At 69.8% G+C, this 112,359-nt stretch carries 109 protein-coding genes, 3 tRNA genes and 2 pseudogenes (2 of these 114 only partly in view); 71 read left to right on the top strand and 43 right to left on the bottom strand.

The genetic code is table 11. From position 1 onward, the window contains the following. A protein-coding gene (locus tag F9C12_RS21600) for a glutamate ABC transporter substrate-binding protein (RefSeq protein WP_409186816.1) crosses the window boundary here: on the top strand, positions 1-189 show its 3' end. It extends 744 nt beyond the left edge of the window; only the last 189 of its 933 coding nucleotides appear in the window; its start codon lies off the left edge, out of view; it ends in the stop codon at positions 187-189. Positions 190-888: 699 nt separating this feature from the next. After that, positions 889-3,351, top strand: coding sequence for a tetratricopeptide repeat protein (locus tag F9C12_RS21595; RefSeq protein ID WP_409467050.1), 2,463 nt, complete (start codon positions 889-891; stop codon positions 3,349-3,351). 243 nt (positions 3,352-3,594) lie between these two features. On the opposite strand, the gene F9C12_RS21590 is transcribed toward F9C12_RS21595, so the two are convergent. After that, the gene (locus F9C12_RS21590; protein ID WP_409183697.1) at positions 3,595-4,173 is read right to left on the bottom strand and encodes a PaaI family thioesterase; all 579 of its coding nucleotides are present in this window, start codon (positions 4,171-4,173) and stop codon (positions 3,595-3,597) included. 204 nt (positions 4,174-4,377) lie between these two features. On the opposite strand from F9C12_RS21590, the gene F9C12_RS21585 reads away from it, so the two are divergent. Next, entirely contained in the window at positions 4,378-5,736 is a 1,359-nt protein-coding gene (locus F9C12_RS21585; RefSeq protein ID WP_409183696.1) for an MFS transporter, read from the top strand. 352 nt (positions 5,737-6,088) lie between these two features. On the opposite strand, the gene F9C12_RS21580 is transcribed toward F9C12_RS21585, so the two are convergent. The 4 genes from F9C12_RS21580 to F9C12_RS21565 form a co-directional block, all read right to left on the bottom strand. Further along, positions 6,089-6,595, bottom strand: coding sequence for a hypothetical protein (locus F9C12_RS21580; RefSeq protein WP_409461637.1), 507 nt, complete (start codon positions 6,593-6,595; stop codon positions 6,089-6,091). 5 nt (positions 6,596-6,600) lie between these two features. Beyond that, positions 6,601-7,146: a SigE family RNA polymerase sigma factor gene (locus F9C12_RS21575; RefSeq protein ID WP_037807444.1), complete on the bottom strand. Its 546-nt coding sequence runs from the start codon at positions 7,144-7,146 to the stop codon at positions 6,601-6,603. Between the two features lie 7 nt (positions 7,147-7,153). Then, the gene (locus F9C12_RS21570; RefSeq protein ID WP_409183694.1) at positions 7,154-7,453 is read right to left on the bottom strand and encodes a hypothetical protein; all 300 of its coding nucleotides are present in this window, start codon (positions 7,451-7,453) and stop codon (positions 7,154-7,156) included. Positions 7,454-7,617: 164 nt separating this feature from the next. Continuing rightward, positions 7,618-8,826 (bottom strand): Ig-like domain-containing protein, encoded by a 1,209-nt coding sequence (locus F9C12_RS21565; RefSeq protein ID WP_409183693.1) that lies wholly within the window; start codon positions 8,824-8,826, stop codon positions 7,618-7,620. Between the two features lie 457 nt (positions 8,827-9,283). Between F9C12_RS21565 and F9C12_RS21560 the strand changes: the two genes are divergently transcribed. Next, on the top strand, positions 9,284-9,487 hold the full coding sequence (locus F9C12_RS21560) for a cold-shock protein (protein WP_003097368.1): 204 nt from the start codon (positions 9,284-9,286) through the stop codon (positions 9,485-9,487). Positions 9,488-10,271: 784 nt separating this feature from the next. Here the strand turns inward: F9C12_RS21560 and F9C12_RS21555 are convergent. Continuing rightward, positions 10,272-10,691, bottom strand: coding sequence for a hypothetical protein (locus F9C12_RS21555; protein ID WP_409183692.1), 420 nt, complete (start codon positions 10,689-10,691; stop codon positions 10,272-10,274). A gap of 449 nt (positions 10,692-11,140) precedes the next feature. On the opposite strand from F9C12_RS21555, the gene F9C12_RS21550 reads away from it, so the two are divergent. From F9C12_RS21550 to F9C12_RS21530, 5 genes are all read left to right on the top strand, one after another. Then, positions 11,141-11,392, top strand: coding sequence for a hypothetical protein (locus F9C12_RS21550; protein ID WP_037807458.1), 252 nt, complete (start codon positions 11,141-11,143; stop codon positions 11,390-11,392). Positions 11,393-11,763: 371 nt separating this feature from the next. Beyond that, positions 11,764-11,836: transfer RNA gene (locus F9C12_RS21545), tRNA-Glu, on the top strand. 14 nt (positions 11,837-11,850) lie between these two features. Continuing rightward, a tRNA-Asp gene (locus F9C12_RS21540) sits at positions 11,851-11,924 on the top strand. Between the two features lie 31 nt (positions 11,925-11,955). Further along, positions 11,956-12,029: transfer RNA gene (locus tag F9C12_RS21535), tRNA-Phe, on the top strand. A gap of 203 nt (positions 12,030-12,232) precedes the next feature. After that, entirely contained in the window at positions 12,233-14,029 is a 1,797-nt protein-coding gene (locus F9C12_RS21530; RefSeq protein WP_409461636.1) for a glycoside hydrolase family 9 protein, read from the top strand. A gap of 1,278 nt (positions 14,030-15,307) precedes the next feature. Here the strand turns inward: F9C12_RS21530 and F9C12_RS21525 are convergent. Next, the gene (locus tag F9C12_RS21525) at positions 15,308-16,141 is read right to left on the bottom strand and encodes a serine protease (RefSeq protein ID WP_409461635.1); all 834 of its coding nucleotides are present in this window, start codon (positions 16,139-16,141) and stop codon (positions 15,308-15,310) included. A 157-nt stretch (positions 16,142-16,298) separates the two neighbouring features. On the opposite strand from F9C12_RS21525, the gene F9C12_RS21520 reads away from it, so the two are divergent. Next, positions 16,299-17,099 carry an arylamine N-acetyltransferase family protein gene (locus tag F9C12_RS21520; RefSeq protein WP_409461634.1) on the top strand — a complete coding sequence of 267 codons (801 nt, stop codon included), beginning with the start codon at positions 16,299-16,301 and terminating at the stop codon, positions 17,097-17,099. On the opposite strand, the gene F9C12_RS21515 is transcribed toward F9C12_RS21520, so the two are convergent. Both F9C12_RS21515 and F9C12_RS21510 read right to left on the bottom strand, forming a co-directional pair. After that, a complete protein-coding gene (locus F9C12_RS21515) occupies positions 17,093-19,795 on the bottom strand; it encodes an EAL domain-containing protein (protein ID WP_409461633.1) in 2,703 nt (900 codons plus the stop codon). The genes F9C12_RS21520 and F9C12_RS21515 overlap by 7 nt on opposite strands. Positions 19,796-19,912: 117 nt before the next feature. After that, entirely contained in the window at positions 19,913-20,878 is a 966-nt protein-coding gene (locus F9C12_RS21510; protein WP_409461632.1) for a rhomboid-like protein, read from the bottom strand. 148 nt (positions 20,879-21,026) lie between these two features. Between F9C12_RS21510 and F9C12_RS21505 the strand changes: the two genes are divergently transcribed. Together F9C12_RS21505 and F9C12_RS21500 are read left to right on the top strand one after the other, a co-directional pair. Next, on the top strand, positions 21,027-21,557 hold the full coding sequence (locus F9C12_RS21505; RefSeq protein WP_409461631.1) for a hypothetical protein: 531 nt from the start codon (positions 21,027-21,029) through the stop codon (positions 21,555-21,557). 48 nt (positions 21,558-21,605) lie between these two features. Continuing rightward, a complete protein-coding gene (locus F9C12_RS21500) occupies positions 21,606-23,540 on the top strand; it encodes an APC family permease (protein WP_409461630.1) in 1,935 nt (644 codons plus the stop codon). Positions 23,541-23,754: 214 nt separating this feature from the next. Here the strand turns inward: F9C12_RS21500 and F9C12_RS21495 are convergent, their stop codons facing one another. Then, entirely contained in the window at positions 23,755-25,095 is a 1,341-nt protein-coding gene (locus tag F9C12_RS21495) for a nucleobase:cation symporter-2 family protein (RefSeq protein ID WP_409461629.1), read from the bottom strand. Between the two features lie 73 nt (positions 25,096-25,168). Between F9C12_RS21495 and F9C12_RS21490 the strand changes: the two genes are divergently transcribed. Next, positions 25,169-26,290 carry a 5-methyltetrahydropteroyltriglutamate--homocysteine S-methyltransferase gene (locus F9C12_RS21490; protein ID WP_409461628.1) on the top strand — a complete coding sequence of 374 codons (1,122 nt, stop codon included), beginning with the start codon at positions 25,169-25,171 and terminating at the stop codon, positions 26,288-26,290. Between the two features lie 9 nt (positions 26,291-26,299). Here F9C12_RS21490 and F9C12_RS21485 read toward each other — a convergent pair whose 3' ends face one another. Further along, a complete protein-coding gene (locus tag F9C12_RS21485) occupies positions 26,300-26,980 on the bottom strand; it encodes a MerR family transcriptional regulator (protein WP_409461627.1) in 681 nt (226 codons plus the stop codon). 88 nt (positions 26,981-27,068) lie between these two features. On the opposite strand from F9C12_RS21485, the gene F9C12_RS21480 reads away from it, so the two are divergent. The 4 genes from F9C12_RS21480 (at position 27,069) to F9C12_RS21465 (ending at position 31,407) form a co-directional block, all read left to right on the top strand. Beyond that, complete coding sequence (locus F9C12_RS21480) at positions 27,069-28,148, top strand: erythromycin esterase family protein (RefSeq protein ID WP_409183681.1); 1,080 nt, start codon at positions 27,069-27,071, stop codon at positions 28,146-28,148. Between the two features lie 66 nt (positions 28,149-28,214). Continuing rightward, a complete protein-coding gene (locus tag F9C12_RS21475) occupies positions 28,215-29,438 on the top strand; it encodes an NAD(P)/FAD-dependent oxidoreductase (protein ID WP_409183680.1) in 1,224 nt (407 codons plus the stop codon). A 12-nt stretch (positions 29,439-29,450) separates the two neighbouring features. Further along, positions 29,451-30,623 carry a 4-hydroxybenzoate 3-monooxygenase gene (locus tag F9C12_RS21470; RefSeq protein WP_409461626.1) on the top strand — a complete coding sequence of 391 codons (1,173 nt, stop codon included), beginning with the start codon at positions 29,451-29,453 and terminating at the stop codon, positions 30,621-30,623. Positions 30,624-30,684: 61 nt separating this feature from the next. Further along, positions 30,685-31,407, top strand: a complete 723-nt coding sequence (locus F9C12_RS21465; RefSeq protein ID WP_409461625.1) for a Clp protease N-terminal domain-containing protein — start codon at positions 30,685-30,687, stop codon at positions 31,405-31,407. 94 nt (positions 31,408-31,501) lie between these two features. Here the strand turns inward: F9C12_RS21465 and gndA are convergent, their stop codons facing one another. Further along, positions 31,502-32,938: an NADP-dependent phosphogluconate dehydrogenase gene (gene gndA, locus F9C12_RS21460; RefSeq protein WP_409461624.1), complete on the bottom strand. Its 1,437-nt coding sequence runs from the start codon at positions 32,936-32,938 to the stop codon at positions 31,502-31,504. Positions 32,939-33,024: 86 nt separating this feature from the next. Then, entirely contained in the window at positions 33,025-33,942 is a 918-nt protein-coding gene (locus tag F9C12_RS21455; protein WP_409183676.1) for an MBL fold metallo-hydrolase, read from the bottom strand. 283 nt (positions 33,943-34,225) lie between these two features. Between F9C12_RS21455 and F9C12_RS21450 the strand changes: the two genes are divergently transcribed. After that, complete coding sequence (locus F9C12_RS21450; protein ID WP_409183675.1) at positions 34,226-35,080, top strand: helix-turn-helix domain-containing protein; 855 nt, start codon at positions 34,226-34,228, stop codon at positions 35,078-35,080. Here the strand turns inward: F9C12_RS21450 and F9C12_RS21445 are convergent. Further along, a complete protein-coding gene (locus F9C12_RS21445; protein WP_409461623.1) occupies positions 35,040-36,194 on the bottom strand; it encodes a glycosyltransferase in 1,155 nt (384 codons plus the stop codon). The two genes, F9C12_RS21450 and F9C12_RS21445, sit on opposite strands and share 41 nt — an antisense overlap. A 120-nt stretch (positions 36,195-36,314) precedes the next feature. Between F9C12_RS21445 and F9C12_RS21440 the strand changes: the two genes are divergently transcribed. Next, a complete protein-coding gene (locus F9C12_RS21440) occupies positions 36,315-37,163 on the top strand; it encodes an SAM-dependent methyltransferase (RefSeq protein ID WP_409461622.1) in 849 nt (282 codons plus the stop codon). A 144-nt stretch (positions 37,164-37,307) separates the two neighbouring features. Here F9C12_RS21440 and F9C12_RS21435 read toward each other — a convergent pair whose 3' ends face one another. Beyond that, positions 37,308-37,544 carry a hypothetical protein gene (locus F9C12_RS21435; protein WP_409461621.1) on the bottom strand — a complete coding sequence of 79 codons (237 nt, stop codon included), beginning with the start codon at positions 37,542-37,544 and terminating at the stop codon, positions 37,308-37,310. 482 nt (positions 37,545-38,026) lie between these two features. Between F9C12_RS21435 and F9C12_RS21430 the strand changes: the two genes are divergently transcribed. Then, the gene (locus F9C12_RS21430; RefSeq protein WP_409183671.1) at positions 38,027-38,287 is read left to right on the top strand and encodes a DUF397 domain-containing protein; all 261 of its coding nucleotides are present in this window, start codon (positions 38,027-38,029) and stop codon (positions 38,285-38,287) included. A 169-nt stretch (positions 38,288-38,456) separates the two neighbouring features. Beyond that, positions 38,457-39,896: an amidase gene (locus tag F9C12_RS21425; RefSeq protein WP_409461620.1), complete on the top strand. Its 1,440-nt coding sequence runs from the start codon at positions 38,457-38,459 to the stop codon at positions 39,894-39,896. On the opposite strand, the gene F9C12_RS21420 is transcribed toward F9C12_RS21425, so the two are convergent. Further along, a complete protein-coding gene (locus tag F9C12_RS21420; RefSeq protein ID WP_409461619.1) occupies positions 39,855-40,712 on the bottom strand; it encodes an alpha/beta fold hydrolase in 858 nt (285 codons plus the stop codon). The genes F9C12_RS21425 and F9C12_RS21420 overlap by 42 nt on opposite strands. Positions 40,713-40,757: 45 nt before the next feature. Between F9C12_RS21420 and F9C12_RS21415 the strand changes: the two genes are divergently transcribed. Beyond that, entirely contained in the window at positions 40,758-41,303 is a 546-nt protein-coding gene (locus F9C12_RS21415) for a CGNR zinc finger domain-containing protein (RefSeq protein WP_409461618.1), read from the top strand. Between the two features lie 336 nt (positions 41,304-41,639). Here F9C12_RS21415 and F9C12_RS21410 read toward each other — a convergent pair. The 3 genes and pseudogenes from F9C12_RS21410 to F9C12_RS21400 all read right to left on the bottom strand — a co-directional run. Further along, positions 41,640-41,759, bottom strand: a pseudogene (locus tag F9C12_RS21410) (oxygenase MpaB family protein); the annotation flags it as partial. 391 nt (positions 41,760-42,150) lie between these two features. Next, positions 42,151-42,729 (bottom strand): TetR/AcrR family transcriptional regulator, encoded by a 579-nt coding sequence (locus F9C12_RS21405; protein ID WP_409183667.1) that lies wholly within the window; start codon positions 42,727-42,729, stop codon positions 42,151-42,153. Further along, the gene (locus tag F9C12_RS21400) at positions 42,696-44,072 is read right to left on the bottom strand and encodes an amidase (protein WP_409461617.1); all 1,377 of its coding nucleotides are present in this window, start codon (positions 44,070-44,072) and stop codon (positions 42,696-42,698) included. Before F9C12_RS21400 ends, F9C12_RS21405 begins: the two co-directional genes overlap by 34 nt. Before the next feature lie 221 nt (positions 44,073-44,293). Here F9C12_RS21400 and F9C12_RS21395 point away from each other — a divergent pair, with 221 nt between their 5' ends. Beyond that, the gene (locus F9C12_RS21395; protein ID WP_409461616.1) at positions 44,294-45,322 is read left to right on the top strand and encodes a D-cysteine desulfhydrase family protein; all 1,029 of its coding nucleotides are present in this window, start codon (positions 44,294-44,296) and stop codon (positions 45,320-45,322) included. Here F9C12_RS21395 and F9C12_RS21390 read toward each other — a convergent pair. Both F9C12_RS21390 and F9C12_RS21385 read right to left on the bottom strand, forming a co-directional pair. Continuing rightward, entirely contained in the window at positions 45,300-45,983 is a 684-nt protein-coding gene (locus F9C12_RS21390) for a DUF998 domain-containing protein (RefSeq protein ID WP_409183664.1), read from the bottom strand. The two genes, F9C12_RS21395 and F9C12_RS21390, sit on opposite strands and share 23 nt — an antisense overlap. A 59-nt stretch (positions 45,984-46,042) precedes the next feature. Further along, a complete protein-coding gene (locus F9C12_RS21385; RefSeq protein ID WP_409461615.1) occupies positions 46,043-46,807 on the bottom strand; it encodes a protein phosphatase 2C domain-containing protein in 765 nt (254 codons plus the stop codon). Positions 46,808-47,179: 372 nt separating this feature from the next. Here F9C12_RS21385 and F9C12_RS21380 point away from each other — a divergent pair, with 372 nt between their 5' ends. Both F9C12_RS21380 and F9C12_RS21375 read left to right on the top strand, forming a co-directional pair. Beyond that, a complete protein-coding gene (locus F9C12_RS21380) occupies positions 47,180-47,389 on the top strand; it encodes a hypothetical protein (protein WP_009071860.1) in 210 nt (69 codons plus the stop codon). After that, positions 47,389-47,922: a Clp protease N-terminal domain-containing protein gene (locus F9C12_RS21375; RefSeq protein ID WP_409183662.1), complete on the top strand. Its 534-nt coding sequence runs from the start codon at positions 47,389-47,391 to the stop codon at positions 47,920-47,922. Before F9C12_RS21380 ends, F9C12_RS21375 begins: the two co-directional genes overlap by 1 nt. Here F9C12_RS21375 and F9C12_RS21370 read toward each other — a convergent pair. Further along, on the bottom strand, positions 47,919-48,560 hold the full coding sequence (locus F9C12_RS21370; RefSeq protein ID WP_409461614.1) for a YczE/YyaS/YitT family protein: 642 nt from the start codon (positions 48,558-48,560) through the stop codon (positions 47,919-47,921). The two genes, F9C12_RS21375 and F9C12_RS21370, sit on opposite strands and share 4 nt — an antisense overlap. Positions 48,561-48,621: 61 nt before the next feature. On the opposite strand from F9C12_RS21370, the gene F9C12_RS21365 reads away from it, so the two are divergent. Beyond that, on the top strand, positions 48,622-50,061 hold the full coding sequence (locus F9C12_RS21365) for a PLP-dependent aminotransferase family protein (RefSeq protein ID WP_409183660.1): 1,440 nt from the start codon (positions 48,622-48,624) through the stop codon (positions 50,059-50,061). Positions 50,062-50,497: 436 nt separating this feature from the next. On the opposite strand, the gene F9C12_RS21360 is transcribed toward F9C12_RS21365, so the two are convergent. After that, complete coding sequence (locus F9C12_RS21360; RefSeq protein WP_409461613.1) at positions 50,498-51,868, bottom strand: hypothetical protein; 1,371 nt, start codon at positions 51,866-51,868, stop codon at positions 50,498-50,500. 316 nt (positions 51,869-52,184) lie between these two features. After that, the gene (locus tag F9C12_RS21355) at positions 52,185-53,351 is read right to left on the bottom strand and encodes a pyridoxal phosphate-dependent aminotransferase (RefSeq protein WP_409461612.1); all 1,167 of its coding nucleotides are present in this window, start codon (positions 53,349-53,351) and stop codon (positions 52,185-52,187) included. Positions 53,352-53,380: 29 nt separating this feature from the next. Here F9C12_RS21355 and F9C12_RS21350 point away from each other — a divergent pair, with 29 nt between their 5' ends. Next, a complete protein-coding gene (locus F9C12_RS21350; protein WP_409183657.1) occupies positions 53,381-54,679 on the top strand; it encodes a DUF445 domain-containing protein in 1,299 nt (432 codons plus the stop codon). Positions 54,680-55,751: 1,072 nt separating this feature from the next. On the opposite strand, the gene F9C12_RS21345 is transcribed toward F9C12_RS21350, so the two are convergent. Further along, positions 55,752-56,219, bottom strand: a complete 468-nt coding sequence (locus tag F9C12_RS21345; RefSeq protein WP_409183656.1) for a CGNR zinc finger domain-containing protein — start codon at positions 56,217-56,219, stop codon at positions 55,752-55,754. A 95-nt stretch (positions 56,220-56,314) separates the two neighbouring features. Here F9C12_RS21345 and F9C12_RS21340 point away from each other — a divergent pair, with 95 nt between their 5' ends. From F9C12_RS21340 to F9C12_RS21330, 3 genes are read left to right on the top strand one after another with little or no spacing between them, the layout of a single operon-like run. Beyond that, the gene (locus tag F9C12_RS21340) at positions 56,315-56,683 is read left to right on the top strand and encodes a VOC family protein (RefSeq protein ID WP_409467049.1); all 369 of its coding nucleotides are present in this window, start codon (positions 56,315-56,317) and stop codon (positions 56,681-56,683) included. A 60-nt stretch (positions 56,684-56,743) separates the two neighbouring features. Further along, positions 56,744-57,082, top strand: a complete 339-nt coding sequence (locus F9C12_RS21335) for a zf-TFIIB domain-containing protein (RefSeq protein ID WP_409467048.1) — start codon at positions 56,744-56,746, stop codon at positions 57,080-57,082. Position 57,083: 1 nt separating this feature from the next. Further along, on the top strand, positions 57,084-57,725 hold the full coding sequence (locus F9C12_RS21330; RefSeq protein WP_409461611.1) for an AAA family ATPase: 642 nt from the start codon (positions 57,084-57,086) through the stop codon (positions 57,723-57,725). 252 nt (positions 57,726-57,977) lie between these two features. Here F9C12_RS21330 and tgmC read toward each other — a convergent pair whose 3' ends face one another. After that, positions 57,978-59,117: an ATP-grasp peptide maturase system methyltransferase gene (gene tgmC / locus F9C12_RS21325; RefSeq protein ID WP_409461610.1), complete on the bottom strand. Its 1,140-nt coding sequence runs from the start codon at positions 59,115-59,117 to the stop codon at positions 57,978-57,980. Between the two features lie 140 nt (positions 59,118-59,257). Between tgmC and F9C12_RS21320 the strand changes: the two genes are divergently transcribed. From F9C12_RS21320 to F9C12_RS21300, 5 genes are all read left to right on the top strand, one after another. Beyond that, positions 59,258-59,653 (top strand): helix-turn-helix domain-containing protein, encoded by a 396-nt coding sequence (locus F9C12_RS21320; RefSeq protein WP_037807545.1) that lies wholly within the window; start codon positions 59,258-59,260, stop codon positions 59,651-59,653. After that, complete coding sequence (locus F9C12_RS21315) at positions 59,650-60,339, top strand: hypothetical protein (RefSeq protein ID WP_409461609.1); 690 nt, start codon at positions 59,650-59,652, stop codon at positions 60,337-60,339. Before F9C12_RS21320 ends, F9C12_RS21315 begins: the two co-directional genes overlap by 4 nt. A 995-nt stretch (positions 60,340-61,334) precedes the next feature. Next, a complete protein-coding gene (locus tag F9C12_RS21310) occupies positions 61,335-61,628 on the top strand; it encodes a DUF2516 family protein (RefSeq protein WP_409186813.1) in 294 nt (97 codons plus the stop codon). 31 nt (positions 61,629-61,659) lie between these two features. After that, the gene (locus F9C12_RS21305) at positions 61,660-62,205 is read left to right on the top strand and encodes a YbaK/EbsC family protein (protein ID WP_409183650.1); all 546 of its coding nucleotides are present in this window, start codon (positions 61,660-61,662) and stop codon (positions 62,203-62,205) included. Positions 62,206-62,449: 244 nt separating this feature from the next. Then, positions 62,450-63,910 (top strand): aromatic amino acid lyase, encoded by a 1,461-nt coding sequence (locus tag F9C12_RS21300; protein ID WP_409467047.1) that lies wholly within the window; start codon positions 62,450-62,452, stop codon positions 63,908-63,910. Here the strand turns inward: F9C12_RS21300 and F9C12_RS21295 are convergent. Together F9C12_RS21295 and F9C12_RS21290 are read right to left on the bottom strand one after the other, a co-directional pair. Further along, positions 63,864-64,577 carry an ABC transporter permease gene (locus tag F9C12_RS21295; protein ID WP_409183649.1) on the bottom strand — a complete coding sequence of 238 codons (714 nt, stop codon included), beginning with the start codon at positions 64,575-64,577 and terminating at the stop codon, positions 63,864-63,866. The two genes, F9C12_RS21300 and F9C12_RS21295, sit on opposite strands and share 47 nt — an antisense overlap. Then, a complete protein-coding gene (locus tag F9C12_RS21290) occupies positions 64,574-65,266 on the bottom strand; it encodes an ABC transporter permease (protein WP_409461608.1) in 693 nt (230 codons plus the stop codon). Before F9C12_RS21290 ends, F9C12_RS21295 begins: the two co-directional genes overlap by 4 nt. A gap of 140 nt (positions 65,267-65,406) precedes the next feature. Between F9C12_RS21290 and F9C12_RS21285 the strand changes: the two genes are divergently transcribed. From F9C12_RS21285 to F9C12_RS21275, 3 genes are all read left to right on the top strand, one after another. Beyond that, a complete protein-coding gene (locus tag F9C12_RS21285) occupies positions 65,407-66,324 on the top strand; it encodes an ABC transporter substrate-binding protein (RefSeq protein WP_409461607.1) in 918 nt (305 codons plus the stop codon). 96 nt (positions 66,325-66,420) lie between these two features. After that, positions 66,421-66,855, top strand: coding sequence for an SRPBCC family protein (locus F9C12_RS21280; protein WP_409461606.1), 435 nt, complete (start codon positions 66,421-66,423; stop codon positions 66,853-66,855). Positions 66,856-67,040: 185 nt separating this feature from the next. After that, the gene (locus F9C12_RS21275; protein ID WP_409467046.1) at positions 67,041-67,994 is read left to right on the top strand and encodes an NADP-dependent oxidoreductase; all 954 of its coding nucleotides are present in this window, start codon (positions 67,041-67,043) and stop codon (positions 67,992-67,994) included. On the opposite strand, the gene F9C12_RS21270 is transcribed toward F9C12_RS21275, so the two are convergent. Genes F9C12_RS21270 through F9C12_RS21260 form a run of 3 tightly spaced genes read right to left on the bottom strand, consistent with a single transcriptional unit; the run spans position 67,984 to position 69,491 of the window. After that, complete coding sequence (locus F9C12_RS21270; RefSeq protein WP_409461605.1) at positions 67,984-68,643, bottom strand: haloacid dehalogenase type II; 660 nt, start codon at positions 68,641-68,643, stop codon at positions 67,984-67,986. The genes F9C12_RS21275 and F9C12_RS21270 overlap by 11 nt on opposite strands. A gap of 54 nt (positions 68,644-68,697) precedes the next feature. Next, positions 68,698-69,102 carry an SRPBCC domain-containing protein gene (locus F9C12_RS21265; RefSeq protein WP_409461604.1) on the bottom strand — a complete coding sequence of 135 codons (405 nt, stop codon included), beginning with the start codon at positions 69,100-69,102 and terminating at the stop codon, positions 68,698-68,700. Then, positions 69,099-69,491: a RidA family protein gene (locus F9C12_RS21260; protein ID WP_409461603.1), complete on the bottom strand. Its 393-nt coding sequence runs from the start codon at positions 69,489-69,491 to the stop codon at positions 69,099-69,101. The genes F9C12_RS21265 and F9C12_RS21260 overlap by 4 nt, the downstream gene beginning before the upstream one ends. Before the next feature lie 62 nt (positions 69,492-69,553). Between F9C12_RS21260 and F9C12_RS21255 the strand changes: the two genes are divergently transcribed. Further along, a complete protein-coding gene (locus tag F9C12_RS21255) occupies positions 69,554-70,498 on the top strand; it encodes a helix-turn-helix transcriptional regulator (protein ID WP_409461602.1) in 945 nt (314 codons plus the stop codon). Here the strand turns inward: F9C12_RS21255 and F9C12_RS21250 are convergent. Further along, on the bottom strand, positions 70,479-71,096 hold the full coding sequence (locus F9C12_RS21250; RefSeq protein WP_409467045.1) for a TetR/AcrR family transcriptional regulator: 618 nt from the start codon (positions 71,094-71,096) through the stop codon (positions 70,479-70,481). The two genes, F9C12_RS21255 and F9C12_RS21250, sit on opposite strands and share 20 nt — an antisense overlap. Positions 71,097-71,218: 122 nt before the next feature. Here F9C12_RS21250 and F9C12_RS21245 point away from each other — a divergent pair, with 122 nt between their 5' ends. Then, positions 71,219-72,268 (top strand): NAD(P)-dependent alcohol dehydrogenase, encoded by a 1,050-nt coding sequence (locus F9C12_RS21245; protein ID WP_409183640.1) that lies wholly within the window; start codon positions 71,219-71,221, stop codon positions 72,266-72,268. A 42-nt stretch (positions 72,269-72,310) separates the two neighbouring features. On the opposite strand, the gene F9C12_RS21240 is transcribed toward F9C12_RS21245, so the two are convergent. The 6 genes and pseudogenes from F9C12_RS21240 to F9C12_RS21215 form a co-directional block, all read right to left on the bottom strand. Beyond that, positions 72,311-72,592 carry a hypothetical protein gene (locus tag F9C12_RS21240; protein ID WP_409461601.1) on the bottom strand — a complete coding sequence of 94 codons (282 nt, stop codon included), beginning with the start codon at positions 72,590-72,592 and terminating at the stop codon, positions 72,311-72,313. Then, a complete protein-coding gene (gene purU, locus F9C12_RS21235; protein WP_409467044.1) occupies positions 72,592-73,443 on the bottom strand; it encodes a formyltetrahydrofolate deformylase in 852 nt (283 codons plus the stop codon). Before purU ends, F9C12_RS21240 begins: the two co-directional genes overlap by 1 nt. A 45-nt stretch (positions 73,444-73,488) precedes the next feature. Further along, positions 73,489-74,100, bottom strand: a pseudogene (locus tag F9C12_RS21230) (maleylpyruvate isomerase family mycothiol-dependent enzyme); the annotation flags it as partial. Beyond that, positions 73,997-74,794, bottom strand: coding sequence for a DedA family protein (locus tag F9C12_RS21225; RefSeq protein ID WP_409461600.1), 798 nt, complete (start codon positions 74,792-74,794; stop codon positions 73,997-73,999). The gene F9C12_RS21225 and the pseudogene F9C12_RS21230, both read right to left, overlap by 104 nt. A gap of 69 nt (positions 74,795-74,863) precedes the next feature. After that, the gene (locus F9C12_RS21220; protein WP_409461599.1) at positions 74,864-75,664 is read right to left on the bottom strand and encodes a class I SAM-dependent methyltransferase; all 801 of its coding nucleotides are present in this window, start codon (positions 75,662-75,664) and stop codon (positions 74,864-74,866) included. Beyond that, positions 75,643-76,143, bottom strand: a complete 501-nt coding sequence (locus tag F9C12_RS21215; RefSeq protein WP_409461598.1) for a DUF2505 domain-containing protein — start codon at positions 76,141-76,143, stop codon at positions 75,643-75,645. Before F9C12_RS21215 ends, F9C12_RS21220 begins: the two co-directional genes overlap by 22 nt. Before the next feature lie 110 nt (positions 76,144-76,253). Between F9C12_RS21215 and F9C12_RS21210 the strand changes: the two genes are divergently transcribed. From F9C12_RS21210 to F9C12_RS21180, 7 genes are all read left to right on the top strand, one after another. Continuing rightward, complete coding sequence (locus F9C12_RS21210) at positions 76,254-77,309, top strand: UDP-N-acetylmuramate dehydrogenase (protein WP_409461597.1); 1,056 nt, start codon at positions 76,254-76,256, stop codon at positions 77,307-77,309. 177 nt (positions 77,310-77,486) lie between these two features. Beyond that, positions 77,487-78,674 (top strand): Ig-like domain-containing protein, encoded by a 1,188-nt coding sequence (locus F9C12_RS21205; protein WP_409183634.1) that lies wholly within the window; start codon positions 77,487-77,489, stop codon positions 78,672-78,674. 28 nt (positions 78,675-78,702) lie between these two features. Further along, complete coding sequence (locus F9C12_RS21200) at positions 78,703-79,524, top strand: alpha/beta fold hydrolase (protein WP_409461596.1); 822 nt, start codon at positions 78,703-78,705, stop codon at positions 79,522-79,524. Between the two features lie 13 nt (positions 79,525-79,537). Continuing rightward, positions 79,538-80,836, top strand: coding sequence for a D-inositol-3-phosphate glycosyltransferase (mshA, locus tag F9C12_RS21195; RefSeq protein ID WP_409461595.1), 1,299 nt, complete (start codon positions 79,538-79,540; stop codon positions 80,834-80,836). Then, a complete protein-coding gene (locus F9C12_RS21190) occupies positions 80,833-81,345 on the top strand; it encodes a YbjN domain-containing protein (protein ID WP_409461594.1) in 513 nt (170 codons plus the stop codon). Before mshA ends, F9C12_RS21190 begins: the two co-directional genes overlap by 4 nt. A 66-nt stretch (positions 81,346-81,411) precedes the next feature. Further along, entirely contained in the window at positions 81,412-82,242 is an 831-nt protein-coding gene (locus F9C12_RS21185; RefSeq protein WP_409183631.1) for a DUF4349 domain-containing protein, read from the top strand. Positions 82,243-82,662: 420 nt separating this feature from the next. After that, on the top strand, positions 82,663-83,412 hold the full coding sequence (locus F9C12_RS21180) for a phosphoglyceromutase (protein WP_409461593.1): 750 nt from the start codon (positions 82,663-82,665) through the stop codon (positions 83,410-83,412). A gap of 52 nt (positions 83,413-83,464) precedes the next feature. Here F9C12_RS21180 and F9C12_RS21175 read toward each other — a convergent pair whose 3' ends face one another. Together F9C12_RS21175 and F9C12_RS21170 are read right to left on the bottom strand one after the other, a co-directional pair. Continuing rightward, positions 83,465-84,376 (bottom strand): hypothetical protein, encoded by a 912-nt coding sequence (locus F9C12_RS21175; RefSeq protein ID WP_409461592.1) that lies wholly within the window; start codon positions 84,374-84,376, stop codon positions 83,465-83,467. Next, complete coding sequence (locus tag F9C12_RS21170) at positions 84,373-84,999, bottom strand: DNA-binding response regulator (protein WP_409461591.1); 627 nt, start codon at positions 84,997-84,999, stop codon at positions 84,373-84,375. Before F9C12_RS21170 ends, F9C12_RS21175 begins: the two co-directional genes overlap by 4 nt. Before the next feature lie 75 nt (positions 85,000-85,074). On the opposite strand from F9C12_RS21170, the gene F9C12_RS21165 reads away from it, so the two are divergent. The 12 genes from F9C12_RS21165 to F9C12_RS21110 all read left to right on the top strand — a co-directional run bounded on the left by F9C12_RS21165 (position 85,075) and on the right by F9C12_RS21110 (position 96,822). After that, entirely contained in the window at positions 85,075-85,947 is an 873-nt protein-coding gene (locus F9C12_RS21165) for an aldo/keto reductase (protein WP_409461590.1), read from the top strand. 150 nt (positions 85,948-86,097) lie between these two features. Then, positions 86,098-87,336, top strand: a complete 1,239-nt coding sequence (locus F9C12_RS21160; protein ID WP_409461589.1) for a sensor histidine kinase — start codon at positions 86,098-86,100, stop codon at positions 87,334-87,336. Next, positions 87,333-88,022: a response regulator transcription factor gene (locus tag F9C12_RS21155; protein ID WP_009071942.1), complete on the top strand. Its 690-nt coding sequence runs from the start codon at positions 87,333-87,335 to the stop codon at positions 88,020-88,022. The genes F9C12_RS21160 and F9C12_RS21155 overlap by 4 nt, the downstream gene beginning before the upstream one ends. A gap of 182 nt (positions 88,023-88,204) precedes the next feature. After that, on the top strand, positions 88,205-89,188 hold the full coding sequence (locus F9C12_RS21150; RefSeq protein WP_409183625.1) for a hypothetical protein: 984 nt from the start codon (positions 88,205-88,207) through the stop codon (positions 89,186-89,188). 148 nt (positions 89,189-89,336) lie between these two features. Next, positions 89,337-91,106 carry a hypothetical protein gene (locus tag F9C12_RS21145; RefSeq protein WP_409461588.1) on the top strand — a complete coding sequence of 590 codons (1,770 nt, stop codon included), beginning with the start codon at positions 89,337-89,339 and terminating at the stop codon, positions 91,104-91,106. A gap of 64 nt (positions 91,107-91,170) precedes the next feature. Next, complete coding sequence (locus F9C12_RS21140; protein WP_409467043.1) at positions 91,171-91,944, top strand: sugar phosphate isomerase/epimerase family protein; 774 nt, start codon at positions 91,171-91,173, stop codon at positions 91,942-91,944. Between the two features lie 161 nt (positions 91,945-92,105). Next, positions 92,106-92,936: a thioesterase family protein gene (locus tag F9C12_RS21135; protein WP_409183622.1), complete on the top strand. Its 831-nt coding sequence runs from the start codon at positions 92,106-92,108 to the stop codon at positions 92,934-92,936. A gap of 24 nt (positions 92,937-92,960) precedes the next feature. Beyond that, positions 92,961-93,773: a pyrroline-5-carboxylate reductase gene (gene proC, locus F9C12_RS21130; protein WP_409183621.1), complete on the top strand. Its 813-nt coding sequence runs from the start codon at positions 92,961-92,963 to the stop codon at positions 93,771-93,773. Positions 93,774-93,971: 198 nt separating this feature from the next. After that, positions 93,972-94,187: a helix-turn-helix domain-containing protein gene (locus F9C12_RS21125; protein WP_033291067.1), complete on the top strand. Its 216-nt coding sequence runs from the start codon at positions 93,972-93,974 to the stop codon at positions 94,185-94,187. Positions 94,188-94,385: 198 nt separating this feature from the next. After that, the gene (locus tag F9C12_RS21120; protein WP_007030867.1) at positions 94,386-94,487 is read left to right on the top strand and encodes a 30S ribosomal protein bS22; all 102 of its coding nucleotides are present in this window, start codon (positions 94,386-94,388) and stop codon (positions 94,485-94,487) included. A gap of 260 nt (positions 94,488-94,747) precedes the next feature. Next, complete coding sequence (locus F9C12_RS21115; RefSeq protein WP_409183620.1) at positions 94,748-95,794, top strand: NAD-dependent epimerase/dehydratase family protein; 1,047 nt, start codon at positions 94,748-94,750, stop codon at positions 95,792-95,794. After that, positions 95,791-96,822: a lysophospholipid acyltransferase family protein gene (locus F9C12_RS21110; protein ID WP_409461587.1), complete on the top strand. Its 1,032-nt coding sequence runs from the start codon at positions 95,791-95,793 to the stop codon at positions 96,820-96,822. Before F9C12_RS21115 ends, F9C12_RS21110 begins: the two co-directional genes overlap by 4 nt. A 34-nt stretch (positions 96,823-96,856) precedes the next feature. Here the strand turns inward: F9C12_RS21110 and F9C12_RS21105 are convergent, their stop codons facing one another. The 3 genes from F9C12_RS21105 to F9C12_RS21095 form a co-directional block, all read right to left on the bottom strand. Then, a complete protein-coding gene (locus F9C12_RS21105; protein WP_051729659.1) occupies positions 96,857-97,765 on the bottom strand; it encodes an HAD family hydrolase in 909 nt (302 codons plus the stop codon). A gap of 150 nt (positions 97,766-97,915) precedes the next feature. After that, entirely contained in the window at positions 97,916-99,007 is a 1,092-nt protein-coding gene (locus tag F9C12_RS21100; RefSeq protein ID WP_409461586.1) for a DUF5667 domain-containing protein, read from the bottom strand. 97 nt (positions 99,008-99,104) lie between these two features. Then, positions 99,105-99,812: a sigma-70 family RNA polymerase sigma factor gene (locus F9C12_RS21095; protein WP_409183617.1), complete on the bottom strand. Its 708-nt coding sequence runs from the start codon at positions 99,810-99,812 to the stop codon at positions 99,105-99,107. Between the two features lie 281 nt (positions 99,813-100,093). Between F9C12_RS21095 and F9C12_RS21090 the strand changes: the two genes are divergently transcribed. The 12 genes from F9C12_RS21090 to F9C12_RS21035 all read left to right on the top strand — a co-directional run. Then, entirely contained in the window at positions 100,094-101,599 is a 1,506-nt protein-coding gene (locus tag F9C12_RS21090) for an AMP-binding protein (protein ID WP_409461585.1), read from the top strand. A gap of 22 nt (positions 101,600-101,621) precedes the next feature. After that, positions 101,622-101,837, top strand: coding sequence for a glutaredoxin family protein (locus tag F9C12_RS21085; RefSeq protein ID WP_409186809.1), 216 nt, complete (start codon positions 101,622-101,624; stop codon positions 101,835-101,837). 58 nt (positions 101,838-101,895) lie between these two features. Then, a complete protein-coding gene (locus F9C12_RS21080) occupies positions 101,896-103,452 on the top strand; it encodes a molybdopterin-dependent oxidoreductase (RefSeq protein WP_409461584.1) in 1,557 nt (518 codons plus the stop codon). 617 nt (positions 103,453-104,069) lie between these two features. Then, positions 104,070-104,861, top strand: a complete 792-nt coding sequence (locus tag F9C12_RS21075) for a redox-sensing transcriptional repressor Rex (RefSeq protein WP_409186808.1) — start codon at positions 104,070-104,072, stop codon at positions 104,859-104,861. Beyond that, positions 104,861-106,174: a glutamyl-tRNA reductase gene (locus F9C12_RS21070; protein WP_409461583.1), complete on the top strand. Its 1,314-nt coding sequence runs from the start codon at positions 104,861-104,863 to the stop codon at positions 106,172-106,174. The genes F9C12_RS21075 and F9C12_RS21070 overlap by 1 nt, the downstream gene beginning before the upstream one ends. After that, entirely contained in the window at positions 106,175-107,122 is a 948-nt protein-coding gene (gene hemC / locus F9C12_RS21065) for a hydroxymethylbilane synthase (protein WP_037818841.1), read from the top strand. Positions 107,123-107,204: 82 nt separating this feature from the next. Then, the gene (locus tag F9C12_RS21060; protein WP_409183613.1) at positions 107,205-108,737 is read left to right on the top strand and encodes a uroporphyrinogen-III synthase; all 1,533 of its coding nucleotides are present in this window, start codon (positions 107,205-107,207) and stop codon (positions 108,735-108,737) included. Between the two features lie 252 nt (positions 108,738-108,989). Continuing rightward, complete coding sequence (gene hemB / locus F9C12_RS21055; protein WP_409183612.1) at positions 108,990-109,961, top strand: porphobilinogen synthase; 972 nt, start codon at positions 108,990-108,992, stop codon at positions 109,959-109,961. A gap of 20 nt (positions 109,962-109,981) precedes the next feature. Beyond that, complete coding sequence (locus tag F9C12_RS21050) at positions 109,982-110,554, top strand: hypothetical protein (protein WP_409461582.1); 573 nt, start codon at positions 109,982-109,984, stop codon at positions 110,552-110,554. Further along, positions 110,554-111,024 (top strand): hypothetical protein, encoded by a 471-nt coding sequence (locus F9C12_RS21045; protein WP_409461581.1) that lies wholly within the window; start codon positions 110,554-110,556, stop codon positions 111,022-111,024. The genes F9C12_RS21050 and F9C12_RS21045 overlap by 1 nt, the downstream gene beginning before the upstream one ends. A gap of 49 nt (positions 111,025-111,073) precedes the next feature. Then, positions 111,074-111,412, top strand: a complete 339-nt coding sequence (locus tag F9C12_RS21040) for a hypothetical protein (RefSeq protein WP_409183609.1) — start codon at positions 111,074-111,076, stop codon at positions 111,410-111,412. A gap of 64 nt (positions 111,413-111,476) precedes the next feature. Then, positions 111,477-112,359, top strand: partial view of an efflux RND transporter periplasmic adaptor subunit gene (locus F9C12_RS21035; protein ID WP_409461580.1) — the 5' portion only. It continues 293 nt past the right edge of the window; the window shows 883 of its 1,176 coding nt (coding positions 1-883); it begins with the start codon at positions 111,477-111,479; its stop codon lies off the right edge, out of view.

Genomic DNA, 112,359 nt, shown 5'->3' with positions numbered 1-112,359 from the left:
GTCGCGGGCGAGAAGATGACGCAGGAGAATTACGGCGTCGGGATCCCGAAGGACGAGGAGGACCTGGTCCGCTTCGTGAACGCGGTGCTCGAGAAGATCCGCGGCGACGGCACCTGGGCGAACAGTTACCAGAACTGGGTCGGCGCGCGGCTGGGACCGGCGAGCCCGCCGTCCCCGCAATACGGGTGACCAGGCCGGTCTCGCGGCGCGAGTTGTACGTTTTGAGCGGCAGGTTTGCCGCGGGGAGCTCGGGAGGTAGTTGTGTCGGAGGAGGCGCGCCGTCCTCGGCACGCAGCACCGGAGGGGGACGGCGACGAGGCGAAGGCCGCGGACCAGCCGTCCGGGCGGGGCGAGGCCGAGTGGACCCCGCCGCCGCCGGTGCGCTGGGACACCCCGGAACCGTCGGTGTCCGGACGGCTGAACCCGCAGGCGGATCCCGACGCGGAGACGTTGATCAGCGCTCCGGTGCAGCGTCCGCAGGGCGCTCCGGGTGCTCCGGCCGGGCAACCCGGGCAGCAGGCTCAGCGGGGCGCTCAGCCAGGCGCTCAGCCGGGCCAGGCCCAGCAGCCGAGCCAGCCCGGACAGCCAGGCGCGGCCGGACAGCCCGGTCAGCCTGGACCGGCCGGGCAGCAGCCGCGGACGCAGGGCCGTCCGGCTCCGCGCGCTGGCCAGCCGATGCCGCAAGGCCGTCCGCAGGGCCAGCCGCCGTCGCAAGGCCAGCCGTATCCCGGTCAGCCCGCGCCGCCGTCGCAGGGCCAGCCGTACCCGCCGCAGTCGCGCACCGGGCAACGGCCAGTGCCGCCGAACCGCCCGCAGCAGACGCAGGGCAACCGGCCGTCCCGGCCGCCGGAGAACCGCGCCACCGGCCCGAACTCCGGTCCGATCCCGATGGGTGCCGCGGCTCAGGGCAAGCCGCCGGCTGACGGCGGGGACGCCCCCACGCGTCCGCCGGGCGACCTCGCGCCGGTGATCCTGCCGCAGTCGAACCAGCCGGTCGCTCCGGTCGACCCGGCCGCGCCGATGCCGACCAGCGTGCTGGCCAGCCCGACGCCGCACACCCAGAGCATCATGCCGCCGACCCCGCGGGTGGCCCCCGCCGACGGCGGCCCGCTGCCCGACCACGGCACGGACAGCGTCCTGCCCTCCGGAGGCAGCGAGGGCCACGGCACCGGCACGCACGGTTCGCAGGGCTCGCAAGGCACCGGCACGGGCACCGGGACCGGTTCGTTCCCCGGCACCTCGCGGCGCACCGGCTCTCGCGGCACCCGCCGCTCCCGGCGCGGAAGGCTCGGCGCGGGGCTCATCGACGTGCCTCCGGTGCCGTACCGCGATCCGTCGACCGCGGTGCTGGCGAACCCGGTCGTAGCCGAGGACAAGCGGTTCTGCGGCAACTGCAGCGCGAAGGTCGGCCGCGGCAAGGACGGGCAGCCGGGCGAACCCGAGGGCACCTGCGAAAAGTGCGGCACGCCGTTCTCGTTCGTCGCGAAGCTGAAGCCGCACGAGCTGGTCGGCGGCCAGTACGAGGTGCTCGGCGCGCTCGCCTACGGCGGTCTCGGCTGGATTTACCTGGCCAAGGACCACAACGTGTCCGACCGCTGGGTCGTGCTGAAGGGCTTGATCGACACCGGCGACTCCACCGCGATGGCCGCCGCGGCGAACGAGCAGCGGTTCCTCGCCGAGGTCGAGCACCCGAACATCGTCAAGATCCACAACTTCGTGCAGCATCCGGACCCGCAGACCGGCAACACCGTCGGCTACATCGTGATGGAGTACGTCGGCGGCCAGTCGCTGCGCCAGCTCGCGCTGCAGCACCACCGGGAGAGCAACCGGCCGGAGCCGCTGCCGATCGGCCAGGTCATCGCGTACGGCCTGGAGATCCTGCCCGCGCTCGGCTACCTGCACAGCCAGGGTCTGCTGTACTGCGACCTCAAGCCGGACAACGTCATCCAGACCCGCGAGCAGCTCAAGCTGATCGACCTCGGCGCGGTGCGGCGGATCGACGACTACGAGAGCCCGCTGTTCTTCACCACCGGCTACAGCGCGCCCGAGCTGGCCTCGCAGGGCGCGTCGGTGTCCTCGGACCTGTACACGGTCGGCCGGACGCTGGCCGTGCTGAGCTTCGAGTTCGCCGGGTACACCCGCGAGTACAAGAACACGCTGCCCGGGCCGGACCAGGTGCCGTTGTTCGCGCTTTTCGGGTCGTATTACCGGTTCCTGAAGCGGGCCACGCACGCTGATCCGGATCGGCGGTTCATCGCCGCGGACGACATGGCGGACCAGCTGACCGGGGTCTTGCGCGAGATCATGGCGCTCGGGACCGGGCAGCCGCGGCCTGCCGCGTCGACGGTGTTCGGGCCGGAGAGCCGGACGTTCGGCGTTCATCTGGTGGTGCCCGAGCAGGGGGAGCGGGTGCCGTTGCCGGATGCGGCCGAGGTGGTGGCCGGACTGCCGATTCCGCAGGTCGACACGGACGACCCGGCCGCTGGTGTGCTCGCGACGACGACCGCGCTGGATCCGCATGAGGCGATCGAGGCGTTGGCCACCGCGCCGCGGGAGTCGATTGAGGTGCGGTTGCGGATCGTGCGGGCTCGGATCGAGCTGGGCGAGTTCGTGGAGGCTCAGCGGCAGCTGCAGGCTGCGCAGTATTTGGCGATCTGGCATGGGTTTCCGCATGACTGGCGGATCGACTGGTATCGCGGGCTGATCGAGCTTGCCGGTGGGCGGCCGCGGGTGGCGCACGTGGCGTTCGACGCGGTTTACGACGATCTGCCCGGGGAGATCGCGCCCAAGCTGGCGTTGGCGGTCAGTGCTGAAGGGGTGGGGGATTACTTTGGCGCGGCTCGGTTTTACGAGCTGGTGTGGCGGACTGACCGGACTTATGTGAGTGCGGCGTTCGGGCTTGCGCGGGTGTATCTGGCGCAGGGGGCGCGGGAGAGCGCGGTGGAGGTGCTGGAGGGGGTTCCGGCTACTTCTACGCATTACGTGGACGCGCAGGTCGCTGCGATCAAGATCAAGACTCGGGCTCAGGGAGTCGGTACCGGCGAGCATCCGACTGTCACGGAGGGCGACCTGGTCGACGCTTCGGGGCGGTTGCAGCGGCTCAACCTCGACGCCGAGCGGCACACGCGGCTCAGCGCGGAGGTGCTTGAGGCGGCATACGACTGGTTGAAGGTGCCTGGGCAGGTTAAGTCCGGGGCTTCGAAGGTGCTGGGGTGTGAGTTGGAGGAGCGGGACGTTCGGTTCGGGCTGGAGCGGTGTTACCGGTCGTTGGCTCGGTTGACGGACAACGCTAGTGATCGGATTGCGTTGGTGGATCGGGCTAATGCGATTCGGCCTCGGACGTTGACCTGAGTTGGCTCGTCGCCCTGGCGGGCGACATTGCTGTTGATGGGTTGCGTGGGGCCCCCGAAGCTTGATTGTGCTGACGGTTCGGGGGTGCTTGTCAAGGCGGGAAAGATGCCTTGACAAGCACCCCCGAACCGCAGGGAGGCTTCGTATCGGGGGCGGGGGGAGGTGTGGGTGCCTCGCTCTTTGGGTGCACCGGCTGCGGTTTTAGTGCTGGGTGCCTCGCTCGTTGGGTGCACCGGCTGCGGGTTACGGGTTGATGTCCCACTCGCGTTTGTTGCGGCGGTGCTGTTCCGCCAGCTTTTCCAGTGCTTGCGGGTCGCCGTGGGTGCTGAAGTGTTCGAAGCCCACCGCGATGAACACCGCCCTGGCGTTGACCGCCACTGGGCCGTCGGGTGCGTCTAGGTGGCCGTCTGCGCTTACGTAGATCTTTCGGCCTGCGATGCCGTCCAGGCGGGCTTCGATGTACAGCGTCGACCCGACCGGCACCGGGCGGCGGAAGTCTGTCTCCAGCTTTCCCGTCACCGCGGGGCGGTGCAGCAGGTTGCCTACCGTGGAGCCGAGTGCCTCGTCGAAGGCGCAGGCCAGCAGGCCGCCGTGGGCTAGGCCGGGGGCGCCCTGGTGGGCGGAGGTCACGGTGAACTTCGAGTGCACCGTGTAGCCCTCGCCGATGGCTGAGCGCAGATGCAGGCCGTCGTCCACCTCGTCGCCGCAGCCGAAGCATTCGGCGAAGTGGGCGCCTAGTTCGGTGCCGGGCGCGGGGGCTTTCGGGTGGATCTCCGGCGGCTCCACCGGCACCGGCGGCCACGGGCCGGAAACAGGACTCATGCGACGACGTTAACCCGGCGGAAGGACCCGCCGGCACCCGCCCTGACCGGCTCGTCTGTCTTTCTTCAGCGCAGGGTAGTCGGAAAATTCCGCACGGTAGAAATTTCGCGACTCATCCTGCCAGCTTGGTTCAACGGGTCAAGACTGGGGAAATGTGCTCCTACGGATGGACCGGGACGTGTGCAGGAGGAGGTCACCGCCGGGATGAGTGAGCCAAAGACGGGGAAACCCGAGGTCGATCAGAGAACAGTCAAACGCGCGGTGATCGCGTCCGCGATGGGTAACGCGACCGAGTGGTACGACTACGGCGTCTTCACCTCAGGGGCGATCGCGACCAGTATCGGAACACTGTTCTTCCCCGGCGAGGGCAACGCGGTGCTGAAATCGCTCGCCCTGCTGGCCGTCGGCTTCATCGTGCGACCGTTCGGCGGAGCGTTCTTCGGCCCGTTGGGGGACAAGCTCGGCAGGCAGAAGGTCCTCGCGCTCACCATCCTGCTGATGTCCGGCTGCACCTTCCTGGTCGGCGTGCTGCCGACGTATTCGGGCGGATACAGCATGGGCATCGCGGCCCCGATCGCGATCTTGCTGCTGCGGCTCGTCCAGGGTTTCTCGACCGGCGGCGAGTACGGCGGCGCGGCGACGTTCATCGCCGAATACGCGCCCACCAAACGGCGCGGTTTCTTCGGTTCGTTCCTGGAGATGGGCACGCTGGCCGGCTACGTGCTCGGCAACTCGGTCGTGCTGATCACCTACCTGTCGCTGTCGACCGAGCAGTTCGACTCGTGGGGCTGGCGGATCCCGTTCTTCATCGCGCTTCCGATCGGCGCCATCGGGCTCTACCTGCGGTCGAAGCTCGAGGACACGCCGGAGTTCCGCCGGCTCGAGGCGGCGGGCGAGAAGGCGAAGAAGGCCCCGCTCAAGGAGACCATCCAGCGCAACTGGCGGATGATCCTGAACCTGATCGGGATCGTGTTGCTGCTGAACATCGCCGACTACATGCTGCTGACGACCATGCCGACGTACTTCACGTCGACCCTGCACATCGGCGACACCGAATCCAGCCTGATCATCATCGGCGTGGAAATCGTGCAGTTCGCGCTGCTGATCCCGCTCGGCGCGCTGTCCGACCGGATCGGCCGGAAACCCTTGCTGCTCACCGCGGCCATCGGGTTCATCGTGCTGAGCTGGCCGAGCATCAAGCTGATGCAGAGCGGCAGCCTGCTGTGGCTGATCGTCGGCTTCCTGGTCGTGGCGATCCTGCTGGCGCTGATGCTCGCGGTCATCGGCTCGACGTTCCCGGCGATGTTCCCGACGCGCGTGCGCTACGGCTCGTTCGCCATCGGCTACAACATCTCGACGTCGCTGTTCGGCGGCACCTGCGGCGTGATCGTCACGGCGTTGATCGACGGCACCGGCAACGCGGACTGGCCGGCGTACTACCTGATCATCGCCGCCCTCATCGCGCTCGTCCCGATCATCAAGATCCCGGAGACGGCCCGGGTGCCGATCGAGCAGATCGACACCGCGGACACCGGCGGCAAGCTCGCCGGAGCCAGCAAGTGAGCAGCTGAGCCAACGCGAAACCGCCCTCCGTCCATTGAGGACAGAGGGCGGTTTTCGTTTTCGAAGTCAGCTGTTCTGCGTCGCCTCGACCGCCTGCGGAGCGAAGCGCTTGCGGGCCCAAGCTGCCAGGCCACCGGCGACCACGACGGCAACAACGGTTTCGATCATCAGTGCGACGAGCACCATGGTGCTTCCTCCTCAGGTTCTCGGGCCGGCCAATGGCGTGCCGGCTGAGCGACTGGTTCGACGACCGCTCCGGCCGCCACTGAGAACATCGCCCCGAAAGCCCGGGATATTTCGTCGAAAACCCACTGAATCCGGTGACGTCCGCCACTCTTGCCGCGAATGCGTTTCAGCCGGAGGTCGAGCTGGGTAACGAGACGCTTCCCGCAGGTGAACGCAGGGACCCGGGGGCCTGTGCGGTCGTGGTCGGATGCGCCCGCGGCGGTTCCGGCACCCGGGACGCACCCGCCGGCGAACCGGTCGGCTCCGTCGGCGGTTCCTTGCCCGGCGAGCCAGGGCTCACCTTCGGACCGGGCGTCGGGAGCTGTACCGGACCCGGCGGAACCTTCATCGGCGCGACCGGACTGGACGGGGCGGGCGAGACGGTGGCGAGTCCCGGTCCGGCCGGCATGACCGGAGGCTGCTCGGCCCCGCGGTTGCCGACCGCGAGACCGGCCACCACGAGTACCGCGACCGTCGCGGCGGAGCTGCCCGCGACCGCCCAGCGCTTGCGTTTGCGGCGGACGGCGGCGCCGCGCACGATCACGTCCGCCGCGTCGAGTCGCATCGGCGGGCCGTCCGGCGTCCGCGCGAACAAGGCGCGCACGTCGTCGGCGTCTCTGTCGTCGGGGACCATCTCGTTCACCTCCCTCCCGGGACGGGCAATGCCTCGAAATGCGGGCCCAACCGGGTCCGCAGGGTGGCCAGACCGCGCGCGGCCTGGCTCTTCACCGTTCCGGTCCGGCAGCCGAGAGCCGCGGCGGTCTCTTCGACCGACAGGTCCTCGAAGTACCGCAGCACCAGCACCGCGCGCTGGCGCGGGGCCAGCGCGGCGAGTGCCTGCTGGATCAGCTGGTCGTGTTCGGTCTCGGCGGCCGGAGCCGGAACGTCGGGTGGTGCGTCGGTGAGCCGCTCCCGTTTCCAGCGGCTGCGGCGGTTTTCCGCGAGGAAAGTGCGCAGCACGATTTTGCGCGCGTAAGCGTCGAGCGCGTCGTGCCGGGCCAGCCGCGGCCAGGCGAGGTACAGCTTGAGCAGCGCCGCCTGCGCGAGATCTTCGGCCCGGTGCCAGTCCCCGCAAAGCAGGTAGGCGGTAGACCGCAGGCTGTGCGCGCGCTCGCCGAAGTACCGGGCGAACTCACCGTCCCACGGTGAGCTCTGCCCGGACGCCGGACGGGAGCGGGAGGGCACCGGGCGATCAGCCCCAGACCGAGGGCAGGTGCAGGTCGCCGGTCGGGCCCGCGGGCACCGCGGTCGGGACGCGCTTGGACTTCGCCGGCTGACCCGGCGCGGCGACCTTCGGCGCGGCCGTCGAGCGCTGTGCCGGAGCCGGTGCTGCGGTGGGAGCGCCGGGCGAGACTGCCGGGGCTCCGGTCTTCTGCGGGGCCGGCTGCGAGACCGACGGCGGAGCGTCCGCGGCGAAAGCGACCGCGCCGCCGGTCAGCGCGCCTCCGGCGAGCAGCAGCGAACCGATGGCGAGAGCGAAGCGAACACGCACGAGTTTCCTCCTGGTTCAGGCGAGCGCCGGGTGGCGCTCCTCTGCTCTAGTCATGCGGTCGGCCCTCGCCGGGGTTGCATCGGATTTTTTCCGGCCGGGACAGCCGAACGGCCGGGAGCGTTGGAGAGCTCCCGGCCGTCCGGTTGGTGCTGGTTCGCCTGCGCTCAGGCGGCCAGCGCCGACAGCTTGGTCCACGCCGCCCAGTCGTAGGTCCAGTCGCTGTAGTCGCCGTCCTTCGCGCCCAGCTGCTGGGTGCTGCCGGAGATCTCCACCGGATCGCCGGGAAGCACGCTGTCGTAGTAGGTTTTCGCGTTCGCCGGCGACAGGTTGAGGCAGCCGTGCGAGATGTTCTTCTTGCCCTGCGCCCAGATCGACGCCGCGAGGCCGTGGATGAACTCGCCGTTGTTGGAGATCCGGACCGCCCACGGCACGTTGACGTCGGTGTAGTTGTAGCGCGGGTTGCTCATCGAGTACGTCGCGTGCTTCGACATCACCACGTGCGTGCCGCTGTGCGTGACCCGGCCCGGGTCGGAGTCGAGGCCGTAGCTCACCGGGAAGTCCATGACCTGCTGGCCGTCGCGGATGACCTGCATGGTGTGTTCCTGGGTGTTGCCCTTGACGATCTGCGAGCGGCCGATGGTGAAGCTCGCGGAGACGTCCTGCTTGCCGTAGACGCCGTCGCCCATCGAAACGCCGTAGATGTTGGCCGAGACGACGACCTTCGTGTTCGGCTTGAAGTACTCCTTCGGCCGCCAGTGCACCGAAGTGTCGCCGTTGAGCCACGCCCACGCGCCCTCGGTCTTCGGCGTGGTCTCCACCGACAGCGCGCGCTCGACGGAGGCCTTGTCCTTGACCGCGCTCGGGAACGTGAGCGCGATCGGCATCGCGATGCCGTAGGTCTGGCCGTCGCCGACGTTCAGGCTGCCCTGCATCTGCCGACGCGGCTTGACCGTGGTGAACGAGCCGTTGATCTGGACCTGCTTGCCGTCCTCGCCGGTGGCCTGGCCGGACCAGGTGTAGGTCTTGCCGTAGCCGAGGTCTTCGGTGCTGCTCCAGCTCTTCTTGTCCGGGGACTGCTGCCCCTGCACCTGCTTGCCCTCGGCGTTGGTGAGCGTGACCGCCCCGAGGGTGCCGCCCGTGACGGTCACCTTCGCCGGTGCGCCCGGCGCCACGTCGCCCGCCCCGGAAGCCGGCGTGAGCGCCACGGCCGCCGGTTTCGCGGGCGAGGCAGGTGCCTCGGTAGGTCCGCCGCCAGCGGTCCCGCCCGCGTTCACGCTCGACCCGCCGCTGCTGCACGCCCCGAGCGTGAGCGCGGCGATCAAGCCCAGCACCGCGACGCCGGCCCGGCGGCGTGCGAAGTGTCGGATTGTCACACCGATCCCCAATCTCCCCTTGGTACCCCGAACACCAAGACGTCCCGGCCTGCCATCGCGTTCACCGGATAAGGGGTGACCAGCATCACACTGCGCCGAGTAATCATCACGGAGGCGGTTCGATCGACCGCGCACTGTGCATCCTCGAAGTGTGCTGGGGGTACTGGATCAGACTAGCCAGGCGGCCGACCGCGCTGCGTAAACGGCGATACGACGTTCCGGTGATGCGCGCACGACGGAACCGATCCTTGCGATCAACGGGGTTCAGATTTGGTGAGATCCCGGTAGGCTGCTGACCAGGCCGTCGTTTTGCGTGTTCGTGGCTTCACACTCGCGGAACTTCTGACGCGAGCCGTGGGGCCGAAAAGCTCTTCGCTCGTCTCGTTGGAACCGCCCGGGACGGCCTGGGTGCCGCTTCGGTGGCATTCGAAGCGGATCTGTTACGAGGAGTACAGCGGTGGCGCAAGGCACTGTGAAGTGGTTCAACGCGGAGAAGGGCTTCGGCTTCATCGCGCAGGACGGCGGCGAAGGCGACGTTTTCGTGCACTACTCGGAGATCGAGGGACGCGGCTTCCGCACCCTCGAGGAGAACCAGCGAGTGGAGTTCGAGGTCGGCCAGGGGCAGAAGGGCCCGCAGGCCCAGAAGGTCCGCGCGATCTGAGTCAGGCCCGCGCGTTTTCTCAGGCCTGAATGAAGGGCCCCGACGGGATTTCCCGTCGGGGCCTTTTTTCATTGCGGGTTCCGTTGTGGGGAATGGTTGGAACGACGGTTGCCGCGGTTAGGGCCGGGCGGGGTGGGGTCGCGGGTGGGGTGCGGTGCGGCTTGCTCGGGCCGGGTTGGTTGGCCGGGTGTGTGGGTCCTGGGGTTGGTGGCTGGATGGCGCGCGGGGCCGAGCACGTACGGGCGACGCCGGATCGGTTGGTTGCTCGACTGTGAGTGGGTACGCGAAGCCGACCCGATCGGGTGGTGCGGGCCGCTGTGGTGGGTGGGTTGGCACATCGCTGGCCGGGCTGGTGGGCGCAACTGAGTTGCCCGCCTGGGCTTGCGGCTGCGGTTGAGCTGGCTGCCGGAGCTGGCGGCTGCGGCTGAGTTGGCTGGCCGGGCGGGCGGCTGCGGCGGAGTTGGTTTGGCGGAGTTGGCGGCTGCGGTGGGAGTTGGCCGCCTGAGTTGGTGGTTGCGGCGGAGTCGGTTGGCGGGGTTGGCGGCTGCGGCGGAGTTGTTTGCCTGAGCTGACGGCCGCGGCTGAGGCAACCGCCGGAGCGCTCGATGTCCTCCTGCCGCGGCCCGTCCCGCCGCGCCGCCCGGTTCCCGCCCGAGGCCGGCCAGCCCGTCGGCGGAATCGCGGATCGTCCCACTCATCGGGAAGCCAGCCGTCGTCCGACCCCGGAAAGGGAAAACCCCCGGCCGTCGGGGGAAGCCGGGGGTTTTCGTTCAGGGGGGCGGGGTCAGCGTCCGACGAGGGGCTGGTCGAACGTGCCCGCCGGGATGTGGAACTCGTCGGTCATCGCGTCGGAGTGGCGGCGTTCCTGGGCGGAGGCGGCCTGGCCCTCCCACGAAAGGCGCTCCAGGATCCATTCCTGCGCCAACGCCTGCGGGGTCAGGTTCCGGGCGACGGCGAGGTCCTTGAGCTGCTGGCTGGCGATGAGGTTCATGCGCAGCTGGTAGACCTGCGCGTCGCCGAAGCGGCTGCCGGTGCCGGTGCTCTCCGGGTCGGAGTCCGGGGCGAGCGCGGCGAGGTAGCTGGTGAGCTCCTTGTCCTCGACGACTTCGTCGCCGGCGGCCTTGGCGGCATTGCGATGCCGCCCGCTCGAGACGGCTTTGAGATTCGTGCGGCTGCTGAGGCGGCCGAGGGAGGGAAGAGGCACGCGGACACGATAACGGTTGGGTCTCGGCAAAGAAACCACTGTGAGCCACGACACACGCATTTCCGTGCCCGGCAAGCCTAATTCGATCACCTGTTCAGCCCAGTCGGTAAACACATTTCGCGACTGTCTGTCGATCTCGGTACCGAGAGTAGATCCGCAGGTCAGCGCCGGGTGCGGAAATGGAGAGACCCCCGCGCCAGGGGGAGGAACGCGGGGGTCGGAGGGGATCTCCACAGGCGCTGACCGGGGGTGTGTCAGCAACACCGATTGTTGCACGAGTTCCGGGGATCGGCGAGGGGAAGCCGGGAGAAATCGTTCTGCGCGATCTTGGAATGCGTTACCAGGGAAGCTTCGGAGAGTGTTCGCAGGTTCACTCTCCGGGGGGCTGCCGGTGCTGCTCGCCGCTGGTTAGCCTCGCGGCCAGTTGTTGCGAACCGCATGGAGGGGCCATGAGCGGATCGGTCGAAGTTCGTCAGTTCCTCCTTCGGTACGAAGGTGCCGACGGGGGGAGCACGTCACTGTCCGGCGGCGTGCCGGCGCAGCGCGGGTCGTCGGAAGGGCAACGAGTCTCCGACGACCAGGTCCGCCGGGCCCGGCTCGCCGTCGCGGCCGGTGCGCTCGACGTGGAGGACTGCGCGCAGTTGCTGGAGATGCTCGGGCTAAGTCCGGGCGACGACGGCCAGGCGCCGGTGCAGCGCTGATCCGGGCTGTCGTCGCGTGAGCTGAGGCTGGCTCGACCCGGGGAGAGCGGTCGGCTGGTGAATATTTGCCTCGAAGTCGTGTCTCGATGGCCGGGAAGCACGGGCTGGGCCGGCCTGGATTCCCGGCGGGCCGGGCCGTCTCCGGCGTAGAGTGGCGTGGCGCACACCGATCGGCTGGCTCGGCTTCGTGGCGGGCGATCGGCGGGAAGCGGCGCGGTCAGGTCGCCAGCCTGGACGTTATCGCAGGTCGGAGGCTTGTCGATCGCTTAAGGAACCCCCCGTGCACGGCCCCCGGAACGTGCCCTATGCTTGTAATCGCTCCCAGGGGAACACCTGAGAGCGCGGTCGGTCGGTCCTCCGAAACCGGTCGGGCTCCCATCGTTCAGCGGCCTAGGACTCCGCCCTTTCAAGGCGGCAACGCGGGTTCGAATCCCGTTGGGAGTACGCAGTACCAGTAAGGCCCTGTGGCGCAGTTGGTTAGCGCGTCGCCCTGTCACGGCGAAGGTCGCGGGTTCGAGTCCCGTCAGGGTCGCAAGATCGTTCGGCTCCTAGCCGGCGTTCCCGGCCAGGTAGCTCAGTTGGTACGAGCGTCCGCCTGAAAAGCGGAAGGTCGCCGGTTCGACCCCGGCCCTGGCCACAGCGAATTTCAGTGAAGCAGCCCCCATCCCGCCGGATGGGGGCTTTTTCGTCGCCGGGCCGCGGTGCGGGCGGCGGGCGTGGAGCTGGCGGAGAGTCACCGCCGGGCAGCGGTTTCGCCATTCGGAAGCAGTCTTGCCAACCTTCCGGCTCGCTCCCTAGCCTCGATGACATCTCAAAGGTCTGGACCACTGGAGGTCGAGAATGCCGGGAGAGATGGGGCGGCGCGGTTTCCTGGCCGGGTCCGCGGCGGTGGGGGTCGGAGTGGTGAGTCCGTTCGGGGCCGAGGCTGTCGAAGCGCAGCCGGGGGTGGCGGTTTACGCGAACAACGTCGGGTACGCGCCCGGCGCGCCCAAGCGGGCAGTGCTGGCGGCCGAGTCGCCGCGGGCGATTCCGAGGTTCACCGTCGTGGACGTCGCCACCGGGAAGGCCGTCTTCACCGGGAGCCCGCGACCGGCGGCTCAGGTGCCGGGATGGGACGGCCGGCATTACTGGACCGCGGACTTCTCCGCGCTGAAGACCGAAGGCGAGTATGTCGTGCTCGCGGCGGACGGGCGGTCTCAGCCGTTTCGCGTCGGCCCGCTCGTGCTGGAGCGCTACACGCTCTCCCATGTCGTGCACTACTTCAAGGGCACCCGCAGCTCGGACCGGTTCGATCGCCAGGACCGGCAAGCGCCGATCGGCCCCAAGGGCACGCAGGTCATGGACGCCCACGGCGGCTGGTACGACGCGACCGGCGACTTCGGCAAGCACTTCACTCAACTGTCGGACCGCAGCTACTTCAACACCCTGCAGATCCCGCTCACCGCCTGGGTGCTGGCCAAGGCGTACCAGCGGCTCACCGCGCGCGGCGACACCAACTTCACCCAACTGCGGACCTGGCTGGCCGACGAGGCGCTGTTCGGTGCCGACTACCTGCGCCGGGTCAAGCTCGCGGACGGCACGTTCGTCATGTCGGTTATCCAGCCTGGTCCGCCGAAGGACCCGAAGCTGCGATACGTCCTGGCGAACAGCGACGGCGAACCCGTCCAGGTGAATTACCGCGAGGGCGGCGGGGTCGCGATCGCGGCACTGGCTGCGGCGACCACGCTGGACGCGTCGGGCGACTACTCGCACGAGGAGTATCTGGCGGCGGCGGAGGCTGCTTTCGACTTCCTGGAGCAGCACAACGTCGAGATGACCAATGACGGCAAGGAAAACATCCAGGACGACTACGGTGCGCTGCTGGCTGCGGTCGAGTTGTACCAGGTGACCAAGAAGCCAGTATACCGCGAAGCGGCGGATCGCCGGGCGCGGAATTTGGTGCGGCGCTTGGTTTCCTGGAAGTCCTACCGGGACTACTGGCGTGCGGACGACGGCGACCGGCCGTACTTCCATCCCTCGGACGCCGGCCTCCCGGTGCTCAGCCTGCTCGCATACGCCGAGATCGCCGACGCGGCAACGGTTTCCGAGGTGCTGAACGTGGTGCGGCGGTCGCTGGAGTTCGAACTCGCGGTGACTGCCGAGGTGCCTAACCCGTTTGGGTATGCGCGGAATCTTGTGCAAGATGGGGAGGGTAAGAGGTATAGCTCGTTTTTCTTCCCGCACAACGTCACTCCGCGCGCGAAAGACCAGTGGTGGCAGGGCGAGAACGCACGGATCGCGTCGCTGGCGACCGCCGCTCGCCTTGCCGCGCAACGGTTTTCCGGCGAATTCGCGGCACGCCTGCGCTCGTACGCGGCTGACCAGCTGAACTGGATCTGCGGCAGCAACCCGTACGGCGTGTGCATGCTCGACGGCAACGGCCACGGCAACCCGCAGTACAGCTGGCTCGGGTCGTGGCAGTTCCTGCCGACGGCGGGCGGGATTGTCAACGGCATCACCGGCTTGAACGAGGACGGCAGCGGAATAGCGTGGGACCGCGGTTACGTGGTCACCGGAAAGGACGACGATTGGCGATGGGATGAACAATGGCTGCCACACTCGACGTGGTACCTGTACGCGGTCGCGGTGGGTGACTGAGCTGGGTCGGCTATGCCTGTTTTTGGTGACCCGGAGATGTGCGGAGGTTTCGCTGGTTCTCGTCACGAAGGGTGAGATTCGCGGAGCGGGGTCTTGCTCGGGGTGAGCTGCATCGTGCCGGATGGTGCCTGGATTCGGTCGCGGTGGAAGGCGATCTAGGCCGTCGGAGGTGGGTTGCATCTGCCTGCGAGCCAGTGGCCGGTGCGGGTTAGTTGGCTGCGCTGGCACGGTGACGCCGGGCTTCTCACGGGAGTGTGCCGCATTCGCGGACCACGAGCCGTGCCTTGGCGTGGGTTTCGTCGTGCAGGGACAAGACCGATCGTGTGGCCCGGCGGGGTCTCGGTGGCGAGCGCGAACGGGTAAGCCGTGGGCGTTGGTTCAGCGGCCATGGCATTGACCGTGCCCGGGGCGAATCGTGCAGGTCGCCGTGGGCTCGCCGTCGTTGGTTCGGCGGGCTGCGGAGTTTGGTCGTGCCCGGTCGGAAGCGGGCTCATCTGCCGAGGGCTCAGCGAGTTGCCGGTTGATCACGCCCGGTACGGGTTCGGACCCGGCGCGGTTCGTCGTGGGTGCGGCTTCGGCGAGCCTGTACGAGCTGGCAACGGTGGCTGGCGTGCTGCGGGTGTTTGCGGGAGTGGTGCCAGCGTTCCGCCGGGGTGGTCGTGTCCGGTAGGGGTTCGGACCCGGCGCGGTCCGCCGTGGGTGCGGCTTCGGCGAGGCTGCACGAACTGGTAACGGTGGTTGGCTTGCCGGGTGCCGGGTGCCGGGTGCCGGGTGCCGGTGGGCGTGGGGTCAGCGGTTCGCCGGGATGGTCGTGTCCGGTACGGGTTCCCGCCCCGGCGCGGTTCGTCGTGGGTGCGGCTTCGGCGAGGCTGCACGAGCTGGCGACTGTGGCTGGCTTGCTGCGGGTGGGCGTGGTGTCAGTGGTTCGCCGGGGTGGGCGTGCCCAGTTTGGATTGCGCCATGGCCCGCTCGTCACTGGTGCCCGCGGCGGCTCCGGTGCGTTGCCGAGTTTGGTCGGGCCGGGGTGGGTTGGTTGCCGCGTGCGCTCGTGGTTGTGGCTTGAGCGGGTGGGCGCGCCCTGGGCGGAGTTGCCGCCGTGGTGCGCGTGGCAGGTTCTCGCGGGCGTGGCTTCACCGGCTCGCCGAGCTAGTCATCTCCGGCGCAAGCACGCCCTCGGCCCGCCGCGTGAGCCCGCCGACGGCAGAAGCGGGAGGCACAGAGACCGTGCCCGGCACGGAACTGAATCGTGCCGGGCACGGGCAACACCGTGATTCGCCGTCAGATCAACGGGCCGCGGAACTTGGTCGTCCCCGGCACAAGCTGCACAGTCCCCAACCCGCCGTGAGCGTTCGCGTACTCCAGCTCCCGCGACAGGTCGCCGACGCCGTTCGTGCCGGGCTGTGGCAGCAGGTTCAGTGTGCTCAGCACCCCGAGGGCGTTGCCGTCGCGGTCGAGGAAACCGCTTCCGGAGTCGCCGGGGATGCCGGGGGTTACCGTGAAGACCGTGTGGCTCCAGCCGTTGCCGGCGTCGCCCAGGCTGGTGCCCTGTTTGGGGGACAGCTGGGTGATTCCGCCGCGGAGTTCGGAGTTGCCATAGCTGAGCACGGTGGCCAGTTGCTTCGTTCCGGTGGTGTTGACGCCGGTCGGGCCGCCCCAGAACGGGAGGCTCGGGTTCACCTTTGCCACGTCCGAGGGATCGATCTTCACGAGCGCGAGATCGTTGTACTGGCAGGTGTTCGCGTCCGCCTCGTGGCGGGATTGCATGGTCAGCCACGAGTTGTAGACGAGCGTTCCGGGCTTGCTCGCTCCGGCGATCTCGACCGGGGTGCCGAGCGGGAGCGAACCGGCCGAGCAACCGTTTGTTTCGGTCGAACCGCCGGTGCCGGAGCAGTGCGCGGCCTGTCCGAGAAAAACGTCGGTTCCGTTGCTGTACACGAAGTTCGAGGTGCATTGCGCCCCGTTGGTGTGCGTCTGCACCCCGGGGTGCACGGCGGCGGTGTCCGCGGGGGCCCAGGTCGGGGTCGCGGCCCACGCCGTCGCGGGCAGCAGTGCGGCGGCGGTCGCCAGTGCCGTCGCCGCACTGGCCCGGGCCAGTGGTCGAGGGGTCTTCATCGGGCTCCCTTCGAAAAGGCCAGCACTCACTCGGACGTGTGCTACTGACTGGTAGGCATCGCCGGTACATCACACCAGAGAGTGGTGCCAGTCACAACCGTTGTGACCCTGGGTGACTGTTGACCTAGAGCTAGCTGGAGGTTGCAGACTGTCCGGCATGGCTGCGGAATGGAACATCGAGGCAGTGGACGTCGACGCCTATCTCGCGCGCGTGGGACAGCGCCGGGAGAAACCGTCCATAGCGGCGTTGGAGCGGCTGGCGCGGGCGCACGTCGAGGCGATTCCGTTCGAGAACGTCGACGTGGTGATCGGCCGGCATCGCGGGATCGATCTGGACGTCGTGAGCGAGAAGATCGTCGGACGGCGTCGGGGCGGGTACTGCTACGAGCAGGCCGGGTTGTTCGCGGCTGTCGCCGAGCAATTGGGGTACGAAGTACAGCGCACCGTCGCCCGCGTGCAGCCGCATAAAGACGGGCCGTACACGCACATGACGCTGCTGATTACCGTTGAGGGGCAACAGTTTGTCGTCGACGTCGGGTTCGGCGACGGAATTCTCGTGCCGCTGCCGTTGATCGACGGGGCGGTAGTCGACCAAGCCGGGTGGCCGCACCGGATGTCCCTGCGAGACGGCTGGTGGGTGCTGCAGCGGCAGGACGGTGACGGCTGGGAGGACCTGCACGAGGTGCTTCCCCTGGTGCGCAGCCGGCCGCTCGACTACCGGGTGTTCCACCACTACACGTCCACCCACCCGAAGTCGCCGTTCACCGGGCGGATCGTGGTGATGCGGCTCGCGCCCGGACGGCTTCGCCGGCTGCTCGGCCGCGAATACCAGGAGAAGCACCCGGACGGCACGGTCGAGAAGCGCACGATCGAACCGGTCGATCTCGGCAAGACACTGGAGGACCTCGACGTCTTCCTCGCCGAGGACGAACTGGCGGCGCTGCTCGAGACCTACTGAAACAGCTCCGCCGCAGCCAGCGGCCGTCCCAGGTGATAGCCCTGTGCTTGGTCGCAGCCCAGCTCCCGCAGCAGCGCCAGTTCCTCCGCCGTCTCAACACCTTCCGCGACCACCGTCAGATCCACCGCGTGCGCCATCGCGATGATGCTCGTGACGATCGCGGCGTCGCGGGAATCGGCGATTCCGGTGATGAACGAGCGGTCGATCTTGAGGGTGTCCAGCGTCAGCCGGCGCAGCTGGGCCAGCGACGAATAACCCGTGCCGAAATCGTCGATCGCCAGCAGGACACCGAGAGAACGCAAGGCGGACAACACTTCCGCGGCCGCCGACGTGTCCCGCATCAGCGCGCTTTCGGTGACTTCCAGCGTCAGCGAGCCGGGCGGCAGGCCGGTGGTGGCCAGTGCGTCGCGGACCGCGGGCACCAGGTTGGGGTCGTCCAGCTGGCGCACCGAGAGGTTGACCTTCAAACTCAGATCGAGGCCGCGGCCGGTGCGCAGGGCGGCCAGCTCGCGGGTCGTGTCGCGCAGGACGTACTTGCCCAGCACGTTGATCAGTTCGCTTTCCTCGGCCAGCGGGATGAACTCCGCGGGCGAGATCGCGCCGTGTTTCGGGTGGGTCCAGCGCAGCAGCGCCTCGACGCCGACCATTTCGCCGGTGCGCAGGTCGACCACCGGCTGGTAGGCGGGCCATAGCTGTCCACTGTGGACAGCGTCGCGAAGGTCCTGTTCCATGCGCAGCCGGCGCTGCATGCGCTCGCGCAGGGCGACGTCGAAGAATTCGAACCGGCCGCGGCCGCGGGCTTTCGCTTGGTACATCGCGACATCCGCGTCGCGCAGCAGATCCTCGGCGCTGCGGCGGTCGTCCGGTTCGACGAGGACGATGCCCATGCTCGCGTCGAGATGCAGCTGCCGGCCGTGCACGGAAACCGGCTCCGCGAGAACGGATCGCAGGTGCGCGGCGAACACCCCGACCTGCGCCTTGCCGGTCGTCGCGGACGTGACCACCACGAACTCGTCGCCGCCCAGCCTGCCGACGACGTCGTCGGGGCCGGTGGCTCGGCGAAGGCGTTCGCCGGCGATGCGCAGGACCTGGTCGCCGACCGGATGGCCGAGGGAATCGTTGATCAGCTTGAATTTGTCCAGGTCGAGGAACAGCACGGCGGCCGGCGCCGCGCCGTCGCGGCGGTCGAGCCGGTCCAGGACCAGGGTGCGGTTGGCGAGCCGGGTCAGCGGGTCGTGGGTGGCCTCGTGGGCCAGCCGGGCGCTGATCGCGCGCCGTTCGGTGATGTCGGTGAAGGACGTGACCACCGTGACGCCCTTCGGGTCGTCCGGGTCGAGCAGCCGCGAGGTCAGCGACACCCACACGTCGCGGCCGTCGGGACGGCGCAGGCGCACGACCAGGCCGTTGTGCGTGATCCCAGTGCGGCGCGTGTGCATCGACGGCAGTTCGTCGTCCGGGATCCGGTTGCCGTCCTCGTCGAACAGCACGAGCGTCGTGCACGGCACGCCGAGCAGCTCCGCCTCCGGGACGCCGAGAATGCGGCAGGCCGACGGGTTCGCCGACTGGATCAACCCGGTCGGGCCGATCACCAGCACGCCCTCGTCCAGCGCGGCGACGACCGTCGCGTAGTGGTGTTCGACGCGCCGACGTGCGGTTTCGTCGGTGCAGACCAGCAGGAATCCGTCGACGGTTTCGGTCGCGGACACCCGGACCTGGCGCGGCGAGCCGTCCCGGCCGCGGTGGGTTTGCTCGACGACGCCGTCGCGGATGGCGGCCGGGTCCGGGTCGATGCCGAGCACCTCGTGCACCCGCCTGCCGAGCGCCTCGGCGGAGGGCCAGCCGTAGACGGTCTCCGCGGCCGGGTTCCAGCCGGTGACGATGCCGTCGGCGGTGATCGTGACGATGGCGTCGCTGACGTGCGTGACCAGCGCTTCCTGTGCGCGGACGGCGGCCGCGGCGGCGTGTTTGACGGTGCTGTCGCGGATCACCACTTGGAACGACGGCGGGTTCGAGTCGCTGGTGCGCACCGAAACGGTTTCCGCCACGAATTTGCTCCCGTCCAACCGTCTCAGCACTGCTTCGCGCGGTTCCGCGCTGGGATCTTCCAGCAGCTGCGCGGATTCGGCGGCCACGAAGTCCGCGAACTCGCGGCTCACGACTTCGTGCGCCGCCCGCGCCGCGAACAGGTCGAGCGCGGCCTGGTTGGCGTAGGTGACGACGCCGCCCGAATGCACGCAGATCGCGTCCGGGCTCTGCTCCATCAGCAGCTGGTAGCGGTCGGACAGCTCCGCGAGTTCGGACTTCTCCGGCGCGGTTTCCGCGACCGCCGAGGCGACGCCGAGCAGACCGGTCGTGTGGTCCCGTTCGCCGACGGTCCGCGCGTGCAACCGGATGCGGCGCGGGGTCCCGTCGGGGCCGTCTTGCGGTTGTTCGAGTTCGAAATCGCGGCCGGGCGGGGTGCGGCGGAGGTTCGCGGTGAGCGGGCGGAGCAGCTCGGTGAGCCGGTCGCACAGCTCCTTGCCGGTCGCGCCGGGGAGGCCGAGCACCGCGTCGAGGCCGGGCAGCCACGTGAGGGTCGCCGGTTCGGAGGCGTGCAGGGAGAACAGGACCCCCGCGCCGGCGTCCGGCCGCAGGCCCGCGAGCTGGGCGCGCCGGGTGATTCCACCCGGTTCACCGGCCAGGGCGTCAGCCTCCATGGTGCTTCCGATCCCCCTTGTCGGCGTATGGCCCGTCGATTACACCACCGAGTGAAGCCTGTGTATATCCGCACGGGGAGCCGCTTGCATCACTCGTCTGGACGCCGACGGGGGGTGCTATCGGGCGACGCGGGGCACGCTGCGCAGTCGTGGACCCCATACGAGCAGGCCGAAGTGGGCCGCGCAGGCATGGCCGAGGACGGTCACGACGGAGGCCAGAGTGGCCGGATCGTCGGTCACGTAGACGCCGATAACGAATAGCTCAAGGGCGGCGATCCCGGCGATCCGGGCCCGTCCGCGCAGCAGCGCGACGAGCACGCCGGCGGTGGTGAGGAAGCCGTAGCTGACCCCGATGTCGAGCCAGCGGCCCGCGGAACGCGGCAGGACGTCGGTGTGGATCAAGGCCATGACCGGCAGTTCGGTGGCGATCGTGGCGAGCACGTGCCCGCTGAAGAAGACCAGAGCCGTCCGGAACCCGCCGAACCGCCGCTCGAACGGCGCGACGGCGATCGCGAAGATCACCGCGTACGGCAGCCAGCCGCCGTCGGCGATCCAGAACGCGCTGGTCAGGAGTGCGGTGAGCGGATGGCGCGCCATGTTGTGCGCGTCCGTGCTGGACACCGCGAGGAGTTTGCCGGTGAGCTTGGGGCTGCCGAACCGGATGAGCAGCGAGGTGCCGAGGAGGAGGACGAGGTAGCCGAAGGTGAACGGCGTGGACCGCGGGCTGGGGACGAAGCTGAGCCAGGCGCGCTTCGGTCGCCAGCTGGCGGGGACGGCGGCCAGGAACGCGGGCTGGGGAGCGGGCTGGACGAGGTCGAGCGGGGCGTTCTTCGTCAGCAGGGCGGTGGTCGCCGGGGAGCCGAGGACGTCGGCCGAATGGGTTTCGCCCGCACGGGTCGCGGCTGGTTCGAGGACCTCGGCGGACGCTGCCGCCGGGCCGGGGCCCGGTTCGGCCGGAGCCTGCCTGCGCGGCCACGGCAAAGAGCGCCACTTCCGGGGAGTTCCCGTGGTGGCAGCACTGCGTGCCGGGCGGGGTGCCGGGTCCGGCTCGCGCAGCGACATGCGTCCAGGGTGGCTGGGCATGCTGGGATTTTGGCCAAGAGCAGCTGTGAATGCGCTGTGATTCACACCCGCTAGAGTGAGCACTCTGGGTAGAAGGTTTCCCTCTTTGTCACCCGTTCAGTGGCCTCATCCGGTAGGAATAGGCCACTCCTGGTGAAAGGTCTCGCTGGTGAACGACGAGGTTTCGGTCGCCGAGCTGCTGGTGCGCGAAGGACACGAGCGACGGATTCCGCCGCCGTCCCGGTCCCGGTGGCGCATGGTGTCGGTGATGCTCGCGGTGATCGTCGGCTGTGGTGCGGCGGCGATGCTCGTCTCGTACGGGACCACGGCGAACGACGGGGCCGCCCGGATCACCGAGATGCGCGTGATCGAAATGCCGGACCGCACTGGCGGCGCCGGCGGCGTCGATGAGACCAACCCGCCCACGCCCACCGGCGAGGAGACCGAAGAGGGCACTGCCGGCGTCGGGGACGTGCCTTCGACCAAGGCGAACGTCAATCCGTTCGGCGAGCACAGCACCCCGGACCATCCGGCCGATTCCGCGCCGGCACATCCGTCGTCCAGCGAACGGCCGGAGACCACCAGCCCGACCGGGCCGACGCAGCCGTCGTCCAGCTCGTCGAGTCCGCCGAGTTCGAGCCACCCGTCGACGCCGAGCAGCCATGAGCCGCCGTGCGTGCTGAACCTCATTTGCCTGTGACCCTGAGCGCGCGCTGAGCTTGGTCCGCGCGATACCGCGGAACCCGGCATGATCGGCCGCGTGCCGAATACAAAGCTGCGCTCCTGGCTCCTCGAAGGCGAGCACAAGCGCGCCCAGCAGATGACCGGTGGCAAGCGGGAGACCAAAAAGGCCGAACAGCCGTGGTGGAAGGTCATGTGCCTCACCGGCGTTGACTACTTCTCCACGCTCGGCTACCAGCCGGGGATTGCCGCGCTCGCGGCCGGAGTGCTGTCGCCGCTGGCCACTGTGGTGCTGGTGGTGCTCACGCTCGCGGGTGCGCTGCCGATCTATCGCCGGGTCGCGCGGGAGAGTCCGCATGGCCAGGGGTCGATCGCGATGCTGGAGAAGCTGCTGTCCCGGTGGGGCGGCAAGCTGTTGGTGCTTGCGTTGCTTGGCTTTGCCGCTACGGACTTCGTCATCACGGTCACGCTGTCCGCGGCGGATGCGACTGCGCACGTGATCGAGAATCCGTTTGTTCCGGCTGCGCTGCATGGTGGGCAGGTCTGGATCACGTTGGTGCTCATCGCGTTGCTGGGGGCGGTGTTTCTCAAGGGGTTCGCTGAGGCGATCGGGGTCGCGGTAGTTCTCGTCGGGGTTTATCTCGCGTTGAACGTCGTGGTGGTGGTTACCGCGTTGGCGCACGTGTTCGGGGCGCCGCAGTTGATTGTGGACTGGCAGAATTTGCTGATCAGCGAGCATCCCAATCCGTGGTTGATGGTCGGGGTGGCGCTGGTGGTGTTTCCCAAGCTCGCGCTGGGGTTATCCGGGTTCGAGACCGGGGTTTCGGTGATGCCGCTGGTTCGCGGGGACAGCGGGGACACTGAGGCGGATCCGGTCGGGCGGGTTCGGAATACGCGGCGGTTGCTGCTTACCGCGGCGTTGATCATGAGCGCGTTTTTGATTACGTCCAGCTTCGCTACTGCGGTGTTGATTCCGCAGCAGGAGTTTCAGGCTGGAGGGAAGGCTAACGGGCGGGCGCTCGCGTACCTGGCGCATAGTTATCTCGGTGATGGGTTTGGCACGGTTTACGATGTCAGCACTATCGCGATTCTGTGGTTTGCCGGGGCGTCGGCGATGGCGGGGTTGCTGAATATCGTTCCTCGGTATCTGCCGCGGTATGGGATGGCTCCGGATTGGGCTCGGGCTACTCGGCCTTTGGTGATCGTGGTTTCGGTGATCGCGTTCGTGATCACGTTGATTTTTGACGCTGATGTCGAGGCGCAGGGCGGGGCGTACGCGACTGGGGTGTTGGTGTTGATCTCGTCCGCGTCCGTTGCGGTCGCGTTGTCTGCTCGGCGGTTCAAGCAGCGGGCGTTTTGGGGTTATCTCGTTATTACGCTGGTGTTTTTGTATACGACGATCGCCAATATCGTGGAGCGGCCGGAGGGGGTGAAGATCGCTGCGTTCTTTATTGGGACGATTGTGGTTACCTCGTTGGTCTCTCGGGCTACTCGGTCGTTGGAGTTGCGGGTTGAGAAGGTTGAGTTCGACGCGGCTGCGCAGCGGATCTTGGACAAGGCGGTGCGGTCCGGGGCGGTTCGGATCATTGCCAATGAGCCGGATGCCCGGGACGAGGCGGAGTATCGGGAGAAGGAGCGGGAGGCTCGGGAGGACAACCATATTCCTCGGGACAGTGCGTTGTTCTTTCTCGAGGTGACTATCTCGGATGCTTCGGATTTTGAGACTACCTTGCGGGTGCATGGGGAGAAGCGGGCTGGGTATCGGATTTTGCGGATGAAGAGTCCGTCTATTGCCAACGCTATTGCTGCGGTGTTGTTGCATGTTCGGGACGAGACTGGGGTGCAGCCGCATATTTACTTTGCTTGGACGGAGGGGAATCCGTTCAAGTTTTTGGTTCGGTATTTGTTTTTTGGGGATGGGGATGTGCCTCCGGTTACCCGGGAGGTGTTGCGGAGGGCGGAGCCGGATCCGCAGCGGAGGCCGTTGGTGCATGTGGGGTGAGGGGTCGGCTCGTCGCCTGGCGGCGACATTGCTGTTGATGGGTTGCGTGGGGCACCCCGAAGCCCAATTGTGCTGACGGGCGGTGGGTGCTTGTCAAGGCGGGAAAGATGCCTTGACAAGCACCCACCGCCCGCAGGGAGGCTTCGTATCGGGGTGTGGGGGAGGGGCTGGGTGCCTCGCTGTTTGGGTGCAGCGGTTGCGGTTTTGTGTGCTGTTACGGCAGTAGGTCTTTCTTGTGTTTTTGGCCTAGGTGGTTGAAGAGCAGGTTTAGTGCGAAGGCCAGTATTGCTGCGACGGTGATTGGGCTGCCGCAGATTGTTCGCAGCCAGGCTGGGAAGTGTTGGAAGAACACCGAGTTGCCGAAGCGGTCTAGGCCGAAGGCGGGCAGCAAACCGACGCCGATCGCCACGGAGGCCACGAAACCGTTGTGGTTGCCGGAAAACTCGACCTTCTTGAGTGTCTGCACGCCGACCACCGCGACCATCGCGAACATCACTACCGCGACGCCGCCTACGACTGGTTCTGGGATCGCGGCGATGAACGCGCCGATCTTCGGCACCAGGCCCATCACGATCAGCATGCCGCCGGTCGTCGCGACCACCCAGCGGCTGCGTACGCCGGTCATTTGCACCAGGCCGACATTCTGTGCGAACGCGGTGTCCGGGAAGGAGTTCATGAAGCCGCCGAAGATGGCTGACAAACCGTCGGTCGCCAGGCCGCGGGAGAGGTCCGCGGGGGTGACCGGGCGGCCGGTGATCTCGCCGACCGCGATCAGGTCCGCGGTGGTTTCGGTGAACGACACCAGCATTACCACGCACATCGACACGACCGCGGCGACCGGGAACGTCGGTGCTCCGAAGTGGAATGGCGAGGCCAGGCCGAACCAGCTCGCGTCGGTGACGCCGGAGAAGTGCGTGCGGCCCAGGGGAATCGCGATCAACACCCCGGCGATGAGGGCGACCAGCGGGCCGATCTGGCCCAGGAAGCCGCGCAGGACACGGGTGAACAGGACGACCAGTGCGATCACGCCGAAGGCCAGTCCGAGGTTCGCCGGATCGCCGTAGGACGGGTCGCCGGTGTCGTGGCCGCCGATCATCGCCGTGCCGGGGCCGAGCAGGGAGATGCCGATGACCAGCAGCAAGCTCCCGGAGACCAGCGGCGGGAAGAACCGGATCAGCGCGGCGAACGGCCGGGCGATCAGCAAGCCGAAGACGCCCGAGGCGATCATCGCGCCGTACACCGCGGTGAGGCCGTACTGCGCGGCGATCAGGATCATCGGGTTGACCACGGTGAACGTCGCGCCCGCGACCACCGGCAAGCGGACGCCGAACAAGCGTCCGATGCCGACCGACTGGACCACAGTGGCCAGTCCGGCGACGAAGAGGTCGGCGTTCACCAGCAGCGCGATCGACGCGTTGTCCAGGTGCAGCGCGCTGCCGATGACCAGCGGCACGGCGATGCAGCCGGTGTACATGATCGCCATGTGCTGCAGTCCGAGCAGGAGCAGCCGTCCGGCGGGAAGCCCCCGGTCGACCGGGTGCGCGGCGTGGGTCATGAGCGGCTCCTTCTGTGTGGTCCCGCCGGATTATCGCTGCACATACCGCCGGTTTGTGTGTGACCATGCCAGCATGACTGCACGACCTCCGTTCCGTGCCGATCATGTCGGGAGCCTGCTGCGGCCGCCGGTGCTGCGCGAAGCGCGGCGCGACCACGCGGCGGGGGAGATCTCCGCCGAACAACTGCGAGCCGTCGAGGACGACGCGATCCGCGACGTCGTGAAGATGCAGAAGGCGGCCGGTCTGCGCTCCGCGACCGACGGAGAGTTCCGCCGGGCCTCCTGGCACATGGACTTCATCTACCAGCTCGGCGGCGTCTCGCGCAGCGACGAGCGGCTGCACGTGAAATTCCACAATCTGGCAGGCGACCTCGAGTTCAGCCCGCCGGGCCTGCAGGTCGACGGCAAGGTGCGGCTGGACAAGCCGATCTTCGCCGACCACTTCGAGTTCCTGAAGGCGCACACCGACCCGGGCATCACCCCGAAGCTGACCATCCCGTCGCCGAGCATGGTCTATTACCGCGGCGGCCGGGCGGCGGTGAGCGAGACCGTGTACCCGGAGCTGGACGAGTTCTTCACCGACCTCAGCGCGGCGTACGCGGAGCAACTGCGGGCGATGAGTGGCCTGGGCTGCACGTATCTGCAGCTGGACGACACGAGCCTGGCGTATCTCAACGACCCGAAGCAGCGCGAACTCGTCGCCCGCATGGGCAGCGACCCGGACACCATGCACCTGCGCAACATTTCGACGATCAACGCCGCGCTCGCCGGAAAGCCGGCCGACCTGACCGTGACGACGCACCTGTGTCGCGGCAATTTCCGCTCGTCGTGGGTGGCTTCCGGGAGCTACGAGTTCGTCGCCGAGGCGTTGTTCGGCGACCTGGCGGTGGACGGTTTCTTCCTGGAGTACGACGACGAACGCTCCGGCGGCTTCGAGCCGCTGCGGTTCGTGCCGAAGGGAAAGCGGGTCGTGCTCGGGCTCGTCACCACCAAACGGCCGGAGCTGGAAGACCCGGACGCGCTGGTGCGGCGGATCGAAGAAGCGTCGCGGTACGTGGACGTGGACCAGCTGTGCTTGTCGCCGCAATGCGGGTTTTCGTCCACTGAGGAGGGAAACGACCTGACCGCCAGTGAGCAGCTGCGGAAGCTGGAGCTGATCGTTTCGACGGCGGAGCGGGTCTGGGGCCGCTCGTGAAGGACTCCTTCACGGACGTTCGGTGAGGTAGCGCGACAGCTGGGCAGCCCCGTCCAGCATCGCGTGCGCCCGCGCAGTGAGCCGGGAACGCCAGGTACGCAAGGCTTCTTCCAACGGCCCGACCCCGCCCGCGTGCCGGACCTGCTCCAGCACCGCGGCGATCCGGGCGAGCGGGTAGCCGCCGCGGCGCAGTTGATGTGCGAGGCGGGCGTCGCGCACCGCGGCCGGTGGGTAGCGGCGGTTTCCGGCTCGGTCTCGTTCCGGGTGGACGATCCCGGCGGCCTCCCATTTGCGCAGCGTGGCGGGATGCACGGACAGCTGGTGCGCGAGCGCGCCGATCGACGGCACGGTCTGGCGTACGTCCGGTTCCTGGCTCAGGTTTCGCAGCGCGTGCTCGACTTCGGTGAGCGTGTGGCGGTCGCGCAGCAGTTCGGCGTGGCCCTCGTCGATCAGCTGGAACGCGGTGTCTTCCGAACGCTCGTTGACCGCGCGGAGGATCGCTGCCGCGCGGGCGTGACCGAAGCCGGGGCGCAGGGCGAGGAAGGCGCGCAACGCTTGCGCGTGGTGTTCGGTGTACGTCCGGTAGCCCTGCGGTCCGCGTTCGGCGGGCGGGAGGATGCCGTCCTCCTCGTAGTTGCGGACGGCCTGGGTCGACAAGCCGTGCTCGCGGGCGAGGTGTTTCGGCCGCATGTCACCTCCGGTTTGAGGGTTTCCCGCCATTCAACCAGGTGATTCGCAGCAAAGTGCCAACGGAGAGTTCAACGATACGGTCAAAGCAATGCAAACCTTTGACGATTTCCTCGCCCGCCGTTCGCCGACCCTGCTCGGGCTGGGAGAGCCCACGCACTGGGCCGAGGCCTTCCCGTTGTTCCGCAACGAAATCTTCCAGCACCTCGTCCTCGAACACGGCTACCGCTCGATCGCGCTGGAGAGCGACTGCCTGGCCGGACGCCTGGTCGACCGCTACGTGACCACCGGCGAAGGCGACCTCAACCAGGTGCTCGCCACCGGGTTCAGCCACGGCTTCGGAGCGTTCCCGGCGAACCGGGCGCTGGTCGAGTGGCTGCGCGACCACAACGCCGGCCGCGAGCCCGAGGACCAGGTCCGCTTCCACGGTTTCGACGCTCCGCTGGAGATGGCCAGCGCGCCCAGCCCGCGCGCGGTGCTCACCGAACTGCACGGCTTCCTGTCCCAGCACCTTGACGCCGTGCCGCACGACGTCGCGACCATCGAGCGGCTGGCTGGCGACGACGCGGCCTGGGCGGACGAAGCGGCGATGTGGGACGGAGCCAAGTCCATCGGGGACAGTCCAGAAGCGCGGGAGCTGCGGTTGATCGCCGACGATCTCGCTGGCTTCTTCGAACGCTCTCGCCCGGCGTTGCCCGACGGCGGAGACCTGCTCGCCCGGACCGCGGTCGGGCTCTGCCGCTACCACTCGCTGATGGCCGACACCTCGTCGGAACGATTCAGTCGGCTAGGGGCGCAGCGCGACGCGATGATGGCGGACAACCTGCTCGCGCTGCCGGGCACCTTCGTCTCCGCGCACAACCAGCACCTGCAGCGGCGCGCGGCCTCGATGATGGGTGCGCAGTGGTGGAGCGCGGGCGCGCAGGTCGCGCACCGGCTCGGGGACCGGTATGTGTTCATTGCCACCGATTTCGGCTCCTCCGATGCGGTAGGGGACCCCGCGCCGGGAACGCTGCAGGCGTATCTCGCCGCGACGGTGCGGGACCGTGAGCTGGTCGAAACCGCCGGAATCGACCCCGGGCTGCCCGCGCGGCCGGGCGACGGACGCGGGTATCTGCCGTTCGACGCGGTCGAGGCGGCGGACGCGATCGCGTTCCTGCACCGGGTGTGACGGCCGCTCCTCGACGGCCTCGGCCGAGGTGTGCTCAGATGGAGCCGAGATGTCGGGAGGAGCGAGATGAGCACCGAGACCGTTCTCGTCGTCGGCGGTGGGCAAAGCGGATTCCAGGCCGCGGCGTCCTTGCGGGACAAGGGGTTCGCCGGCCGCGTGGTCCTGATCGGCGACGAGCCGGGGGTGCCGTATCAGCGGCCGCCGCTGTCGAAGGCGTACCTGGCCGGCAGCGCCGGCGTCGAGCAGCTGGTGCTGCGGCCGGAGGACTACTTCGCCGAGAAGGACATCGAGCTGGTCCGCGGCCGGGTCGCCGCGATCGAACGGGACGCGGCGAAAGTCCGGCTCGAGGACGGCACGGAGCTGGGTTACGACCATTTGGTGCTGGCCACCGGCGCGCGCAACCGCGCGTTGCCGGTGCCCGGCGCCGACCTCGAAGGCGTCCTGACGCTGCGCACCCGCGCGGACGCCGACCGGCTGCGGGCTTCGCTTGACGCGGCGGGCGACGTCGTGGTGATCGGCGGCGGGTTCATCGGACTGGAGTTCGCCTCGCACGCCGGTCGCCCGGTCACCGTGGTGGAGGCGCAGGACCGGCTGCTGGCGCGGGTCGCGTCGCCGGAGATCTCGGAGTTTTTCGCCGAACACCACCGGGCGGCCGGGCACACGGTGGTGCTGGGCGTCGGGGTGACCGCGCTGCACGGGTCCGGCCACGTGGAGTCGGTCGAGCTTTCGGACGGGCGGCGGCTGCCCGCGGACCTCGTGGTCGTCGCGGTCGGCGTGCTGCCGGAGACCGCGCTGGCCGAGGCAGCCGGGCTCGAGGTGCGCAACGGCGTGGTCGTGGACGAGCACCTCCGCACCGCGGACCCGAAGATATTCGCGATCGGCGACTGCGCGTGCTTCCCGTGCGTGCAGGCCGGTGCCGCGACCCGGTTGGAATCCGTGCAGAACGCCGTGGACCAGGCCCGTTCGGTGGCCGCGGCGATCACCGGGGAACCGGCGCGGTACGACAGCCTGCCGTGGTTCTGGACCGACCAGACCGGCGCGAAACTGCAGATCGCGGGCATCCTCGCGGCCGCGGACCGGACCGTGGTGACCGGTGATCGGTCCGCCGGGAAGTTCTCCGTGCTGTCCTTCCGCGACGACGTGCTGATCGCCGTCGAATCGGTCAACCGAGCCCCGGACCACATCGCCGCGCGCCGGTTGTTCGCCGCGGAACCGCGTCCGGCGTACGCGGATCTGGAAGCCAGCTCGTTCGATCTGAAAGCACACCTGAAGTCGCGCACCGCGGCTTGATCGGAGGTTCCGTTGCGCACGCAGGTCGCCGTGATCGGCGCTGGCCCGGCTGGGTTGCTGCTGTCGTATTTGCTGCACCAGGCAGGTGTCGAAGCGGTCGTGCTCGAAGCCCGCGACCGCGAGTACGTGCGGCAACGCGTGCGCGCCGGGGTGTGCGAACAACCGACGGTCGACCTGCTGACCGAGATCGGCCTCGGCGGCCGATTGGCCGCGGAAGGCTTGCCGCACGAGGGTTTCTCGCTCCGGTTCGACGGTGCTGACCACCGCATCGCGCTCACCGAGCTGACCGGCAAGTCGATCACGGTGTACGGGCAGCAGGAGATCGTGAAAGACCTCGTCGACGCGCACGAGGCCGCGGATCTTCCGCTGCACTTCGAAGTTTCGGAAGTTTTTCTGTCCTCATTGGACACTTCGCGTCCGGTGGTGCGTTACCGGGATTCTTCCGGGGCGGAGCAAACCCTGGAATGCGACGCGGTAGCAGGCTGCGATGGCTTCCACGGCGTCTCGCGTCCGTCCATTCCGGACGGTGTGCTGACGACGTTTGAACGGGAGTACCCCTTCGCCTGGCTGGGGGTGCTGGCGCAGACCCCGCCGTCGCACGAGGAGCTGATCTACACGCATCATCCGCGGGGATTCGCCTTGCACAGCATGCGTTCCCCGGACGTCACGCGGCTGTACCTGCAGGTTGCTCCCGGAGAGGACCTGGCGGCGTGGTCGGACGACCGGATCTGGACGGAACTGTCGACCCGCCTGGCGGTCGAGGGCGAGTTCACTCTGCAGGAAGGGCCGATCCTGGACAAGGGCATCACGCCGATGCGAAGCTTCGTAACCGAACCCATGCGCCACGGCCGGTTGTTCCTGGCCGGGGATGCCGCGCATATCGTCCCGCCGACCGGGGCCAAGGGAATGAACTTGGCGGTGGCGGACGTCGTGGTGCTTTCGCGGGCCCTGGTTGCTTTGCTGCAGGGGGATTCGACCCTGGCGGAGTCCTATTCGGACACTTGCCTGCGGAGGGTGTGGCGGGCGGAGCACTTCTCGTGGTTCATGACGACGATGCTGCACGTGGACCCGGAGGCGGACGCGTTCGCCCGGCGGCTGCAGCTGTCGCAGCTGAGGTACACGGCCTCGTCTAGGGCGGCGGCGACGAGTTTGGCGGAGAACTACGTGGGGTTGCCGTTCGCCTGAGCGCGCCAACCTGGTCAACCCAAGGTTGACGCCCGCCAATCGTCAACCTACAGTTGACGGCATGACCGACTCCGTGAAACTCGACGACCTCATCAGCGCCATCAAAGCCAACAACGAAAAAGACGCCCTCGCCCAGCTCACCGACGCCGTGTACGTCGGTCAGCATCTCGGCGAGGTCGCGGACCACCTGATCGGCCACTTTGTCGACCAGGCCCGCCGCAGCGGGGCTTCCTGGACCGACATCGGGGCCAGCATGGGCGTGTCCAAACAAGCCGCCCAGAAGAGATTCGTGCCGAAGAGCGACGATTCCTCCGGCGGGATCCAACGGACGTTCGGGCGCTACACCGACCGGGCGCGGCACGTCATCGTGGCTGCTCAGCAGGCGGCGATCGAGGGCAAGAACGCCGAAATCGACACCGTGCACCTGCTGCTCGGCCTGCTTTCCGAACCCGACGCACTGGCCGCGGGCGCGATCGTCGCCCAAGGCGTGACGTTGGAGGCGGTGAAGGAAGCCGCGGAGGCGAAGCTGCCGGAACCGGTCGACGACGCGCCGGATCCGGTGCCGTTCGCTCCGGCCGGCAAGAAGGCGCTGGAACTGACCCTGCGCGAGAGCTTGCGGCTCGGGCACAACTACATCGGCACCGAGCACATTCTTCTCGCCTTGCTGGAACAGGGAGAGGGCGCGGGGTACGAAATCCTTGCCGCACTGGGGGTCGACAAGGGCAAGGCCGAAACGAAGATCAAGGAATTTCTCGCGGAAATCCTCGGCACCTTGGGGAAATGATCGCCATCGCGCTCGCGGTGCTGTTCGTGGTGACCCTCCTCTAGCAAAGAAGGGCTCTCCCCAGCCCGGGGAGAGCCCTTCCGCAGCACCAAAATCAGGCCTCGACCTCGGACTGGTCTCCGGCCCACAGCGTGTGGAACGAGCCAGGGCGGTCCACCCGCCGGTAGGTGTGCGCGCCGAAGAAATCGCGCTGTCCCTGCACCAGCGCAGCCGGCAGCCGGTCCGCGCGCAGCCCGTCGTAGTAGGCCAGGGCGGTCGAGAAGCCGGGCGTCGGGATGCCAAGGCGGACCGCCGTCGAGATGACCGAACGCCACGAGTCCTGCGCGTTTTCGACCGCGGTCCGGAAACCGCCGGACGTCAGCAGCGTCTCCAGGCCCGGCTCCGCGGCATAAGCGGACGTGATGTCGTTCAGGAACTTCGCCCGGATGATGCAGCCGCCGCGCCAGATCGCGGCGACGCGACCCAGGTCGATGTCCCAGCCGTACTCCGCGGCACCCGCCTGGATCTGGTTGAAGCCCTGCGCGTACGCGACCACCTTCGACGCGTACAGCGCCTGCTCGACGTCGTCCGCGAAGGTCTCCAACGCGGACCCGGTGAGCGGCGTGCGCGTCGGGCCGCCCAGCCCGCGGGCCGCCGAACGCAACCCCGTGGACCCGGACAGCGACCGGGCGAACACGGCCTCCGCGATGCCGCTGATCGGCACGCCGAGGTCGAGCCCGATCTGCACGGTCCAGCGGCCGGTGCCCTTCTGCTCCGCCGCGTCCTCGACCACGTCGACGAACGGCTTGCCGGACGCGCCGTCGACGTGCTTGAGCACCTGGGCGGTGATCTCGATCAGGTACGAGTCGAGCCGTCCGGTGTTCCAGGCGCCGAACACGTCGGCGATCTCCGCCGGGGAGTAGCCGGCCGCGCCGCGCAGCAGGTCGAACGACTCGGCGATCAGCTGCATGTCGGCGTACTCGATGCCGTTGTGCACCATTTTGACGAAATGCCCGGCCCCGTCCGCGCCGACGTGCGTGCAGCACGGTTCGCCGTCGACCTTCGCCGAGATGTCCTCGAACAGCGGGCCGAGCGACTCGTAGGACTCCTTCGACCCGCCGGGCATGATGCTCGGCCCGTGCAGCGCGCCTTCCTCGCCGCCGGACACGCCGGTGCCGACGAAGTGCAGGCCGCGTTCGCGCAGCGCCTGCTCCCGGCGCCGGGTGTCCGCGAAGTGCGCGTTGCCCGCGTCCACGATCACGTCGCCCGGCTCCAGCAGCGGCGCGAACTCCTCGATGACGGCGTCGGTCGGGCCGCCCGCCTTCACCATGATCACGATCTGCCGCGGCCGCTCCAGCGCGTCGACGAACTCCTGCGCGGAGTACGCCGGGATGAAGTCGCCTTCGTCGCCGAACTGCTCGACGAGCGAGCGGGTCCGCTCCTCGGAGCGGTTGTGCAGGGCGACCGTGTGCCCGTGCCGGGCCAGGTTCCGCGCCAGGTTGCGGCCCATGACCGCGAGGCCGGTGACCCCGATGCTCGCCTTCTTGCTCATCCGAAACCTTTCCGAAAACCTCTGCCGGATTCCGAGCCTAGTCAACCCTCGTGAGTGGCAGTCCCGGTTAGAACCGTGATTGACACTCACGAGAAGCAGCGGATCGGGCCCCCGTTCCAGGCCAGCATGTCCTTCAGCGGAGCCACGAGATCGAGTGGCGCACCCCACCCTGCGCCGTCGAGTTCGGCGTACGCCCGGTGCAGGTTCCCGGCGAGGCGCTCCTGCTCGGTCAGCTCGGCGAACCGGCCGAGGTCGGTCGCCTTCGCCTGTTCCAGCGGCGAGCGCCCGGCCGCCTTGCCGGTTTCCGCCGCGCGCTGGACCAGCTCCAGGTAGTCGTCCACCGCGTCCACCGTCTCGAGCCCGCACACCGGGCCGTGTCCGGGCAGGATGACCGCCGGGTCGAGTTCGCGGATCACGTTCAGCGCGGCCCGCCAGCCCGCCACCGACCCCATCAGCGCGAACGGGCTGCCGCCGTTGAACACCAGGTCGCCCGCGTACAGCAGGCGCTGCTCGGGCAGCCAGGCCAGCACGTCGTTGGTGGTGTGCGCGGCGTGCCCGGGGTGGATGAGGTCGATCCGGGTCTGCCCGGCGTAGAGAGTGACCGTGTCGTCGAAGACCAGGTCGGGCACGCGCAGTTCGAGCGTGCCCCAGTCGCTTTCGGTGAAGACGCCCTCGTACCGCTGGATCCCGTCGGCCAGCAGCGTCTCGCGGGTCTTGCGGTGGCCGACGACGGTCGCGCCGCCGACCAGATAGTTGCCGTTGGTGTGGTCGCCGTGGTGATGCGTGTTGACGAGCGTCGTGACCGGGCCGACGGTGTCGCCGACGGCCGAAAGCAGCGCGCGCGTCCGCCGTTCGGTCGCGCATGTGTCGATAAGCACAGCGTGCCCGTCGGCGTCGACGAAGCCGCAGTTGTTGATGAACCAGGAACCGTCGGGCTGGACGTAGCCGAACGCGCCGTCTGCCAGCTGTTTGACGCTCGCCGCGTCAGGGGATCGATCGATCACGCGCACACTATGCCGCCCGCGCCGCCGCTGCGGGGCGTCGGCGGCTCAGCTGTGCCCGGAAGTCTCCTCTTAGTCCGAATGGAGTAGCCGAGATGTCCGCGGCGCCCGGAATTCGCTGCTCCGGCAGGGTGACCTGCCGGGTGACTGGCGTTCTCGCGCATTTCCTGAAACGCTGCCGGATGTCATCATCGAACTCCGTTGGGTCGCAGTGGCCTGGGTGGTTCGTAGTTCGCGGTCCGGCGGAGAGCCCGTCGGCAGGAGTGGTCCAGGAGAGCAAGGGGAGATGGCGAGCACCGTCACCTCGCGCCGCAAGCAGCTCGGCAATGAGCTCAGGCATGCTCGAAACGCCGCGAAGATGACGCAGCAGCAAGTCGCCGAGGTACTCGGCTGCACCCAGGGCAAGGTCAACAAGATCGAATCCGGTGCGGTGGGGGTCAAGCTCGGAGATGTGCGGACCATGCTGAACGCGTTCGGGATCAACGGCGAAGAAGCCGACACTCTGATGAACCTGGCCCGGGCCGCGGCCGGGCAGCGCGGCCATTGGTCGGGCTACCGGTCGGTGGTGCCGCACTGGTTCCGCACCTTCACCGACCTCGAGCCGGCCGCCGCGGAGATCCTCACCTGGCACGGCGAGCGCGTGCCGGGGCCGCTGCAGTCCGAGCACTACATGCTCAAGCAGTTCACCGAGGCGGGAGCCACCGACGTCACGTCGCTCGTGCGCAACCGGCTCGACCGCAAGGCGGTGTTCGACCAGCAGCAGCCGCCGTACTACCGGTTCATCATCAGCGAGGGCGCGCTGCGCCGCGCGCCCGGCGGGTTCGCGCCCGCGGTGATGCTGGACCAGGTCGAGCACCTGCTCGCACTCGACCGGCACCCGCGCGTGTACGTGCACGTGCTGCCGTTCAGCGCGAAGCTCGCCGCGGTGCCCAACGACTTCACGATCATGCGGTTCCCGGACCGCACCCGCGACTTCGTCTACATCGAACACTCCGCGGGTGGGCTGTACCTCGACGACGTGAAGGACTTCAACATCTTCGTGGACTCGTGGGACCGGCTGCGCGGCGCTGCTCTGGAGCGGGGCGAGACGCGGCAGTTCCTCAAGGAGCTGGCGGAAAGTTACCGCGCGCAGATGACGTGACCAGTGCTTCGAGCACGGGCACGGTGTCTTCGGCGGCGGGGAGTGCGTTGATCTCGGCTTGTACGCGGCGTGCGGCTTCGCGGTAGCTGGGGTCGGCGAGGATCTCCGCGGCGGCTTGGCGGATTTCGTCCGGAGTGGACGTTTCCGGGTCGAGCGCGCGGCCGACGTGCAGCTCGGCGCAGCGCCGGGCGTTGCCGGGCTGGTCGGCGCCCATCGGGAAGAGCAGCGACGGCAGACCGTGCGAGAGCGCTCCGATCACGCTGCCGGACCCGGCGTGCGAGATCATCAAATCGAGGCGGGGCAACAGTTCGGCCTGCGGCACGAACCGTTCCACGCGGACGTGCGGCGGTTGCGGTCCGAACTCGGCGGGGTCGATCTGGGTGCCGACGGTGGCGGTCACGTCGGCGTCCAGCTGGCCCAACCCGGCGAGAGTGCGCTCGATGAGGTCGCCGGACTCCAGGTTGAAGTTGGTGCCGAGCGTGAAGTAGACGCGCGGCCTCTCGGCGGGCGGGCGGGGCGCGACCGGATCTCCTTGGCGGAACGAGAAAGTGCCGGGCGGCAGCGGCGAGCCGGGGTCGCGAAAGGACGGCGGGAGCGGCGAAAGCACCTGGCCGCGGGTCAGCAGGTTCAGCTCCGGATCGTCCGGCAGGCCGTGCGCGGCGCGGGCCTCGGCGAGCGGTTCGGCGAGAAGTTCCTTGCGCAGCAACGTTCCCGCGGCGAGCACCAGCACGGTGGCGCACGGCAGGCCAAGCACCTCGGCGGCGATCGCGGCGGAGAAGTCCACCTCGTCCCGGACGATCAGGTCCGGCCGCCATTCCCGGGCCAGCTCCAGCAGCACCGGCACGTGTTCGCGCGTCGCGCGGCGGGCGAACAGCTCGCGGATTTCCCAGTCGTCGCGCGCCGGATCGACCGGCGGCATCGGCTGTCGCGTCGCCTCGATCTCGCGGGGTTCGTTGACCGCGAAGGTCGTGAACCCGGCCTTGGCGAGCGCGGGTACGTGCGAACCGCCGCCGGCGACGGCTACCGTGTGGCCGCGCGCGAGGAGCGCTCGCGCGACCGGAGCCATCGGATCGAAGTGGCCGCGACCGCCGACGAACGAGAAGAGGATGCGCATCCACCGCAACCTAGTAGCCCGGACGTACCAAGGTCGTGGCATTTTCGGGCGGTTGCCGGGGGCGGCGGCGCGCGGCCGCGGCGAGTCGGCACACTGGTATCCGCACGGAAGGGGAAGCTGATGACTCAGGCACCGGATCCGGAAGCCCCGGAGGGCGTCGACCTCGATCGGCCGAACGCGGCGCGGATTTACGACTGGTTCCTCGGCGGCACCGCGAACTGGGCGATCGACCGCGAGTTCGGCGAACGCGCGGTCCAGACCTTTCCGATGATCAAGACCATCGCCAGGGCCGGCCGCGAGTTCCTCGGCCGCGGCGTGCGGTACATGGCGCAGCAGGGCATCGACCAGTTCCTCGACATCGGCTCCGGCGTGCCCACGGTCGGCAACGTGCACGAGATCGCCACGTCGGTGAACCCGAACGCGCGCTGTGTCTATGTCGACAACGAACCGGTGGCCGTCGCGCATTCGCAGATCCTGCTGGAACGCGAGGGCGTCGCCGACCGGCACGCGGTGCTCCAGGGCGACCTGCGCGACCCGGCCGACATCTGGCCGCGCGCGCTCGACACCGGCGTCCTCGACCCGAAGCGCCCGATCGGGCTGATCATGGTCGGAGTGCTGTACTTCATCAGCCGCGACGAGCCGGCGCTGGAGATCGTGCGGAAGTACCTGTCGCTGCTGCCTTCCGGCTCGTACTTCCTGTCCTCGCACCTGACCGACGACGGCGTGCCGACGAGCGACGGCGAAAGCCGCGAGGCGATCCACAAGCAGTACCAGCAGTCGAGCACGCCGTTCCACTTCCGCTCGCGGGCGGAGTTCGCGGAGTTCTTCTCCGGACTGGAACTGGTGGAGCCGGGGATCGCGTGGGTGTCGGACTGGCATCCGGAGGCGGGCGAATCGAGCGCCGGCGACCGGATGGCGGACGATCCCTCGTTCAGCGGCGGGATTTGCGCTCTGGGCCGCAAGCCTTGACTCTCGCTCGCCGGCTCCCGGGCCGCGCGACCCGTGGTCTGGACCGGTGGAGGTGGTCTGGACCTGCCAGCGGTTCAGGGTGCGGATACGAAAACGCTCCCCGGCAACGGACTTCCGGGGAGCGTGGACGATGCGGACTGCGGCTCAGCCGAGCCCGTGAAGCAGCGGTACTCGTGTCTCGCGACGGTGGCGGGTGCTGTGGACGGTGTCCGCTTGGCGCGGAGCCGGTACTTCGATCTCGGTGTCCACAACCATCGGGCTGCGCAGCGGGGCCTGGATCAGGCTGAACCCGAACCGGTTGCGCAATTCGTGATTGATCCCACGCCGGCCGCGAGTGTGTTCGTCCTCACGGCGGAAAAGCGTGGTGAGCCGTACGGCCATGGGATCACACCCCCAGTTCGGATAACGGGAACCGGCGCGGGTCGGCACCGGCCGGATCGGGGTGGTTCGCGCTCGGCGGGTCAACGCCGGGCACCAGGGAAACCGCTCCGTTGCGGCGTCTCCGCAGGGTCGTCACAGCACCTGGACCAGCGCCGATTCCGGCGAGGCTGGCGGATGGGCTCGCCGGTCCGAACGGGTCGGCTCGCATCCGCACTCCTCCCCGTTGTCTCGCGGCTGTTCCGCCGCCCGGGCCGGGTGCCCGGGCCGGTGCTGCCGGTGTTGGGCTGAATGTCGCAAGCCATTCACCCACCACTGACGCCCCGATCGCTGCGATTAATCCTACTCCTGGAATAATCTTCATGTCGAGATCGGGTCGAGTTGATCACCCGCTTGGCCCTGCGGTTTGCTCCGTAGTGACGCAAAGAAGCCGGGGACGTGCACCAGAACGCACGCCCTGCACAAGGCTCGGAGGTGGACGACCCATGGCGGATTATCCGTCGCCCCAGGATTACGACCCGGACACGGCGGAGTCGCTGTTCGCGGCCGCGGCCTGGGCGAAGTCGTTCGCCAGCGAACCCAACGGCGGCAACTGCGTCGAGGTCAACCTCTCCCGTCCCGGCCTGATCGGCGTGCGCGACACGAAGCTCGCGGCGAGCCCCGTGCTGGTCTTCGACCGCGGCGAGTGGGACGCCTTCCTCGTCGCGGTCAAGGCCGGCCAGTTCGACCTGCCGCCGAGCGACTAGTCCACCACGACGAGGTCTCGGCGGAGAGCGATTCGCAAACAGTCACTCGATCGGGTGGACTGCGGATTCGCTCTGGTCACCGTGGGTGCCGGGGGTTGTGGGCGCAATGTCGGTTTGGCGAGGGTTGCCAGCTGAGTAGGTTGGGCGGCCCGACCCCACGGAGCGAGCCATGAACCCACTCCACTACCTCTCCGCAGGCGAAGCACTGCACCTTTTCCGGACCCGGCAGCTGTCGCCAGTAGAGGTGATGCGCGCGGTGGTGGAACGGGCGGAGCGGGTCGAGCCGGACGTCAACGCGTTCGCCGAGCAGATGTTCGAGCAGGCGCTGCGGGCGGCGGCCGGCGCGGAGAAGCAGTACGGCCCGGGCGGCCAGCCGAGGCCGCTCGAAGGACTGCCGATCGCGGCGAAGGAAGAACAGCCCCTGGCCGGGCATCCAGTCACCGAAGGCACCCTGCTGCGTCCGCCTCGGACGGCGCGGGAGACCGCGATCGGCCTCGGCCGGATCCAGGCCGCCGGCGGCATTCTGCACGCTCGCACGACGACGTCCGAGTTCTGCTGCATGCCGTTGTCGCACACGCGACGCTGGGGAATCACGCGCAATCCGTGGAACCTCGAGACCGCGGCGGGCGGCTCGTCCGGTGGTTCGGGCGCGGCGCTGGCGGCCGGAACCGCCTTCCTGGCCACCGGATCGGACATCGGTGGCTCGCTCCGCGCGCCCGCGTCCTTCACCGGCGTGGTCGGGTTCAAACCGCCGCACGGCCGCAACCCGGTGCTCCCGCCCGCCGGACTGGACACCTACTACCACCACGGCCCGATGGCCCGGACCGTCGCCGATTGCGCGCTCCTGCAGAACGTCATGGCGGGCGAGGACCCGCGCGATCCGCACTCGCGGCTTCCCGCGGCGCGGATCGAATTCGGCGACGTGCGCGGGCTTCGCGTCGCGTGCTGCCCGGTGCCCGGCGATTTTCCGGTGGACTCGGAGGTCGCCGCCAATACCCGTGCCGTCGCGCAGGCGCTGGAGTCGGCCGGTGCGGTGGTGACCGAGATCGAGCTCGACTGGACGCTCGACCTGGTCAAACAGGCTCTGTGGGCGCACTTCGGGACCGGTTTGGCCGCCGAGGTGCTCGAACTGGACCGGCTGAACCCGGGCGTCATCACGCCGTACTGCCAGGCTTTCGCGCGCAAGGGGGTCGAGAACATTGTGGACGCTGAGACTGGCCATGCGGTCGAAGCGGCGATCCGCGAACGCCTTGACGCGGTGTTCGCGCGCTTCGACGCACTCGTCGTGCCGACCCTCGGTGCCACTGCTTTCGAGGCTGGCGAGGATTACCTTTCCGCGCAGGTTGTGGTGAATGGTGTTGCGCTGGAACACTTTTCGGACGCTTCGCTCACTCCGGCGTTCAACGTGTGCAGCGAACATCCGGTGCTCGCCGTGCCTTCCGGTTGGGCGAGCAACGGCGTGCCGACCGGGGTCCAGGTCGTCGCGGGCAAGTACGAGGACGGCACGGCTTTCCGCGTCGGCGCGGCGATCGAGCAGACTGTCGGTGCGGGTTTCGCGCGGATTCCGTTAACCGGCCAGGAATTCCCGCAGATGCGCTACGACCTGTGAGGGTTGTTCCTCGGGCAGGAAGTGTCCGCATTCTTCGAGACCGATTCCGGTGACGTCGTCCGCGTAGTCGCGCCAGATTTCGTGCGTGGGCAGGCTGCCGAGCAGACCGGCCTTGCCCCACATCGCCAGCACTGGCTGGGTGAGGCGTTTTCCGGCGGCGTAATCGGCGTCGTCCAGTTCGGCGTCGTCGGGGAACGAAGCGCGGTAGTCGTCGAAACCGGCTCGGAGCGCGCCGGGGGCTTCGAAGGCGCGTACGTACTCGGCGACGTCTTCGGCGGGCAGCCCGTGCCGTTGGAAGGTCCAGCGCTCGAAGAAGTATCCGAGGTAGGCGGCGATGTTCTGGCCCGCCAGCAGTTCCGGCAGGTCTGGCTGGAGGTGGAAAAGCCAGTGCCAGTAAGCCTTCCCGAGGTCCTTGTCGAGGCGACGCCACATCTCCCGGGTCGGCGCGATGTCCAGCACGGCCAGCCGTTCGACCTGGTCCGGACGGTCGAGCGCCCACCGGTGCGCGACCCGTCCGCCGCGATCGTGCCCCGCGACCGCGACCCGGTCGAACCCGAGCTGCTCGGCCAGCTTCGCGACGTCGGCGGCCATCGTGCGCTTGTCGTAGCCGGTGCGGGGTTTGTCGGTGCGCCCGTATCCGCGCAGGTCGGGAGCGATCACGGTATGCGTCTCGGTCAACGGCCCGGCGACACGGCGCCAGCAGTGCGACGTCTGCGGCCAGCCGTGCAGGAGGAAGAGCGGCGGACCGTCGCCGCCGCGGAGGTAGTGCATGCGCAGGTCGCCTACCTGCGCCATCGCTGATTCTAACCGGCTCATGGGGTTAGACGGTAGCGTGGGTTCTCACCGGTTTCAATGGTTAGAATGAGCGACATGGAGTGGGTGTTCCACGCCGGACGGCCGTGTCTGCACCTGGTGAACACGGTGCGCTCCCGGCATCTCCCGGAGGGCATCGAGCTGCTCACCGGCCCGGACGCGCTCGCGGAATGGCTCGACCTCGCCGGGTTCGGCCGCCTGCCGGTGACCGCCGCCCAGGTGGCTTCGGCGAAGGAGTTGCGCGAGGCGGTGAACCGGCTGCTGACCGCCAAACCGCTGGCCGCCGACGTTCGCCTGGTCAACGACGCGCTCGAGGCCGTCCCGAAACCCGACCGGCTGCTGCTGAAAGACGGCGTACTGCGGCGAGAAGCACAGGTGCCGACAGATCCGGTGGCGACGGCATTCGCCGTGCTAGCCGCGGACGCGGTCGACGTCGCGACCGGAGCGGAGGATGTCCGGATCTGCGCGGCGGATGACTGTGGCTTGCGATTTGTCGACACCTCGCCCCGCCGGACGCGCCAGTGGTGCTCGATGTCCCGCTGCGGGAACCGGGCGAAGGCGCGGGCGCATTACGAACGGACGAAGAACCGGTAAGCCCGCGGGTGTTCGCGCAGCCGCCCGTTCAGCTTGCTGCCCACTCGCATGGGGCGGTGGGCACGAGACTTTCCCCAAGCCGCGGTCGCTGTGGACAACCCGGCCGTAGTGGGCGGGGTTGTCGGTGGGGGCGGATATACTGGACAAGGGCCGTCCCCCGGAGAGGGTGGGGGCTGCGTTGGCGGGGCGAAGGGGAACGTCCCGCGTGCGGATCAGGAACAGCTGCCCGGTCGAATGTCCTTTTTGGAGCTTCGACCAGCGGAGGTTCGACATACTGGAGAACGGTTTCCGGACGGTGTCAATGGTCTCGAACAACGTGCTGATCGTCTCGTTCGGACCGAACCCGGCGATCATCGCGCGGTAATAGCGTTCGAATTCCGGCCAGGTCGGCGGCAGATCCCGTTCTCGCGCGCCGAGGATCCGGCCGATGCCGCATATTTGCGCGGTGCCTGCCATCCTCGCGGTCGGGAGATCGCCGTCCGGAAGATGCGCGCCGAGCGCGGGTTCGTAGCGCAGAGCACCGCGCTGCTGGCTGAACAGGTGCACTGCGAGGATCCAGCCGCCGGAGGCCCTGAGCGCGTAGCACTCGTCAAGCTCCGAAGTGGACATTGGTCGGCCGAAGAACCGTTGTGCGCCAACGGGGACCATGACCAGCGTAGCGTGCACCGTACGCGCCAGGATTGAACGAGCGGTGCGATTTCCGCAACCGCTCGGCCCCCGCTTGCGCACCTTTTGTCATCCCGCACCCCAGCCACCACCACTGGATGCGCGACCTGCAGCACGAGTCGAGTAGCAGGTCGCCGAAGTAACGCCCGCCGCCCTGCCGCGGACGACCGGCGGGGCCGCCTTAGCCGCGCGCGCCATGCAGCAGCATCATCAACGGCTCAGCAGCCGGAACGTCCGTGCCGGTCGCGAGCCGCCGCAATTGCAGTCCGGCGATCAGTGCGACCACCGGTCCGGCCACTCGCTGCGGGTCCGGCAGGCCTAGCGCGGTGAGAATCGTGATGGCCAATTCGTCATACGCCGCAAAGCATTTCGCGGAAGCCTCGTGCAATCCGGGGTCTCGCGCGGCTTGCAGGTACAGCTCGTGCGGCGCGAGTTCGTCCGTGCCGAACGGCAGCTGCTTGATCACGTGCTCGACGACGGTCGCGGCTTGTTCGAGGCTCAGCCCCTGCTCTCGGTACGTCTCGACAATCCCCGCCAGTTTCGCCGTTTCCTCCTCGGCGAACAGCAGCATCGCCTCGCGCAGCAGCTCGGTCTGGCTCGGGAAGTGATATGTGAGCGTGCCGAGCGAAACCCCGGCCGCGGCGACGATGCGCCGGTTGGTGAGTCCGCCGACGCCCTGCTCGCCGACCACTTTCAGGGTGGCGCGGAGGATCGCGTCGCGAGTGGTCACCACCCCGGCGCGGGGCGTCGGTCCGGCCATCGCAGCACCTCTTCCAGTTGCGCGGCAACCGAAATGAGCCGCTCCTCGGAATGCGACGGGCCGAGCAGCTGGGCGCCGAGCGGCAACCCGTCCGCGGTCAGTCCGGCGGGCACGTTCACCCCGGGCCAGCCCAGCACGTTCCACGGCCAAGCGTACGGGCACGCGGCGATCATCGTCTGATCGGTCTGCCAGCCGGAAAGCCCGTCGAACGACCCGATCGCGGGCGGCGGGGTGGCGGTGGTCGGCGTGAGCAGGACGTCGATGTCGCCGAACACTCCGCCGATCCGGCGACGCAGCACCGGTTCGAGCGAGCGGGCGAGTTTCAGCGCGGGTCCGGCGAGCAGGCCGCCTTGCTGGGCGTTGCTGCGCGTGCGCGGGTCGAGCGCGGACGGTTCCGGCACGCGCCGGGCCCAATCCCGCACGCCGGTGAGCGACCGCGGCAGGAAGGTGAGGCCGATCAGGCCGTATCCGGGTTCGACTGGGACGATCTCGTGCCCCAGCCCGGCGAGCGTTTCGGCGGTCTGCCGCACCGCCGCCTCGACTACTGGGTCGAGCCTGGTTTTGGTGGCGGTGAAGGGAATCCGGGTGGAGAGACCGATGCGCAGCCGCCCGGGTTCGCGCCGCGCCGCGCGCTGGAACGACGTGCCGGTGCCCGCGGTGACGTCGAGCAGCGCGGCCGCGTCGGCGACCGTCCGGGCGAGCGGGCCGAGCACGGTGAGGCCGTGGAACAGTTCGCCGTCGGTCGGGATCCGGCCGCGCTGGGTCTTGATCCCGACGAGCCCGGTCCACGCCGCCGGGATGCGCACCGAACCGGCCCCGTCCGACCCGAGCGCGGCGGCCACGATCCCGGCCGCCACCGCCGCGGCCGACCCGCCCGACGACCCGCCCGGCGTGTGCGCGGGCTGCCACGGATTGCGCGTCGCGCCGAAGGCCTGCCCCTCAGTGAACGGCCATTGCCCCAGCTCAGGCGTGTTGGTCTTGCCGATGATGACCGCGCCGGCCTGCTTGAGCCGCGCGACCGCGGGCGCGTCCGCCGTCGCCGCCGGAAACTCGCCCGGACAGCCGAACGCGGTCGGCAGCCCGATGAGGTCGACGTCGTCCTTGATCGCGACCGGCATCCCGAGCAACGGCGCGCGATCGCCCTCGGCCCGACGCTGATCAGCCGCGGCGGCCTCGGCGAGCGCGGCTTCGTCGCGCAGCACCCGGAACGCGTTGAGCACCGGCTGGCTGGCGTGCGCCCGGGCGAGCGCGAGTTCGGTGAGCTGCACGGCCGTGACGTCGCCGGACTCGAGCGCGGCGGCCTGGTCGGCAAAGGTCGTGAACTCTGTCGTCGCGGAAGGCATCGGCGGCTCCCCGTTCTCTCGTTCGCTCGAACGAACGTAGCACGACGACGGCTGGGAAGCACCCCTGACGACGGCCGCTCGCGGTGGTGCTCGATGAGTGCCGGGGAAGCTATTCGCCGCCCGCTGGGGTCGACCGGGAAGCCAAAGCCGCGAACCCGGCCACCGCTGGGGAAAGCCACCTAAACTGCACGTCACCAGCCCGGCCAGCGTACGGAGGATCGATGACGTTCGACTTCGCCCGGTTCCCCTCCCTCGACGGCTTTCCCCGCGCCGGTCTGCACCACGGGCCGACGCCGCTGGTCCCGGTGCCGCGGCTGGGCGAAGCGCTCGGCATTCCTCGGCTGCTGCTCAAGCGCGACGACGTCCATCCGCTCGGCGTCGGCGGCAACAAGCTGCGCAAACTCGACTTCCACCTCGGCGCGGCGCTCGCCGACGGGGCCGACACCGTGCTCACCTTCGGCGCGGTGCAGACCAACCACGGCCGCCAGACCGCCGCAGCGTGCGCGAAGCTCGGGTTGCGTTGCGAGCTGGTGCTGACCGCCGAAGTGCCGCGTTCCGGCGATGCGTACGAGCGGTCCGGCAACGTCCCGCTCGACCATCTCTTCGGCGCGCGGGTGCACATCTGTGCGTCCGACGCTGAAGCGGCCGCGACCTACGAACGATTGCTCGCCGAAGCTGCGGACGAGGGCCGGAAAACCAGGACGGTCCCAGTCGGTGGGTCCGACCCACTCGGCGTTCTCGGCTATGTGGATGCCGCTCGCGAGCTGGCGGTCCAGCTGGCCGACCTCGGCCTGGACCGTGCCCGAATCGTCGGTCCACATGCCAGCGGGGCCACGGCGGCCGGACTCGCGCTCGGTACGGAGCTGCTCGGTTCGCTGGACCTGGACATCGCCTGCGTCAGCCACCCGCTCAACGAGGCTGTGGACAACTTGACCCACCTCACCGCCGGCGCCGCGCAGTTGCTTGGGTTCGACCCACCGAAGCTGGAGCACGTCTGGCTCAACGACACGACGATCGGCGAGGGGTACGGCATTCCGGCGTCCGGGACCTGGGAAGCGATCCGGTTGTTCGGCCGCACGGAAGGCGTGGTGCTCGACCCGGTCTACACCGGAAAAGCCGCCGCCGCCCTGGTGGAATGGGCGGCGGCGGGACGGTACTCGCCCGAGGAGACCGTGGTGTTCGTCCACACGGGAGGGCTTCCCGGATTGTTCGGTTACGCGCCCGAATTCATGACCGAGGCGCAGAAGTAACGAGCACCGCGGCGCGGGCGGTTTCGGTCCGCACCGCGATGCGGAGCAGGACCAGCAGCAGCGCGACGTTCGCGATCAGCGTGAGCCGCTGCGTCGCGCCGACCGGCAGCACCTCGGTGAGCACGTGGAACGGCTGCACCCCGGCTTCGTCGAGGCGGACGAACAGGAAGCTCAGCGCGAACAGCCCGACCGCGGCGAGGCCGAACTTCAGCCAGCGCACCACGAACACGCGCTCCGCCGTGCCGCGCAACGGTTCCAGCATCGTGATCGCCGCGCTGGGCAGGCTCGCGAACGCGATCAGGCACGAGTACAGGTGGATGTCGCCGCTGAGCGGATTCGGGCTTTGCGGGTAGCTGGCCGGAAAAATCGCGGCGACCGCCAGTCCGAGCGCCCACAGCATGAGCAAAGCCTTGGTGCTGAACGTCATCGGCACGCCGCCGGCGATCAGCGCGCCGAGCACCGCGAGAGACCCGACGGCCACCGACAGCACGCTCGCCCCCAGCATGCCCTCCCCGCGGTCGGTGATCGTGTAGCTCGAAAGCGTGTCGTAGATCGGATCGTGCGAGCTGATGATGTGCAGCACAATGATCGTGAACAGCCCCCAGGCGATCGCAGCGAGTGCGGTCAGGCGCCATCCCCGGACGCCTCGTGAGTTCACCATGTAGCCAGATTGGCGGTTCCGCGGCGTTTCGTGATCAGGGAAAACCCCTGATTCAGCCCCTACCCGGTGAAATCGGCGAGGACGAGCACCTGGTCGTCGTGCCGTTTGGCGCGCGGCCAGCGGACCGCGTGCGGGTCGCCGTTTTCCGCGGCGCGTACTGCGTCGAGCACTGCTTCGGGGCCCTTGTTTTTGGCTAGCTGCAGGACTTCTTGCCAGGTGAAGAGGCCGTATTCGTCAACTCCGATCGCGACGCCGTCGGTGGCGATGAGGACTGCGTCGACGTCCTCGCGGGGCCAGCTGCGGCGGACTGCTTGGTGGGCGGCGGAGGGGTCGGCTTCGGCTACCCAGAAGCCGTCTTCGGCGTTGCGCCGGCGGCGGACGTCTTTGCCGGTTTGCAGGAGGCCGTTGGTGCGCAGGGAGAGGAGGCGGTCGTCGGAGACCACGTCGGTGCCGAAGTGTCCAAACGCGACTATCGGGCTGTCGGCGAGGACCAGGGCTTCGATCGTGGTGTCGTTCCAGCGGAGGATGGAGACGGTGCTGGAGGGGGAGTTGCCTGGGGTCAGGGCGTGGGTTTTGGCTACGGCGGTGATCGCGGTTGCCAGGGCTTGGCTTAGGTCTTGGGTCGGGTGGGTGGTGAGTTCTTCGGCCAGTTGGTCGCGGAGGAGGTGGGCGTACCAGCCGCCTGGGGGGAGGGCTGGGGTGGGGGAGGTGGCTCCGTCCAGGACCAGGATGGAGTGGTCCAGGAGGGCGATGTGATCTTCGGTGGGGCGGGGGTGGCCGTCGGAACCGACACCGGCTCGCTCGGCGGTCGAAATCTCGGGCACTGGTCGACTGTAGCTCGGGGGGTGTTTTCGGGCGGCTCGTCGCCCTGGGGGGCGACCTTGCCGATGAGTGGTTGCGTGAGGCACCCCGAAGCCCGATTGTGCTGACGGTTCGGGGGTGCTTGTCAAGGCGGGAAAGATGCCTTGACAAGCACCCCCGAACCGCAGGGAGGCTTCGTATCGGGGTGCGGGGGAGGGGCTGGGTGCCTCGCTGTTTGGGTGCACTGGCTGCGGTTGACGGGTGGGGCTTGCGCCCAATGCGGCCTTGAGGTGCATGCGGGGCGGTGTGGTGGGTCGTGAGGGGAACCGTGGGGCTCGCGGGCGGTGGCGTCAACTTGGGTTGACAATGGCGGGGTGTCAACCTATGTTGACACTATGACGGAAGCGACGGATTTGGCCGCTCGCGCTGGTGACCGGGATCCCCGGGTGGGGCTTCGGGCGGTGGCTGCGCTTAGGCGGTTGCTTGAGCAACTGGAGGCGGTGCAGGTGCGCAGCGCTCGGATGCACGGCTGGTCTTGGCAGGACATCGCGGCCGAGCTGGGGGTCAGTCGGCAGGCCGTGCACAAGAAATACGGGAGGCATTGATGTTCGAGAAGTTCACTCATGACGCCCGGAGAGCGGTTGTCGAAGCGCAGGCCGCTGCGCAGGAGGCGGGGGCGCGCGAGATTTCCGCGGAGGCTGTTTTCGCTGGGCTCGCGCGGATCGAGAACGGCGAGGCCGTGCGGTTGCTGCAAGCCCTCGGGGTCTCGCGCGAGGACGTCTTCGCTGAGCTTGCCCGGGTGCGCCGCCGGGGTGGGATCAGTGACGCCGATGCCGAGGCGCTCATCGAGTTGGGCATCGACGTTGATCAGATTGTCGAGCGGGTCGAGCAGACGCACGGGCCGGGCGCGCTCGCGCAGGCCAGTCGGCCTGCGAAGCGCACTCATTTGCCGTTCACCGAGGACGCGAAGAACGCGTTGCAGATGAGCGTGCGCGAGGCGCATGATCTCGGCGACAAGCATCTCGGGCAGGAGCATTTGCTGCTCGCGCTGGTGAAACAGCGCGGTCCAGTCGCCGATTTCCTCGCCGCGCGCGGGATCGATTATCCGGCGGTCCGGCAGGCCGTCGGCAAGCGTTAATGCTGTTCTCGCTCGTGTGCCCCGGTGCGCCACGTGACCAGGGGGAGCAGGGCCTGGGTCAGCGGGCCGATGCTGAGGGCGTACAGGACGGTTCCCACGCCGACCGTGCCGCCGAGCAGCCAGCCCGCTGCCAGGACCAGCACCTCGATGCCGGTCCGGACCAGGCGGACGGACCAGCCGGTCCGGGCGTGCAGGCCGGTCATCAGGCCGTCTCGCGGGCCGGGGCCAAGGCGGGTGCCGACGTACACCGCGGTCGCCAGAGCGTTCAGTACTACGCCGCCCACCAGCATCAGGATCTGCCAGACCAGTACGTGCTGGTCCGGCAGCACGGCACGCACCGCGTCGACGGTCACCGCGATCACCACCACGTTCGCGACCGTGCCGATGCCGGGGCGCTGCCGTAGCGGGATCCACAGCAGCAGCACGAACACCGACGCGATCGCGGTGACCGTGCCGAAGCTCAGGCCGGTGATCTTGGTGAGGCCCTCGTGCAGCACGTCCCACGGGTCGAGGCCCAGGTGGGCGCGGGTGAGCATGGCCATGCTCGCGCCGTAGAGCGCGAGGCCGGCGATCAGCTGGACACCCCGGCGCGCGGGGGCTCGGCGAAGACTGAGGGGACTGAGGTCGGTAACTGCCACTTCTCCACTATTGGCCACAGCTGGCCTGATCAACCATGGCCAATACGCGATAATTGGCCTTATGGAACCTCTCGGTGGACGCATTTCGGGACGGCGATTGGCCACCTTGCTGGGGGAATGGCGGCAGCGTGGCTCCCGCCAAGGTGCGTCCGACCTCGCCGCGGCGGTCGAGTTGCACGTGCTCGACGGGCAGCTGCCGATCGGGACCCGGCTGCCCGCCGAGCGCGAACTCGCCGACGCGCTCGGCGTCAGCCGCACGCTCATCGGCGCGGCGCTCGACCGGCTGCGCGCGGACGGTCTCGTCGCCAGCCGGCGCGGAGCTGGGTCGTGGGTGGCTGGCGTCGGGCACCGCGACGAGGCCGACGCGGTTCGCGACGACCTTCTCGACCTCGCGCGAGCCGCTCCGCCCGCGGTGCCCGGGCTGATGGCCGCGTTCGACACCGCGCGCCGGGATCTGGCCGAGTACGTCAGCGGCAACGGATATCTCACCGGTGGCCTGCCTCGGCTGCGTGAGCGGATCGCCGAGCGCTACACCGCGCGCGGCCTGCCGACCTCGCCGGACCAGGTGCTGGTGACGTCCGGCGCGTACTCCGCTTTCGTGCTCTGCCTGCGGATGCTGGCCGGGCCCGGCGACCGCGTGCTGCTCGAACAGCCGACGTATCCGAACGCCATCGACGCCGTCCGCGCGACGCACGCGCTGCCGGTGCCGGTCGCGCTCGATCCGGTGCACGGCTGGGATTTGCCCGGGATCGAGGCCGCGCTGCGCCAGGCCGCGCCCCGGTTCGGCTACCTCGTGGTGGACTTCCAGAACCCGACCGGTCTCCGCCTCGACGCGGCGGGCCGGGAACGGCTCGGCGGCCTGCTCGCCCGGACCCGGACGCCGGTCGTGGTCGACGAATCGTTGGTGGAACTGGATTACGAGGGCGATCCGGTCGACGGCCCGCCGCCGCTGGCCGCGTTCGGCGGGGATCTGGTGCTGAGCGTCGGATCGGCGGCGAAATCGCAGTGGGGCGGGTTGCGGCTGGGCTGGATCCGGGCCTCGACGGACCTGCTGGACCGGTTGCAGTCGTCGCGGTTCGCGGTCGATCTCGGCGCGCCGGTGTTCGACCAGCTCGTGCTGGCGGCGCTGCTGGAACCGGAGGGCTACGAGGTGCTCGCCCGGCGTCGTGCGGAATTCCGGGAGCAGCGGGACATCACGGTCGCGGCACTGCGCAAGTACTGTCCAGAGTGGACATTCGAGGTGCCGTCCGGCGGCTTGTCGGTGTGGTGCCGGTTGCCGGAGCCGATGAGCACGCGGCTGGCGGTGTCGGCGGCGAACCACGGGGTGCAGCTGGCGCCCGGGTCGAGGTTCGGAGTGCACGGCGGAATGGAGCGCTGGCTGCGGCTGCCGTTCGGGCTGCCGCGCGAGCAGTTGCCGGAGGCGGTGCGGCGGGTGAGCGCGGCGGCGGCTTCGGTGCGCGGCTGCGCGGATGTGCCCGCGGAGCGGATTCCGGTGACGTAGCGCGGTTTTCTTCCCCAAAAGTGAACAGCCGGTGCACCGGATGGGATCCAGCCACTCCAGGGAGGGTGGCGGTCACCTGTCCGGCGCACCGGCCGATCGTCCGAGGCGCTTCCCGGCACAGCCCCTCGAAGTGCCGGGAAGCGCCCTCGGTTCAGGCGGGCTTCGGTTGGCGCAGGCCCTCGCTCGGCGCGGTGAGCGAAAGCCTCCGGAGCACGCCCGTGGTGGGTCCCGGCGCCGCGGGGGCAGCGCGGCGCCGGGACCAGGACCCGATCCGGCCGGGCGCGGTCGGCCGGTCGGGAAGTGCGGTCATGGTTCAGCCCCTGGATTCGGTGTGGACTACTGCGAAGGGGTGAGCCCGGCGCGGCGAACGGGCGCGCGCGATCAAGAAGTTGATCTTGAGGTGGACGGAGCTCTCCCCGGGTAACCGGTCGGGCGGTCAGTCCGGAGAGGTGGTCGGCAGGGCGGCTTCCCTGCCTGCGCCGTCGACCTCGTGGTCGCGGCTGACGCCGATGAGCTTGAGCTGAGTGACGGTGTCGCCGTCGCCGGACAGCGCGGACAGCTGGCGCAGGCCACCGTGCCCGTCGTGTCCTGGTGAGACAGTCGACGCGGGCGCGGCAGGCGCGGCCGGTGCCGCGGGCAGGCCTTCGCCGCCGCCGCTGCTGCCGCCTCCGGCCTGACTGCGTTGCTTGACCGGCGGCGCGGGCTGAGTCTCCTGCTTGGCGGCAGGTTCCTGCGCGAAGAGGACGCGGGTGGCCACGGCGTGCGCGACCGGGGCGGGCTTGCTGACCTTCACCGCGACCGGCGCTTCCGGCTCTTTCGCCAGCTTGGCCGCCGGGACGGAGGCAATGACCGACCCGCTTGCCGGCGGAGCCGGGGCGACCGGGGCGACCGGCGGCTCGACGACTCGTACCGGCGCGGTGTCGAGCACGGTGTCGACCGAGGTGGCGGTGGTGTGCAGCGTCGTGTCGACGGTTCCGAGGATGCCGTCCAGCAGTCCGGGCTGGACGGGTTCCGGGCTGCCGAGGAGTCCGTTCAGGAGGCCCGGGCCGGATCCGCCGAGCAGGCCGTCGAGGAGGCCTTGCTGCGGTTCGCGGCTGTACTGTTCGCTGCTTGAACCGCTTGGACTGATTGCACTGCTGATGCTGCTGAGCAGGCCGGGCTGCGTGGTGGCTTCGGGCGCGGGGGCGCTGGCTGGCGCGTGGTGCTTCGGTGTGGCCGGGCTCGCCGGTTTGGCGGGCTTGGCGGCTGGCCGGGGCGCCGCGGCGCTCGGGCTCTCCGGTTCGCTTGCGGCCACGGCGGTCGGCCGGAAGCTCACGTCCGGCCGGGAGGCGTGGGCGGAGGCCTCGAACCGGTGGAGGCGGTTGTGCTTCGCGCCGGTCGCCGTGCCGGGCATGGCCCAGGTGAGCGTGCCGGACGTGGCTGTTCCGGCGTAGTGGTGCTCCGGTTCGGCTTCGTGGGTTTCGGGGGCTTCGTGCGCCGAAACGACCGGACGGTCCGCGGGATCGTCCGTCGTCGCGTTCGCCTGCGACAACGCCGCCCCGAGCAGCCAGCCGGCCAGGGTGAGCCCGCCGGCGACGGCGATCCGGGCGGCAGGGCGGGCGAGCGGAGCCGCCCAGGCGCGGGGCCGCCGTCGCGCGCCCGCGCGCGTGAAGGACGAGCCGGGCCTGGCGCGGTCGGCCATTCCGAGCAGCGCGGAACCCGCGGTCCCGAGTGGACTGGACGCGGACGTCGCGGAAGGTGCGAGGCCGCACGGAGTCGCCATGCCGGTCACGCCACCACCACCGTCCGCGCCTGAAGCTCGTGCCACCGCACGAGACTGATCTTGCTGGGGCTCTCTTCCGGCCAGGTCGCAGGTCCCCCGGGGCTGCCCTCTTTCTAGCACCGGACGCGAGTCTTTCATCTCTCCCGCGCTCGATCCACCCCGTAAGGCGGAACGTCCGCACCGGCTCTGGTGTCCGATCTGCCCTAGTCGATCACCCTGCGTCGCGTCAACCGGGCCGGATGCGGCCATCCGGGCGGCCGGTTCGCGGAGCGAAATCGGGCGTCGACCCGACGTTTCCGCCGCCAGGACACTCTGGGTACCCCCGTTCCCGCAGTGACCACGAGCGGCCGCGCGGCAGTCGTCAGACGAGTTTCCGCAGGCGTTCGACGGCTTCGTCGATCACCTCATTGCGCTTGCAGAACGCGAACCTCAGCAAATGTTTCCACTCGTCCGGGTGATCCGTGAACACCTTGACGGGTACCGCGGCGACTCCGGCGCGTTCCGGCAGCGTCCAAGCGAGTTCGGCGGCGTCGGCGAAGCCGAGCGGGCGCACGTCCGCCGTCACGAAGTAGGTCCCCGCACTCGGCCGGACGGCGAATCCCGCATCGGCCAGACCAGCGGACAGCCGATCACGCTTCTCCTGCAGGCTCGCGCGCAGGTTTTCGACCCACTCAAGCTCGTTGTCGAGCGCGTACGCGACAGCTGGCTGCAGCGGTCCGCCGGAGACGAAGGTGATGAACTGCTTCGCCGCCTTCACCGCGGCCACCAGCTCCGGCGTCGAGCAGATCCAGCCGATCTTCCAGCCGGTGCAGTTGAACGTCTTGCCCGCGCTCGAAATCGCGACGGTCCGCTCGCGCATTCCGGGGAAGGACGCGAGTGGAAGGTGCTCGGCGCCGTCGAAGACGAGGTGTTCGTAGACCTCGTCGGTGACCGCGATGAGGTCGTGCTCGACGCACAACCGCGCGACTTCCTCCAGCTGCGCGCGGGAAAACACGGTGCCGGTGGGGTTGTGCGGCGAATTCAGCAGCACCGCGCGGGTTTTCGGCGTGATCGCGTCGCGGAGGGCGTCGAGGTCGAGTTCGAGCTGGCCGTTCTCGGTCTCGACCAGGCCGATCACGCGCCGCTGCGCACCGGACATCGCGACCGCCGCGGCGTAGGAGTCGTAGTACGGCTCGACCACGATCACCTCGTCGCCGGCCTCGGTCAGCGCGATCAGCGACGCCGCGATGGCCTCGGTCGCACCCGCGGTGACCAGGATCTCGGTGTCCGGGTCGTAAGTGGATCCGTAGCGCTGGCGGTGCCGGCTGATCGCGGCGCGCAGCTCCGGGCGGCCCGGTCCCGGCGGGTACTGGTTGTCGCCGCCGAACAGCGAGTTCTTCGCCGTTTCGAGCATTCCGGCGGGCCCGTCGGTGTCCGGAAAGCCCTGGCCGAGGTTGACCGCGTCGTGCCGGACGGCGAGCGCGGTCATCTCCGCGAAAACCGTCGAGGCGAACGGGCGGAGGCGGGGGACGAGAGCTGGTTCACGCACGAGAACGCATCCTCACGGACAATGGCGGGGTGGAGCAACTCACCCCTGCCAAGGTCACGCCCGCGGATCCGCCCGGCGGCGCCGCCGGCGAAGAGGCGAAACGGCGCGGCCTGCGCAAGATGAAGCTGGTCGCGCTGTCCTTCCTGCTCGGCGCGACGATCGTGTTCCTGCTGACGAGCTGGGCGGAGTCGGCGGGCTGGCCGGGCTGGGTCGGCTACGTGCGCGCCGCGGCCGAGGCGGGCATGGTCGGCGCGCTCGCGGACTGGTTCGCGGTGACCGCGCTGTTCCGGCATCCGCTCGGCCTGCGCATTCCGCACACCGCGATCATCCCGAACAAGAAGGACCAGCTCGGCAACAGCCTCGGCGAGTTCGTCGGCTCGAACTTCCTGTCTCCCGATGTCATCCGCGACAAGCTCCGCCGTGTCGAGGTCGCCAGCAGGCTCGGCAGCTGGCTGTCGCAACGCGACAACGCGGAACGCGTGACGTCGGAACTGGCGACAGTCGTGCGCGGAGCGGTGACCGTGCTCCGCGACGAGGACGTGCAGGCGATCATGGAACAGGCCGTGGTCAAGCGCGTGATCGACAAGCCGTGGGGCCCGCCGCTCGGCAAAATCCTGGCGGGCGTCTTCGAGGACGGCGCGCACCACAAGCTGGTGGATTTGATGTGCGACCGCGCCTATGAATGGGTCCGGGACAACCACCAGACGATGCTGCGAGTGGTCTCGGACCGCGCGCCGAGCTGGTCGCCGAAGTTCGTCGACGAAATGCTGGCGGACAAGGTGTACGGCGAGGTCCTGACCTTCGCCTGGGCCGTGAAAACGGACGTCAACCACCCGATGCGCCTCGCGCTGGACAAGTTCCTCGGCGAATTCGCGCAGGACCTGCAGACCGACCCGAAGACCATGGAACGGGCCGAGCAGGTCAAGGGCCAGATCGTGAACCACGGCGAAGTGCAGAAACTGATCGGCAACGCCTGGGCGACGGCCAAGGAAATGCTGCTGAACGCCGCGGAGGACCCGTCGAGCGAACTGCGCCAGCGCGTCCGCGGCGGTCTGGAATCGCTGGGCAAACGCCTGGTGGACGACCCGACGATGACCTCGAAGGTGGACGGCTGGGTCGAGGGCGCGGCGGTCTACCTGGTGACCCACTACTCCCGCGAGATCACGACGATCATCACGGACACGGTGGAACGGTGGGACGCCGAGGAGACCTCGCGGAAGATCGAACTGCAGGTCGGGAGGGACCTGCAGTTCATCCGGATCAACGGGACCGTGGTGGGTGCGCTGGCCGGGCTGGTGATTTACGCGGTGGCGCAGTTGCTGTTCTGACGGCGCTGGTCGTCGCGGGGTAGCCGGGGGACGGGTGGTTGGGCCGGTTCGGGGTAGGCGTCCCGGTGCTCTGCGGAAGTCGGTCGCGGGCTCGCCATTTCGGTCCGGATGGAGGACGTGTGGGGGAGATGTTTGGCGGCTGCTTGCATGCCCGCCGGTTCGTTCTGCGCCAGGCGGGTGAAGGGGTTTTCGGCGACTGCTTGCATGCTCGGCGCTTCGTTGTGGTCTGAGGCGTGTGAGGGAGATATTCGGCGACTGCTTGCATGCTTGCCGTTTCGTTGTGGTCTGAGGCGCGTGGGGGAGATGCTCGGCGGCTGCTCGCATGCCCGCCGCTTCGTTCTGCGCCAGGCGGGTGAAGGGGTCTTCGGCGACTGCTCGCATGCTTGCCGTTTCGTTCTGGTCTGAGGCGCGTGGGGGAGATCTTTGGCGACTGCTCGCACGCTTGCCGCTTCGTTCTGCGCCAGGCGGGTCAAAGGGTCTTCGGCGACCGCCCGCACGTTCGCCGCTTCGCTTCGGATGGAGGAGCGCGGGGAGATGTTCGGCGATCGCCCCTGCGTCCGTCACATGCCTCATGCGGAGGCCGCAGGGTAGTGCAGCACATGCCAAAACCGCATGGCGAGGGGATCGGCTGCTCGCGGTCAGCACTCGTCGGTCGGTGGCCGGCTGTGCTGGCCCAGCCGGTGCGATTCGGGACGGCTGCCGCATCCCCGCTGGCGATCGAGGTGGATTTCGTTGTGGTTGAGCGGGATTCCCCACCGCGTCCGCGCTCGCTTGCTTGTCCGTGACGCCAGCGGAGCGCTGCCCGAAAGCACGCGTGCCCCGGCGCTTCAGCGGTGGTGCCGAGCGTGGGTCCCCAGCTGCGAGCGGGTGCGGCGGGTGCCCGGACGAATGCGCGCAGTCCTATACCACAGCGGCGGCCCGCTCAAACCAGTTGTCCACAGGAAGCTGAGTTATCCCCGGGGTTATCCACAGGAATTCACGGTGATGGCCTAATCCCTGTCCACAACTTGTGGGGATCCGGGGCATCTGCACGTGCACATGTGGTGTGTGTGGACAAGTTGTCCACAGGGGCCTAGTTGTGCACAGCCGCCGTGCGGGCACGCCACGAGCGGGCTTTTTCGCGGTTTCCGCAGACCCGCATCGAGCACCAGGTGCGGGAGCGGTTGCGGGATTCGTCGAAGAAGGCCCACAGGCAGTCGTCGGCGGGGCAGATCTTCAGGCGGACCCAGTCGCCGCGGATGGCCAGGCGGGTGGTCGCGGCCAGGGTCGCGGTGACGGCGTCCGGGGTGAACAAGGCCGGGCCGGTTTCGGTGAGGGTGAAGCGGAGCGGGACGTCCAGCGTGGTCGCGGGCAGCCGCGGATCGCCGACCGCGGCGCGCAGGCTGTCCCGTACGGCGCGGGCTTCGGCGGGATCGTTCGGTGTCACGTCGCGGTCCGCGGCCCACTGCCGCCAGAGCTCCGGATCGTCCAGCAGGTCGTCGCCCCGTTCGATGTCGACGGTGTTGAGAAAGGCGACCACCAGGGAAGCGTCGGTGTGCACCTGCCCAGTGTACGGGCGAAAGCTATTGCGACCTGGCTCCCTAACCGACATACTCGCTTTACTGGTTACGAGACGACGAGAGGATGGGGCACATGATGGGTGCGATTCCGACTTTTGGCGGCGTTGCGATCGACTGTCCGGACCCGGGGGCGCTCGCCGGCTTCTATCGTTCCCTGCTTGAGTGGGACGAACCCAAGATCGCTCCGGACAACCACTGGGCCACGCTCGTCGACCCGCGCGGCGGCGTCCGGCTGGAATTCCAGCGGGTGGCCGATTACCGCGCGCCCGAATGGCCGGGGCAGGACCAGCCGCAGCAGGCGCATCTCGACCTCGACGTCCCCGACCTCGAGGCCGCTCACCAGCGCGTTCTCGGCCTGGGCGCGAAGCTGCTCGACGATTCCCCGGAGACCTTCCGCGTGTACGCGGACCCGGTCGGCCACCCGTTCTGCCTCTGCGCCTGCTGACACGGCGCGGCGAATCCGCGTAGGGTCGGCTGCGTGATTTGTCCGAAGTGTCAGAACGTGATGCGCACGGTCGACAAGAACGGCGTCCACATCGAGCAGTGCGACGGCTGCCGCGGGATCTTCCTCGACCGCGGCGAGCTGGAGCAGATCGCCGGTGCGGAGAGCGCTTTCTACCGGCAGCAGCAGCCGCCGTACGGCCGTCCCGATTCGCCGCGTCCTTATCAAGGCGGGTACTCGGATTCGCCCCGGCCGTATCGGGGCGGGCATTCCGATTCGCCGCGCCCCTACCGAGGCGGGCACGCGGACTCGCCGCGCCCGTACCGCGGCGGCTACGGCGATTCGCCGCGGCCGTACGGCGGACGCCGCAAGCGCAGCTTCCTCGAGAACCTCTTCGACTGAGTTGTCCACCGTTCCGGTAGCGCTCGACCTGCGGATCTGTCCGGCCTGTGGCGATCGAGCGAGTTGTCCACAGGCCGACGGGAACCTCCTGCGGTGCGCGGAATGCGGGCATCGGTGGCCGTGCCGGCGGCTGCCGTTGTTCGCGTTGACCGGGCCGAGCGCGGGCGGCAAATCGACGGTCGGGCCGAAGCTGGCGCAGCGGTTGGCGGGCGAGGCTCTCGTGCTGGAGCAGGACGTCCTGTGGACCGGCGCGCTGCGTGACGACGTCCCGGGAAATCCGGCGTTTCGCGGTGCCTGGCTGCGGATGGCGGCGATGCTGCATCAGAACGGCCGGCCGGTCGTGCTGTGCGGGACGGTCGCGCCGCAGGAGCTGGAACCGTTGCCAGAGCGCGTTTTCTTCTCGGACGTGCACTATCTCGCGCTGGTCGCGGACAACGAGACTCTCCGGCGCCGATTGCGCGCCCGGCCGGCGTGGCGGGAGTGGGACGAGCCGCGGATCGAGGAAATGCTCGAGTTCAACCTGTGGATACGCGGGCAGGTCGAGTCCATCGACACCACCGAAGCCCGGCTCGACGACGTCGTGACCGCGGTGGAGAAGTGGGTGCGGGCCAGAATTGGGTCGGACCTAGGAATTAGGGCGTAAGCGGGAAGTGCCTAGGTTCGACCTAGGCACCCTTCACGCCTCTTCCGCGCGGACCCGCTCGTCGTAACGCCGTTGGCAGTCGCGGATCTCCGCCTGTGCTCGACGGTCCAGTCACAGAGTCGGCCAAACGGCTCACGCAGTGCGGCGGAAGCGCTGATTCGCGGAGGACTGGCGCGGGGCGCGCAGACGCGGGCCGGCGAGCGTGACCTGGAGGGGCTGCTGCGCGGGCTGGCGGGTTGAATCGGCGGCGGATCAGCCGCAGGGCCAACGGTTTTCGGATTGCGGATCGTCCAGCCAGAAAGTCTGTTCCTCGCTGCTCACCGTGAGACCGAAGCGCGATCGGCCAGGGCGGCCCAGCGATTCCCAGCGGCGATGAGCGTCCTCGGCCAGATCCCATAACGCGCGCGGACCTCCTTGCGCTACCTCGAAACCGGAGTCCGTGCGGCGGGTGCGGGCCCACGAACCGTCCGGATGGGACAGTGCGAAAGCGCCGTCCACGCCGACGTGTACCGGGCGTACCTCCGGCAGTTCCAGCGACGCGAAGAACTCGAAATGTCGTTGTGGTTTAAGCACCTCTGACATCGACAGCTTGGTCGGCCGCCATTGCGTGTCGTCCGCGGGCGGCAATTCCGCGAGCGGCGGCAGGCGATGGGCGCGCAGGGGCATGAAGCGGCCGTCGCGGGCCAGGACCTGGCCTTCGGCGGTCGTGCCTTCGCCGGCGGTGAGGCGGACGAGTCCGCCGCCGAGCGGGCGGTTCAGCGTGGTGACGATATGTCCGCCGGGGATGGTTTGCTCCAGCCAGGCAAGGGGAATCCGGGTTACCGACGCGGTGCACAGGACCCGGTCGAAAAGCACTCCGGCCGGGAAACCGAGCGCCCCGTCGCCGACGGCGCATGCGGGGGCGTAGCCGCAGGAGGCAAGGCGTTCCCGCGCGGTGGCCGCGAGGACCGGATCGATGTCTACTGTGGACACTTGGCCGGAACCGCAGCGGTGGCACAGCAAACCCGCGTTGTATCCGGTTCCGGTGCCGATCTCCAGTACCCGATCGCCGTCGCGGACCAGGAGTTCTTCCAGCATGATCGCCATGATCGCGGGCATGCTGGACGAACTGGTCGGCGTGCCGGGGACCGGCCCGTGCGCGCGGGCGCGGTCCCAGAGCGCCGGGTCGTCGTCGAGCTGGGTGACGAGGACGTCGCGCGAATAGACGCGGTCCAGCCAGTCCGGATCGCCGCGGTCGACCGCCGCCCAGCGGTTGCCCGCGGGCACGAAAAACCGCGGCAGGAAGGCGTGCCGGGGGACCGTGGCGAAGGCTTCCGTCCAGGCCGGATCGTGCAGCACGTCCTCTTCGACGAGGTGCCGGACCAGCCGTCGGCGCAACCGTTGAGCCCGCATAAGCCCAGGGTAACGGGGTGAGCGGAAGCACACCCGATGGTTGCAAGCAGGGTGCTTGCAATAGCTAGCACGCGAGCGTACTGTCGAGTAGGTCGCGAGGAGGTGACCGGATGACAGAACCCGGCGGAGCACAGCGCCCGATGGACAAGGTCGCGGACATCGCCTCCGACATCGGCGAGTACATCCGCCAGCAGCGCAGCTCCGCGAAGATTTCGCTGCGCCAGCTGTCGAAACTCGCCGGAGTGTCCAATCCGTACCTGAGCCAGATCGAGCGCGGGGTCCGCAAACCCAGCGCGGAGATCCTGCAGCAGATCGCGAAAGGGCTGCGGATCTCGGCCGAAGCGTTGTACGTGCAGGCCGGGATTCTCGACCTGCCGACCGGCGGCCCGGTCGGCGACGCGATCCGCGCCGACGCCGAGCTGACCGAACGGCAGAAGCAGGTCCTGCTCGACGTCTACGAGTCCTTCCGGCGCGAAAACGCCGCCGCGAACACCGCACCTAAGACCACCCAAGAGACCACTGAGGAGTCGGCATGACCACGCCCAAGACCGAGGATGTCCGCAAGGCCGTCAGCACCGCGCTCGACCAGGTCCGCACCCCGCTGCTCGCCGCGCTCGGCGCGGGCAACCTGGCCAGCCAGGCCGTGACCGACGCGGTCGCCAAGGCCCGCGCCAACGTCACCAAGAACACCGAGGCCGCCCGCAAGGGCCTCGAGGAGCTGCCGACCGACGTCGAGAGCCTCCGCGAGAAGCTCGACCCGGCCGAGCTGCGCAAGGCCATCGACGAGTACACCGAGGCCGCGCTGAAGCTGTACAACAAGCTGGCCGAGTCCGGCGAGCAGGCGTGGGACAAGATCGCCGCGCAGCCGCAGGTCAAGAAGGCCCTTGAGCAGCTGGAAGACGCGCTGACTGCCGCGCAGGAGCGCGTCGAGGACCTGACCGAGGAGACCCGCGAGCGCGTCGACGGCGTGCTGGCGAAGGTCACCAAGCGCACCCGCTCGGCCGGCGAGAAGGCCGCCCGCAAGGTGACCGAGGTGGCTGGTGAGACCGCGGACGCCGTCGAGGAAATCGGCGAGAACGTCGCGCACGAGACCCGGTCGGTGGCCCGCAAGGCGGCGAACCGCACCGCGCCGAAGACCGCCTCCCCGGCTCGTCGCACGACCACGAGCACGAGCACGCCGGCGAACGCGAAGAAGCCGGCCGCGCCGAAGACGGAGAAGTGACGGAGAAGCACTGACTGCGGTTTGGGCGCTTCGGTGCTCTGATCGTGGGGGCGGCTCGGTTCGCGCCGGGGTCGCCGAGGGCGAGAATTGAAAATCGAGGGGTCGTACGGCGGCCGGGTCGAGGTTTGACCCGGCCGCCGTGTGCTGTTTTGGGGAGGGTTCGGCGCGGCGGTTTCGGGGCGGGGCCGGGCTGCTCGGGCGGCCAGGGATGGGCGGCGGGGAGGATGGGTCGGGCCTAGCTCGGGGCGGGGGTTGGTGGGTTCGGCCTAGCCCGGGGGGGTGCGTTGTTGGGTTCGGCCTAGCTTGGGTCGGGCGTTGGTGGGTCCGGCCCAGCTTGGGTCGGGCGTTGGTGGGTCCGGCCCAGCTTGGGTCGGGCGTTGGTGGGTCCGACCTAGCTTGGGCCGGGTGTCGTTGGGTTCGGCCCAGCTTGGGCCGGGCGTTGTTGGGTTCGGCCTAGCTAGGGCCGGGCGTTGTTGGGTCCGACCTAGCTCGAGCGAGCGGCGTTGGGCCGGGTCTAGCTTTGGTGGCGTGTTGGTGGGTTCGGTCCAACTTGGTGGCGCGTTATTGGGCCGGGCCTAATTTGGCGGTCCTCTAACTTGGTGGGGCATTGTTGGGCTGGACCTAGCTTGGGGCGAGTCTCGTTGGGTTCGGCCTAGATCGGGGTGAGTGTCGTTGGGCTCGACCTAGCTGGGGTGAGGCATTGGTGAGCTCGGCCTAGCTTGCGGGAGCCGTCATTAGGTCGGACCTAAGCTCGCGGTGAAACGGTGGGTTCGACCTAAGCCGAGCAAGGTTCAGGCTCGACCTGGTCGCCAAAACCCCGGCAGGCACCCGGCGGCTGTCGAAGTGGTCCTCCGGAGTGACCGTTGTCACCCTGATTCCCGTGGCGGGGTCAACCGCGGCCGACCCGCTCAACCTGACCCTGACCAGCAGTCACGTCGCGATGCCGGGTTTTGGGGGAGCGGGCGGCGTGGGCGGTTTGCCGTAAGCTGGGCGTCGTGCTGGTTGCCGAATGGATCCTCGAGGTCATCCACTGGGGCAGCGCCTTGGTCGGGCTCTTCGCCTTCGTTCACGCGCTGCTGCAGCGGGCTGACGCGTACTCGGCGGCCGACCGCAAGACCAAGCCGATCTGGATGCTGATCACCGGCGGGGCCACGCTCGCCCTGGTGCTGTTCCAGATCCAGGGGCCCGGGTTCATCTTCTGGGTGCCCGCGATGGCGGCGGCGCTCGTCTACATCGTCGACGTGCGGCCGAAGCTCATCGAGGTGCAGCGGGGCCACCGCAACTGGTGATCGTCGGGCCGGGCGGATTACATTCGGGCCGGTGACCACCTGGACTATCGCTGGAAGCCTCACTGTCGTCCCCGCCCCGACTCGTCCTGACCTGCTCGCCGAGCCCGTCGCCAAGGCGCTCGCCGCGATGCCCGCGCCGGACGAACTCGGCGTTACCGAGATCGATCCGGAACTCGCTGACACCGCCGCGTTCTGCGAGGCGTACGGGTCGCCGTTGGCCGCGTCCGCGAACTGTGTCGTCGTCGCCGGCAAGCGGGCCGGGGAGGTTCGGTTCGCCGCGGCGCTCGTGCTCGCGACGACTCGCGCCGACGTCAACGGCGTCATCAAGCGTCGGCTCGACGTGCGCAAGGCGTCTTTCGCGCCGATGGACGAGGCCGTTTCCCTCACCGGCATGGAGTACGGCGGCATCACGCCCGTCGGGCTGCCCGCGGACTGGCCGATCCTCATCGACCAGGCCGTCGCGGACGCGCCGGAGCTGGTGATCGGCAGCGGGATCCGCGGCAGCAAGCTCCTGATCTCCGGCGCGGCGCTCGCGGGGCTGCCGAACGCGGAGGTCATCGACGGGCTCGCGCGCTGAACTGTCCATAGTGGACGAATCAAGTCCGGCCGAGAGCGAGATGGCCGCGCAGAATGCTGAAGCGCCAATCGGGGGCAGCCCGGCTGTTCTCGAGGTGCGCAGGCAGGAGTGCGAGACGGCCGTGCAGAACGCTGAAGCGCCGGTCGAGGTCGGTCCGGCTGTTCTCGAGTGGCGTAGGCAGGAGCGCGAGACGGCCGCGCAGAACGCTGAAGCGCCGGTCGAGATCAGCCCGGCTGTTCTCGAGGTGCTCAAGCAGGAGTGCGAGACGGCCGCACTGGATGCCGAAGCGCCGATCAAGGTCAGCCCGGCCGTTCTCGAAGTGCTCAAGCAGCAGCGCGAGGCGATGCTGTCCGCGCTGAACGAAGACCGTCCGGTCTACGGCGTCAACACCGGTATGGGGCGTCTCTCGGGAACCCGGCTCACCGCTGAGCAACAGAGCCGTCATCAGCGGAATCTGCTGGTCGGCCGGGCGGTTGGCGGCAAGCCGTGGTTGTCGGCGGAGTTGACTCGGGCGTTGCTGCGGATGCGGTTGCGCGGGTTTCTCCGCGGGGACGCGGCGGTCAGTCCCGAGCTGGTCCTCTTCCTCGCGGACCGGATCAACGACGGGTTCCTTCCGGCCGTTCCGCGCGACAGCCTTGGCAGTGCGGGCGAGATCATCCCGCTCGCGCACGCGTTCCAGACCTTCGTCGGGCTCGGCACGGTCCTCGAAGAAGGTGCCGAGATGCCGGCGGCGGAAGCGTTACGTCGGCGCGGAGTCAGGCCGTTTGTGCTTGGTCCCAAGGAAGGGGCGAGTCTGATCCAAGGCTCGCCGCTGGCCGAGGCGTACGCGTGGGTCTGCGGCAAGAGGCTGCGTCGGCTGATCGATTGGCAGACGCTCTGCGCGGCGATCACCGTGGACGTTCTTGGTGTGCCGCAAGCGATTTACCGCGGCACCCGTATCGAGAGGCTCATCGAAGGAGGTGCCACGAGACCAGGAGTCGTGCAGGCGCCGATCTCGGTGCGCGTCGGGCCGAAGGTGCTCGAATACGTCAGCCAGACCGTCGCGGAACTGCGGGAAACTCTCCACGAATCTTGGGAGACACCGGCGGACTCACCGGGTTTCGTGAACGGCGAGTTCGTCCCGACGACCGGCTACCACGCGGCGGCGCTCGGGCTTCGGATGGACGCGGTCAAGGCAGCGCTCGTGCACGCGGCGGAGGTCTCGGTACAGCGCCTTCATCGCCTGCTTGACCCGCAGTTCAGCGGTCTGCCGCCGCAGCTCGCGGTGGATCCGGGGCCGCAGGCCGGGCTTACGCCGTTGCACAAACGCGCGGCTGGCGAGTTGCACGCGATGCGTCGGCTGGCTGCTCCGGCGACGCTTGGGTCGCTCGACACTTCCGCTGGTCAGGAGGATGTGCAAGCGTTTGCCAGCCAGGCCGGAGCCGAACTCGAGGCCGTCATCGGACACTTCTTCGCCATCACCGCGTGCGAGCTGATCGCCGGACGGCAGGCGCGGTGTCTCCTCGAAACCCCAGGCGCGCCGAAGCTCCGCGACACGTACGCCTGGCTCGCGGCGAGGATCGAGCCGGTGGTGGTCGACCGTTCGCTGGGGCCGGAAATCGACAAGCTCGCCGAGGTGTGTCGTGAGTGGCGATCACGGTTAGAACCGGGATCGCCGCTCACGAGTCCCGACGGGCCTGCTGGAGCGCCAAACCACGAGGCGTAGCCAGCTTGGTCAGCAGCGCGAACAACCCCTCGCACACCAACGCCAGGAGCACCACCGCCAGGCCGCCGCCGAAGATTTCGCCGTGACCCTGCTCGCCGAGGGCGAAACCGTCCACGATGTACCGGCCCAGCCCGCCGCCGTCGTTGACGATCGCGCCGATCGCGACCGTCGCGACCAGTTGCAGGAACGCGACTCGCGCGGCGGCCACGATCACCGGCGACGCCAGCGGCAGTTCCACCCGCAGCATGATCTGCCATTCGCGATATCCGGTGCCGCGCGCCGCGTCGACCACGTCCTGCTCGACCTGCACCACGCCGGCGTAGGTGTTGGTGAACAGCGGCGGCAGCGCCAGCGCGACCAGCGCGAGCAGCAGCGGCCAGAAGTCCGTGTTCGCGCCCCAGCGGCTGGCCAGGAACCAGAACAGGATGATCAGCCCGAAGCTCGGGATCGCGCGCCCGATGTTCACCGCGCTGCTGGCCAGGAACTGGCCGCGCCGGTAGTGCCCGAGGACCAGCGCGAGCGGGACGGTCAGGATGATCGAAAGCACGAGCGCCAGCGCGGAAAACCACAGATGCTGCACCGTCCGGAACGGAATCCCGGCCGGATCGGTCCAGCTCCAGCGGTTCGGGTCGGCGAGCCAGTGGCTCAGCTGCTCGAAAAAGCTCATCGCACGGACCTCCGCGCCCACGGGGCCAGCGCGCGTTCGCTCAGCCACAGCAGCAAATCGACCAGCACGGCGAGCGCGATCGACAACACGACGCCGACGATGATCGGGCTCGGATTCGGGACCGTCGTCTGGATGCCGGCCCGGATGAAGTAGCCGAGCCCGCCCTTGCCGAGCAGCGACGTGACGGTGACCAGGCCGATCGTCGTCACCGCGGCCACCCGCAGCCCGGCGATCACGACCGGCAGCGCCAGCGGCAGCTCCACCTGCCACAACAGCCGCCGCGGCGTGAAGCCCATGCCGACCGCGGCTTCGCGCACTTCGGTCGGCACCTGCTGCACGCCGGTCACGATGTTGCGGATCAGGATCAGCAGCGTGTACGTCGCGAGCGGGATGACCGACGTGGCGAAGGAGAACCCAAGCAACGGAACCAGCAGCGCGAACGCGCCCAGGCTCGGGATCACGTAGAGCGCGCCCGCCGCGCCGACCACGAACGGATAGAACCAGCGGTAGCGCAGGCACAGCGTGGCCAGCGCGAGCGAGAGCACGAGGCCGACGCCGAGCGCAGTCGCGGTGAGGGCGATGTGCTCGCCGAGCCGCTGAAGAATCGCGTCAGCGTTGCGTTCCACCCAACGCCATTCGAAGAGGGGACGGCTGCTGTCGGCCAGCAGCGGGGTCACGGACGCGTGCACGGCGCGACCTTACCCCGATCGAGCGACATTATTCCGCCTCGTGAGATTCCGTGGCGAGGATTCCTCACCAGTGGTTTCTGTCGGGGGTCGAGGTTAGGGTCCATTCCCACTAACGAGTGAACTGAGGAGTGTGGGGACACGTGCGCTGGACCCGGACCATCCGAGTGGCCGCGCTGCTGGCGACGGCAGCGCTCGGTTTGACCGCGTGCGGTGGGGGAAGCGACCAGCCGGCCGCGCCGAGCAAGGGCGGCGCTCCGATCGTCGTCGCCTCGTTCAACTTCACCGACAGCCAGATCCTGGCCGAGATCTACGCGGGCGCGCTGGAGGCCAAGGGCTATCCGGTCACCCGGAAGCTGAACCTCGGCTCGCGGGAGCTGGTCTACCCGTCGCTGAAATCCGGCGAACTGCAGTTCCTGCCGGAGTACCAGGGCGCGGCGATCACGACCGGCTTCGGCAAGGAAGCGACCAAGGACGCCAAGTCCGAGCACGAACAGCTGGAGAAGCTTTTCGCGCCGGAGGGCGTCGGGCTGCTGAACTACGCGGCGGCCGAGGACAAGAACACCTACCTCGTGAAGGCCGACCTGGCGAAGTCGAAGGGCATCGCGTCGATCAGCGACCTGAAGAAGCTCGACAAGGTCGTGATGGCCGGTGCGCCGGAGTGCGAGAAGCGGCTGCCCTGCTTCAAGGGCTTCAAGGACGTCTACCAGCTGACGAACATCACCTTCCAGACCGTGCAGGAGGCCGGGCCGCGCGTGCAGCAGCTCAACTCCGGCGCGGTCACGGTGATCCCGGTCGACTCGGTCAGCCCGCTGGTCGGCGACCCGCAGTACGTCGCGCTCAAGGACGACCTCGCCATCGTGCCCACCGAGAACGTGGTGCCCGCGGTGAACAAGAAGGTGCTCGACGAGCGCGGTGCGGACTTCGCGAACGTCGTCAACGCGGTCAGCGCGAAGCTCACCACCGACGGCATGCGCGAGCTGAACAAGCGCGTCGACGCGGACGGCGAGCCGGCCGCGGACGTGGCGAAGGACTGGCTGAAGCAGCAGGGGCTGGGCTGAGCCGTCGTGAGCGGCGATCACGGTAAGAACCGGGATCGCCGCTCACCACCCCCATGTGCGAAGGTGGCCTCGGCGGAACCCCGAGGAGGAAACGACATGGGCAAGGTCACGGCCACCGCGGAGCGCACGATCGACGCGCCGGTGGAACGCGTGCGTGAGCTGGTCGCGGACTACGCCGAGACCCGGCCGAAGCTGCTCACCGAGCACTACCGCGACTACGAGGTCACCGAAGGCGGCGTCGGCGCCGGCACGAAGGCCCGCTGGAAGCTGCAGGCCACGTCCAAGCGCGTGCGCGACGTCGCGGCCACGGTGACCGAGCCGTCGCCGGGCACCTTCGTCGAGACCGACGCGAACTCCAGCATGGTCACCACCTGGACGGTCACCGGGTCCGGCGCGGGTTCGCTGGTCCGCATCCAGACCAGCTGGGACGGCGCGGGCGGCATCGGCGGGTTCTTCGAGAAGACGTTCGCGCCGGGCGGGCTGAAGAAGATCTACGAGGGCGTGCTCGGCAAGCTCGCGGAGATCGTGTAGCGCTTGCCACAACTCCGGGGACAATCGGAATGCGCGCCCCGGTTTCTCCGTTGGCCGGATAGCCGGGGCGCGCGCCCCGCTTCAGTCCAGCTTGAACGAAACGGAGTTCGACGGTGAACGCACCCGCAACGCCCGCCAAGGCGACCGAGATCCGGCTCGCGGCCCGTCCGCACGGCGTCCCGACCATGGACAATTTCGACATCGTCGAGACCGAGGTGCCTAAGCCGGGTCCCGGGCAGATCCTGGTGCGCAACCTGGTGATGAGCGTCGACCCGGCGATGCGCGGCCGGATGAACGACGTGAAGTCCTACTCGCCGCCGTTCGTGGTGGGCGAGGCCATGCAGGGCGGCGCGGTCGGCGAGGTCATCGAGTCCACAGTGGACGACTTCGCGGTCGGCGACCACGTGCTGCACCAGGCGGGCTGGCGCACGCACGCGGTGCTCGACGCCAAGCGAGCGGTCAAAGTGGACGATTCCGTCGCGCCGCTTTCGACCTACCTCGGCGTGCTCGGCATGCCGGGCCTGACCGCGTACGCCGGCCTGTTGGTGAGCGCGGAATTCAAGCCCGGCGACACGGTTTTCGTCTCCGGCGCGGCCGGTGCGGTCGGCTCGCTCGTCGGCCAGCTGGCGCGGCTCAAGGGCGCCAAGCGCGTGATCGGCAGCGCGGGTTCGGCGGAGAAGGTCCGCCACCTCACCGAAGACCTCGGCTTCGACGCCGCTTTCAACTACAAGGACGGCCCGGTCGCCGAGCAGCTAGCCGCGGCCGCTCCGGAAGGCATCGACGTCTACTTCGACAACGTCGGCGGCGAGCACCTGGAAGCCGCGATCGCGTCGATGAACCTGCACGGCCGGATCGCCATCTGCGGCATGATCTCGCAGTACAACGCCACCGAGCCGACCCCGGCCCCGCGCAACCTGGTGCAGCTCATCGCGAAGCGGATCACCATGCGCGGCCTGCTCGTGCTGGACCACTGGCACCTGATGCAGGAGTTCGTGGCCGAGGTCGCGCCGCTCGTCGCGTCCGGGGAGATCAAGTACTCGGAGACCTTTGTGGACGGTATCCGCAACGCGCCGGAGGCCTTCCTCGGTCTGCTCAGCGGGGCGAACACCGGAAAGATGCTGGTGCGCCTCAGCTCCTGACGATCGCGTCGGCCAGCTCGGGCAGCGTCGCCGCGGTGTAGGTCGCGGCGGGCAGCCCGGGCAGCGGATGGACTCCGGGACGCGCGAGCAGCGCGGTCCGGAGTCCCGCTGCTTGTGCCCCGGCGATGTCCCAGCCGTGCGCGGCGATCAGCACCGCCTGGCCGGGTTCCGCGCCGAAGGCACGCAGCACCTGAAGGTACGGCTCGGGCGCGGGCTTGAGCCTGCTGACTTGCTGCGCGGAGAAGATCCGGTCGAATTTCGTTGCCAGGCCTGCGTTGTGCAGCTGCGCTTCCGCGGTCGCGAGCGGCGAATTCGTGAGGGCGACGACCTGGTGCCCGGCCTGGCGCAAACGGTCAAGGCCGGGCACGACGTCGGCGTGCGCGGGCAGCGCGCGCAGGCCGTCGCCGACCTTCACCAGTTCGAGGTCGGTCAGCTCGTGCCCGTGCCGGGCGCACACGGCGGCCGCGGCCTCTCCGGCGATCTGCGCGAAATCGCGGTACTGGCCGGTCGCGGTCACCGTGAGCACGGTGTGAATCGCGAGGGTGAACCATTCCTGGCGGGCTTCCGGGTTCCCGGTGAGCTTGGTGAACAGCGGGTCGAGCGCCTTCAGGTCGAGCAGGGTCTCGTTGACGTCGAACACGCACAGCATCGCGCCTCCTGCCGGTGAACCGCTCGCGTACCAGGGTCCTCCGCCGGGCGCGGGCTAGGCAAGCGCGGTGATCAGTTCGGTCAGAACTCCCTGCCAATGGCGGCGCTGCTGCTCCCGTTCGGCGGCGTTGGCGAGCCGTTCCTGGTGAATGCGCAGCATCGCCTTGTCCGGGCCGCTAGCGCGGACGGCCAGCTGCAGCGTCGTCTCGTGCGACCAGCCGGCCGGCTGCCAGGTGAGCCGGATCCGGTCCAGCTCGCGGAAACTGCGCGTCTCGCCGCGGATTCCGTCGGCGGTCTCGTAGCCGACACCCGGTTCGGCTTGGACGGTCACCCCCTCACCGAGCCAGATCGCCACGCCCGCGGGCGAGGTGATGAAGTCCCAGACGTCCTCGGCGGAGCGGCCGATCGTCTTCGACACCCCGATCTGCCAGCCCGCGTCCTTGGTCAGCCCGACGCTCATCGGGGCACCGTCGCGATCGCGCTGACCTCGACGAGCGCGCCCGGTACGGCGAGCCCCGCGACCCGCTGGGCGGTCACCGGCGGCGTCGCGCCCGCCAGCGCCGCGGCGGCGACGGGATAAGCCTTGGCGAGATCGACGTCCGCGACCAGCAGGATGTTCAGCAGCACCACATCCTGAACGGTCGCGCCCCCGGCAGCCAAGGCGGTTTTCAGGTTGGCCATCACCCGCTCGACCTGCGCGGCGACGTCGGAGCCGCCGACAAGCTTCCCGCTGGCGTCTACCGCGTTCTGGCCGCCGACGTAGATCGTGGTCGCGCCCGGCGGGACGACGGCGACGTGGGTGAAGGCGGGGGACTGGACGAGCCCTTCGGGGCGGAGCAGCTGAGTCATGAGAACGAGTATGACCGGATACCCGGTCGGATTCTGTCCTAGTTTGCGCGAGAATCGAGACCATGACCACGACGAGCCGTCGCCTGGAGACGCTGGCCCTGCTGCAGGCGCGTCCGGGCATCTCCGCCACCGACCTCGCGGCCCGGCTCGGCGTCACCGAGCGCACCACCCGGCGCGACATCGCCCAGCTGCGCGAACTCGGCTACCGCATCGACGGCGAACCGGGCCGGGCCGGCGGTTACCGGCTCGCGCACGGCACCGCGATGCCGCCGCTGCTGCTGGACGCGGACGAGGTCGCCGCGGTTTCGCTCGGCCTGCAGGCCGCGGTGGCGGTCGACGGGCTGGAAACCGCCACGGTGACCGCGCTGGCCAAGCTGACCCAGGTGGTGCCGACGCGCTGGCAGGGCCGGCTGGCCGCGCTCGCGAACGTGGAATCGTTGCCGGGCAAGCCATTCCGGAAATCTGCGCGCGACATTCTGGTGCCGCTCGCGTTGGCCTGCCGGGCTGGTGAAGCGGTACGGATCCGGCATCGGGCCTTGGCCGCGCCGACGGCGAAACCCGTTGACGTGCAGCCAGATCGACTCCTGACGATGCGGCGGCAGTGGTACCTCGTCGCTTGTCCACGCGGGACAAGCGAGTGGAAAACCTTTGCGGTGGACCGGATCGAAGCGGTGCAGCCGCTCGGGATCAAGCTGCCCGCGCCGGAGCCACTGTCCACTGTGGCCGATCTGCTCGCCGACGCGGGGTGGCGGCATCGCGTCCGGGTCCGGGTGCACACGTCAGCCGAGCTGGTCCGGGAGCTTGTCGACCCGAGCGTGGCCACCGTGGTCGAGGACGGCGACGAATGCGAACTCCGGTTCGGCACCGACGATCTCGACTGGGCCGCCCGCTGGCTGGCCTGCCTGGACGTGGATTTCGACGTCGTCGAACCGGCCGCGCTCACCGATCGGTTGCACGCCTTCGGTTCCTGGCTGGCCGCCCGCTACGTCACCACTCCGCCGGACTGATCGCCGGATCGCCCGCGCGGTAAGCCTCGATCACGATCCGCGCCGCCCGCCGCGACTTGGCCACGACCTGCTCCGTCGGGTAGCCAAGCCATTGGTAGACGCCGTTGAGGTAGAAATCGCCGTAGCCGTAAGCCTGGGTGTGGAGCTGCTCCATCAGTTCCAGCGCGGTCGCCGGGTCCGGCGCGATCGCGAGACAGCGCAGCAGCGACGCGTCGACCAGTTCGCGGCGGGCCTCGTGCAGCTCGACGTACTGCACGTCGGCCAGCTCCGAGGCGAAGAAGACATGCAAGCCGATCCGGGTGTCGATCAGGTACTTGGTGTGCGCGGCTGCGACGGCGGCCAGCGCGGCACCGTCGTCGGTCTCGGCAGCCGCTGCCTCCTCGGCGAGTTCGCGAAGCTGGCGGGCGGCGACCGTGCCGACCGCGGCCAGCAACGCCGCGCGGTCCGGGAAATGCCGGTACGGCGCGGCGGCGGAGACCTTCGCCCGCCGGGCGGCTTCCGCGACCGAGAACCCGGCGATTCCGTTCTCCGCGATCAGCTCGAGCGAGACGCGCACGAGCTCGGCGCGCAGATTGCGATGGTGGTACTGCGCCGCCATGTCGTGCGTCACACCCGATCGTGCTCGTGTCGAGGAATAAGCCGACGCCCACGCTAGTCGATGTAAGAGGGTTCTTACATCGATTTGCGTCCCGCACCGGACGGGACGCCCAGGAGGGATTCATGACCACGACCACCTCCGCCATCGCCGCCGCGGCGCCGGGCGGACCGCTCGCCCCCACGACGATCGAGCGCCGTGACCTGCGGCCCGACGACGTGCTCATCGACATCGCCTACGCCGGCATCTGCCACAGCGACCTGCACCAGGTCCACCAGGACTGGGGGACCGCGATCTTCCCGATGGTGCCCGGCCACGAGATCGCCGGCGTGGTCGCCGCGGTCGGCTCGGACGTCACGAAGTACCAGGTCGGCGACCGGGTCGGGGTCGGCTGCATGGTCGATTCCTGCGGGGAGTGCGAGTACTGCCGCGCCGGGTCCGAGCAGTTCTGCGTCAAGGGCAACGTGCAGACCTACAACGGCGTCGGCTTCGACGGCGAGAACACCTACGGCGGGTACAGCCGGCAGATCGTCGTGAAGGACGCGTTCGTCTGCCGGATTCCGGAAGGCATCTCCCTCGACGTCGCCGCGCCGCTGCTGTGCGCGGGCATCACCACGTACTCGCCGCTGCGCCGCTGGGGTGCGGGACCGGGCAAGAAGGTCGCCGTCGTCGGGCTTGGCGGGCTCGGGCACATGGCGGTCAAGCTGGCCGTCGCGATGGGCGCGGAAGTCACCGTGCTCAGCCAGAGCCTGAAGAAGCAGGAAGACGGCCTCCGGCTCGGCGCGAAGGACTACTACGCGACCAGCGACGAGTCGACCTTCGAGACGCTCGCCGGGCGGTTCGACGTCATCCTCAACACCGTCTCGGCGAAGCTGCCGGTCGACGCTTACCTCAGCCTGCTGCGCGTCGGCGGCGCGATGGTGAACGTCGGCGCGCCGGGGGAACCTTTGGAGTACAACGTCTTCTCCCTGCTCGGCGGCAACCGCGTGCTGGCCGGTTCGATGATCGGCGGCATCGCGGAAACGCAGGAGATGCTGGACTTCTGCGCGGAGCACGGCGTCGGCGCGGAGATCGAGACGATCAGCGCGGACCAGGTGAACGAGGCGTACGCGCGGGTCGAGAACAGCGACGTGCGGTACCGCTTCGTGATCGACGCCTCGACGATCGGCGCGTGAGCCTCGGGGCCGTGGTTCCGGGGCGGACCCGGAACCACGGCTTCAGGCCGCTTTGCGGCGGTCGCGCAGCTCGAACACGCCATAGGCGGCGTAGCCGAGCACGCCCAGCCCGCCGATGGCGATGCCGATCCAGTTCCGGCCGTTGTTTTCCGATTCCTGGTCCTCGCGGCCGCGATTGACGCCGCGGGACACGCAGGTGTCCCCGGCGCGCATGGTCTCCCCGCCGCACGTGACGTCGGTTTGGTTCAGCGAGACCAGGCTCAAGACCAGCAGCCCGGCGAAAACGACCAGCAGTCCCCAGAATTTCACCCGTGACCAGAGCACTACATGACCATAGTCCGGTTGCCGTGCACCAGAACACGTCCTTCCAGGTGCCAGCGCAGGCCGCGGGCGAGCGTGATCTTCTCGATGTCCCGGCCCTTGCGCACCAGGTCCTGCACCGAATCGCCGTGGTCGACGCGGATCACGTCCTGTTCGATGATCGGACCGGCGTCGAGGTCGGCGGTGACGTAGTGGCAGGTCGCGCCGACGAGCTTCACGCCGCGGGTGTGCGCCTGGTGGTACGGCTTCGCGCCGACGAACGACGGCAGGAAGCTGTGGTGGATGTTCAGCGCGCGCCCGGCCCACGCCGCGCACAGTTCCGCGGGCAGCACCTGCATGAACCGAGCCAGCACGATCGCGTGCGGGTCGTGTGCGTCGACCAGTTCGCGGACCTTGGCGAACGCGGCCGCCTTGCCCTCCGGGTCGCCGGCCGGGAACGGCACGTGGTGGAACGGGATCCCGTGCGCGCGGGTGATGTCCGCGAGCGAATCGTGGTTGCCGATCACCGCGGCGATGTCGACCTCCAGCTCGCCGGAGGCGACCCGGCCGAGCAGGTCGTACAGGCAGTGCCCGGCCTTCGAAACCAGCACCACCGCGCGCGGGCGTTCGCCGGTGTCGCGCACCTGCCAGCTCGACTCGGCGGACAGCTCGCCGGCCACCTCGGCGAACCGCTCGCGCAGTCCCGCGGCATCGAACGGCAGCGAGTCGGCACGCACGACCTGGCGGGTGAAGAACCAGCCCGAGTCGGGGTCGGTGTGGTACGCCGCCTCGACGATCATTCCGCCGTGGTCGGCGAGGAAGCCCGAGATGCGGGCGATGATGCCGGTGCGGTCGGGGCAGCCGAAGGTGAGCACGTAACGCTGGGGATCTGACACCCGCCCATTCTCTCCGGCCGCTGGTCAGGGCGCTGCGAGGGGCTCCAGAAGGGTGGCGTCGCCGACTTTCCCGGCGTGGTTCGGACGGCCCCACAGCGCACGGTAGACGTCGTCGGCCGGGCCGGTCAGCGTGACGTCCGGGACGCCTTCGCCCAGCGTCGGCGGCTGATCCGGGTGCAGCAGCACGGTCCACGTCCGCGTGTCGGTGGAGACCTGGACGATCCCGCTCCGCCCGCTCGGCCGGCCGCGGCGCGGGGTCAGGAAGGCGAGGAACTCGTCGATGCCGTCCTCGGCGAATTCGGTGCGGTACCGGGTGACCGGCGGCGTGGGCAGTGCGCTTTCCGCGTCGAGCCGGTGGATGGCGAACTCGTGCGCGAGCCGGCGCGTCCAATCCCCGACGGTGACCGGCTCGCCGTGCGGGAACGGCGAGCGCAGCGGGGTGTCCGCCGGACGGCGCAGCGCTTCGCGGACGGCCATCCGTTCGCCGTCCCAGCAGCCGAGGGTGTCCTCCCAGGTGCTCGCGCGCGGCGGCTCAGCATTCCGGTCGGTGATCGCCGCGACCGTGTACGAGAGCACTGCCGTCAGGTGGGTCACCAGGTCCCGCACTGTCCACTCCGGACAGTTCCGGACCGGCGCGGCCGGACCAGCGGCGAGCGTCGCGGCCTTGATCCGGTCGGCGTGGATGTCGATCGCTTCCAGCAGACGTGGCGCGTCCATGCCTTGACCGTAGCCTGCGCGCCCGCACTCGTCGGCCGAATTCGATCAGCGCGACCAGCAGCAGCCCGAGCAGCAACGACAACAGCAGGCCGTAGACCGGGCGGTCGGCGAACGCGGCACCTCCGGCGAGCCCGATCAACGCGCTGTACCCGGACCACAGCGCCGCGCCCGCGGCGTCGAGCGGCACGAACCGGCGCAGCGGGTAGCCGAGGCTGCCGTTGGCCAGCGCGCTCGCGACGCGGCCGCCGGGCAGGTAGCGCGCGGCGACGATCAGCAGCGGCGCTTGCCTGCGGACTTGGTCGCGAGCCCATTCGTAGCGTTGTCGCCCGGACGGCCCGCGCTGGAGCCAGGCGACCGCGCGCGGTCCGGCGGCGCGGCCCACGGCGTAGCCGAGACAGTCGCCCGCCCACGCGCCCGCGGCGGAGACGACGACGAGCAGCGCGAGCCGGCCGAGGTCCGGTCCGATCAGGACGGCGACGGTCACCACGGTGGTCTCGCTCGGCATGAACGGGAGCAGCGCGTCCAGTCCGGCGATCGCGAACACGAGCACCCACAGCCAGGGCGAGCCGAGCGCGCCCCGGATCAGCTCGGTGACGTGTTCCAGCAGTTCCACCCGCTCATCGTCAGCACTGAAGGTCACCACGGGATGACCCAGCGGGGTGCGGGTGGTGAACAGGTGGGTTCAGCGCGGCGCGACGCTCTCCCAGGCCACGGTCAGCTCGCCGAGCCGGCGGCGGTCCGGATTGCCGAGCACCGGCCAGCCGCGGTCGGCGAGCATGGCGACGGTGGCGGTCCAGCGGGCGCGCACGCCGAACGACCGGTGCGGCGCGGCGGCCGCCCAGCATTCGTCCAAAGTGGACATCAGGGCGTGCACGCGTTCGCCGGGAACGTTGCGGTGGATGAGGATCTTCGGCAGCCGTTCGGCCACTGTGGACGGACGGTCGAGTCCGGCGAGGCGCAGCGACAGGGTCAGCGTGCGCGGGCCGTCCGCCCCGACCAGGACCCAGGCGACCAGCCTGCCGATCTCGTCGCAGGTGCCCTCGACGAGCAGGCCGTCCGGCGGCATCGCGTCGAGCATCAGCTGCCACGCGCCGGGCACCTCGTCCTCGGCGTACTGGCGGAGCACGTTGAACGCGCGCACCAGGACCGGCCGCGTCCCGGCCAGCTCGAAGCCGCCGCGCCGGAAGTCGAGCCGCGGCGGATCGGCGGCGGGCAGGGCGGCGGCGACGCGCTCCGGGTCGAGTTCGAGCCCGAGCACCCGCACGTCCGGCCGCACGCGCGCCAGCCAGCGGGCCAGTTCGACGGTGGTGACCGGCGACGCTCCGTAGCCGAGGTCGACGACAAGGGGACTTTCGCCCCGGCGCAGCAGCCGCGTGACGGCCGGGTCGCCCGCGAGCCAGCGGTCGACCCGGCGCAACCGGTTGGGATTGGTGGTGCCCCTGGTCGGGGCTCCCACCGGGGTCAGGCGTGCTCGGCCAGCCACTGCGCGGTGAACTCGTCCTCGTGCCGCAGCAGGTTGACGACCTGCTCGGAGACGAACTCCTCGATCCGGCCGCCGAACAGCGGGATCCGCACGACGACCTCGCCGGTGGTGCGGAGCAGGACCTTGCCGCCCTTCGGGGAGAGGTACGTCGAGGCGCTGATCTCGCCGGGCACGCCGCCGACGCTGACGTCGGACCGGCCGGTGTACTCGTCGCCGGACCGCTTCCAGGTCTGGGTGCGGTTGACGATGATGTCGCCCTTGTGCAGGGCGCGGACGGCCTGGGGGAGTTTGGCCGCCTTGATGCCGTGCTGGAGTTCGTAGCGCACGGAGCCGCCTTCGGCGGTGTAGGCGAGGAGTTTGGCGTCGTCGCCGCCGAGGGCGGCGAGGCGGGCGCGGAGTGCTTCCTCTCCGGCTACAGCGGCGAAGACGGTTTCGAGCGAACCGTCGAATTCGCCGCGGTGCTCGATGCGGGATCCCATGCAGCGGACAGTACCGGGCGGATGCGGCGGTCAGCTGCGGTAGCGCTCTCTTGGCGCTGAATAGCGGGCGCCGTCCGCCCCGCCGAGAATTCTCGGTAGCGTCAGTCACCGTGGACATCGCTGAAACGCCTGGTCTGACCCGTCTCGCCGAGTACACGACCCTCCGTCTCGGCGGGCCGGTGCGCCGGTTCGTCACCGCGACCACCGCGGCCGAGCTTGTCGCTGCCGTGCGGGAGGCGGACGAGTCCGGCGAGCCAGTCCTGCTGCTCGGCGGCGGGTCGAACCTCGTCGTCGGCGATGAAGGCTTCGCGGGGACCCTCGTGCGGATCGCCAGCACCGGCTGGACTCGCGACGGCGACCTCGTCGAGGCAGCCGCCGGGCAGGAGTGGGACGCGTTCGTCTCCGCGCTGGTCGAGAGCGGTCTTGGCGGGCTCGAGTGTCTCTCCGGGATCCCCGGGTCGGTCGGGGCGACGCCGATCCAGAACGTCGGGGCGTACGGCGGCGAGGTGGCCGAGTCGATCGTCTCCGTCGAGTTGTACGACCGGGCCGCGAAGGAGGTGCGGACGGTCAAGGCCGAAGAACTCGGCTTCGCCTATCGCACCAGCGTGCTCAAGGGCACCGACCGCGGCGTGGTGCTCAGCGTGCGGTTCCGGATCGACCCGAGCGGGCAGTCCGCGCCCATCCGGTACGCGGAGCTGGCGCGCACGCTGGGTGTCGAAATCGATGCGAAAGTCCCCGCCGCGCAAGCCCGCGAAGCAGTGCTCGGGCTGCGGCGCGGCAAGGGCATGGTGCTCGACCCGGCCGATCACGACACCTGGAGCGCGGGCTCGTTCTTCACCAACCCGATCGTTCCCGAAGCGGAAGCGGCGAAGGTGCTCGCGAGGATCGCGGAGTCGACCGAGGGCAGGATTCCGCAGTACCCGGCCAGCGGCGGGGTGAAGCTGTCCGCCGCGTGGCTGATCGAGCGGGCTGGGTTCGGCAAGGGTTACCCCGGACCGGGCGGGCGCGTTTCGCTGTCTGCCAAGCACACTCTGGCACTGACCAACCGCGGCCAGGCCAGCACGGAGGACCTGCTCGCGTTGGCTCGCGAGGTCCGCGACGGCGTCGAAGCCCGGTTCGGGGTGCGGCTGTATCCGGAACCACTGCTGATCAACTGTTCGCTCTGAGGACTCCCGGGGTAACCCGGGCGAGCCAATCGAGAAGCAAACCGGCAGCAACCGGGCGCCGGGTGAAACGTCTTGCGGGATGGAGAGGAATTTCCGCTTCGCAGGTAACGTCGAATCGCTTACCGGCGCTGAGGTGCGTGGGAGATGCCGGTGCGGGGGACAAGTGGAGGTAAGACCGTGATCGAGCGCCGTACGGTGTTCAAGGCCGTTCTCGCGACCGGCGCGGCGGCGCTGGCCGCCGCGTGCTCGGGCGGAAGCAACGACGGAACCGCGTCGCCGCAGGGCGGCAGCGGCGACAACGGCGGCAAGCCGGCCGCCCCGGTGGCGAAGCTCACCGCGACGCCTGCCGCCGGGGCCAAGGACGCGAGCGTGCGCGAGCCGGTGGTGGTGAAGGTCACCGAAGGCAAGCTGACCGAGGTCAAGCTGACCAACGAGGGCGGCGACGAGATCAAGGGCGAACTCGCCCCGGACGGCCTGTCCTGGACCAGTTCCGAACCGCTCGGCTACGGCAAGACCTACACCTACTCGGCCAAGGCGACCGGCACCGACCAGCGGCCCGCCGAGCTGAAGGGGTCGTTCGCCACGGTCAGCCCGGCCAAGACGGTGCGCGCCACGCTGAACCCGGGCGACGACGCCGAGGTGGGCGTCGCGATGCCGATCAGCGTGAAGTTCAACGGCGGCGCGCCGAAGGACCGGGCCGCGGTCGAGAAGGCGCTCAAGGTCAAGACCAGCAAGAACGTCGAGGGCTCGTGGGCCTGGCTGTCGCCGAACCAGGTGGACTGGCGGCCCAAGGAGTACTGGCCTGCCAACACGACCGTCGAGGTCGAGGCCAACCTGTACGGCGTGGACCTCGGCGGGGGCGTCTACGTGAAATCGGACGTCAGCACCAAGTTCAAGATCGGCCGCAACCAGGTGGTCAAGATCCACACGCCGGACCATGTGATGAAGGTCTACCGCGGCGGCGCGGAGAGCGCGAGCTACCCGTGCTCCAACGGGCTCGACTCGGACGTCCAGCGCAACACCCCGAACGGCACCTTCATCATCATGTCGAAGGAGCCGCACGCGGTGTTCGACAACGCCCGCTACGGCTACACCAACGTCAACAAGAAGTGGGCCTGCCGGTTCTCCAACCACGGCGAGTTCATCCACGAGAACCAGGACAACGCGGCCGCGATCGGCAAGACCAACAACTCGCACGGCTGCGTCAACCTGCTCGAGGCGGACGCCAAGGCCTACTTCGACTCGGCGATGATCGGCGACCCGGTCGAGGTCACCGGCTCGCGGCTGGGCAGCCCGACCAACTCCGACGTCAAGGACTGGTTCTACGACTGGCCGACCTGGAAGTCGATGTCGGCCGCGAAGTGATCCGCTAGCGGTCTGCTAACAAGTAGAAGTGAACACTGAGGTGACCGGGGCCGGCGGCGTGCGGATCGCACTGCGCGCCGAAGGCCCGGAGAACGCGCGTCCGATCGTCTTCGTGCACGGCTGGGCCCAGTCCGCCGCTGCCTGGTCCGCTCAGCTGGCCGATCCGGCGCTGAACGAGCGGTTCCGGCTCGTCGCGATAGACCTGCGCGGCCACGGCGGCTCCGCCGTCCCCGCGTCCGGCTACGACGATCCGGCGCAGTGGGCCGGCGACCTCGCCGCGGTGCTCGACTTCGCCGGTCCGGACGCGATCGTCGTCGGCTGGTCCTACGGCGGGCTGGTGATCGCCGACTATCTGCGCGAGCACGGCACCGCACGGCTCGGCGGCATCGTGCTCGTGGGCGCGATCACCGAGATCGGCCGCAAGCGCGAGGGCGGCGCGACCGGGCCGGTCATGCGGGCCGCGCTTCCCGCCGCGCTGTCCGAAGACGCCGAGGTGGCGATCCCCGCGCTGGTCGAGTTCACCCGTGCCCAGGCCAGCCCGAAGGTGCCCGGCGCGTACGCGCAGGCGATGCTCGGCAGTTCGCTTTCGGTGCCGCCCGCGGTGCGCGGCGCGCTGTTCCGGCGGGACATCGGCAGTGGTGACGTGCTCGCCGCCGTCGACAAGCCGGCGCTCGTGGTGCACGGTTCGGCGGATGAGGTGGTGGATCCTTCGGCGGCAGAGTATTCGGCCGGGAAGATTCCGGGGGCGGTCCTGCGTTGGTTCGTTGAGGCCGGGCATCTGCCGTTCGTCGAGGAGCCGGAGGACTTCAACTCCGTGCTGCGGCGGTTCGCCGGGGACGCAGCCGAATAGCAGGAGTGACCAGGTGACCCTCAAGGGATTCATCGCTGAGCCGCGCCGGATCGCGGTCTTGTCCGTGCACACCTCCCCGCTCGAGCAGCCGGGCACCGGCGACGCCGGGGGGATGAACGTGTACGTCAGCCAGACCGCGCAGGAGATGGCGCGGCGCGGCATCGAGGTCGAGGTGTTCACGAGGGCGACCTCGTCGGAGCAGCCGCCGCTGGCCGAACTGGCTCCCGGCGTCACGGTGCGGCACGTGCCGGCCGGGCCGTTCGAGCCGCTGGCGCGCGACGAGCTGCCCGCGCAGCTGTGCGCGTTCACCTCGGGCGTGCTGCGCGCGGAGGCGTTTCACGAACCGGGCTACTACGACCTGATCCACTCGCACTACTGGCTGTCCGGACAGGTCGGCTGGCTCGCCAGGGACCGCTGGGGCGTGCCGCTCGTGCACACCGCGCACACGCTGGCCAAGGTCAAGAACGCGCTGCTCGCCGATGGCGACAAACCCGAGCCGCGGACGCGGGTGATGGGCGAGGAGCAGGTGGTCGCCGAGGCGGACTGCCTGGTTGCGAACACCCAGGTCGAGGCTCGGCAGCTGGTCGACCTCTACGGGGCCTCGCCGCACGCGGTGCACGCGGTGCCGCCGGGGGTCGACCTCGAACGGTTCACGCCCGGGTCGCAGCTGGACGCGCGCCGCGAGCTGAACCTGTCGCCGGACGCGGTCGTGCTCGCCTTCGCCGGCCGGATCCAGCCGCTCAAGGCGCCGGACGTGCTGGTGCATGCGGCCGCGGAAATGCTGCGGCAGCGGCCGGAACTGGCTTCGCGGCTGGTGGTTCTGGTGGTCGGCGGACCGTCCGGCACCGGACTGGAGCAGCCGCAGGCGTTGCGGGAATTGGCGGTGTCGCTGGGCATCGCCGAGCAGGTGCGGTTCCTGCCGCCGCAGAGCGGATCGAAGCTGCGCACGGTGTTTCGCGCGGCCGACGTCGTCGCGGTGCCGAGCTACAACGAATCCTTCGGTTTGGTCGCTCTCGAAGCGCAGGCCTGCGGTACGCCGGTGGTGGCGGCGGAGGTCGGCGGATTGCCGGTCGCGGTGCCGCACGGGGTGTCCGGGTTGCTGGTTCCGTCGCACGGCGCGGCGGACTGGGCCGACGCGCTCGCCGCGGTCGCGCTGCGGCCGGACCGGCGGGCGGAGCTGGCGTCCAACGCGGTGCGGCACGCGCAGCGGTTTTCCTGGCGGCGCACCACGGATTCCTTGCTCGACATCTATGCTCAGGCGACCAGAGCGTTCCGGCAGGCGCTGGAACTGCGGGCGGAGGTGGCAGTGTGAGCCTTGACGCGACTATCAAGTCCACTTTGGACTCAAGTGGGCTCAAATACGACCGTCGCGGCGAAGGCCGTTATTTCGTGACGTTGCCCGGAACCAAGAAGCTGCAGACCAACTGCTGGCTCGTGGACGGCGACCACGCGTTCTCGGTGGAGGCGTTCGTCTGCCGCCGCCCGGACGAGCGGCACGAGGACGTGTACCGGTTCCTGTTGCAGCGCAACGCCCGGCTCTACGGCGTCCACTACACAGTGGACAGTCTCGGCGACATCTACCTGGTCGGCCGCTTCGGCAAGGAGACGGTGACCGAGTCCGAACTGGACAAGATCCTCGGCCAGGTGCTCGAGGCCGCCGACGGCGATTTCAACATTCTGCTGGAAATCGGCTTCGCCACGTCGATCAAGCGCGAATGGGACTGGCGGGTCTCGCGCGGGGAATCGCTGGCGAACCTGCAGGCGTTCAAACACCTCGCCGAACCCACCGGAGGGCACGAACCGGGGTTGACCGAGTCGTAACCGATTCCGTGCAACGGGTCCGCCCGCCCGGCCCGTCTCACCGCCAACGACTGGAGGGAGACGGGAATGCGGACTCGATGGAGATGCGTGCTCGCGGGCGCCGCGCTGGTGCTGCTGGCCGGATGCAGCGGCACCAGCACGGATTCGGCGAGGTCGGCTGTCGCGCCCGCGCAGCGGCAGGAGCAGGGGGCGGCGCCGAAGCAGGGCAACGCGCAGGCGTCGGTGCCCGAGCCCGGCGCGACTGATCGCAAGCTGGCGCGCAGCGCGCGGCTGGAGCTGACCACGCCGAAGACCGACGACGTCGTATCGCGCGCCAAGGCGATCGCGACCGGAGCGGGCGGCTACCCCGGGCAGGAGAGCGCGACGGAGGATTCCGCGTCGCTGACCTTGTCGGTGCCCGCGGAGAAACTCGACGGCGTGCTCGACCAGCTCGGCGGGCTCGGCCAGGTGAAGCGGCGGGAAATCAGCGCACAGGACGTGACCGCGCAGGTGGTCGACGTGGACGCGCGGCTGGCGACTCAGCGCGCGAGCGTCGAGCGGATCCGCGCACTGCTGGCGAAGGCGCAGTCGGTGTCCGAGATCGCGTCCGTCGAAAGCGAGCTGACCAGCAGGCAGTCCACCCTCGAGTCGCTGGAGCGGCAGCAGGCGTCGCTGGCCGGCCGGGTCGCGATGGCGACCGTGTCACTGTCGGTGACGCGGCAGGAGGCTCCGGCGGCGGCCGAGTCGAGCGGTTTCCTCGCCGGACTGGCCGGGGGATGGGACGCGTTCGTCGCCTTCTGCAGCGGGCTCGTGCGGGTGCTGGGCGCGCTGCTGCCGTTCTTGCTCGCGTTCGGGATCCCGGCGGGCGCGGTGTTCTGGTGGCTGCGGCGGCGGCGCAAGGCCAGGCCAGCGGAGTGAGGGCTGGCGGAACGGCTCGAGGGAGGGGGGAGTCGCGATCTCGAGCCGTCCCGCTGCAGGTCCCGCCTTGCTGGACCCGGTGACGAGGGGGATGCCAACGGGGCCGGCGGGCCGCGGCTCGGCAGGGGGGAGACGAGCCGCGGTCACTGCCCGTGATCAGCCGGGAGTGCGTGGAATCCGGCTGAGCGGGACATGCCCAACCTGTCAGATGTCGACCAGTAATCACAAGACTACTGGTTACTCCGTTCGAGTGAACTTTACTGACGGGGATAACAGTGTGCAGCGCCTTGCACTCTTTGGCCTGCTTGTCGGCAACCCGGCTGCGTGCCGGGTGAAGGTGTTACTATCGGGTAACACACTCTGGGTAGAGGGGTGGACGCACTACTGGCAGCGCCGGCCCGCTCTGGCAGGCTGGTGGCCATGGCCGAACTTGGGACCCTGGTGCTGCTGCGGCACGGACAGAGCACGTGGAACGCGGAAAACCTGTTCACCGGCTGGGTGGACGTGCCCCTTTCGGAGACCGGCGAGCGCGAAGCCCGGCAAGGCGGGCAGCTGCTCGCCGAGGCGGGGCTGCTGCCGGACGTGGTGCACACGTCGCTGCTGCGCCGGGCGATCAGCACGGCGAACATCGCCCTCGACGCCGCCGACCGGCACTGGATCCCGGTCAAGCGCGACTGGCGGCTCAACGAGCGGCACTACGGCGCGCTGCAGGGCAAGAACAAGAAGCAGACGCTGGACGAGTTCGGCGAGGAGCAGTTCATGCTCTGGCGCCGTTCGTACGACACGCCGCCGCCCGCCATCGACCCCAAGGACGAGTTCAGCCAGACCGGCGACGCCCGGTACGCCGACCTCGGCGACCAGGCCCCGCTGACGGAATGCCTGAAGGACGTCGTGGCCCGGCTGCTGCCGTACTGGGAGTCGGCGATCGTCCCCGACCTGCGGGCGGGCCGCACCGTGCTGGTGGCCGCGCACGGCAACTCGCTGCGCGCGCTGGTGAAGCACCTCGACGGAATCTCCGACGACGCCATCGCCGCGCTGAACATCCCGACCGGCATCCCGCTGCGCTACGACCTGACCGAGGACCTGAAGCCGGTCAAGGCGGGCGGCGAGTACCTGGACCCGGAGGCGGCGAAGGAAGCCGCCGCCGCGGTGGCGAACCAGGGCCGCTGAGGCCGCTTGTGCTGTCGTGAGCGGCGTTGCCGGTCAGAACCGGCAACGCCACTCACGAGCCGTCGCCGGAGATCGCCCTCATCCCGGACACCTTCCACTCGGTGCCCTGCCGGACGAGGTCGAGGTGGACCGGCAGCCGGTTTTCGCCGGAATTCTGGCCGCCGGTCGTCGTCACCAGTGCGGACAGCACGGCCGACGCCCTTGTCCCGTCCGGGCTGAGCTCGGTCAGCGCGGCCGTCGAATCCGGGCCGTAGGCCGCCTTCTTCCCCGTCTTCCGGATGCTGGCCACCGTCTCCTGGCGGCTCGCCCGGAATTGCGACAGCAGCGGCTCAGCGGAGACCTTTTCCCAGCTCTCGTAGTTGCCGTCGATGTTCTGCGGGTCGATGGTCATCAGGATCCCGCCGTCCCGGACGGCGGCGTCGACCGCGGCGTCGCGGGTCGCGGCCAGGCCTTTCGCCGCGCTCGGGGCGGCGGTGAGCTGCCCGCGCGGGTCGAAGTTCAAATCCCGCAGCTGCCAGTGCCCGTTCGCCTTGCCCGCGGTGACCAGGATGAGCGCGACGCTCTGGTTTTTGGCTCCGTCGGGGCGCTTGCTGTGCTGCGCGGCCACCACCAGCATCCGCGCGTGCTCCGGCGTCAGCTCGGCCAGCCCGGTTTCGAGCACCTGCGTCCGCGTGGTCACCGGTTCGGTGCGGACCTCGGCGAAGGTTTTGTCGAACTGCGCACGGGCCGCGCCGGCGAGGTACTCCTGCTCGGTTTTCGCGACCTCGTCCGGCTTCGTGGAGTCGTAGCTGAACGCCGTTTCCACGGCTTTTTTGACTCCGGACACCGCGTCGCTGGTCGCGTTGGCGTCCACATAGGCCGCGTTCGCCGGTGCGGGAGCAGGAGAAGGCGCGGGCGGTGCGGGTTGCGGGGACGCGGCGCATCCCGCGGTGAGCAAGGCCGCGGCGAGAACAGCGCGCCTCACAGCAGACCCGCCTCCCGCGCGAGAGCACCCGCTTGGAACCGCGACGTCGCACCCAGTACATCCATCAATTCGGCCACTCGCCGACGGTACGTCCGCAGCCCGACGCCCATCGCCCGGGCTGCCTTTTCGTCGGTGGAACCGGAAGACAGCAATTCCAGCAGCTGCGGCGTGTACTGCCGCAATTCGGCGAACCGTGTTTCGTACGCCTCCATCGCGGTCGACGAACGCCAAGCGGCCTCGAACAGCGACGAAATCCCGCGCACCAGATCCGGCGCGGTGACGACGCGGTAGCCGGGACCGGCGGCGAGGATGGCGATGCGGCCGTCGAGCAGGATCGTCTCGTTGATCTCGTGCGCGCTGATCCGGACTTCCGCGCCGAAGCGGCGCAGCGCACGCAGGTGTTCGGAGCCGGCCGGGTCGAGCAGCACGCGCGACAGGTAGACCTTGCGGACCCGCAGCTTCGGCCGCGCGGGCAGCTCCCGGGCGAATTTCTGCATCGCGGAAAAGGTGTGCAGGTCGTTCGCGGCGCAGGCGAACTCGTCGGCTCCGGCGAGCAGGTGTCCGGCTCGTTCGACCAGTTCCCGCTCGTCGCGCACGTTCGCGATTTCCTCGGCTCGGGGCACGCCGACCAGTGTTCCCGCGTTGGCAGCTTGCTGCCAAACCCACTGCGGGCGGCGGCCGGAAAGCACGCTGAAGACATGACCGGAACGACCCTTCCCGCCGCTGCCGCGGGCACCTGGCAGCTCGGCTCCCGCACCGTCAACCGGCTGGGCTTCGGCTCGATGCGACTCGGCGGTTCGCTCGACCCGAACGCGCCGATCGACGCCGACCGCGCGATTTCCGTGCTGCGCCGGGCCGTGGAGCTGGGTGTGAACCACTTCGACACCGCCGCGTTCTACTTCGGAACCACCTGGTCGGCGAACGCGTTGATCAAGGCCGCCCTCGCGCCGTACGACGATGACCTCGTGCTGACCACCAAGGTCGGCCCGTCGCGCGACGAGTCCGGCCAGTTCCGGCCGTTCGCCCGTCCTGACGAACTGCGCGGCCAGGTCGAGCAGAACCTCCGCGAACTCGGCCGCGACCGGATCGACGTCGTGAACCTGCGCATCGGCACCGGCCTCGAGCGCGGCACCGGCTCGCTCGCCGAGCACTTCGGCGCGCTGGCCGACCTGCGCGCCGAGGGGCTGATCGGCGAGCTGGGGATTCCCAACGTCAGCGCCGAACATCTCGCCGAGGCGCAGGCGATCGCGCCGGTGGTCTGCGTGCAGAACCAGTACGGGCTGTCCGCCCGCCGCGAGGACGACGAACTGCTGCGGCTGTGCGGCGAACAGGGCGTGGCTTTCGTGCCGTTCTTCGCGGTCGCGAGTGGACAGTCCGACGAACGGGTCGCCGAGGTCGCGCGGCGGCACGGCGTGACGGACGCGCAGGTGCGGCTGGCGTGGACGCTCGCGCAAGGTCCGCACGTGCTGGCGATCCCGGGCACCAGTGACCCCGCCCACCTGGAGCAGAACGTCGCCGCGGCGGCGCTGAAGCTGTCCGACGAGGACCTCGAAACCCTCGAAGCGAACTGAACGCGGACCCGATCGTTTTGGCCGAAACATCTCGATCGGGTGAACGGGGTCTGACCCCGAGGCGAATATGTACCCCTCAGGTGTCACTCGCCTCACGACAGGGCTTCCAGGACTAGGCCGGAAGGCTACCGGGATGCTTACGATTCCCCCGTGACCACGCCTGTTGTCCTGCTGACGGCCATCGGCGCTCTTGTCGTCGGCGCGGTCGCCGGGTTCCTCGCGGCCAGGGTGCGGGCCCGGCGCGAGGCGGCCCGGCCCACCGGCCCGACCGTCGCGGAGCTGCTGGAACGGCTGATCCGCTCCTCGAACAACGGCGTCATCGTGCTCAACCGGTTCGGCGACCTGGTGCTGCACAACCCGCGGGCGTACGAACTCGGTCTCGTCCGGGTGAACCAGGCCGATCCGCGGGCGCGCAAGGCCGCCGAGCAGGTGGTCGAGACCGACGAGCCGATGGAGGTCGACCTCTCGCCGCTGGAAAGCCGCGGCCGCCGCCAGCCGGAGGCGGTGCTCGGCGAGGTCCGGCCGCTGGGCGACGGATTCACCGTCGTCGAGGCCGTCGACCACTCCGAGGCCATCCGGCTGGAGGCGGTCCGCCGCGACTTCGTCGCGAACGTCAGCCACGAGCTGAAGACCCCGGTCGGCGCGATCGCGCTGCTCACCGAGGCCGTGCTGGACGCCGCCGAGGACGTCGAGGAGGTCCGCCGCTTCGGCGGCAAGATCCTGCGCGAGTCCACCCGGCTCGGCCAGCTGGTCACCGAACTGATCGCGCTGTCTCGCCTCCAAGGCGCCGAACGGCTGCCCGACCTCAACGTGGTCGAGGTCGACGCCGTCGTGCGCGAGGCGCTCGGGCGCACCACGCTGTCCGCGGAGTCCGCCGACATCACCATCACCACCGACGCGCCGAGCGGCCTGCTCATCGAGGGCGACCGGACGCTGCTGGTCACCGCGCTGTCGAACCTGCTGGAGAACGCCGTCGCGTACTCGTCGGCGGGCAGCCCGGTGTCGATCTCGCGCCGGCTCGCCGACGGCATGGTCGAAATCGCGGTGACCGACCGCGGCATCGGCATCGCCGAGGACGAGCAGCAGCGCGTGTTCGAGCGCTTCTACCGCGCGGACAAGGCGCGGTCGCGCGCCACCGGCGGCACCGGACTGGGACTGGCGATCGTGAAGCACGTCGCGGCCAACCACGGCGGTTCGGTCGGCCTGTGGAGCCGTCCGGGCACCGGGTCGACGTTCACCCTGCGCATCCCCGCGCACGTGCGCACCGAACCCGCCGACACCGCACGCAAGGCCGCGCCCGCGCGGCCGGACAAGACCCCCGAGCGGACACCCCGGCTCGTGGCAACCGGGCAGGAAATCTCCAGCCCAGACCATGGAGGAAACCTGTGACGAGGGTTCTCATAGTCGAGGACGAAGAGTCCTTCGCCGACCCGCTCGCCTTCTTGCTGCGCAAGGAGGGCTTCACCGCGGCGGTCGCGGTGACCGGCCAGCAGGCGCTGGAGGAGTTCGACCGCAACGGCGCCGACATCGTGCTGCTCGACCTGATGCTGCCCGGGATGAGCGGCACCGACGTGTGCAAGCAGCTGCGGCAGCGTTCCGCGGTGCCGGTGATCATGGTGACCGCGCGCGACAGCGAGATCGACAAGGTCGTCGGGCTGGAACTCGGCGCCGACGACTACGTGACCAAGCCCTACTCCGCCCGCGAGCTGATCGCCCGGGTGCGCGCGGTGCTGCGCCGCGGCGGCGAGCCGGGCAGCGACGGCGAACTCGCGCCGCTGGTGCTGTCGGCCGGACCGGTGCGGATGGACGTCGAACGGCACGTGGTGACTGTGGACGGCGGCGAGGTTTCGTTGCCGCTCAAGGAGTTCGACCTGCTGGAGTACCTGCTGCGCAACGTCGGCCGGGTGCTCACCCGCGGCCAGCTGATCGACCGGGTGTGGGGCGCGGACTACGTCGGCGACACCAAGACCCTCGACGTCCACGTGAAGCGGCTCCGCTCGAAGATCGAGCCGGACCCGGGTTCGCCGCGGCACCTGGTGACCGTGCGCGGGCTCGGCTACAAGTTCGAGACCTGAGCAGCGGTTCGGTCCGGGAAGGACTCCTTGCGGGAAGCTGACGCCCGCGAGGAGTCCTTCCCGGCTTTTGTCCGGATTTCAGCGCACACCGTGCCGGTTCGCGCACGCTGAGTCGATGTGGATCCGAGTGGAGTTGGTTACAGTTTCGAGACCTGGCACTGGGACCGGTACGCTGAATCCTCGTGCGCCTAGGGGTACTCGACGTCGGTTCCAACACCGTCCACTTGCTCGTTGTCGACGCCCACCGTGGCGCCCACCCGACCCCGATGCACTCCGAGAAGACGATGCTGCGGCTGGCCGAACAGCTCACCGGGTCCGGCGAACTGAGCCGCCCCGGCGAGGACGGCCTGGTCCGGGCGGTCGAATCGGCCAAGGCCGCGGCCGCGCGGCTCGGCTGCGAGGACGTGCTGGCGTTCGCGACGTCCGCGGTGCGCGAGGCGAAGAACTCGGCGAAGGTGCTCGCCAGGGTGAGCGCCGAGACCGGCGTCGACCTGCGCGTGCTGTCCGGGGAGGACGAGGCGCGGCTCACCTTCCTCGCGGTGCGCCGGTGGTACGGCTGGTCGGCCGGGAAACTGCTGGTGCTGGACATCGGCGGCGGGTCGTTCGAGGTCGCGATGGGCCGCGACGAGGAACCCGAACTCGCCGAATCGCTTCCGCTCGGAGCCGGGCGCACCACCCGCACCCGCTTCCGCCACGACCCGCCGACGCGGTCCGAGGTCGTCGCGACGTCGGCCTGGCTCGAGGACCAGCTCGCCGGGCTCGCGAAGAAGGTCGCGGCGCAGGGGCTGCCGGACCGGGTCGTGGCCACGTCCAAGACGTTCCGCTCGCTCGCCCGGCTGACCGGGGCGGCCCCCTCGGCGGCGGGCCCGCGCGTGCGCCGTACGCTCACCGACACCGCCCTTCGCCAGCTCATCGCCTTCATTTCGCGGATGACCGCCGCGGATCTGGCCCAGCTGGAAGGCGTCAGCGCGAGCCGGTCGCATCAGCTCGTGGCGGGCGCGCTGGTGGCGCAGGCCGCGATGCGGGCACTCTCCCTCACCGAGTTGGAGATTTGCCCCTGGGCGCTGCGAGAGGGTGTCATCCTGCGGCGGTTGGACCACGCCAACGGTGCGGACGAAGCCGGAACCGCGGTCGCCGGCGTTTCGGCGAGTGGGGAGGACCGGTGACAGCAGCGGACTGGACTTGCCCGACGAAGACCAGGCACGGTGAAGAGGTGACGGACATGCACTGCACGGTGTCGATCGCGCGCGGCTCCGGAGGCAGGTGTGCCCGAGTGACCACAACCAACCCCGAGCGCGCTTTGGACAGCACGGTATGACGGACCAGACCGGCGGCGACCAGCCCCAGAAGACCGTGGCCGAACTGCTCGCCCAGCACGGGCAGCAGGTCGACGGCGGACGGCGACGCAGGCGCAGGGCGGCCGATGACGAAGACGAGGCCGCCCCGCGGCGCTCGGGCCTCACCGACACCGGGCCACAGGCGATCATCGACCGCGTGGCGTCCGAGGGCGGCACCCCGCCGCCGCCTTCGCGACCGCCGGGCGGCCGCCGCCGTCCGGACGCGGGCCCGCGTCCCGCCCCGCAGGAATCGGGCCAGTACCCGCGTCCGGGGCAGCAGCCGTCGGGGCAGTACCCGGCGCCGCAGGAGACCGGGCCGCCGCCGGTGAACGGCCAGCCGTCCGGGCAGTACCCGGTGAACGGCCAGCAGGACTCGGCGTACGTGCGCCCGCCTGCCCCGCCGCAGGAATCCGGGCAGTACCCCCGCCCGGCCAACGGACAGCAGGATTCGGCCTACGTGCGTCCGCCCGCGCCGCCGCAGGAATCGGGCCAGTTCGCCCGTCCCGCGCCGCCCGCGGCCGGTCCGCCGCCCGCGGCCGGTCCGCAGGGCACCGGCTACCTGCGTCCCGCCGCGCCGCAGGAATCCGGGCAGTACCCGCGCCCGGCCAACGGACAGCAGGATTCGGCCTACGTGCGCCCGCCCGCCCCGCCGCAGGAATCCGGGCAGATGCCGGTGCCGCCGCGCGGCCGTCCGCCGCGTCCGCAGGCCGCCGACGAGGAGACCCGCGGCGCGGTGCCGCCGGTCCGCCGCCGTCCGGCCCCGCAGGCTCCGCCGCCCCCGCCCGAAGGCGGTTTGGCGGCCCGGCTCGACGGTCTCGACGGCGACGCCCCGGAACCGCCCGCGACGCCGATGGCGAGCGGCGCGTTCCCGGCTCCCGGAGCCCCGGCCGCTCCTCCCGGCCGGCCGCGGCGTGCTCCGGCCCGCCGTCCGGCCCCGAAGCAGGAGCCGCACACCGAGCAGTTCGACGCGATCGACGGCCCGCCCGCCGAGCCCGTCGCCGAGGACGCGCCGCCCGCGGGGCTGGCCGGCTGGCGGCAGCGGCGGCAGGCGGAGCAGCTGGAGGACACCGAGGTCGGCATGATGCCGGCCGTACCGCCCGCCGGCGCGGAACCCGCGCCGGCTGAGGATTACGTCGAAGACGACTACGTCGACGACGGTTACGAGGACGAATACCCGCCCGCCGCCGCGGATTACGACGCGGGCCCGCCGACTGCGGGCTACCCGGCCCCGATGCCGTTCGCGCCGGGCGGCAAGGAGCCGGTCGAGGACGATCTCGCCGAGTACGAGCGCGAGTTCGCCGAGCCGTCCGGCTACCCCGAGAGCCAGCCGGACTTCGAAGGCGACGACGGCTACGGGTATGAGCAGGCCGAAGGCTACGAGCACGCCGAGGGCTACGCCGAAGGCGACGAGTACGACGACTACCCCGAGGAAGCCGTCGCCGAGGACGCTCCGGAGGCCGAAGCCGAGCCGGAACCCGCGGTGTCCGCGGGCAAGCAGTGGCTGACCCTGGCCGGGCAGCTGGCGCTGGGCGTCGTCGGCGGCGCCGCCGTGTGGCTCGGCTTCAACTGGCTGTGGGTCAACCTCGCGCCCGCCGCGCTCGTGGGCGCGCTGCTGGTGATCGTCGCGCTGGTCTGGATCGTGCGGAAGATCCGCCGCGCCGAGGACCTGCAGACGACGCTGCTGGCGATTCTCGTCGGCCTGGTGGTGACGGTGTCGCCCGCGGCGCTGTTGCTGGTGGCCAAGTAGCGGGTCGCCGAGGACGCTGGGGCAGGATGGGCGCGTGAGTGAGAGCGCGCCCGTCCCCGTGGGCCTGAGCACCGCCTCGGTGTGGCCGCTGCGCGCGGGCGCGGCGTTCGAGCTGGCCGCGGATCTCGGCTACGACGGCGTCGAGGTCATGGTGTGGGCCGACCCGATCAGCCAGGACGTCTCGGCGATCCGGCGCTGGTCGCGGCGCACCGGGATGCCGGTGCTGTCGATCCATTCGCCCTCGCTGCTGATCACGCAGCGGATCTGGTCGCCGGACCCGGAGGTGCGGCTGCGCCGGTCCGTGGACGCCGCGCTGGAACTCGGCGCGCGCACGGTCGTGGTGCATCCGCCGTTTCGCTGGCAGCGCCGCTACGGCGACGCGTTCGGCTATCTGGTGGAGGAGCTGGAGGACGCCAGCGGGGTCCACGTGGCGGTGGAGAACATGTTCAAGGTCCGCCCGCCCGGAGGTTCGCGGGACGCGCGGGTGTCGGCGTTCCGGCCGTCGATCGACCCCACCGACGTCGGCTTCCGGCACTACACCTTGGATCTGTCGCATTCGGCCGCGGCGAGGATGGACGCGCTGGCGCTGGCCGACCGGATGGGGGCGGGCTTGAGCCACGTCCATTTGGCGGACGGGACGGGCATTCCGAAGGACGAGCACTTGATTCCGGGGCATGGCGGGCAGCCGTGCGCGGAGTTGCTGGAGAAGCTGGTCAGCGACGGCTTTTCCGGGCAGGTGGTGCTGGAGGTGAACACCCGGCACGCGCCGGGTGCGGCGGCGCGGGCGCGGGCGCTGGCGGAGGCGTTGCTGTTCGCCCGGTTGCACCTGGGGCAGTGATCCGCGGGTGATCTTGCTCGGCTGTCCGGGCGGTCCCTGCCCGGCTCGGCTCGCAAAGGCGGCCGCGCACCGTAAAGTGCGGGCGTGACCTCGTTGCCATCGCCGTCTGCAGATTTCGCCGGACCCGGTTCCACGCGCCGTATCGCCGTGGCCGGTTGTCCGTGAGCGCGGCCGACGACACCGCGACCGCCTTCGACGCGGCCACCGCAGTCCGGTCGCTCGGGGATGGCACGTTCACCGCGACGTTGCGTGCGGAATGGGCGATCGGGGTCCATCCGCACGGCGGGTTTCTGGTGGCGTTGCTGGCGAAAACCGCCGCCGCCGCGTTGCACGAACGCGGGGACGCGACGGTCGACCCGCTCGCGGTGAGCACCGAATTCCTGCACGCGCCCGCGCTTGGGCCAGTGTTGCTGCGCGCCGATGTGCGCAAGGTCGGCCGCCGGGTGTCGGTGGTGGCGGTGTCGCTCGAACAGCGCGGGCGGGCTTGCGTCGAGGCGAGGGTCACGGTCGGCCGGTTGCCGATGCGCCGTTCCGAATGGACGGACCTGCCGCAGATGCCCGCCGAACCCCCGCCGAGCGCGCCGCAGCTCGGCAAGGACACTCCGGAAGGCCCGTTCCACCTGTCCGCCGCCTGCGACGTGCGGCTGGACCCGGCGACCGCGGGATTCCTGTCCGGACGCACCGGCGACCCGCCCCGGCTGCGGATGTGGGCGCGTCCGCGCACCGGCCAGCCCGACGTGTACTTCGCGCTGCTGGCCGGCGACCTCAACCCGCCGGTGGTGGCGAACCTCGGCAGGCACGGCTGGGCCCCGACCGTCCAGCTGACCTCGTTGCTGCGCACCCGCCCGGCGCCGGGCTGGCTGCGGATCCTCGTCGAATCGCGCTCGGTGCACGAGCCGTGGTTCGACTCGGACGCGACCGTCGTGGACGCCCAGGGCCGCCTCGTCGCGCAGGTGCGGCAGCTGGCGCTCGCCCCGGCACCGGGCGGCTGAGCCGGGTTTGGCACGCTGAAGCACATGAGTGTGATCGCGGTGCTGGGTGCGGGAAAGATCGGCGAAGCCCTGCTGTCGGGCCTGCTCAACGGCGGCCACGAGCCAGGCGACCTGCTCTTCACCGAACGGTACGAAGAGCGGGCGCGCGAGCTGGAGACGCGCTACCCGGGCATGAAAGCGGCGACTGTCGCGGACGCGGCCCGGCGGGCGGACATCCTCGTGGTCGCGGTGAAGCCGCAGGACATCGAGCCGGTGCTGGACGAGCTGGCCCCGCTGCTCGGCACGGGGTCGCTGGTCGTCTCGCTGTGCGCGGGACTGCCGACGACGCTGTACGAACGCCGGCTCGCCGAGGGCGTCCCGGTCGTCCGCGTGATGCCGAACACCCCGATGCTGGTCGGCGAGGCGATGAGCGCGATCTCACCCGGCAAGCACGCGACCGCGGAGCACCTCGCGACGGTCAGGGAGCTGCTGTCGCACGTCGGACAGGTCGTCGAGGTGCCGGAGCGGCAGCAGGACGCGGTCACCGCGCTGTCCGGATCCGGTCCGGCGTACTTCTTCTACCTGGTCGAGGCCATGATCGACGCGGGCATCCTGCTCGGGCTGCCGCGGGCGCTGGCCGGGCAGCTGATCATCCAGTCGGCGGTCGGCGCGGCGAAGATGCTGGCCGAGGGCCAGGACCACCCGGTGCTGCTGCGCGAGGCGGTCACGTCCCCGGCCGGGACGACCATCAACGCGATCCGCGAGCTGGAGAAGCACGGCGTCCGCGCGGCGCTGCTCGACGCGATCGAGGCCGCCCGCGACCGTTCGGAGGAGCTGGGCCGAGCCCACGAGAACTGAGCGCTCGGCTGGCCGATCCCGGCAAACCGGACTCTGCTGGGCCGTCTGGGCTACGTGAAGCCCCAGGTGAGGGCCCATCCTGGTGACAGGCGTCGCACGAGTCCCACCTGTCCCGCTACCCTCGGAAGAGCACGTGCGTGTCGATACCACAGGTGGGGAAGCCTCGTGGCGCGACACGTGTCGAAGGACGCGGTAAACATGTCGCCGAACAAGAGGGAGGATTTGCCCGCCGTAGGGCAGGTCCAGTTTTTGACAGTCGCCGAAGTGGCCACGCTGATGCGGGTCTCGAAGATGACCGTGTACCGCCTGGTGCATTCGGGGGAACTTCCCGCGGTCAGAGTCGGGAAGTCCTTCCGGGTGCCGGAAAAAGCGGTGCACGAGTATCTGCAGGGTGCTTACTTCGACGTCGGGTGAGGGCTCCGCGCGGCTCCGCCGCTCCGGTGAGAGCGGTGGCGGGGCGGGGCCCGGGAGGTCGCCGGGCATGCGTCAAACCATGCCCGCCGACCGGCCCGCGCCGGGACGCTAGTAGCCTGGTAAACCGCTCGTGCCTGTGCGCTCCACCCGTTGGACGCTGCGCCGGGCAGCGTGACCGACGACCATAGAGGAGCGCCCATGGGTTCCGTGATCAAGAAGCGCCGCAAGCGCATGTCGAAGAAGAAGCACCGCAAGCTGCTGCGTCGCACGCGAGTGCAGCGGCGCAAGGCCGGCAAGTGAGCCGTCCGCGCGGTTGAGGTTTCGTGGCCCGTCCAGTCTCTGGACGGGCCACACTCATGTTCGGCCTTTTCTACGCCCGATCGAGTGAGGCGCGGATCGCAATCCGGGCACCGCTGTTAAAACCAGGTAAGCCCTGGTCAGAAGCCCGCTCTCGGCCGGTAACATGGCAGGCGCATCAGCGCGATGCTTCCAGCGAGTGCAGGTTCGCGCACCCCGAGTGATCACTCCGTCTTGCACACTGCTGCCGATCAGGGAGTTCCATGGCCTCGAACATCGTGCTCGTCACCGGGGTCGCCGGCGACCTTGGCGGGAAGCTGCTCGCCAGGCTCGGCGCGCATCCGGATCTCGAGCGGGTGATCGGCGTCGACACCGCCCCGCCCGCCAAGGACATCCAGAAGCGGATGGGCCGCGCCGAGTTCGTCCGCGCCGACATCCGCAATCCGCTCATCGCGAAGGTGATCAGCAGCGCCGAGGTGGACACCGTCGTGCACACCTCGTGCACCGCGCATCCGGCCGGGCCGAGCCGGCGCGCGGCGGTCAAGGAAGTCAACGTCATCGGCACCATGCGGCTGCTCGCCGCGTGCCAGCGCGCGCCGAAGGTGCGCAAGCTCGTCGTGAAGTCCAGCGCCGCGGTGTACGGCGCGGGCGCGCGGTCGCAGGCGGTGTTCACCGAGGATTCGGAGCTGATCCCGCCGTCGTCCAGCGGCTACGCGAAGGACGCGGTCGAGATGGAGGGCTACGTGCGCGGCCTCGCCCGCCGCCGCCCGGACCTGACGATCACCCTGCTGCGGTTCGCGAACATCATCGGCCCCGAGGTCGACACCGTGCTGGCCCGGTACTTCTCGCTGCCGGTCGTGCCGACGGTTTTCGGGTACGACTCCCGGCTGCAGCTGCTGCACGGCTCAGACGCGCTGTCGGTGCTCGAAATGGCCACGCTGGAAGACCGGCCGGGCGTGTTCAACGTCGCCTCCGAGGGCGTGCTCACGCTGTCGCAGGCGATCCGCCGGGCGGGCCGGGTCGGGCTGCCGATGCCGCGTGCGGTGGTCCCGTCGGTCGGCAAGCTGCTGCGCGGCGCGCGGGTGGTCGATTTCTCGCCCGACCAGGTGCGGCTGCTGAACTTCGGCCGCGCGGTCGACATCACGAAGCTCAAGAAGGAATTCGGGTACACGCCCCGCTGGACCACCCGCGAGGCGTTCGACGATTACGTGGCCGGCGCAGGTCTGCGTCCGGTGCTCGACGGCGGCGCGCTGGCCGGGCTGGCCGGCAAGGTGCTCGAGGCCGCCGCCACCGGGCAGGCGCGCCGATGAGCCACGCGACGAGGGCCGGAAGCGAGGCGAATCCCGTGAACACCGCTGCTGAGGCACAGGTCATTCCGCTGCACGGACCCGGCCGGGAGAAACCCGCGGAGACGCCGGAGCGGACCGAGGAGCGCGTGGACGCGCCGGTCGTCGAGTTCCCGGCGCAGCCGTCCGGTCCGGTGCGCGAGCCCGCGCCCGATCCGCTGTCGGAGTCGGTGCGCGGCGCGCTCACCTTCCTGCGCCATCGGCTCACCGGCGACTACGAGGTGGACGAGTTCGGCTTCGACGCCGAACTCACCGAGACGCTCGTGCTGCCGCCGCTGCGCGCGCTGTACGAGAAGTGGTTCCGCGTCGACACGTTCGGCGTCGAGAACCTGCCCAAGGCGGGCGGCGCGCTGCTGGTGTCCAACCACTCCGGCACCTTGCCGCTCGACGCGCTGATGACCGCGGTCGCGGTGCACGACGAGACCGGCGGACGGCACCTGCGCGGCCTCGGCGCGGACCTGGTGTTCAAGCTGCCGCTGGTCGGGTCGTTCGCGCGCAAGTCCGGGCAGACGCTGGCCTGCAACGCCGACGCCGAACGGCTGCTGGCCAACGGCGAGCTGGTCGGCGTGTGGCCGGAAGGGTTCAAGGGCGTCGGGAAGCCGTTCTCCGCGCGGTACAAGCTGCAGCGCTTCGGCCGCGGCGGGTTCGTGTCCGCGGCGATGCGCGCGGGCGTGCCGATCATCCCGGTGTCGGTGGTCGGGGCCGAGGAGACGTACCCGAAGATCGGCGAGCTGAAGGTGCTGGCGCGGCTGTTCGGGCTGCCGTACTTCCCGGTCACGCCGTTCTTCCCGCTGCTGGGCCCGCTCGGCGCGGTGCCGCTGCCGACGAAGTGGTCCATCGAGTTCGGCGAGCCGATCCGCACCGACGACTACGGCCCGGACGCGGTCGACGATCCGATGCTGGTCTTCACGCTCACCGACCAGGTGCGCGAGTCGATCCAGCACTCGCTGTACCGGCGGCTTTCCCAGCGGCGCAGCGTTTTCCGCGGCTGAGTTTCCGCCGGGCAGGTGCTGGACTGTTGCGCCTTCAGCGGCGGCGGTACGCCATCCCCGCGGCGACCGCCCCCGCGACCGCGCCCGCGCCGAGCACCGACGGGACTCCGATGCGGGCGGCTTTGCGGCCGGTGCGGAAGTCGCGGATTTCCCAGCCGCGGGCGCGGGCGACGTCGCGCAGGCCGCTGTCCGGGTTGACCGCGACCGCGGTGCCGACGACCGACAGCATCGGGACGTCGTTCTGCGAATCCGAATAAGCCGTGCAGCGCTTGAGGTTCAGGCCTTCCCGCGAGGCGAGCGCGCGGACCGCGTGTGCCTTCGCGCGGCCGTGCAGCATGTCGCCGACCAACCGTCCGGTGTAGACGCCGTCCTTGGTTTCCGCGACCGTGCCGAGCGCGCCGGTGAGGCCGAGGCGACGGGAGATGATCGCGGCGAGTTCGATCGGCGTCGCGGTGACGAGCCACACCCGCTGGCCCGCGTCGAGGTGCATCTGCGCGAGCGCGCGGGTGCCGGACCAGATCTTGTCCGCCATCAGCTCGTCGTAGATTTCCTCGCTCATCGTGGTGAGCTCCTCGACCGTGCGACCGGCCACAAAGGACAGCGCGCGCTCGCGGTGGGTCTTGATGTCGGCCTTGTTCTCGCGCCCGCCGATGCGGAACTTCACCTGGTCCCACACGAAACCGGCGAGGTCGGCCGAGGTGAAGAACTTGCGCGCGGCCAGCCCGCGGGCGAAGTAGAAGATCGAGGCGCCCATCATCATCGTGTTGTCCACGTCGAAGAAGGCGCCCGCGGTGAGGTCCGGCGGTGCGGGCGGAACCGTCGTCGCCAGCTGCGCCGAGGAGGACGCGGCCTCCGCCGACGCTTCTCCGGCGAGCGTGGCGAGCCGCTCGAGTTCCTGACTCTTATCCTTGCCACGCCAAGCTGACACGCACACCGCCTCCAGGTTCGGGCACGTCCCGGCGGACGACGCCGACCGGGTCCTGCAGGACAGGGTAGCGACCGGGCGACTCACCCGTTGGAGATGTGGCCCGCGCCTCGGATAGGGGTTGCCGGGTTGTGCTGATCATGGCCCGGGACAGTGGCGAAGGTCGCGTCAGCCGACGACGACCGGCGGGAGTCCGGGCAGCAGCGGCGGGATCGAAACGACCGGCGGCGGCGCGGGCCGGGTCGGGATCCGGGGTGCGGTGGGGGCGGTGATCGGCGGCGGGACGCTCGGCGGGGCCGGAGGGTGCGGGACCTCGGCTGTCGTCGGGGTCGGGGTCGGCGTGCTCGAGTTGCTGACGGTCGGCGACGAGACCGAGCGCACCGGCAGCGGGGAGTCCGACGGCGGAACGCTCGACTCGGGAGCCGCCGGTGGCGGGCTGCTCGGCGTGGAGCCGCCGGGCGACAGCGGCTGCTGCGTGCACGCGCCGTGCGCGGGGAGCAGGCCGAGTTCGTCGGTGGTGCCGGTGGTGATCTGGTAGCAGCTCAGTCGCGAGCCGAGCGCGGAAGTGCGCTGCTGGACCCGGTCGAGCAACAGGCGGGCCTGCTGGAACTCCTCGCGGGCGGACGCCGGGATGCCGGTCTGCTCCGCTTCCAGTTGCCGCGCCTGGCTCTGCGCCCACGATTCCAGCGACGTCAGCCGAGTGCGGTTGCCGCTCGTCGTGGCCAGTTCGGTGAGTTCGGCCACGCCCGCGCGGACGTCGCTGCCGAAATCGTGCAGCGCGGTTTCGTAGGCCGCCGGGCTGGCGTCGTTCATCCGGCTCAGTTCGGTGACGCGGTTCGCGGCGAACTTCAGGTGTTTCTCGGCTTTGGCCTCGTCGTCGAAGGTCAAACCGAGCGACGTGACCTCGCCGGCTCGCTTCACGCTGTACAGCGCGTCTCCGGGCAGGGCGTCTCGCGAAAGCAGCAGGGTGAGCCCGCCGAGGCCGAGGATCAGCGCGATGCCCGCGGCGGCGAGGTCGGCCATTCGCGGCCGCCACCGGCGGCGGGGCAGCGGTTCGCCGATGCGGCCTTCGATCTCGGCGCGGATCCGGGCCCGCGTGGCGGGATCGGGGGCGCCGGCCTGGCCCAGTTCGCGCAGTGCGCCGACGAGGGCCAGCTCTTCGGCGAACTCGCCGGCCCGCTGCCGGGGGGAAGCATTGATCGCGTCGTCGAACCGCTCGCTCTCGGTCCGACCACGCGAAAACCACCCGGGCACGCCCACGGTGCTGCTCCGTCTCCACCCAACGCCCGGCCCTGACCGCCGGTCTGGGTGAGAAACGATTAAGAAACCGGAAAAGTTACGGTTGTTCGTTGAACGATCAACGCAGGCCGGTCGGCAGCAGCTGCGCGAGCCGCCGGACCGCCCGGTGCTGCAGTGCCTTCACCGCGCCCTCGTTGCGGTCCATGATCTGCGCGGTCTCCGCGACCGACAGCCCCTGCAGGAACCGCAGCACGATGCATTCGCGCTGGTCCTCGCCCAGTTCGGCGACACAGCGCAGCAGCTCGGCCCGGGTCGCGCCGGCGATCGCCTGCTGTTCGGGGCCGGCCTGGGCGGCCGGGCCGACCGGTCCGCCGGGCACGCCGCCCGGTTCGGCGACCTCGTCGGTGACGACCTCGAGCCGGAACCGGCTGGACTTCACGTGGTCGAGGATCAGGTTGCGGGCGATGGTGACGAACCACGCGCCGACGTCGCGGCCCTGGTAGCTGACCGACGTGATCCGGCGCAGCGCGCGCAGGAAGGTCTCGCTGGTGACGTCCTCGGCCAGGTCGCGGTCGCCGAGGCGGAAGAGCGCGTAGCGGTAGACGACGTCGACGTACCGGTCGTAGAGCTGGCCGAACGCGGAGGAGTCGCCCGCCTGCGCGGCCCGCACCAGTTCCCACGCCTCGGCCTTCGCGACCTCGGCGGCGTCCGGTTCGGGGCCGGTCTTGGGCAGCGGCACGGCGGCCGCGGACGAGCCGAACACGCGGTCGGCGAACATCGAGACCGGGCCGCGGTGCGCGGCGGACAGGGTGATCGGACGGGTCATCGGGCGGCACCTCCGGCTGTCCCTGGTGCGGCCGGGCGCGTTCCCGAGCGCGCGAAGGCAGGCCGCGGCGCGTGTCCCACACCCTCGTGGACCGGCAGCTTCGGCACGACGACTCCCTTGCTCGGATCACCCGGTAGTGATCAACGCCACCCGGCGACGCAGTGCAGCATACGTGTTGTTACCGCGAAGTAGGTAGTGTCCGGGTCAGGCAGAGGTGCGACGATCGCGCGGCATCCCCATTACGGGTGACAAGATGACGAATCCGCAACGGAACGAGAGGGGTGGGGGTGGACCGGATCAGCACCGCCCACGGCGTCGCCGGCCTGCTCGCCGATGCGGCCAGCCGCTGGCCGGAACGCACGGCGATCACCGAGACGGGCACGGGCAGCACGCTGACCTGGCGAGAGCTCGACGAAGCGGCGCACGCGCAAGCACGCCGGCTGGTCTCCTCCGGCGTCGCGCCGGGCGAACCGGTGGTGCTGCGGCTCCCGACGTCGGCTGACTTCGCGGTCGCCCTGTTCGCCGTGCTGCGCGCGGGCGGAATCGCGGTGCCGCTCTCGCCGCAGGCGCCCGTGCCCGAGTTGGAGCGCCTGCTGGAGCACTGCGGCGCGAAACGCGTCGTGCAGCGCGACAACGCGGAACTGCCCGAGGGCGTCACCAGCTTGCCGCCGCGCAGCGACGAGCCGGGCGAACCGGTCGATCTCGGCCGTTCCGGCGAGGACATCGCGGTCATTTCGTACACCTCCGGCACGACCGGCCCGCCGCGCGGAGTGCTGCTGTCGCACCGCGCGTTGCTGGCCAACCTCGACCAGCTGTCCCAAGTGGACGGGGTGACCGAGCACGACGACCGGGTGCTGGTCTCGATCCCGCTCTTCCATGTTTACGGTCTCGGCCCCGGGCTGCTCATGGCGACCGCGGTCGGCGCGACGCTCGTGCTGTCCGAACGCTTCGAAGCCCGGCGGACGCTCCAGGACTGCGCCGAGCACCGCGTCACGGCGATCACCGGCGTGCCCGCGATGTACAACGAATTCGCCGCTCTCGAGCCGGAAGAACTCGCCCGCGGGCTGGCGACGGTGAAGCGGCTGACCTCCGGTGCCGCGCCGTTGCATCCGAAGGTGCTCGCGGCGATCCGCGAGGCCGCCGGGCTCGACGTGTACGAGGGCTACGGGCTCACCGAATGCGCGCCGGTGGTGACGTCGACGCTGGTCACCGGCTATCCGAAGCCCGGCTCGGTCGGGCGGCCGCTGCCCGGGATCGAGCTGCGGCTGGTGGATTCCGACGGATCGGCCGACGACCTGCCGCTCGACCCGGAGGAACCGGACGACGTGTTCGAGGCCGGCGGCAGCACCGGGCTGGTGTCGGTGCGCGGGGCGAACCTGTTCTCCGGGTACTGGCCGGACGGCGCGCACGGGCCGGACGCCGAGGGCTGGTTCCGGACCGGCGACGTCGGCTACCTCGATTCCGACGGCGACCTGCATCTGGTCGACCGGGCCAACGACTTGATCATCGTGAACGGCTTCAACGTCTTCCCGCACGAGGTCGAGGAAGTGATCGCGCAGCTGCCCGAGGTGGTCGAGGCCGCCGTGGTGGGCGTGGTGGACGAGCGAAGCGGCGAAGCGGTGAAGGCGGTCGTGGTGCCCGCCGAAGGTGCGGCGTTGTCGGAGCAGCAGGTGGTGGACCAATGCGCCGCGCATCTCGCCGGGTACAAGGTGCCGCACACCGTCGAGTTCGCCGAGACGCTGCCGCATTCGGCGACCGGGAAGCTGCGGCGGCTGAAGCTACGCTGAGTCTGTGCACAAAGTGACCGTGATGAGCCGCGAAGGGTGCCACCTGTGCGAGGTGGCCGAGGCGGACGTCGCGCGGATCTGCGGCGAGCTGGGCGTGCCGTGGGAGACCGCGGACGTCGACAGCGACCCGGAATGGCGGGCCGAATACGGCGACCAGGTGCCGGTGATCCTGATCGACGGGGTCGAGCACGGGTACTGGCGCGTCGAGGAAGAACGGCTGCGCGCGGCGCTGCGGTAAGCAACCCGTAAGCGGTTCGAACGGGCCAGACCGGGCCGGACCCGCCGAAGATGGTGGGGTGAGTGCCTTGAAAGAAGCCCCGCCGACCGCCCGGCCGCGCCTGTCGCTGGGCCTCGCGACGTTCCTCGGGCTGGTTTCGCTGGCCGTCGCGCTGGGCGTGGGACATCTGGTCGCCGGTTTCGTCGGGTACAACGCGTCGCCGTTCGTCGCGGTCGCGGACTTCGTGATCGCGCACAGCCCGCACGCCGTCGTGGTGTGGGCGGAGCAGACGATCGGGACCGCCGACAAGACCGTGCTCAAGATCGGCCTGGCCGTGGTGCTGCTGGGCTTCGCGGTGCTCGCCGGACAGCTTTCGCGCCGTCGTCCGCTGCCGGGCCAGTTGCTGGTGGTCGTGGTCGGCGCGTTCGGCATTTACGCGGTGTTCGAGCGCACGGACGTCGGGCAGCTCGCGTTGCTGGCTCCGGTGCTGGCGCTGGGCGCTGCGCTGCTGGTGTTCAGCTGGCTGCATCGCCGGGCCTTGCCGGCGGAAACCGAACCGCGGCAAGGACTCAGCCGCCGCCAGGTGCTGCGGCGCGGCGCGGGAATCGCGGCTGGCGCGGGCGTGGCGGCGATCGTCGGCGAGGTCGTGTCCACCACCAGCAGCGCGACCGGCTCGCGGGCGTCGATCGGGCCGCTGGTCGCTGCCCGGAAGGCCCCGCCGCTGCCGCCGGACGCGGATTTCCACCGGCTCGGGTCGCCGCCGTTCATCACGCCGAACGGGAGTTTCTACCGGATCGACACCGCGTTCGTCGTGCCGCAGGTGCGGGCCGAGGACTGGACCCTGAAGATCCACGGCATGGTCGACCGCGAGGTGAGCTTCTCCTACGCGGACATCCGGAACCGCCCGCTGGTGGAGCGGACCGTGACGCTCACCTGCGTCTCCAACGAGGTCGGCGGCGACTTGATCTCCACCGCGAACTTCATCGGCGTGGACCTGGTCGACCTGCTGGCCGAGGCGGGTGTGCAGGCGGGCGCGCAGCAGATGTACGCGACCAGTGTCGACGGCTTCACGTGCGGCACCCCGGCCAACGTCGCGCTCGACCCGGCGCGCGGCGCGATGCTGGCGATCGGCATGAACGGCGAGCCGCTCCCGGTCGAGCACGGCTTCCCGGCGCGGATCGTGATCCCCGGGCTGTACGGGTACGTGTCGGCGACCAAATGGGTCACCGACCTGGAGTTCACCACCTGGGACGCGCGGCAGGCGTACTGGCTTCAGCGGGGCTGGGCGGAACAGGCCCCGATCAAGACCGAATCGCGGATCGACGCACCGGCCAGCGGGACGTCGGTGCGCGCGGGCAAGGTCCGGGTGGCGGGGACGGCGTGGGCGCAGCACGTCGGGATCGCGAAGGTCGAGGTGCGGGTCGACCAGGGCGCGTGGCTTCCGGCGACGCTTTCGGCCGAGGTCAACAAGGACACCTGGCGGATGTGGTGGGCCGAGGTGCCGGTGCCGCCGGGCAGCCACACGATGACGGTGCGGGCGACCGACCAGTCCGGCTACACCCAGACCGACCACCCCGCGGACCCGGTTCCGGACGGCGCGACCGGGTGGCACACGGTGCCCTTCACCGCCGCCTGAGCGAGCGTGGTTGTGCTTCTGGTCATGCGGATGACCAGTGACTTTGTGCATGCGTTCACAAGTGGACTACCGTAGGAACCCGTCCCCGCGAGGGCCGGTATCGAACCGGACGGAAGCCGTGGGGTCAAGGGTTGGTTTTCCACTGCCGGTCGAGGCAGCTGGGGGACAGCGCGGGCACGAAGCCGGATTGAGGAGAAGTCAGCGTGGTGACACAGCGGGGCGGGCGCAGCGGTGCCGAACCGCCGGCCACGCCTCCCCGCGACGAATCCGACTCGGCCGAACCCGCCCCGCCAGCCGCGCGCCGGTCCGGCGGACGGCACGCCGCGGGAAGCCGCCGTCGCGCGACGGTGACCGAGAACGGGTTGGCGCGCAACGGAAACTCGGCGGGCCCGGACAACGGGAACGAGCAGGTCGCCGGTGGCGGCGCGCACGCCGCGGGCAACGGCCGGGCCGCCGCGGCAGGCAACGGCAACGGCCGCACCAGCCGCGCCGCCGCCCGAGCCGCCGCCGAAGCCCAGGCCGAAACCGCCGCGGAGACCGACGCCACCGGCCGCACCCGCCGTCCGGCCCGGGCAGCGCGCACCGCTCCGGACGCCGACAACGCCCCGACCGCCGAGATGCCCGCCGTCTCCGACCCCGAAGACACCGCGGTCCGGGCGAAGCAGATCCCGGAGGCCGCCGTCGCCCGGCTGGCCGTTTACCTGCGGATCCTCTCCGGATTGGCCGAGCAGGGCGCGACCACCGTCTCCAGCGAGGAACTCTCCGCGGCAGCCGGCGTGAACTCCGCCAAACTGCGCAAAGACCTCTCCTACCTGGGCTCTTACGGCACCCGCGGCGTCGGCTACGAGGTGCAGGTGCTCGTCAGTCAGATCGAGCGGATCCTCGGCCTCACCCGGCAGCACCGGGTCGCCGTGGTCGGGATCGGCAACCTCGGCCACGCGCTCGCCAACTACGGCGGCTTCCCCGGCCGCGGCTTCCCGGTCGAGGCGCTCTTCGACCTCGACCCCGATCTGATCGGCGTTCCCGTAGGGGGACTGCCGGTCTCGCACATGGACGACATTCCTCGCGTCTGCTCCGAACGGGAGATTTCCGTGGGGATCATCGCCACACCTCCTACCGCCGCGCAGTCGGTGTGCGACAGGCTGGTAGCGGGCGGCGTCCAGTGCATCCTCAACTTCGCGCCGGTAGTGCTCCAGGTGCCGGCACACGTCGAGGTCCGCAAGGTCGACCTGGCCGTCGAGCTGCAGATCCTCTCGTTCCACGTGGCTCGGCGCGCCGACAGCGCGGCCGGTGCGGCCGGGGAAAACCAGGGGAATACCGGGTTACCCGGCACCGGCCTGCCCGCCGACAATGGCAGCGGACGAAACGGCGCCGGCACGGACGGCGGTCTCGGAATGGTGGTGCGCTGATGAGCGTGTTGGCGGTCGGGCTCTCCCATCGCAGTGCGGATCTCGGCACGCTCGAGCGTGCGGCGATCCCGGCGGACGAGCTGACCAAGGTCCTGCACGACCTGCAGCAGGCGGAGCACATCAGCGAGGTCATGCTCGTCTCGACGTGCAACCGCATCGAGGTCTACGCCGTGGTCGAGACGTTCCACGGCGGCGTCAACGACGTCTCGGAGGTGCTCTCCCGCAAGGCCGGGATGGAGCCCGCCGAGCTGTACGACAGTCTGTACGTGCACTACGCGGGCGCGGCCGTCGAGCACCTGTTCTCCGTCGCTTCGGGCCTCGACTCGATGGTGGTCGGCGAGACGCAGATCCTCGGCCAGGTCCGCTCCGCGTACGCGACCGCGCGCGACGCCGGCACGGTCGGCCGCACGCTGCACGAGCTGATCCAGACCACGCTGCGCGTCGGCAAGCGCGTGCACTCCGAGACCGGGCTCGACCAGCTCGGCGCGTCCGTCGTGTCCGAGGCGCTCGCCGCCGCGGGGGACATCGCGGGCAAGCACGCGCTGATCGTCGGGGCCGGTTCGATGGGCGCGCTCACCGCTTCGCAGCTGCGCAAGGCCGGGATCGCCGAGATCACGGTGGCCAACCGCACCGAAGCCAACGCCGTCCGGCTGGCCGAGAAGATCGTCGCGGAGGGGATTCCGGCCCGTTCGGTGCCGTTGACCGAACTCGCCGAGGCGGTCGAGCTGGCCGACCTCGTCGTGGCGTGCACCGGGGCGCAGGACGCGGTCTTCCTCGCCGGGCACGTGCCCGCGCGCGCCGGCCGTCCGCTGGTCGTCTGCGACCTCGGGCTGCCGAAGGACGTCGACCCCGCGGTCGCCGAACTCGCCGACGTCACCGTGGTCGACCTGGAGACGATCCAGCGCCGCATGCGCGACGCGGGAGCCCCGACCACCGAACGGCAGACCGCCAAAGCCAACGGCATCGTGCTCGACGAGGTGCGCGAGTACCTCGCCGGACAGCGCAGTGCCGAGGTCACGCCCACGGTCACCGCGCTGCGCAGGCGCGCGGCCGAGGTGGTGGACGCGGAACTGCTCCGCCTGGACAACCGGCTGCCGGAACTCGACAGCCAGGTTCGCGAAGAGGTCGGCCGCACGGTTCGCCGGGTGGTCGACAAGCTGCTGCACGCGCCGACGGTGCGGGTCAAGCAGCTGGCCGCCGAGACGGCCGACACCGACTACGCCAACGCGTTGCGGGAACTGTTCTGCCTCGACCCGCAGGCTCCTGCGGCCGTGGCGAGCCCGTCAGCGCCGGAATCCGAGAAGAAGCGGTAAGTGACCAGAGTCATTCGCATCGGCACGCGGGGCAGCAAGCTCGCCCTCGCGCAGACCGGCATCGTCGCCGACACCATCCGCGCCACCGGGGCGGAGGTGGAGATCGTCACCGTCACCACGCCCGGCGACCTCTCCAGCGCCCCGATCTCGCAGATCGGGGTCGGCGTGTTCACCTCGGCGCTGCGGGAAGCGTTGCTGCGCAATGAGATCGACGTCGCCGTGCACTCCTACAAGGACCTGCCCACCGCGCCCGAGGACGGCCTCGTGCTGGCCGCGGTGCCGCCGCGCGAGGACCCGCGCGACGCGCTGATCGCCCGCGACGGCCTCACCCTCGGCGAGCTTCCGCCGGGCGCGAAGGTCGGCACCGGCGCGGCGCGGCGGATGGCCCAGCTGCGCGCGCTGGGTCTCGGTTTGGAAATCGTGCCGATCCGAGGCAATATCGATACCCGCATGCGCAAGGTGACCGACGGCGAGCTGGATGCCGTGGTGCTCGCGCGTGCCGGACTGGCCAGGGTCGGCCGGGTGGACGAGATCACCGAAACCCTCGACCCGATCCAGATGCTGCCCGCCCCCGCGCAGGGGGCGCTGGCGCTGGAGTGCCGGGCCGCCGACGTGGACATCGAGCACCTGCTCGCGTCCGCGGTGGACGACGAGAGCACGCGGGTCGCGGTGACGGCCGAACGGGCTCTGCTCGCCGCGCTCGAAGCAGGGTGCAGCGCGCCGGTGGGCGCGCTCGCCGAGATCGTCGAGGACCTCGACGACGAGGGCGCGGTGGTGGAACGGATCTCGCTGCGCGGCACCGCTGCCGTCGAAGGCGAGAACGGCGGCGTCGACATGGTGCGGGCTTCCGCGATCGCCGGGATCGGCGAGGCGGAGAAGCTCGGCCGGGAACTGGCCGCCGAACTGCTTGACCTGGGAGCCGGGGCGCTGCTCGGCCCCGCGCTGTGACGCCAGCCGTCACCGACCCGCACGACCTGCCCGACACCAGCGGCCGGAGCGCCGGCCGCCCAAGAGGAGAAGAACACCAACGATGACCCCTGCTCGCAAGACCGCCGGGCGCGTCGCCTTCGTGGGCTCGGGCCCCGGGGACGCCGGGCTGCTCACCGTCCGCGCCCAGGAACTCCTGGCCAAGGCCGAGGTCGTGGTGACCGACCCGGACGTGCCCGCCAGCGTGCTCGCCTTCGCCGCCCCCGGCGCCGAGGTCCGCCCCGCCGTCGGCGAACCGTCCGACGTCGCGAAGGACCTGACCGCCGAGGCCAAGGCCGGCCGGCTCGCGCTGCGGCTGGTCTCCGGCGACCCGCTGACCAGCCCGGCCGTCGTGGCCGAGGTCCAGGCCGTGGCTCGCACCTCGGCCGTGTTCGACGTCATCCCCGGCGTCGCGCCGGGCACCGCGGTCCCGGCGTACGCGGGGGTCGCGCTCGGCGGCACCTACACCGAGGCCGACGTCCGCGGCGAGGTCGACTGGGGCGCGCTCGCCGCGTCCCCCGGCCCGATCGTGCTGCACGCCACCTCGGCGCACCTGGCCGAGGCGGCGAGCCAGCTCACCGAGAAGGGGCTGCCGCCGACCACCCCGGTCGCGGTCACCGCGAACGGCACCATCAACACCCAGCGCACGCTGGACACCACGCTGGCCTCGGTCGCGAACGACGCGGGCGAACTGGTCGGCCCGCTGGTCGTGACGGTCGGGCAGGCCGCCGGGCAGCGGTCGAAGCTGTCCTGGTGGGAGTCGCGGGCGCTGTACGGCTGGAAGGTCCTGGTGCCGCGCACCAAGGAGCAGGCGGGCGAGATGGCCGAGCGGCTGCGCGGCCACGGCGCGACCTCGCACGAGGTGCCGACGATCTCGGTCGAGCCGCCGCGCAGCCCGGCGCAGATGGAGCGGTCGGTCAAGGGTCTGGTCGACGGCCGGTACCAGTGGATCGTCTTCACCTCCACCAACGCGGTGCGCGCGGTGTGGGAGAAGTTCGAGGAGTTCGGCCTGGACGCGCGCGCGTTCTCCGGCGTGAAGATCGCCTGCGTCGGCGAATCGACCGCGGCGAAGGTGCGGTCGTTCGGGATCATCCCGGAGCTGGTGCCGACGGGCGAGCAGTCGTCCGAGGGGCTGCTGGCCGAGTTCCCGCCTTATGACGACGTGCTGGATCCGGTGAACCGGGTTCTGCTGCCGCGGGCGGATATCGCCACCGAGATCCTGTCGGCTGGTCTGGTCGAGCGTGGTTGGGAAGTCGACGACGTCACGGCTTACCGGACTGTGCGAGCCGCTCCGCCGCCCGCCGAGACTCGCGAGATGATCAAGACCGGTGGGTTTGACGCGGTCTGTTTCACCTCGTCGTCGACCGTGCGGAATCTCGTGGGGATTGCTGGGAAGCCGCATACTCGCACGTTGGTGGCTTGTATCGGGCCTAAGACTGCCGAGACCGCGGTGGAGTTCGGGCTGCGGGTGGATGTGCAGCCGGAGAAGGCTGATGTGCCGCATTTGGTGGATGCGTTGGCGGAGCATGCGGCTCGGTTGAGGGCGGAGGGGGCGTTGCCTCCGCCTCGGAAGGCCAAGCGGACTCGGCGTAGTTGAGTCGGCTCGTCGCCTGGCGGCGACATTGCGCCTCGATGGTGAGGCGGGGCACCCCGATTTTTTAGTGTGACTACGGCGCGGGGGTGCTTGTCAAGGCGGGAAAGATGCCTTGACAAGCACCCCCGCGCCGTGTTTTTGGCTGTGTATCGGGGGCGGGGGAGGTGTGGGTGCCTCGCTTCTTTGGGTGCCTCGGCCGCGGGTGAGTGTGAGCACCGCCTGCCGGGCGGATTTGTCGCGGAGTACCTTGGAGTTGTGTTCCCTGAGCAGCGACCCCGCAGGCTTCGTTCCACTCCGGCAATGCGCAGGTTGGTCAGTGAGACCACGTTGCGGCCACGGCAGCTGATCCTGCCGATGTTCGTCGCTGAAGGTCTTGACGCGCCTCGGCCGATCGCCAGCATGCCCGGCGTCGTTCAGCACACTCGCGACACCTTGCGCAAGGCCGCGGTCGAGGCGGTCAACGCGGGAGTCGGCGGGCTGATGCTCTTCGGCATTCCGGAGAAGCGGGACGCCCAGGGGTCCGGCGCGGTCGACGAGAACGGCATTCTCAACGTCGCGCTGCGGGATCTGCGCAGCGAACTCGGCGACTCCACCGTGCTGATGGCCGACACCTGCCTGGACGAGTTCACCGACCACGGGCACTGCGGGGTTCTCGACGCGGACGGGCTGGTCGACAACGACGCCACGCTTCGGTTGTACGCCGACATGGGCGTCGCGCAGGCGGAAGCCGGTGCGCACGTGCTCGGGCCCAGCGGGATGATGGACGGGCAGGTCGGCGTGATCCGCCGGGCGCTGGACGAGGTCGGGCACAGCGAGACCGCGATTCTCGCCTACACCGTCAAGTACGCCAGTGCCTTCTTCGGGCCGTTCCGCGAGGCCGTCGACTCGCAGCTCAAGGGCGATCGCAAGACTTACCAGCAGGACTTCGGCAACGCCCGCGAGGCGCTGCGCGAGATCGAGCTGGACCTCGCCGAGGGCGCGGACATGATCATGGTCAAGCCTGGTCTGTCCTATTTGGACATCGTGAAGGCGGCCGCCGACATTTCGCCGGTTCCCGTCGCGGCGTACAACATCTCCGGCGAGTACGCGATGGTCGAGGCGGCCGCGGCGAACGGCTGGATCGACCGGGAGAGCACCGTGCTCGAGGTGCTCACCTCGTTCCGGCGCGCGGGTGCGGACCTGATCCTGACCTACTGGGCGGCCGAGGCCGCGGCCTGGCTGGACTGAGCCCGGGTAGGGTCTTCCGGGTGGCCGAGAAGGACAAGAACACCCCGAAGCCAGCCGAGGTGACCCCGGACGATCTTTCCGGGCTCACCGACGACGAGCGCCGCAAGCGCGGGCGCGCGCCGGATCCGGTGCTGCCGGGGCAGGCCGCGCCGAAGGCCAAGCCGCCGACGCCGGTGCACGTCGCGTTCGTGCTCGCCATCGTGGCCGCGGTGATCGTGGCGGCCGGTCAGGTGGTCACCGTCTTGCTCAAGCAGCAGCTGGTCGACCGCGCGATCGAGCAGGTTCGGCAGAGCGGTCAGAAGGTCGACGTCGCTCAGGTGCAGGCCAACGCCACCACCCTCGTGTGGGCCATGCTGATCGGCGCGCTGTGCTTCGGCGGGCTGCTCGTGCTGTTCGCCTGGAAGGCCCGCGAGGGCACGCGGTCGGCGCGCAGCATCGCGACGCTGCTGGCGGTGCTCGGCATCGTGTTCGAACTCGGGGTGATCCGCAGCATTTTCGCGCTCGCCTCGTCGCTGGCGCTGGTCGTCATGCTGATCCTGCTGTACCTGCCGAAGGTCGCGGACTACTTCCCGAAGGTCGGCAAGAAGCTGTAATGGCGGCCAGGACCCTGTACTCCGAGGCCGGTGTCGGCTGGTCGGCGCTGGTCTGGGGCCCGTTGTTCGCGCTGCTGGGCGCGCTCGCGGAACTGGCCACCGGCGGGCCGGCGCACGTCGTCGGCTGGGTGCTGATCGGGCTCGCCTTGTTCGGGCTGACGCTGCCGTGGGTGTACGCGCGGCGGCGGTTCCTTTCGCTCGAGGTCACCACCGAGGGGCTGCGGCAGGGGCGGGAAACGCTGGCTGCCGAGCGGATCGCCTCGGTGACCGACGTCGGCGCGCCGGTCGGGGCGCGGGTGCTCGGCGGTGGCTGGTCGGCGCCGCGGAAGTACGACGAGGTGCCGGTCGAGCTGGACGACGGCACGGTGGTGCTCGCCTGGGCCCGCGACGGCGAGGCGCTGAAGACCGCGCTCGCGGAGCTGGCGGCGAAGAACCGACCCGAGGAACAGGCCGATGACTCCCGGAACTGAACCCCCACGAGGGACGCGGAACGGCGGCGAACCTGAAAGGCTGGACCCCGTGATCGACCTACCCCAGCCGACCGGAGCCGGGCTTTGGCCGCCGGAGGAACCCCAGCCGCAGGCGAAACTCAACCAGCCGTGGCGCGCGTTCGTCGCGCTCGGCGAGGTCGTGGTGGCCGGATTGGTGCTGTGGGCGGCGTTCGCGCTGTGGCACGCCGGGGTCGTCCCGGTCGTCACCACGGCGGGCGACGGCACGCCGCTGACGTCGCATCGGTACTTCGGCGGGCACATCGCCGGCGCGCTCGGGCTCGGCACGCTGTCCGCGATCCTGGTGGTGGACGCGGTCCGGCAATTGCTGCTCGCGGTGCGGGCGCGGCACAAAAAGAAGAAGGACTGATTACACAGCTGTCCCACAGGGAACCAACAGCTGACTGCTAAGCAGGCCACGCAGTCTTGCCGCCATGACGCGGCTGCGCAACCGAACCTGGGTGGTCAACGGAGTCCTTGTCGTGCTGCTCGGCGGCGCGGGTTTCGGGATTTACCAGGCCTTTTCGCCGAGCAGTTCGACCGCGCAGGCGCAAACCCGGACGACGCCGGTCCGGCGCGCGAACGTCTCCCAGACCGTGTCGGCGGCGGGCACGATCGCGAGCACGTACACCGGCGTCGCGAACTTCACCGCGTCCGGCAAGGTGACGAGCATCGACGTGAAGGTCGGCGACGTCGTGAGCGCCGGGCAGAAGCTCGCGACGATCGACTCTTCCCAGGCGAGCAAACAACTTCAGGTGGCCAAGGCCAACCTCGCGGTCGCTGAGGACAACCTCGCCACGGCGCAGGCGCAGAGCAGTACTACGGCGCTTCAGGCCAAAGTGGATCAAGCGCAGCTGGACGTCGACAACGCCGAATCGGCGCTCGCCGCGACGACGTTGACCGCGCCGGGGGCGGGGACTGTCACCGCGATTAACGGGACTATCGGGCAGCAAACGGGCAGTAGCTCCGGCAACAGTTCCGCGGCGGCGTCGTCTGGTTCCACTGGGCAACAGTCGGCCAGCAGCAGTAGCAGCACTGGCTTTATCGACATCACCGACCTGGGCAGTCTCGTCGTCAATACCTCGGTGGCGGAAATTGACGTGAGCAAGGTGAAAACTGGGCAGAAAGCCACGGTCACGTTGAACGCGACGCCGGATCAACCGTTGCCGGCGACCGTTTCCAGTATCGATCTGACGCCGACCACGAGCAGCAATGTCGTCAGTTACGGCGCGAAGCTGACGTTGTCGAATCCGCCGTCGGGATTGCGGCCCGGACAGTCGGCGAGCGTCGTGATCACCGTCGCGGAAGCCGATGGCG

The organism is Amycolatopsis sp. GA6-003, assembly GCF_046267895.1.
Classification (GTDB): domain Bacteria; phylum Actinomycetota; class Actinomycetes; order Mycobacteriales; family Pseudonocardiaceae; genus Amycolatopsis.
Note: the sequence above shows the minus strand (reverse complement) of the source record. Positions and strands in the feature narration are given on the sequence as shown.

What these genes read in the sequence shown, in the direction of transcription:
- F9C12_RS21595 (WP_409467050.1), top strand. Translation starts at nt 889, where the DNA reads ATGGGTGCCGCGGCTCAGGGCAAGCCGCCGGCTGACGGCGGGGACGCC.
- F9C12_RS21590 (WP_409183697.1), bottom strand. Translation starts at nt 4,173, where the DNA reads ATGAGTCCTGTTTCCGGCCCGTGGCCGCCGGTGCCGGTGGAGCCGCCG.
- F9C12_RS21585 (WP_409183696.1), top strand. Translation starts at nt 4,378, where the DNA reads ATGAGTGAGCCAAAGACGGGGAAACCCGAGGTCGATCAGAGAACAGTC.
- F9C12_RS21580 (WP_409461637.1), bottom strand. Translation starts at nt 6,595, where the DNA reads ATGGTCCCCGACGACAGAGACGCCGACGACGTGCGCGCCTTGTTCGCG.
- F9C12_RS21550 (WP_037807458.1), top strand. Translation starts at nt 11,141, where the DNA reads ATGAGCGGATCGGTCGAAGTTCGTCAGTTCCTCCTTCGGTACGAAGGT.
- F9C12_RS21530 (WP_409461636.1), top strand. Translation starts at nt 12,233, where the DNA reads ATGCCGGGAGAGATGGGGCGGCGCGGTTTCCTGGCCGGGTCCGCGGCG.
- F9C12_RS21525 (WP_409461635.1), bottom strand. Translation starts at nt 16,141, where the DNA reads ATGAAGACCCCTCGACCACTGGCCCGGGCCAGTGCGGCGACGGCACTG.
- F9C12_RS21520 (WP_409461634.1), top strand. Translation starts at nt 16,299, where the DNA reads ATGGCTGCGGAATGGAACATCGAGGCAGTGGACGTCGACGCCTATCTC.
- F9C12_RS21515 (WP_409461633.1), bottom strand. Translation starts at nt 19,795, where the DNA reads ATGGAGGCTGACGCCCTGGCCGGTGAACCGGGTGGAATCACCCGGCGC.
- F9C12_RS21510 (WP_409461632.1), bottom strand. Translation starts at nt 20,878, where the DNA reads ATGCCCAGCCACCCTGGACGCATGTCGCTGCGCGAGCCGGACCCGGCA.
- F9C12_RS21500 (WP_409461630.1), top strand. Translation starts at nt 21,606, where the DNA reads ATGATCGGCCGCGTGCCGAATACAAAGCTGCGCTCCTGGCTCCTCGAA.
- F9C12_RS21495 (WP_409461629.1), bottom strand. Translation starts at nt 25,095, where the DNA reads ATGACCCACGCCGCGCACCCGGTCGACCGGGGGCTTCCCGCCGGACGG.
- F9C12_RS21490 (WP_409461628.1), top strand. Translation starts at nt 25,169, where the DNA reads ATGACTGCACGACCTCCGTTCCGTGCCGATCATGTCGGGAGCCTGCTG.
- F9C12_RS21485 (WP_409461627.1), bottom strand. Translation starts at nt 26,980, where the DNA reads ATGCGGCCGAAACACCTCGCCCGCGAGCACGGCTTGTCGACCCAGGCC.
- F9C12_RS21480 (WP_409183681.1), top strand. Translation starts at nt 27,069, where the DNA reads ATGCAAACCTTTGACGATTTCCTCGCCCGCCGTTCGCCGACCCTGCTC.
- F9C12_RS21475 (WP_409183680.1), top strand. Translation starts at nt 28,215, where the DNA reads ATGAGCACCGAGACCGTTCTCGTCGTCGGCGGTGGGCAAAGCGGATTC.
- F9C12_RS21465 (WP_409461625.1), top strand. Translation starts at nt 30,685, where the DNA reads ATGACCGACTCCGTGAAACTCGACGACCTCATCAGCGCCATCAAAGCC.
- gndA (WP_409461624.1), bottom strand. Translation starts at nt 32,938, where the DNA reads ATGAGCAAGAAGGCGAGCATCGGGGTCACCGGCCTCGCGGTCATGGGC.
- F9C12_RS21450 (WP_409183675.1), top strand. Translation starts at nt 34,226, where the DNA reads ATGGCGAGCACCGTCACCTCGCGCCGCAAGCAGCTCGGCAATGAGCTC.
- F9C12_RS21445 (WP_409461623.1), bottom strand. Translation starts at nt 36,194, where the DNA reads ATGCGCATCCTCTTCTCGTTCGTCGGCGGTCGCGGCCACTTCGATCCG.
- F9C12_RS21440 (WP_409461622.1), top strand. Translation starts at nt 36,315, where the DNA reads ATGACTCAGGCACCGGATCCGGAAGCCCCGGAGGGCGTCGACCTCGAT.
- F9C12_RS21435 (WP_409461621.1), bottom strand. Translation starts at nt 37,544, where the DNA reads ATGGCCGTACGGCTCACCACGCTTTTCCGCCGTGAGGACGAACACACT.
- F9C12_RS21430 (WP_409183671.1), top strand. Translation starts at nt 38,027, where the DNA reads ATGGCGGATTATCCGTCGCCCCAGGATTACGACCCGGACACGGCGGAG.
- F9C12_RS21425 (WP_409461620.1), top strand. Translation starts at nt 38,457, where the DNA reads ATGAACCCACTCCACTACCTCTCCGCAGGCGAAGCACTGCACCTTTTC.
- F9C12_RS21420 (WP_409461619.1), bottom strand. Translation starts at nt 40,712, where the DNA reads ATGAGCCGGTTAGAATCAGCGATGGCGCAGGTAGGCGACCTGCGCATG.
- F9C12_RS21415 (WP_409461618.1), top strand. Translation starts at nt 40,758, where the DNA reads ATGAGCGACATGGAGTGGGTGTTCCACGCCGGACGGCCGTGTCTGCAC.
- F9C12_RS21405 (WP_409183667.1), bottom strand. Translation starts at nt 42,729, where the DNA reads ATGGCCGGACCGACGCCCCGCGCCGGGGTGGTGACCACTCGCGACGCG.
- F9C12_RS21400 (WP_409461617.1), bottom strand. Translation starts at nt 44,072, where the DNA reads ATGCCTTCCGCGACGACAGAGTTCACGACCTTTGCCGACCAGGCCGCC.
- F9C12_RS21395 (WP_409461616.1), top strand. Translation starts at nt 44,294, where the DNA reads ATGACGTTCGACTTCGCCCGGTTCCCCTCCCTCGACGGCTTTCCCCGC.
- F9C12_RS21390 (WP_409183664.1), bottom strand. Translation starts at nt 45,983, where the DNA reads ATGGTGAACTCACGAGGCGTCCGGGGATGGCGCCTGACCGCACTCGCT.
- F9C12_RS21380 (WP_009071860.1), top strand. Translation starts at nt 47,180, where the DNA reads ATGACGGAAGCGACGGATTTGGCCGCTCGCGCTGGTGACCGGGATCCC.
- F9C12_RS21375 (WP_409183662.1), top strand. Translation starts at nt 47,389, where the DNA reads ATGTTCGAGAAGTTCACTCATGACGCCCGGAGAGCGGTTGTCGAAGCG.
- F9C12_RS21365 (WP_409183660.1), top strand. Translation starts at nt 48,622, where the DNA reads ATGGAACCTCTCGGTGGACGCATTTCGGGACGGCGATTGGCCACCTTG.
- F9C12_RS21340 (WP_409467049.1), top strand. Translation starts at nt 56,315, where the DNA reads ATGGGTGCGATTCCGACTTTTGGCGGCGTTGCGATCGACTGTCCGGAC.
- F9C12_RS21335 (WP_409467048.1), top strand. Translation starts at nt 56,744, where the DNA reads ATGCGCACGGTCGACAAGAACGGCGTCCACATCGAGCAGTGCGACGGC.
- tgmC (WP_409461610.1), bottom strand. Translation starts at nt 59,117, where the DNA reads ATGCGGGCTCAACGGTTGCGCCGACGGCTGGTCCGGCACCTCGTCGAA.
- F9C12_RS21320 (WP_037807545.1), top strand. Translation starts at nt 59,258, where the DNA reads ATGGACAAGGTCGCGGACATCGCCTCCGACATCGGCGAGTACATCCGC.
- F9C12_RS21315 (WP_409461609.1), top strand. Translation starts at nt 59,650, where the DNA reads ATGACCACGCCCAAGACCGAGGATGTCCGCAAGGCCGTCAGCACCGCG.
- F9C12_RS21295 (WP_409183649.1), bottom strand. Translation starts at nt 64,577, where the DNA reads ATGAGCTTTTTCGAGCAGCTGAGCCACTGGCTCGCCGACCCGAACCGC.
- F9C12_RS21280 (WP_409461606.1), top strand. Translation starts at nt 66,421, where the DNA reads ATGGGCAAGGTCACGGCCACCGCGGAGCGCACGATCGACGCGCCGGTG.
- F9C12_RS21275 (WP_409467046.1), top strand. Translation starts at nt 67,041, where the DNA reads ATGGACAATTTCGACATCGTCGAGACCGAGGTGCCTAAGCCGGGTCCC.
- F9C12_RS21270 (WP_409461605.1), bottom strand. Translation starts at nt 68,643, where the DNA reads ATGCTGTGCGTGTTCGACGTCAACGAGACCCTGCTCGACCTGAAGGCG.
- F9C12_RS21265 (WP_409461604.1), bottom strand. Translation starts at nt 69,102, where the DNA reads ATGAGCGTCGGGCTGACCAAGGACGCGGGCTGGCAGATCGGGGTGTCG.
- F9C12_RS21260 (WP_409461603.1), bottom strand. Translation starts at nt 69,491, where the DNA reads ATGACTCAGCTGCTCCGCCCCGAAGGGCTCGTCCAGTCCCCCGCCTTC.
- F9C12_RS21255 (WP_409461602.1), top strand. Translation starts at nt 69,554, where the DNA reads ATGACCACGACGAGCCGTCGCCTGGAGACGCTGGCCCTGCTGCAGGCG.
- F9C12_RS21250 (WP_409467045.1), bottom strand. Translation starts at nt 71,096, where the DNA reads ATGGCGGCGCAGTACCACCATCGCAATCTGCGCGCCGAGCTCGTGCGC.
- F9C12_RS21245 (WP_409183640.1), top strand. Translation starts at nt 71,219, where the DNA reads ATGACCACGACCACCTCCGCCATCGCCGCCGCGGCGCCGGGCGGACCG.
- F9C12_RS21215 (WP_409461598.1), bottom strand. Translation starts at nt 76,143, where the DNA reads ATGGGATCCCGCATCGAGCACCGCGGCGAATTCGACGGTTCGCTCGAA.
- F9C12_RS21185 (WP_409183631.1), top strand. Translation starts at nt 81,412, where the DNA reads ATGCGGACTCGATGGAGATGCGTGCTCGCGGGCGCCGCGCTGGTGCTG.
- F9C12_RS21180 (WP_409461593.1), top strand. Translation starts at nt 82,663, where the DNA reads ATGGCCGAACTTGGGACCCTGGTGCTGCTGCGGCACGGACAGAGCACG.
- F9C12_RS21165 (WP_409461590.1), top strand. Translation starts at nt 85,075, where the DNA reads ATGACCGGAACGACCCTTCCCGCCGCTGCCGCGGGCACCTGGCAGCTC.
- F9C12_RS21145 (WP_409461588.1), top strand. Translation starts at nt 89,337, where the DNA reads ATGACGGACCAGACCGGCGGCGACCAGCCCCAGAAGACCGTGGCCGAA.
- proC (WP_409183621.1), top strand. Translation starts at nt 92,961, where the DNA reads ATGAGTGTGATCGCGGTGCTGGGTGCGGGAAAGATCGGCGAAGCCCTG.
- F9C12_RS21125 (WP_033291067.1), top strand. Translation starts at nt 93,972, where the DNA reads ATGTCGCCGAACAAGAGGGAGGATTTGCCCGCCGTAGGGCAGGTCCAG.
- F9C12_RS21120 (WP_007030867.1), top strand. Translation starts at nt 94,386, where the DNA reads ATGGGTTCCGTGATCAAGAAGCGCCGCAAGCGCATGTCGAAGAAGAAG.
- F9C12_RS21115 (WP_409183620.1), top strand. Translation starts at nt 94,748, where the DNA reads ATGGCCTCGAACATCGTGCTCGTCACCGGGGTCGCCGGCGACCTTGGC.
- F9C12_RS21110 (WP_409461587.1), top strand. Translation starts at nt 95,791, where the DNA reads ATGAGCCACGCGACGAGGGCCGGAAGCGAGGCGAATCCCGTGAACACC.
- F9C12_RS21095 (WP_409183617.1), bottom strand. Translation starts at nt 99,812, where the DNA reads ATGACCCGTCCGATCACCCTGTCCGCCGCGCACCGCGGCCCGGTCTCG.
- F9C12_RS21085 (WP_409186809.1), top strand. Translation starts at nt 101,622, where the DNA reads ATGAGCCGCGAAGGGTGCCACCTGTGCGAGGTGGCCGAGGCGGACGTC.
- F9C12_RS21075 (WP_409186808.1), top strand. Translation starts at nt 104,070, where the DNA reads ATGCCCGCCGTCTCCGACCCCGAAGACACCGCGGTCCGGGCGAAGCAG.
- F9C12_RS21070 (WP_409461583.1), top strand. Translation starts at nt 104,861, where the DNA reads ATGAGCGTGTTGGCGGTCGGGCTCTCCCATCGCAGTGCGGATCTCGGC.
- F9C12_RS21060 (WP_409183613.1), top strand. Translation starts at nt 107,205, where the DNA reads ATGACCCCTGCTCGCAAGACCGCCGGGCGCGTCGCCTTCGTGGGCTCG.
- F9C12_RS21045 (WP_409461581.1), top strand. Translation starts at nt 110,554, where the DNA reads ATGGCGGCCAGGACCCTGTACTCCGAGGCCGGTGTCGGCTGGTCGGCG.